The sequence below is a fragment of the Streptomyces sp. NPDC040589 genome, assembly GCF_055594445.1.
This window is the reverse complement of the sequence record NZ_JBVIWP010000003.1, coordinates 267,115-380,578: the sequence shown is the minus strand read 5'-3', so window position 1 is coordinate 380,578 and position 113,464 is coordinate 267,115. Positions and strand designations below refer to the sequence as shown.

Sequence of the window (113,464 nt, the reverse complement as noted above, 5' to 3'; positions counted from 1 at the left end):
CGTCAGGCGCGTGTTCCGGTTGTCGTAGACGCGCCGTCCGGTGGGTGACTCGAAGATGTGCGGGGGCAGTACGGCCTTGCGGGCGTTGCGCCACGCCCGACGGATGACGGAACCGGCGAGGATGCCGCCAGACTCGCCTTGGAACAGCAGGTCACCTGGCTTGAGCTGTTCGTCCTCGATGTGCTGCCGAATGATGCGCGTGAGGGCGGGATGCCCCGGGACAGTGCGGGTCTCACCCTCCGCGCGGCCTTTCAGGTCGCGTTGATTCGTGGATCTCCCCCGTGTCTGTCCACTGCTTCCCGACCTCGGGGGTCGCGGTGTGGATCAGCAGCTCGCACCACTGGTCGTCAGCGTCGGACTCGGGCAGGGCCACGTCCTCCACGCGCATGGCTACGGCTTCCTCAGGCCGTGGGCCGCAGTAGTACAGCGTGGCGAAGAAGGCGTGGAGCCGCTTGCCGCCCCGCGGTCGGCGCCGTAACCAGTCGAGGATCGCCGCCGCCTGCTCCGGGTTCAGCAAGGACCGTTTGTCCACGGCGTTCGTGGTCTTTACGGCGGCTGTCGACTCCTTCCCCTTGGGCAAGGGGTTGGCCCTCAGGATGCGCCGCCGGACGGCGTACTTCAGGCGACGTTGAGAATCCGGCGGTTGCGCTTGCGGGACCAGGCCGCCGCCTGCTTGCCGTCGAGGCGCGTGTCGATGGCGCGCAGGACCTGGTCGACCTTCTCCGGGTCCTCCCAGGCCGAGACGGGCAGGGAGTTCCGCTCGACCCATCGGAGGATGGCCGCCACGTCTCGGGGTGCGTCGCGGCGTCGGTTGGTATTGAACGCCCATTCCCGCAGCGCGGTGCGCACGGCCGCAGGTACGAACTGGGTGGGCTTGGCCCGCAACAGCGCGATGTGGTCCAGGGCAGTACCCAGGTCTGGGTCATCGGCGCCGCGGCGGACACCGCAGCGGCAGACGCCCCGGTCGGGCCGGTTGTGGACCGGGCCGAACGAGGGGGGCGGTGAGGGTGGTTCTGTCGGCGAGGAGGAAGCCGCCGAGCAGCAGGACGGCGATGAGCCAGGCGGGCAGGCGGGCGGATGAGCTTGACGCCGAGGTAGCCGACGACGAGCAGGGCGAGTGCGGCCGTCGATGGTCGGGCCGTCCACTCGGACCTTGGCGGCGGCAGCGCGGATGGCGTCCGTGAGACGAGCGCAAAGCCGAGCACTTCCTCGGTTTCGTCGGCCTCGCCGCAGCACTCATCGGCTACCGCCGACTCAACGGATGACCTGCACTGCGCCCAGCCGTCCTGCCATGCTCGACGTTATGGAATTCGAAGGCTTCCCGGTCAGCGGCTGGCGAACGAGAGCCGTACCCATCCAGAGGCCTGCCGGGTCTCCAGCCATCCTGATCGTGCGGTCACGGGGTCCGTTGACCAGTTTCATCGTCACGCCCGTCGTCGACACACCCAGGGTGAAGAAGGAAGGGGGCTACTTGTTCCGGACGTTCGGCACCGCACCCCATATGTTCGTGCTGCCCGGCGAATACACACACGTCAAGGTGGAGAGAGCCGGAAAAGAAGGAAACGGCTTCGCCCGATGGCACCTGGATCGAGTCGCCGTCGACGATCTGCGTCCCTTGAAGGGCCAGGTCACCGGAACAGGTGGAGAGGTCTTCACCTGGCACGGCGACGAGGGTGACGTCCGCTTCAACTTCCCAGAAGAGAAGTACGGACAGCGTCTGTTGAATTTCTTCTCGTTCGAGGAAGGAAAGCAAGAGCGCGTGGAGCGCGACGGAGACACACGCGGTACGGCCACCATACCCGGCCCTGGTTTCGTGAGAATCCAGGGAATGGGCACGTGGCAGGTCACCACCATCTGAAAATTCTGGAACCCAGCAGCCCTTCGCGGAGCAGCCGCGAAGGGCTGCTCGTTTTCAGGAGGAAAAATTGGAGCCCATGACGATGTCAGGGCCTCCGGAGCCGCTTGCCTGGTTGCTGGCGTTCCGAGAGGGGAACGCAGGGTGACCCCTCCTCTTGGAGGAGGGGTCACCCTGGCTAGTACTCGCCGCCGTCCCGCAGCTCCTGGGTTACCTTGTCCACCTGGTCCGGGCAGTAGGCCTTCACGCCCATCAACAAGAGCTCGTTCGCCTCGGGCTTTCTCGTACCCCAGTCCCCGCCCGATGGGTACAGGCCGCCCTCGCTGAAGAGGAACGCGACACTGTGACCCTCGGCGAGCCCGTCGCACCACATCTGTGGGAACTCGATGAGGTCCCCGTCTGCCGGCTGAGTCTCCTGCTGGTGCCGCTCAGCATCGCGGTGACCGGTTCCGCGGTTCCGGCCCTGGCCGGCGGGCCGTTGGCCGCCCTGGCCTTCGGCGCGGTCGTGGTCGCCGTCGCCACGGTCACGGTCGCCGGCCGCCTGGCCATGCGGAGCGCGGCGGCCACACCGGGGGGCCTGGCCAGGGCCGTCTCCTGACCGCCCCGCTGGAACATGCGCGCCGTCCGCCCGACGTCCGGCTCGGCGAACAGAGACGAACAGAAAGGTGAGGCCTTCCCGCCGCCCGCCCCAGGCCCGATCATGGTCCTGGAACCGGACCGAGGGCCGTGGGCCGAGGAAGGGGCGCGACGTGCGGCTGCGCTGTGCTGTGCTGGACGACTTTCAGAAGGTGGCGACCGAGGTCGTCGACTGGTCGCCGATCGCGGGCGAGGTGGAGGTTGTCTCCTTCGACACCCATGTGGACGGCGAGGACGCCCTGGCCGCCGCGCTGGCCGGGTTCGACATCGTGGTGACCCTGCGCGAGCGCGTGTCGTTCCCCGGGTCGTTGATCGCCCGTCTGCCCCGGCTGAAGCTGATCGTCGCCTCCGGGATGCGGAACTCGGTCATCGACTACGCGGCCGCCGAGGAGCACGGCGTCACCGTGTGCGGTACGGCCAGTTCTTCCACTCCTCCCGTGGAGTTGACCTGGGCGCTGCTGCTCGGTCTCGCCCGCGGTGTCGTCGAGGAGAGCAACGCCCTGCGCTCCGGCGGCCCCTGGCAGTCCACCGTCGGCGCCGACCTGCACGGGCGCCGCCTCGGGCTGCTCGGTCTCGGGAAGATCGGCAGCCGCGTGGCCCGGGTCGGCCTGGCCTTCGGTATGCACGTCAGCGCGTGGAGTCAGAACCTCACCAAGGAGCGCGCCGACGAGGTCGGCGTCGAACTCGCCCCCTCCCGGGAGGACCTCCTCGCGAGCAGCGACTTCGTCTCGGTCCACCTCGCGCTGAGCGACCGCACCCGCGGACTGCTGGGGCCCGCCGAACTCGCGCTCCTCAAGCCGACCGCGTATCTGGTCAACACCTCGCGCGCGGCCATCGTCGACCAGGAGGCCCTCCTCGCCGCCCTGCACGAGGGCCGGATCGCCGGTGCCGGCATCGACGTCTTCGACGTCGAACCCCTGCCCGCCGACCACCCGATGCGCACCGCCCCCCGCCTCCTCGCCACCCCTCACCTGGGCTACGTCTCCGACGCCAACTACACGACGTACTACGGCCAGGCGGTGGAAGACATCCGCGCGTTCCTTACGGGCGCGCCCGTACGGCGGCTGCCCTGACGCCGGTGTGAAATACAGACACAACAATGGCCGGGACCCGGTATCGAGTCCCGGCCATCCTCCGCTGCGCGGGTGGACTCATACGAGGGGCGCCGCCGCGGACCAGGCGCCTCGGACTCGGCGGGAGTCAGGTCCTCTTGCCGGGGACGACGGTGCTGCTGACGCAGGAGACCTGGCTGTGCGCCGTCGGGCAGTCCTGCGACGAGTTGTTGGTGACGGTGACCTTGCCACCCTTGTCGGTGGTGTACGTGTACTGGCTCAGTTCCACGCAGCGCACCTGACCGTTGCCGTCGTCGACGCACTTGCCGGGGTCACCGAGGGCGGAGGCCTGGGCGGCACCGACACCGATCAGAGCGAAGCTCCCCAGAATTCCCGCTGCCGCCGCGATCTTCTTCGAGTTGAACATCTACCTTTTCCTTTGCGGTCGACTCCCCGCCGCTGGGCGAGGAGTCGTTCCGGACGCATATACGGCTGAGAAGCCAAGAGGCAGGCCCCGGGGCTCGGACACCTGGTTCGAGCCCCGGGGCCTGCCTGTATCACCTGGTGGGTGATTACTTGCCCAGGGAGAAGGTCTGCGAGCAGGTCACAGACTCGCGCTCGCTGTTGTCCTGGTTGGCGAGACCCAGGATGGCGAGGTTGACGTTGATGTCGTCGATGTTGATGAGACCCTCACGCGAGTCGTTCTGCTCGCACGACTGGGCCTGCTTGTTGTCGAGCTTGAACTGCTCGTCGCCGTCCGCAGCGTGACCAACGCCAGCGCCGAGGAAGCTGACGCTGCCGAGCATGGCCACGACGACCGCGGCCTTCTGGTACTTGCGCATTACTTCTCCGATTTTTCTCGAGTTGACACAGACCGTGATGGACTGGTCACCGACAGTTGCCAACCTTAGGCGGCGTGTACGCCTCTTGCCGGGGCGAAACGCCCAATCACGTAACTTTCTGGATAAAACCTGTTGTACGACCGCGCCGACCGCCGGAGTCGTCAGCCCCTCGGGGCGGGGGCCGTGACGCTGTCGACGCAGCTGACCTGACTGTGAGCGGTCGGACAAGTCTGCGTCGAGTCGTTGCGGACGGTGACGTTGCCGGCCTTGTCCGTGATGACCTGGTACTCACTCGTCTGCACGCAGCGGACGTTGCCCTTGCTGTCCTGGACACATGTGCCAGGACCCTGCGCGGAGGCCTGGACGGCGCCGACGCCGATCAGGGCGAAGCTCCCCAGGATTCCCGCCGCCGCCGCGATCTTCTTCGAGTTGAACATCTACCTTTTCCCTTTAGCCAGGCGGCAGGCCCCGGGGCTCGAATCGAACCCCGGGGCCTGCCTGGATCACATCTGATCAGTGGCCGCCGCGCAGCGAGAAGGACTGCGAGCAGTTCAGCGACTCGCGCTCGCTGTTGTCCTGGTTGGCCAGGCCGAGCAGGGCGGCGACGTTGACGTTGACGTCGTCGACGTTGACCAGACCCTGGGTGCTGTCGTTCTGCTCACAGGACTGGGCCTGCTCGTTGTCGAGCTTGAACTTGCCGTCCCCGCCCGCAGCGTGGCCCACGCCGGCGCCGAGGAAGCTGACGCTGCCGAGCATGGCCACGACGACCGCGGCCTTCTGGTACTTGCGCATTACTTCTCCGATTTCTCGAATCGACACAGACCGTGGTGGTCCGGTCACTGACAGTCGCTAAGATAAGCGGCGTTTGCGGCTTTTGCCACACGAAACGCCTCGTGGCGTGGGTTTCTTGTGAAAGTGCACGTAGCAGCGCTGCGGCGGTTGCGCCAGGTGGTCCATTCGGGGCCGCCACGCCGACCCAACTCCCGTTCGGGCAGCCGCCGCTCACGACGAGCGGGAACTGCCCGGTCGCCCGCGCGCAGACGACGGAGACGACAGTCCCGGCCAGTAGACAGGTCGAGGGGCGGGGATACGCAGACGGCCGCCCATCAGCACCCATTTGGCGGAGCCCCTGTTCAAGATGGGTGATCCGGAGAAGATTTCTCGTGACCGGTTGGGGGCCGCCGCGTTGAACGGGCAGTGCGGCAGCGCGTACTGCTGCCGCGCTTACCTAGTCAGTAAGGGAGAACGTGATGTCTCGCATCGCGAAGGTTGGCGCTGTTGCTCTCGGCACGAGCGCCGTGGTGCTCAGTGGGGCCGGTCTCGCCGCGGCGGACGCCGGCGCCAAGGGCGCGGCCATCGGCTCGCCCGGCGTCCTGTCCGGCAACGTGGTTCAGGTGCCGGTCCACGTTCCGGTCAACGTGTGCGGCAACACCGTGAACATTGTCGGCCTGCTGAACCCGGCCGTCGGCAACGAGTGCAAGAACGATGACGGCCACAAGAAGCACGGCAAGAAGCACGGTCACCGCCACTGACCTCTGCTTGACCCGAGAGCCCCGGCCCCCCGAATGCCGGGGCTCTCCCCATGTCCCCTCACGCGTAGCGGTAGATCCGGCCGACGTCCTCCAGTTCCTGCGGCGTCACGTCCCACGGCGGCAGGCTCTGGCGCCGGGCCACGATCCGGCCGTGCTGCCGGTCGCCCCGGCCCGGCGGCGTGGCGGGGAGGTAGCGGGCACCACGGTGCCGGCGTTGCCAGCGATACCACTGCAGGTCGATGAAGGCGTGGTGCAGCCAGAACACGGGGTCGTTGACGGAGGCGCCTCCGAGCATGTCCCCTCCGACCCAGCCGTGCACCCGGTTGTGGTTGCGCCAGGACGTGTTGTCCCGGCCGGTGCCCCAGCCCTCCAGCTTGTTGCGGAAGCCTCGCGTGACCGTCGAGTCCCAGGGCGCCACGTCGTAGACGGGGTCCTTCAGTGCCCGGGCCAGCTCGCTCTTGGTGGGCAGGTCCATCGGTCTGCGGGGGCGTCCGAGCTCCCGGGTGAGGAAGTCCCGGTCGGTCACGTTCACCTTGATGGTCCAGTTGCCGTGCCGGTAGGCGAACGGACCGGTCATCACCTGGTGGTCGGAACGGCGCCCGTCGCCCCCGAGGAGACGGTCCGTCCAGGGCGCGGAGGTGGTCGTGCGGTCCCGCGTCCAGTCCCAGTACGGCACCGTCACCGACGAGTCCACCCGGCGCAGCGCGCGCTCCAGGTCGAGCAGGAACCGGCGGTGCCAGGGCAGGAAGGAGGGCGCCATGTGTGCGGCGCGCAGCCCGTGCTCGCCGTCCGCGGAGAAGTACTCGACGTGCGTCCGGACGAACTCGTCGTACTCGCCCCGCCGTTTGACCTCCAGCAGCGCCTTGACGAACCGGCGCTGCTCGGCCCTGGTGAGCGTGGCGGCGTCCCTACGTACGTACGCCACGCCGGTCCTCCGTGTGCGCGTGCCCCGCGCTTCCCGGCCCCGGAGCCGGCGCGCGCAGCCGCTGACCGGGGCCGAGGGCGTCGACGGCGGCGCGGGCGGCCTCGAGCGGGGTCCGGTAGGAGCAGTAGTGGTCGACCATGCTCAGCCAGGTGCCGTCGGCCCGGCGCATCAGGTGCAGCGGGCGGCCGTCCACGGTGACGTGCCACCGGCCCTGCCCGGCCGGGCCGTGCGACGGGGTCCACGCCACGCCGATGCGGCGGCCGCGGTAGGTCTCGGCGAAGGCGGTGTCCTTCCGAACGCCTTCGGGGCCGAGGCGTCGCGGCCAGAAGGCCAAGGCCGAGGCCACCGGGGCCGCCAGGCCCGCGGCGAGGGCGCAGACACGCAGACCGCGTGTCACCTCCCGCCGCGTCACCTCCCGCCGTGTGCTACCCGCCGGCAGGGGGCCCGCCGGGGCCGGCGCCCCGTCCCCCGCCGGTCCTCCGCCGATGCTGACGGCCATGGCCCACTCCTCGTCCGGTTCCGGTGTCGTAGCCGTAACGCCGGACGTCCCGCGCGGTCACCGCCGCGCGGCCAGACAAGTGATCACCGATGTCCGTCCCGGCGGGGAGGGGCCCGCGTCAGTGGCCGGACACAGCGGAGGGCCGGTCCTCGGACTTTCCGAGGACCGGCCCTCCGCAGGGCGTGGTTCCAGCCCTAGAACCACAGGTTGCCGTGCAACGGCTTGGCGTCGTTGACCGTGGACGCGGCGTTCTTCGCCGTGTGGACCAGCGACTCCTTGCCTTCGGCGGTCACGTCCAGGGGGACCTTGGTGCTCACGCCGCCGGTGAGGTCGGTGGACGCAAGGTCGCGAGAGTTCTGAGCGGCCGGAGCGGGCTCGGGGGCGGGGGCGGGGGCGGGCTGAGCGGCCGGAGCGGGCTGCGGAGCAGGCGGAGCGACCGGAGCACTCTGAACAGCCGGGGCAGGCTGGGGAGCCGGAGCAGGCTGAGCGACCGGAGCGGGCTGCGGAGCGGGCTGCGGAGCGGCCTGGGCAACCGGAGCACTCTGCACAGCCGGAGCGCTCTGAGCGACGGGAGCGCTCTGCGCCGGAGCGGACTGGGCAGCCGGGGCGGCCTGGGCGACCGGGGCGGCCTGGGCGACCGGGGCGGCCTGGGCGGCCGGAGCACTCTGGGCCACCGGAGCGCTCTGCACATCCGGAACGCTCTGAGCGGCGGGGGCGCTCGGGGCGACCATGGCGTCCTGGGCGAACGCCGGGGTCGCGGAACCGGCGGCGATCAGGGACCCGGCAAAGACGGCGGCAGCCTTCAGAGACTTCATCGTGTTCCTTTCTTCGGCAACGCACGTCGCCGGAGTGGTTTCTGTCGCCGTGCCTAACGAGCCCTGGCCTGGGCGGAAACCGGAACTGCCGAAGATTGCCAATACCTCATACGAGATCTATTAAAAGACCGGACCTCGGGGTGTAAAAGAACAAACAGTCGTGGCGCCGCTCCCTGAGGCCGGCACCACGACTGGACGGGCTCATGGGGCCGGCGGCAGCAGCGGCGTCAGCACCGAGGTCTGGGGCGAGAAGAAGGAGTCGGGCTCCGCCTCCGAGGTCGACGTCGTGCTGGACGTCACCGTCGGAACGGCATCCTCGTCCTGGAGCGCCGGGTCGCCCGAGGTCAGTTCGGCGAGGAGCTCGTCCACCCCGCCCAACAGGTCGTCGACCAGGGGAAGGAGGCCTCCGGCACCACCGGTGATCCCTTGCAGGAGGCCGTCGACAGCCCCCAGCACGAGGTCCAGCAGGTCGGTCACGGGGTCGGCGGCGCGCCGCTCGGGCACCAGGGCGGGAGCGGGCAGGACCGGAGCCGGCAGCACGACCGGCGCCGGGGTCAGGGGCTCCACGGGGGACGGGGTGTACTCGTCCTCGGCGGCCGCCTCGGCCAGGGCGGCCTTCGCGGCGTCACCCAGCCTCGTCGCCTCGGCCGCGGACAGTCGGCCGTTGTCCCGGAGTACGGCGTTCAGCAGGTCGGCGACGGGGGTGAGCGTGCCCCAGTTGATTTTCCCGATCTGCACGAGGCGCACATCGGCGCCGGGAAGCCGGGCATCGGAGGCCACATGGCCGTGCCCGCGGGCCGAGTCGGCCGCCATGGCGACGGGGCCGGTGATCCCGACCAGAAGGGCGGCGCACAGTGCGCTGGACGCGATGCGCCGTGCGGGCAGAGCACGCATGGGTATTCCTTTCGACGGCGATGGATCTTGAGCCCACCGTGAAAGCACCGAGGACGTCCCGCAACCGCTCATACGCTTTTCGGGAATCCATAATTCCCTCTTTCGCCGCGTCCAGCCTGATCAGACGCTTTGTCAGGTCGTGTCGACTCGACCCCTGACGGAGTAAAGGCCCGGCCACCGCCGGGCGGAGGCGCGGCCCGGCGCCGGAGCGGCGGTCGGAACCAGCAAACACTTGCGATTTCACGATTCCGACACACTTGTCAGACTTCACCGAATTTCATCGACTATGTCCGATTGATGACTAGAGTTGCGAACCGCCCGACGCACTCCTCAGCGCGGACACATCGCACTCGTGGCGCTGCCGCCACGGCCACCTGTTCCGAAAGGGCAACGACCGGTCATGCGCCATTCCCTGGGCCCGCTGTTTCGCCGCGCGACCGTGGGCGCCCTCGCCCTTGCCGCCATGTGGGCAGCCAGCAGTTCCCCGGCCGCCGCGCCGGCCGCGGCGCCCTCGCCGGAGGCCGAGTCCCTCGCCTTCGCCGAGCGGTACCGCGCGCTCCAGCACGGCGGCATCGTACGCGCTGCCAACGCCTCGATCACCTGCCGCGTGGCCCAGCGGCCTTCCTGCCCGGACGCGCAGGCGGGCGGTATCGCGGCGAACGGCGACTTCGACATGTTCTACGTCGACGTCGACCGCGACCCCAACACCTACAACTCCTCCCGCTCCGAGGTCCGCCTGCCCAGCGGCTCCCGGGTGACGTACGCGCGCCTCTACTGGGGCGGCAACCTGCGGGTGGGCGAGCAGAAGCCGCCGGAGGACAACGGGCGTGTGCTGATCGCCGAACCCGGCGGAGAGTACAAGCAGTTGCTCGCCGACACGATCGTCGGCCACCGCGTACTGGACGGCATGGACGCCTTCCAGGCCTCGGCGGACGTGACGGGGCTGGTGCGGGAGGGCGGGTCGGGCCTGTACACCGTGGCGCAGATCAACATCGCCATGGGCAGGTCGGCGGCCGGGGCATGGGGCGGCTGGACCCTCGTGGTGGCCTACGAGAACCCGTCGGAGCCGCTGCGGCACCTCGCGGTCTGGGACGGCTTCACCCCGCTCAGGTCCGGTGCCCAGGAGGTCCGTGTGACCGGTCTGGGCTTCGCGGCGGGCGCGTGGGGCCGTGCGGGCCTGGTGACGTACAACGGCGACCGCGGCACCGGCGGCGACTCGCTCACCGTGGCGACCGGCCAGTCCGGGACCGCTCTCACCAACGACGCCAACCCCCGCGACGACGTCCTCAACTCCACCATCAGCGAGCCCGGGGCGGACGCGTCGCGGGTGCCCGCCCACGCCAACACCCTCGGCTACGACTCCGATGTGTTCGACCTCGGAAACGGTCTGCAGCAGAGCGGCGACCAGGCGACCTTCCGGATCCAGTCCCAGCACGACGCGGCGTGGGCCGGCGTGCTCTTCGTCGCCGTCGACGCACGGCGGTGAGTCCGTCGCCGTACGCCCCGAACGCCTTCGCGAGCGAGGAATCCGCGCACATGCATCTGTCATCCACCGCCCCCAACCCCAGAGTCCTGCACCTCACCCAACCGGTGGACGGGGGCGTGGCGCGCGTCGTGACGGACCTGGTCGCGGCACAGCTGTCGGACGGCCTGGACGTCACCGTGGCCTGCCCCGACAGCGTGCTCACCGCGAGACTGCGCACGCTCGGCGCGCGCGTACGGCACTGGCACGCGACGCGGTCGCCGGGCACGTCGCTCATCCGGGAGGTACGGCATCTGGCACGGGTGATCGACGAGGTGCGTCCCGATCTGGTGCACGCGCACAGCGCGAAGGCCGGACTCGCCGGACGCCTCGCGGTACGCGGGCGGATCCCGACGGTCTTCCAGCCGCACGCCTGGTCGTTCGAGGCGGTCGGCGGAGGCACCGCGGCCCTGGCGCTCATGTGGGAGCGCTGGGGGGCGCGTTGGGCCTCGCGCACGGTGTGTGTGAGCGAGGCGGAGCGGGCGACCGGCATGGGCGCCAGGATCACCGGCCGCTGGACCGTCGTCCCCAACGGCATCGATCCGCAGCGCTTCCACCCGGCCACCGCCGGCCTCGTGCGCTCCGGGCTCGCACCGCTGGCCGGCCTCCACCCGGCGGCACCGCTCGTGGTGTGCGTGGGGCGGCTGTGCCGGCAGAAGGGGCAGGACGTCCTGCTGCGGGCCTGGGACGACATCGTGCGCAGGGTGCCCGACGCCCGCCTCGTCCTGGTCGGCGACGGGCCGGACCACGACCGGCTGCGCGAAGGCGCCCCGGAATCCGTGGTGTTCACGGGAGCCGTCACCGACGCCTCCCCCTGGTACCAGGTCGCCGACCTCGTCGTCCTGCCGTCCCGCTGGGAGGGCATGGCCCTGGCGCCGCTGGAGGCGATGGCCTGCGGGCGGCCCGTGGTGGTCACGGACGTCGACGGTGCCCGCGAGAGCCTGCCGCCCGCCTTCTCCGCCCGGTGCCTGGTCCCGCCGGAGAACCCGGCGGCGCTGGCCCGGGCCGTCACCGAGCTGCTGATCGACCCGCTGCTGCGCGAGTCGCTCGGCGACCAGGGCCGCCGGCACGTGCTGTCGACCCACGACGTGCGGCACACCGCCGAGGCCGTCTCGGACGTCTATCGCGATCTGCTCGGCCCATGGACCGCCGCCATCCCCGGCGCTGAGCACAGTCAGCGGCTCGACACCGGACGTGGCGCCGAACCGAACCGGACGACGCAGCGCGTCGAGCCCACCGAGTACAGGGAGTCCATCCACTCGTGACCGCCGAACGTACCGTGCCCTCCCCCGGCGTACCGCCACGGGAGCACGGATCCTCACCAGTCTCGGTCATGCCGCCCCGCGGCACCGCCACCGGTTTCCGGCTGTCCGCCCCGCGGGGCCCCGCCCGGCCGGCCTCGCCCGTCCCGCTGCTCGCCGCGGACGGCGTCGCCGCCCTGGCGGGCGCGCCGGTGCTCGCCGAGGCCCCGCGCCAGCCACTGCTCGTCACCCTGCTGATCCTCCTCTCACTGCTGCTGCGCCGGCGCGACAGGCGGCCGCCCGTACCGGGGCTGCTGGAGGAACTGCCCGCCGTGTGCGGCCGCGTCGCGGTGGCCTGGCTGGCGCTCGCGGCGCTCCTCGCGGCGTACCGGCCGGAGCACGCGCTGTCCCTCCGTACCGTGCTGACGGGGCTCGCGCTGCAGGCGACGGCCGGCTGTGTGCTGCGCGGAGCCGTGCACGCGCGGCGGCGCGCCGCGCTGCTGCGCCACCCGCACACCGCGCTCGTCCTCGGCCCGGTCGCGACCGCGCAGCGCGTGGCCGCCGCCGTCCTGCGTCAACCTCGCTGCGGCGTACGGCCGGTGGGGATCGTCGCCGAGCAGCCGGACGGCACCGAGACCCTGCCGGTGCTGACGACCGCCGAGGAGGTCGAGCGGGCGGTCATCCAGAACGGGGTGCGGGCGGTGCTGGCCGTGCACCCCTCGGTACGCGCCGAACAGGAGCCACTGCTGCGGGCGCTGGCCGAGTCGGGCTGTGTGGTCTGGGAAGTCGACGCCGACTCCCCGTCGTACGCGACGCGGGAGCGGCTGGCCGGGTTCTCCTGCCGGCGTCTGGACATGTCCCCCGCCCGGCACGGCAGCGCGGGCAAGCGGGCCCTCGACATCCTGGTGTCGGGGGCGCTGTTGCTTCTGGTCAGCCCGCTGCTGCTGACCTTCGCCGCGGCGCTGCGGCTCAGCGACGGGCCGGGCGTGGTGTTCCGGCAGGAGCGCATCGGCAGGAACGGGGAGCCGTTCACGCTGCTGAAGTTCCGTACGCACCGCCCGGTCGACGAGCACGAGTCGGCGACCCGGTGGAGCGTGGCGAACGAGGGCGAGATGCGCTGGTTCTGCCGGATGCTGCGGCGCACCTCGCTCGACGAACTGCTCCAGCTGTGGAACGTGCTCCGGGGCGACATGAGCCTGGTCGGGCCGCGGCCCGAACGCCCCTACTTCGTCGCCCAGTTCGGCCAGACCTACCCCGGCTACTCGGTCCGCCACCGCATGCGGACCGGCATCACCGGCCTCGCCCAGATCCACGGGCTGCGCGGTGACACCTCGATCGAGGACCGCTGCCGGTTCGACAACGCCTACATCGACGACTGGTCCCTGTGGCAGGACGTGTGCATCCTGCTGCGCACCGCGGCCACGGTGGTACGTCCGACGGGGAGCTGAGCGGTGAGCCTCGCACTGACACCGCTCCCGCGCCGCGTCGTCGCGCTGACGCCGGCCCTGCCCGTGGTGGCCGTACCCGCCCTGCTGGCCCTGCCGCGGACACCGGACGGCGCGGGGCCCGCCGACGTGCTCTCCGGGCTCGTGGTCGTCTACTGCGTGATCCGTCTCCTGCGCGAGCGGCGGCGCCCGCTGTCGCCCGCCGCGGCCGTGGTGCTGGGCCTGCCCGTCGTGGGGCTCGCGATCGCCGCCATGGGGGCGTTCTCGCCCCAGGCCGGACTCACCGGCCTCGGACGCTATCTGCAGACCTTCGTCCTCGTCCCGGCGGCCGTGCTGCTCCTGCTCCGCGACCGGGCCGGCTTCCGGATGGTGGCCTGGTCCTTCGTGGGGCTCGGGCTGTGTCAGGGGGCCGTCGGCGTCCACCAGTTCGTCACCCGGACCGGCGCCTCCTACCAGGGCGCGAACATCCGCGCGGTGGGCACCTTCGGGCCGCAGGACGTGATGGGCATGGCGACGGCGGTCTCGCTGGGCCTGGTGTGCGCGGTCGGGATCGCGCTGGGCCGGGTGTCCGTACGGCAGCGGGTCATCGCGGCCGGGTGCGCGCTGGCGCTGATGCTGCCGCTCGCGCTCTCCTTCAGCCGGGGAGCCTGGATCGCGACCGCCCTGACCTGCACCATGCAGCTCGTGCTGGCCGGATGGCGGCGCGCGCTCAAGGTGGTCGCGGCCGCGGTCGCCTCGGGCGTGATCCTGGTGGGCGGGTTCGGCGTGGGCTCGGCGCTGCTGCAGCAGCGGATCGACAGCATCGCCCAGGTCGCCGACACTCCCGACCAGTCCGTCGTCGACCGGTACACCCTGTGGGCGTCCGCCACGGACATCTGGCGCGGGCACCCGCTGACCGGCGTCGGGCTGAAGGGCTTTCCCGAGTACCGGGACGGGCACGCCACGCTGGCGCTGTCGTCGGGCAGCGAGACCGACGGCGCGGGAGTGGCGTACCAGCGGCAGCCGCTGCTGTCGCCGCACAACATGTACCTGCTGGTGCTGAGCGAGCAGGGCCTGATCGGGCTGCTCGCGCTCGCCGGGAGCTGGCTGGCGCTGCTGGTGTGCGGGGTGCGGCGGCTGCTGCGCGTCCGCGACCGCGGCCCGGGCCTCGACTGCGGGCTCGTCGCCTGCGGACTGCTGGTGTGGCTGCTGACCGACTTCGTGTACGGAGACATCGGCGGTCCCTCGACCGTGCTGATCGCCGTGGGCTTGGGGCTCGTGGCGTGGTGGGCGCTGGCCGGCGAAGCGCGGGCGGACCTCGCGGACCTGCCCCGGGCCGGGGTGCGCGAGCGGGCCGAGGAGGCCATGGCGCGATGACGGTGGTGCCTTCGCATACCCCCGGTCCCGAGACGGACGGCGCGACGACCGTGCCCCCGGCGCGTGCCGCCGTCAAGGCCGGGGACGGTGCCGACCCGGCCGCCTCGGCGTCGGCGCAGGCCTCCGGAAGCTTCCTGGCCAGGGCCGCGCTGGTGACGGCGTCGCTGTCCATCGCCGGCTCGCTGCTCGGCCTGGTGCGCGACCAGTCGCTGGCGCGGCTGTTCGGCGCCGGGAGCGACACGGACGCCTTTCTGGTCGCCTGGACCGTGCCGGAGTTCGCCGCCACGCTGCTCATCGAGGACGGGCTGGCGATCGCGCTGATCCCGGCGTTCAGCATGGCGCTGGCCCGCCGCGCCCGGGGCGCCCCGGGCGACCCGGTCCGCGCCCTGGTCGGCGCCACCCTGCCCCGGCTCTGCCTCGCCCTGACCGCGGTGGCCGCGCTGGTCGCCGGCACCGCTCCCTATCTGGTCCAGGCCCTGGCACCCGGCCTGCCCGACCCGCGGCTCGCCGTCGACTGCACCCGGATCACGGCGACCTGCGTGCTGGCCTTCGGGCTCGCCGGGTACTGCAGCGCCGCCCTGCGGGCCCACCGCTGTTTCCTCGCGCCCGCGGCGATCTACGTCGCCTACAACACCGGCATCATCGCCGCGATGTTCCTCCTCGGCGAGGGCTGGGGCGTGCGCTCCGCCGCGGTCGGGGTGGCGGCGGGCGGCTGTCTGATGGTGGCGGTGCAGGTGCCGGCGCTGTGGCGGCGGCTGGCCTCGCGTACGCAGCCCTTCGCCAAGGCCGGGACCGTCGTCGAGGAGCGGCCGATGCAGGTCGCCCTGGTCGCCGCCGTCCTCCTCTTCGCGCTGTGCCGCCAGTCGCAGGTCCTCGCCGAACGCTTCCTCGCCTCCGGCCTGCCCGCCGGCGCCATCTCGCACCTGAACTACGCGCAGAAGGTCGCCCAGATCCCGATGACGCTGTCGCTAATGGTGTGCACGGTCACCTTCCCGGTGGTGGCGCGGGCGCTCGCGGACGGCGACACCGCACGGGCCCGCAGCCGCGTGGAGCGGGATCTGGCGCTCGCCGCCGCTCTGGTGCTGCTGGGCATGTGCGCGGTGATCGCCTGCGCCCCGCAGATGATCGAACTGCTCTTCCAGCGGGGCGCGTTCACCGCGAGCGACACCGCGGCGACGGCGGAGGTCATGCGCGTCTACGCCCTCGGACTGCTGAGCCAGACCCTGGTGGGCGCCCTCGTGCGCTCCTACTTCTCGGCGGGCCGACCCAGTTGGTATCCCCTGGGCGCGATGACGGCGGGCATCGCCGTGACGTCCTTCATCGGCGCCGCGAGCGTGCACTCCTGGGGCGTGGCGGGGATCGCCGCCGCCAACGCCCTCGGCATCACCGTCACGGCCGCCCTGCTGCTCGCCGGGCTGCGCACGGGGCGTCGCGACAGCCCGCACAGCGTCTCGGTCCGTGTCCCGCAGGTCCTGGCCGAGCTGAGCAGGCTGGTGGGCGCGGCCGTCGTCGCCACGCTCGCGGGGGCGTTCGCCGCGAGCCTGCCGGACTCCCCCGCGGCGGGCCTCGCGGCCGGCTTCCTGACCGTGACCTTCGTCTTCGTCCCGCTCACCTGGGCCCTCGGTGCCCAGGGCCCCGCGTCCGCTCTGCGCTCCCTACGCGCCGTCACACGAAGGCTCACACATGGCCGCTTCCGTTGATTCCCTCGACACCGGCAGACCCTCGGCCCCGCACAAGGGCCCCGTCCCCTGGGTGGCCATGTACCACTCGGTGAGCGACTGCTCGGACGACCCGTACCGCATCACGGTCACGCCCGAGCGGCTCGACCGGCAGCTGGCGTGGCTGCGCCGCCGGGGGCTGCGGGGCGTGTCCGTGGCCGAGCTGCTCGCCGCCCGCGCCCGGGGCGAGGCACGGGGCCTGGTCGGGCTCACCTTCGACGACGGGTACGCCGACTTCGTCACCGAGGCCCTGCCGCTGCTGCGCCGCTACGACTGCCGCGCGACCCTCTTCGTGCTGCCCGGGCGGCTCGGCGGCGACAACGCCTGGGACCCGCTCGGCCCGCGCAAGCCGCTGCTGACCGCGGACGGCATCCGGCACGCGGCCGCCGAGGGCGTGGAGATCGGCTCGCACGGGCTGACGCACGTCGACCTCACCCGGGCGGACAACCTCACCCTCAGGGCGGAGGTCGGCGAGAGCCGGGCGCTGCTCACGGAGCTGACGGGCGCCTGGGTCGACGGCTTCTGCTATCCGTACGGGACGGTCGACGCCCGCGCCGTCGAGGCCGTACGGGAAGCGGGATACACCTACGCCTGCGCCATCGATCCGGGTCCGCTGACCGGTCCGCACGCCCTGCCGCGTGTGCACGTGGGCCAGAACGACACGGCCATGCGTCTGCACCTCAAGCACCGTCTGCACCGGCTGCGCCGGCGCCCGGTGGAAGGCCTGTGAGATGAGGGCTCTGCACATCATCACCGGCCTCGGCGTCGGCGGCGCCGAGCAGCAGTTGCGGCTGCTGCTGCGTCATCTGCCCGTCGACTGCGACGTCGTGACGCTCACCAACCCCGGGGCGGTCGCCGACGGCCTCACCGCCGACGGGGTCCGCGTCACGCATCTCGGCATGGGCGGCAACCGCGACCTGGGCGCGCTGCCCCGCCTGGTCCGGCTGATCCGCGCCGGCGGCTACGACCTGGTGCACACGCACCTGTACCGGGCCTGCGTCTACGGGCGGTTCGCCGCACGCTTGGCCGGGGTCCGGGCGGTCGTCGCCACCGAGCACTCCCTGGGCGACTCGCAGATGGAGGGCCGCAGGCTGACGGCGGGGGTGCGCGGGCTGTACCTCGCCAGCGAGCGGCTCGGTTCCGCGACGGTCGCCGTCTCCCCGACGGTGGCCGGCCGCCTGGAGCGCTGGGGCGTGCCCGCGCCGCGCATCGAGGTCGTCCCGAACGGCATCGACCTGGACCGGTTCCGCTTCGACGCGGAGCGGCGCGAGCGCACCCGCCGCCAGCTCGGCCTGCCGGAGGACGCGTGGGTCGTCGGCGGCGTCGGCCGGCTCAGCCGGGGGAAGCGGTTCGACGTCCTCGTCCGCGCGCTCACGCTGCTCCCGAAGGACCACTGGCTGCTGCTGGTGGGCGGCGGCCCCGAGGAGCCCCTCCTGCGCCGCACGGCCCAGGAGGCCGGTGTGGCCGGGCGCGTGGTGTTCACCGGCGAACGTCCCTACGTGCCCGACGGTTCGCCAGGACCCGACCTGCCCTCGCTCACCTCGGCGATGGACCTGCTCGCCTCCCCGTCCACCGAAGAGGCCTTCGGCCTGGCGGCCGTGGAGGCACTGGCGGCAGGACTGCCCGTGCTCTACGCCTCCTGCCCGGCCATCGAGGACGTGCGGCCGCCCGCAGCCACCGGTGTCCGGCGGGTGAGCGGCGGCCCTGAGGCATACGCCCGCGCGATCGCCGAGGTACGGGCGGCCGGTGCCCGGCCGCGCACGGCCTCGGAGGTCGCGCGGCACTACAGCATCACCCACTGCGCGGCCCGTCTCACGGACGTGTACGCGGCAGCGGTCTCCAGTTCGACGTCCCCCTCTTCTCCGGGAGCCAACTCCTCATGACCGACACTCCGATCCGTCAGCGCCGCCTGTCCCTGGCTCGCCTCAGGGAGCTTCCCCTGTGGTCCGTGGTCGCGGCCGGCACCCTCGCCGGGGGCCTGCTCGGCGGTTCGTACGGACTGCTCACCCCCGCGACGTACACCGCCACCAGCTACGTCATCGCCGTGCCCGCGGGGAAAGCCTCGCCGGACGCCGCCCTAGGGTTCGCCCAGGCCTACGGCCGGGTCGCCACGCAGCTCGCGGTGCTCGGGGACGCGCAGGTGTACGCGGGCGTGCCGGTGCGCACCCTGCAGCGCAGTGTGCGCACGGCGACGTCGCCGGACGCGCCGATGGTCGCCGTCTCGGCCACCTCCTCGCGCCCGGGCCTCGCCGTCGACATGGCCAACGCGGTCACCCGCTCGCTGACCCGGCACGCGGACGACACCCGGGGCAACACGCACGTGCGGCTCGTGCAGTTCTCGCGGGCTGTGGAGCCGAGCGAGCCGACCTCCACGTCAACGGCGGTGACCGGTCTGGTCGGTGCGAGCGCGGGCGGTCTGCTGGGCGGCCTGGCCCTGCTGGCGCGACCGCGGAGGAACGGCCAGGAGGACGAACCCGCCCCGGCCCCCTCGGTGCCGAGCCCGGCCGCCGCCGCCGATGTCCGCGGACAACGGTGACGACGGCGGGTCTGAGCGGACCAGCCGGACTACCACCAGTCGAAGCGCAGGCAGAGCTTCCCGCCGAGCCACTCCTCCACCCAGCTGCCGAGGTCCAGCGGCGTGCAGTCCGCCGGGGGCGGCGGTGTGCCGGGCGGGGTCGGCTTCGGCGTGGGCTCGAGGGGCGGGGCCGCCTGGTCGGTACGGCCGAACAGGACGGACCGGTAGAGCTGGGACGACTTCGGGTTGTCCCCGCACTGCCACACACCGTGCGGGCAGTAGTCGGTCAGCGTGTTGTAGAGCGGCTTGTGCTCCTCCATCCAGGCGAGCATGTCCCGCATGTAATCGGCATTGTCACCGTTGCGGAAGAGCCCCCATTCCGGATAGGAAATGGGCTTGCCGTGAGCCTTGGCGAAATCCACATGGTCCTGCAACCCGTAGGGCTCTTTCACCTGTTGTTCGAACGACATCCCGGCCGGTTGGTCGTAGGAATCCATGCCAATGATGTCGACGGTGTCGTCCCCCGGATAGCATTTCGTCCAGGGAACGGCGTCGCGGCCACGGCTCGGCGTGAAATCGAACCGAAAATTCTGGCCCGGCACGGAACGCATGGTGGTGACGATCCTGTTCCAGTACTTCTTCCAGGCCTCCGGGTCCGGCCCACAGCGATGGGTGTACGTGGTGCCGTTCATTTCCCAGCCGAGCACGAGGACCGTGTCCGGCACCTTCAGCTCCACCAGCCGTTCGGCGAGGACACGGAAGTGGTGATCGAACTCCCCGGCGGCGCCCCGTTGCAGCAGCCGCCGGACCTCGTTGTCGGAGACACCCTCCTCGTTGCGTTCCTGCATGGGGACGTTGAGGACGAGCATCCGGTCGGCCTTCTTGTTGCGCCAGTGCGCCCATACGTCGAGGAACCCGGGAGCACCCTCGATGTCGCGCCAGCGGTGGCCCGGCAGATAGGTGTGGCCGGCGCGCAGCTCCGTACCGCCCAGCCAGTGGCTGAACAGCGGCATCCGGGCCACGCCACGGGCGTCGGACTTGAGGAAGACACCGACGGCCGGGGCCTCCTCGCCCGCCGCCGGGGTGCTGGCGGCCGGGGTCGGCGTCGACGGCTCGGGGACGGCCGGCGGCGTGAGGGCCGAGGGCGTGGCCACGGGCGGCGGCGGGGTCGGCGCCGGAGCCCGGGGTTCGGCGGCTCGCGCCACCCCCACCCCGGCCACAGAGCCGGACGCCAGGGCGGCCGACGCGGCGACCGCCACCGCCCCCAGGGCCAGCCGGCGGACACCGGCCCGCTTCTGCTGTGGGGCCATGCCTGCTCCTTTTTTCGCTCTCGTCCGGACCGCTGCCTCGGCTTTTGTTATTGACGGGCAGTCATACGAAGTCAGTCACAGAAAAGCCAGTGACGCCACCGCCGTTGCGGCTTTCGAGTGCCGGGCTCGCCCGAGCGGGTGAGCCGAACGAAAAGAAAGAGAGAATTCGTGTCGCTGCTCGACACCCGCGTCCCCGCTGTAGTAATGCGGATCGACCGGAACCCTTTTCACCACGGAACGCTGGGGGCCGCGCGTTCACTCGGCAGGGCGGGCGTGGACGTACACGTCGTCGCGGATTCCGCGGGAAGTCCCGTCGGCGCGTCACGATACGTACGCCATATGCATTCCCCGCCACCGCCGGGAGCCTCCCCGGACGACATCATCGCCGTGCTGCGCCGCGTGGCCGACCACATCGGGCGGCCCGCCGTCCTGGTCCCGATGGACGACGCGACCGCGATCGCCGTGAGCCGGATGCGGGACGAACTCGCGCCCGCCTACCTGCTGCCGGCGATGCCGAACGCCCTGGCGGAGCGCGTCGCCGACAAGGCGGAGCTGGCCGCCGTCTGCGCGGCCACCGACGTCCCGTACCCGGAGACGCTGGTCCCGGACAGCCCCGCGGAGGTCTCCGACGCCATGCGGCGGCTCGGGCTGCCGGTGGTGGCGAAGTGGAGCCGGCCCTGGCTGCTGCCCGCCGGCAGCGGGCTGCGCAGCACGGTGCTGGTGCGGTCCGTGCAGCAGGCCCGGGAGCTGTTCGTGCGCACCGGCGAGGCGGGCAGCCGGCTGCTGCTCCAGGCGTATCTGGCGCCGGGGCCGGACCGGGACTGGTTCTTCCACGGCTACGCCGACCACGCGGGGACCGTGCGCGCGGGCGGTCCCGGCCGCAAGCAACTGGCCTGGCCGCGCGGGGCGGGGCTGACCGCGGTGGGCTGCTGGACGCCCAACGCCCAGGTGCAGGCGCTGGCCGAGCGGCTCGTCGACGCGCTGGGCTACCGGGGCATCTTCGACCTCGACTTCCGCCGCTGCGGCACGACGGGCCGCTACCACCTGCTCGACTTCAACCCGCGCACCGGCGCCCAGTTCCGGCTCTTCGCGGACAGCGCGGGTCTCGACGTCGTCCGGGCCCTGCACCTGGACATGACGGGCTGTCCGCTGCCGGACGGGTCCCCGCTGCCCGGGCGGACCTTCGTGGTGGAGAACTACGCGCCGCTGGCCGCCCTGAGCGCGGCGCCGGGCGGACGCGAACGCGAACTGGCCTGGTACGCCGGGGACGACCGCTCCCCCGGACGGGTCATGTGGGCCCTGTGGTGCCGGCATGTGTCCCGCCGGCTGCGTGAACGGCTGGGCACGACGACGCCGGCGGTGGCGGAGCCGGCGCCGCGGCTGATCCCCCGGGCAGCCTCGCCCTCCCTGACCGACAACGAGAAAGCGAGCAGTTGATGGTGTACGACCTTCTGGTGGTGGGCGCAGGCCCGTACGGCCTGTCGATCGCGTCCCACGCCGCGGCCGCCGGGCTGAACCTGCGCGTGTTCGGCCGGCCCATGGCGTCCTGGCGGGACAACATGCCCCGCGGCATGTTCCTGAAGTCGGAGCCGTGGGCGTCCAACCTCTCCGACCCGGCCGGGCGGTGGCGTCTGGACGTCTACTGCGCCGAGCAGGGGCTGACGGCACGGCACGCGAAGCCGATCCCGGTCGAGGCGTTCGCGCAGTACGGCCTGTGGTTCGCGCGCAACGCCGTACCGGGGGTGGACGAGCGCACGGTGACCCGTGTGTCGGCCGGGCCCGGCGGCTTCACGGCGATCGCCGAGGACGGGGAGGAGGTGCACGCGCGGGCGGTGGCCCTGGCGGTCGGTGTGATGCCGTTCGTCGAGGTACCGCAGGCCCTGCGCGGACTGCACCCCGCGCTGGTGACGCACAGCAGCCACCACAGCGACCTCGACCGCTTCCGCGGCAAGGACGTCACGGTGATCGGCGGCGGTCAGGCGGCCCTGGAGACGGCGGCGCTGCTCGCCGAACAGGGCACGCGCGTGCGAGTGCTGGCCCGGGCGGAACAGCTGGTGTGGAACGACGTGCCGCCGGCCTGGGAGCGCCCCTGGTGGCAGTCGGCGCGCTCCCCTCACAGCGGGCTCGGCCCGGGCTGGCGGAACTGGTTCTACGCGGAGCGTCCGGGCCTGTTCCGGCGGCTGCCGGAACCGACCCGGGCCCGCATCGCGACCACGGCGCTGGGACCGGCGGGCGCGTGGTGGGTGCGGGACCGGGTGGAGGGTGTGGTGGAGCTGCTGCCGGGCCATGAGGTGGCCGCGGCGTCCGCGGTGCCGGGCGGGGTCCGGCTGGACACGGTGAGCCGTACGGGCGCCCCGCGCAGCCTGGAGACCGAACACGTCATCGCCGCCACGGGGTTCCGGGCGCGCTGCGACCGGCTCGGACTGCTCGCCCCCGAGCTGCGCGGAACGCTGGCGGCACTGCCCGACGGCTCCCCGTTGGTCGGGCACAGCTTCGAGTCCTCCCACCCGGGCCTGTTCCTCGCGGGCCTGGTGACGGCCTCGGGCTTCGGCCCGGCCATGCGCTTCGTCCAGGGCGCGGCCTTCACGGCGTCGACGCTCGTCGGAGGCGTACGCCGCCGGCTCGGTGCGATGCCTGCGGCCGGCACCGTCCCCGCGCCCGTGGACGGCAACCGGACCGAGACGCCCTCGCCGGTGCGCCGCTGACGGCGCATCGCACGGTGGCCCAGGGCCGCTGACGGCTACGGAGCCGTCAGCGGCCCGTTTTCCTGTGCGGGGACCCGCGGCCGGTGCATGAGGGTGCCGGGACGGCCGACACCCCCCGGATCGCGATCGACGGGGGGTGCGGGTGGGGCGGGGTGGGTGCCGGACGGATCGCGTCCGGCACCCGGGAGCGGCTACCGGGACGCGGTGGTGCGCCCGCGGCGGTACATCATCACTCCGCCGACGATCAGGGCGGCGCTGGCGGCCGACGCGGCGGCCAGGGCCTCACTGCCGGTCTCGGCCAGCTGGGGCAGCGTGCCCTCCTCCACTTCCTCTCCCTCGGTGATGGAAGAGTCCTCGGTGTCCGGCGTGGAGCTCGACGGCTCGTCCTCGTCCGGGGCGGGGACCTCCTTGACCGGAGGCGTCTTCTCCTCGTCCGTCGACGGGGTGTCGTGGTCGTGGCCGTAGCCGCCGCCGGACGACTCGTTCTCGCAGTCGTTGCCGTACGTCGAGTTGAGCGCCGCGGCTCCGTCGACGGAGTTGCCGCACGCGTTCAAGGGCAGGTCGACCGGCGCCTGCACGTTGTTCCCGGAGAGCACGCCCGGGGACCCCTTCACGACCGCCGACGCGTCCGCGCCCGCGCCCCCGTCGTGGTGCTTCGGCTTGTGCGAGGTGTTCTTGCAGGAGTTGCCGATCGCCTTGTTGAGCGCCGCGAGTCCGTTGACCGTGTTGCCGCACAGGTTCACCGGCACGTGGACCGGAACCTGCACGCTGTTCCCGGAGAGCACACCAGGGGAGTCCTTCGCCACTCCTGACGCATCGGCGTCAGCCAGGGCGGGGCTGCCGTACAGGGACAGAATCCCGGTGGCGGCGGCCGCCGCGAACGCTCCCTTGCTCAGGGTCTGTCGCAATGTAGTTGTCCTCCTGCTTGAAGAATGGGGCAGCGGTGAAAGATCGCAGCGCCGCATGCTCTACTGCCTCATCAACCCGGCGCGGGAGGATTGGTTCCGCAGGTTCACCCGGTTGGCCCGCCGTGCGGGCCCAAGGGCGAGAGACTTCTCAGCCCCGCCTGCGGGCCGCCTGTCCGATGGCCTCGGCGAGTTCGTCCACCGCCCCGTCCCCGGTGCGGTCGGCCAACGCCCGTGCACGGTCGGCGAGTTCCCCGAAGCCGCCCGGTGCTCCCGGGACGCGGTCGCCCCCCGAGCGCAGGGCGTCGGCGAAGTAGGCCGCCACCGCGGTGACCTGGAAGCGGCTCGGGGCTTCACGGAGAGAATCGTGGAGGGCGTCGGTCTCGAGATCGCCGGACTCCTCGTGGGGGTCGCGGGTGCCCGGGTCGAGCCAGCGGACGGTGGCGGTGGCGAGATGGCCTTCGGCACCGGGCTCGGTACGGACGGCGTACAGGGCGGTGACGGTGTGGCCGGGGCCGACCTCGCCGCCGTCGACCCGGTCGTCGCGGAAGTCCTCGTCGGCGACGCGGCGGTTGTCGTAGCCGATCAGGCGGAACTCCTCGACGGTCTCGGGGTCGAAGGCGACCTGGGCCTTGGCGTCGCGGGCGGTGAGGTCGATGTGGCGCGGTAGTTGCTCGCAGAAGACCTTGCGGGCCTCGCCGGGGTCGGACACGTAGACGGTGTGGCCGTCGCCCTTGTCGGCGAGGTTCTCCATGAGGGCGTCGCCGTAGTCGCTGCCCACGCCGACGCCGAAGAGGGTGATGCCGTGCTCGCGGCGTTCGCCGGAGATCCGCTCCAGGATGGCGTCCGCGTCGGTGTCGCCGGTGTTGGCGAGGGCGTCGGAGACGAGGACGACCCGGTTGGTGGCGCCCTCGCGCAGGCCCTCGACGGCCTGTTCGTAGCCGGTCTCGACGCCCGCGCCGAGGTTGGTGGAGTTCCGGATCTCCAGCTCGGCGATGGCGTCGTGGATCTCGTCGCGGTTGCCGTCGAGGCGGGTCATGGGCAGGACGGTCTCGGCCTCGTCGCTGAAGGCGACGAGCGCGACCGAGTCGTCGTCGCGCAGCCGGTCCGTCATCACGGCGAGGGACTCCTGGGCGAGGTCCAGGCGGCCCGGTTCGGCCATGGAGCCGGAGACGTCGATGACGAAGGTGAGGGCGGCGGGCGGGCGTTCTCCGGTGCGTTCCGCGGAGCGGGTGGCGAGGCCGACGCGGACCAGGGACCAGTCCTCGTCGTCGGTGCGGGCGCCGTCGACGGTGACCGAGAAGCCGTCGCCGTCCGGGCGTTCGTAGTCCTGGCGGAAGCTGTTGACGAACTCCTCGGGGCGGACCGTCGAGGGGTCGGGGAACCGGCCGTCGGCGAGAGCGCGGCGGGCGTAGTCGTAGGAGGCGGTGTCGACGTCGAGGGCGAAGGTGGAGAGGTGGCGGGGGTTCTCCCGGCGGTCGTCCTCCTGTTCGCTGAGTTCGTCGCCCCGACTGGGCGCGCTGTAGCCGTCGCGGTCGGCCGCCTTGCTGTCCCCGCTGCTGTCGGCGCCTCCGCTGCACGCGGTGAGTAGCAGTCCGCTCGCCGCCGTGAGCGCGAGCAACAGGTTTCGTGTCCGGTGCCGCTTCATCGTCCGTGCCCCCTGGGTCCGTTGGTGTCGGCTTCTTGCGACTGTGACGGCGCAGGGGGTGAGAACGTGCGGTACGGGGCGTTGCGGAAGCGTCTCGAAGCGGCCACGGAGACCGCCCGTCGAGACCGGTGGGAGACCCTCCGTTGACCTAGGAGACGACGTCCTTGCGGGCGAAACCGCGGAAGGCCAGGGCGAACAGCACGAGCGCGTACGTTACGGAAATCGACGTGCCCTGGATCATGTCCGACCACTCCAGCTGCGGCCGGACGGCGTCGAGCCAGGCGTACTGCCAGTGCGCGGGCAGGAAGTGGCGCCAGTCGCCGAGGGCCGTCACCTCGTCGAGGACGCTGCCGATGATGGTCAGGAACACCGCGCCGCCGACCGCGCCGAGCGGTGCGTCCGTCCGGGTCGACAGATAGAACGCGAGGGCCGCGGTGACCAGTTGGGACACCATGATGTAGGCGACGACGATCAGGATGCGCTGGGCCGACGTGCCCGTGGACAGACTGCCGCCGGTGGGGAGTTCGAGCGGGCCCCAGCCGTAGGCCGCCGTGCCGACGGCGAGGGCGACGACCGGAAGCAGGACCATCGCCGCGAGGCTCAGGCTGAGTCCGACGGCGAGCTTGGACCACAGCAGCCGGGCCCGGGGCACGGGCGCCGCGAGCAGATAGCGCAGGGAGGACCAGCTCGCCTCCGAGGCGACCGTGTCGCCGCAGAACAGGGCGACGGGGATGACGAGCAGGAAGCCGGCGGCGGAGAAGAGGTTGACCGCGGCGAAGTTCGCCCCGGACGCGGTCGCCGTGTCCATGAGGTTCACCCGGTTGTTGTTGCCGCCCGGGTTGCCGCCGACCTGGAAGGCGATCAGCAGGATGATCGGCAGGGCGAACAGGACGCCGCCCATGACCATCGTGCGGCGCCGCTTCAGCTGCCGGACGAGCTCGACCCGCAGGGGCAGGGTGCGGCCCGCGCGGTAGCCGTCGGCGACCTCGACGGGCGGCTCGGCGAGCTTGCTCATGCTTCGGCTCCGATCAGGGTGAGGAAGGCGTCCTCCAGGCGGCGGTGCGGGCCGACCGACCGCACGGGCACGTCAAGACGTACGAGTTCGGCGACCAGCCGCTGCGGGGAACCGTCGGCGTCGAGCTGGACCAGGAGGCCCTCGTCGGTACGCACGGCCGAGGCGACGCCCGGCAGGGCGGTGACCTTCTCCACGACGGGCTCGTCCACCGGCGTGGCCGTGCCGACCAGGAGGGTGTCGCCCGAGCCGACGATGTCCTCGACGGGGCCCGCCTGGACGAGCTGTCCGTGGTCCATCACGACCAGGTGGGTGCAGGTCTGCTCCACCTCCGCGAGGAGGTGGCTGGAGACGATGACCGTACGGCCGGCTGCGGCGTAGCGGATCATCACCTCGCGCATCTCGCGGATCTGGGGCGGGTCCAGGCCGTTGGTCGGTTCGTCGAGGATGAGCAGGTCCGGCAGGCCGAGCATGGCCTGGGCGATGGCGAGGCGCTGGCGCATGCCCTGGGAGTAGGTGCGCACCGCGCGGGCGAGCGCGTCGCCCAGGCCCGCGATCTCCAGGGCCTCCTCCATGTGCGCGTCCTCGGCGGGGCGGCCGGTGGCGCGCCAGTACAGCTCCAGGTTCTCGCGGCCGGACAGGTGCGGCAGGAAGCCCGCGCCCTCGACGAAGGCGCCGACCCGGGAGAGGACCGGGGCGCCCGCGCTGATGGCGTGGCCGAAGACGCGGATCTCGCCGCCGTCGGGCTTGATCAGGCCCATCAGCATGCGCAGGGTGGTCGTCTTGCCCGCTCCGTTGGGGCCGAGGAGGCCCAGCACCTGGCCCTTCTCCACGCGGAAGGACAGGTCCTTGACGGCGTACCGGTCGGAGGACTTGGCGTACCGCTTGGTCAGGTCCGTGATCTGGAGCGGGACTTCGGCCATCTCGGGGTCGGGCGGGGCGGGGGCCGCGGTGCGGCGGCGGCCGGTGATGATCAGGCCCAGGGCGATCACGGCGCCGGCGATCGGCATCCACCACACCCAGGCGGGCAGCCCGCCCTCGGTGTCGCGCTGGCCGAGGGCCGAGGGGACCTTCAGATCGCCCTTGAGGGAGACGGTGTACGTCGCCGGGGAGACCGGGGAGGCATAGCCGAGGTCCGTCGAGGCGAGGACCAGGCGCAGCCGGTGGCCGTCGTCGATCTCGTGGTCGATCGCCGGGAGGGTGATCGTGACGTCCTTGCCGGCCTTGGCGCCCTCGACCCTGAGGGGCGTGACGAGCTGGGAGGGCAGGACCTGCTGGGAGCCGCCGCCCGGGCCGACGTCGTAGACCTTCGCGAAGAGCACGGCGTCGTCGCTGGTGGACTTCACGTGGACGGTGGCCGTGGGCGAGCCGGTGATCTGGACGTCTTCGCTGAAGGGCTTCGACTCGAACGCGGCGAACTGGCCGGGGAAGTCCAGCGAGATGCCGATGCCGAGCGTGGAGAGCTGGCTGAGGCCGCCGGCGCCGCCGAGGCCGGGCAGGGCGGAGACGCCGGGCGGGCTGGCGCCGGGCGGGTTGTCGAAGGTCTGCTCACGGCCCGCCAGGGCGATGGAGCGCTGCTTGGCCTCCAGGCCGGGGTAGCCGTCCGAGGTCACGCCGGTCAGGCGGGGTTCGCCGTCGCCGGAGCCCGTGCCGAGGGTGCGGGTGACGCGGAAGGCGGGGCCGGTGTCGGCGGCCTTGTCGTCCTTCAGGTAGCGGTCGAACCAGGTCGTGACACGGTCCTGGACGCGGCCGGTCTCCATGTCGCCGCCGTCGTGGCCGCCCGCGATCCAGTCGACGTCGACAGGGGCGCCGTTGGCGCGGATGGCCTTCGCGGCCTGGTCGGCCTGGCCGAGCGGGAAGAGGGAGTCCGACTGGCCCTGCATCAGCAGGGTCGGCACGTCGATGTCCTTCCCCACGGCGGACGGCGAGCGCTCCTCCAGCAGCTTGCGCGCCTCGGCGTCGGGCTTGCCCGACTCGGCGACCCGCTCGTACATCCGGCACAGCGCGGGCTCGAACTTCTCGCAGCCGCCGCCGGAGTTGACGAAGATGCCGGCCCACAGCTTCTTGAACACGCCGTTCGGGAACAGCGCGTCGGCGAGATTCCAGTACGTGATCGCCGGGGCGATGGCGTCGACCCGGTCGTCGTGGCCCGCCGTCAGCAGCGCGATGGCTCCGCCGTAGGAGCCGCCCGCCATGCCCACGCGCGGATCTCCGGCCTTGTCGAGCTCGACCTGGGGCTGCTTCGCCAGCCAGTCGATGAGCTTCGAGACATCGGCGACCTCGCCCTTCGGGTCGTTCAGACCGATCTTCCCGTTCGACTTGCCGAAGCCGCGCGCCGACCAGGTCAGCACCGCGTAGCCGTCTCTGGCGAGGCCCTCGGCCTGCTGCCGGACGTCGTTCTTGCTGCCGCCGAAGCCGTGGCCGAGCAGCACGGCGGGGCGGCGGCCGTCGCCGCCGGAGGTGAAGTACGACGTGTCGATGCGCACGCCGTCGCCGGTGGCCAGGGTCCGGTCTTCGCGGTGGACCGGGGGCGTCTCGTCGTTCGCGACGGCCGTCCACGTTCCCGCGCCCGCGAGCACGACGACGGCGGCCCCGGCGGCGAGGAGCCTCCGGGGCCTCCGAAGCAGCCCGTTCAGTCCGGGCAGTCGAAGATCCATGCGTCAACGGTACGGGGTGAACCTGTCGAACAGTTGTCGACTTGAGGCTGAAGTGGGTGTACTGCGGGTGCGGTACGGCGGGCAGCTCGGGTGGTCCTGTGGTCTGCCGGGTGCGGGTGCGTTGGGGTTGTTCGCGCAGTTCCCGCGCCCCTTAGGGCGCCCCTCAGGGCGCCCCCCGGAGAAAAGACCTCAGTGGTTGCGCGGGAAGCCCAGGTCCACGCCCGCCGGGGCGTCGGCCGGGTCCGGCCAGCGGGTGGTGACGACCTTGCCGCGGGTGTAGAAGTGCGTGCCGTCGTTGCCGTAGATGTGGTGGTCGCCGAAGAGCGAGTCCTTCCAGCCGCCGAAGGAGTGGTAGCCCACGGGGACCGGGATCGGGACGTTCACGCCGACCATGCCGGCCTCGACCTCCAGCTGGAAGCGGCGGGCCGCGCCGCCGTCCCGGGTGAAGATCGCGGTGCCGTTGCCGAACGGCGAGGCGTTGACGAGGTCCAGGGCCTCCTCGTAGGTCTCGGTGCGCAGCACGCACAGGACCGGGCCGAAGATCTCGTCCTGGTAGGCCTTCGCCGACGTGGGCACCTTGTCGAGCAGCGAGATGCCGATCCAGTGGCCGTCCTCGAAGCCGTCGACCGTGTAGCCGGTGCCGTCCAGGACCACCTCGGCGCCCTCGGCCGCCGCGCCCTCGACGTACGACGCCACCTTGTCGCGGTGGACCTTGGTGATGAGCGGGCCCATCTCGGAGGTCGGGTCGTCGCCGGGGCCGATCTTGATCTTCTCGGCGCGCTCGCGGATCTTCTCCACCAGTTCGTCGCCGATCGCGCCGACCGCGACGACGGCGGAGATGGCCATGCAGCGCTCGCCCGCCGAGCCGTAGGCGGCCGACACGGCGGCGTCGGCCGCCGCGTCCAGGTCGGCGTCCGGGAGCACCAGCATGTGGTTCTTGGCGCCGCCCAGGGCCTGGACGCGCTTGCCGTTCGCCGAGGCCGTGGTGTGGATGTAGCGGGCGATCGGGGTCGAGCCCACGAAGGAGACGGCCTTGACGTCCGGGTGCTCCAGGAGGCGGTCGACGGCCACCTTGTCGCCGTGCACGACGTTGAAGACGCCGTCCGGCAGCCCGGCTTCCGCCAGCAGTTCGGCGATCTTGAGGGACGCCGACGGGTCCTTCTCGGACGGCTTCAGCACGAACGTGTTGCCGCACGCGATGGCGATGGGGAACATCCACATCGGCACCATCGCCGGGAAGTTGAACGGCGTGATGCCCGCGACGACCCCGAGCGGCTGGCGGATGGACGAGACGTCCACGCGGCTCGCGACCTGCGTGGACAGCTCGCCCTTCAGCTGGACGCTGATGCCGCAGGCCAGGTCGACGATCTCCAGGCCGCGGGCCACCTCGCCGAGCGCATCACTGTGCACCTTGCCGTGCTCGGCGGTGATCAGCTCGGCGATGGCGTCCCGGTTGGCGTCCAGCAGCGCCCGGAACTTGAAGAGGATCGAGGTCCGCTGGGCCAGCGAGGACTGGCCCCAGGTGGCGTAGGCCTCCTTGGCGGCGGCGACCGCCGCGTCCACCTCGTCCACCGAGGCGAACGCGACCTTCGTCGTCACCGCGCCGGTCGCCGGGTTGGTCACCGGCCCGTGCGTGCCCGAGGCGCCTTCGACGGTCTTGCCGCCGATCCAGTGGTTGACGATCTTCGTCATGGCCGGGAACTCCTTCACAGATGGCGGCGTCGGGTGGAGACGTGCCGTTCGTACAGCTCACGGGCCTTGACCGCGGACGGTCGTGTCGCGGTCTCGGCCACAGGTACATCCCACCAGGCCTGGGCGGGAGGCGCGCCCGACACTGTGTCTGCCGTTTGGGTCTCGACGTAGACACATGTGGGAGTGTCGGCGGCCCGGGCCTCGGCGAGTGCCTCGCGCAGGTCCCGTACGGTCTTCGCGCGCAGTACGCGCATGCCGAGGCTGGCCGCGTTGGCGGCGAGGTCCACCGGCAGGGGCGACCCGGTGCAGGTGCCGTCCTCGGACGGGAAGCGGTAGGCGGTGCCGAACCGCTCGCCGCCGACCGACTCGGACAGGCCGCCGATGGACGCGTAGCCGTGGTTCTGGATGATCAGGACCTTGATCGCGATGCCCTCCTGCACGGCCGTGACGATCTCGGTCGGCATCATCAGATACGTGCCGTCGCCGACCAGCGCCCACACGGGCCGGTCGGGGGCGGCCAGCCTCACTCCGATCGCGGCCGGGATCTCGTAGCCCATGCAGGAGTAGCCGTACTCCAGGTGGTACTGGTCGTACGAGCGCGTCCGCCACAGTTTGTGCAGGTCGCCGGGGAGGGAACCGGCGGCGTTGATGAGGATGTCCGACTCGTCGGCGAGCTCGTCGAGGGCGCCGAGGACCTGGGGCTGGGTGGGGCGGGTGTCCGGTTCGTCCACCTCGTAGCAGGCGTCCACGCGCTGCTCCCAGCGCTCCTTGTCCTCGGTGTACTCGGTGGCGTAGGAGTCGGCGACCCGGTACGCGTGCGGGCGGAGCGCGTCGGTGAGTTCCGTCAGGCCGCTGCGGGCGTCGGCGACGAGGGGGTGCCCGGCGAGCTTGTGGCCGTCGAAGGGGGCGATGTTGAGGTTGAGGAACCGGACGTTCTCGCCGGTGAAGAGGGTGCCGGAGGCGGTGGTGAAGTCGGTGTACCTGGTCCCGACGCCGATCACCAGGTCGGCGGTGCGGGCGAGTTCGTCGGCCGTCGCCGTGCCGGTGTGGCCGACGCCGCCGACGTCCTGGGGGTGGTCGTGGCGCAGGGAGCCCTTGCCTGCCTGGGTGGAGGCGACCGGGATGCCGGTGGTCCCGGCGAACTCGGCGAGTGCCGCCTCGGCGCGGCTGTGGTGGACGCCGCCGCCCGCGACGACCAGGGGCCTTTTCGCCGCGCGGATGATCCGTACCGCCTCGGCGAGTTCCGTCGGGTCGGCGCCGGGACGCCGTACGGTCCAGACGCGCTCGGCGAAGAACTCCTCGGGCCAGTCGTAGGCTTCGGCCTGGACGTCCTGGGGCAGCGCGAGGGTGACGGCGCCGGTCTCGACGGGGTCGGTGAGGACGCGTATCGCGTTCAGGGCGGAGGGGATCAGGGCCTCCGGCCGGGTGATCCGGTCGAAGTACTTCGACACCGGGCGCAGGCAGTCGTTGACCGACACGTCGCCCGCGTACGGCACTTCGAGCTGCTGCAGGACCGGGTCGGCGGGGCGGGTCGCGAACACGTCGCCGGGCAGGAGCAGCACCGGCAGGTGGTTGATCGTCGCGAGGGCGGCGCCGGTGACGAGGTTGGTGGCGCCCGGGCCGATGGAGGTCGTGACCGCGTGCGTGGACAGCCGGTTGGACTGCCGGGCGTAGCCGACCGCGGCGTGCACCATGGCCTGCTCGTTGCGGCCCTGGTGGTACGGCATCGCGTCGGGGTACTCCAGCAGCGCCTGGCCGACACCGGCGACGTTGCCGTGGCCGAAGATGCCCCAGGTGGCGCCGATGAGCCGCTGCCGTACGCCGTCACGCTCGGTGTACTGGGCGGCCAGGAAGCGCACGAGCGCCTGTGCGACCGTCAGCCTCGTCGTCATCGGCGTCCCTCCCGCCTGGTGTGGGGGACCTCCGGCGCGGGGCCGTAGCGGGCGGGGAGTTGTCGCTCGCACTTCGCTCCTGCCAAAGCAAAGCGGCCTCCCGCGCCGGAGGCGATCTGGGCCCGGGCGTCACGGGGCGCGTACGCGAAGCCGGCGGCGGCCCACGCGTACACACTCTCCCCGCCCGGGAGGGGGGAGTTCTCCTTGAGGACGTACGGCTCACTGGTCATGAAGCGGCCCTCACAGCAGTCCTACGGCGGTGTCCACGGCGGCGGCCACATCGCCGTCCGCCGGGTACAGCAGGGAACGGCCGACCACCAGCCCGCGCACGGTGGGCAGTTGGAGGGCGCCGCGCCACTTCTCGTACGCCCCGTCCTGATCGTCGCCCACCTCCCCGCCGAGCAGTACGGCGGGCAGCGTGGAGGCCGCCATGACCTCGGCCATGTCGTCGGGGTTCGCGGTGACCGGCACCTTCAGCCAGGTGTAGGCCGAACTGCCGCCCAGGCCCGAGGCGATGGCGATGGACCTGGTGACGGCCTCGGCGGAGAGGTCGTTGCGCAGCCGGCCCGTCTCGTCGCGGCGGGAGATGAAGGGCTCGACGAAGACGGGCAGCCGGCGGGCGGCCATGGCGTCGACGGCCCGGGCGGTGGACTCCAGGGTGGTGAGGGAGCCCGGGTCGTCGTAGTCGATGCGCAGGAGCAGCTTGCCCGCGTCGAAGCCGAGGCGCTCGATGTCCTCCGGGCGATGGCCGGTGAAGCGGTCGTCGAGTTCGAAGCTCGCCCCCTGGAGGCCGCCGCGGTTCATCGAGCCCAGGACGACCTTGCCGTCGAGGGCGCCGAGCAGCAGCAGATCGTCCAGGATGTCGGCGGTGGCGAGGACGCCGTCCACGCCGGGGCGGGACAGGGCCAGGCAGAGGCGTTCGAGGAGGTCGGCGCGGTTGGCCATGGCCATGCTGCGGCCGCCGACCCCGAGGGCGCCGCGGGCCGGGTGGTCGGCGGCGACGATCATCAGCTGGCCGTTGTCGTTCAGCAGGGGCCGGCGGGAGCGGCGGGCGGCGGCCTCGGCGATCGCCTCCGGGCGGTGGCTGCGCAGGCGGACGAGTTCGGAGACGTCTACGGTCACTTGACGGCCCCCGCGGTGACGGCCGCCTCGATCTCGGCCGGGGTGGGCATCGCGGAGGAGCACTCCAGGCGGGAGGCGACGATGGCCCCGGCGGCGTTGGCGTGCCGCATGGTCTTCTCCAGGTCCCAGCCGGCCAGCAGGCCGTGGACCAGGGAGCCGCCGAAGGCGTCGCCGGCGCCCAGGCCGTTGAGGACGTTCACGGGCAGCGGCGGGACCTCGGCGCTCTCGCCCGCGCGGTTGACGGCCAGGACGCCCTTGGGGCCCTGCTTGACGACGGCCAGTTCCACGCCCGCGTCGAGGAGGGCGCGGGCGGCGGCGTGGGGTTCGCGCACGCCGGTGGCGACCTCCACCTCGTCGAGGTTGCCGACCGCGACGGTGGTGTGGCGCAGGGCCTCCGCGTAGAAGGGGCGGGCCGCGTCGGGGTCGGTCCAGAACATGGGGCGCCAGTCGAGGTCGAAGACCGTCGTGCCGGACTTGGCCCGGTGGGCGAGGGCCGCGAGGGTCGCCGTACGGCTCGGTTCCTCGCTCAGGCCCGTGCCCGTGACCCAGAAGACGCGGGCGTCGCGGATGGCGTCGAGGTCGAGGTCGTGGGCGTCGATCTCCAGGTCGGGGGCCTTGGGCCGCCGGTAGAAGTACAGCGGGAAGTCGTCCGGCGGGAAGACCTCGCAGAAGGTGACCGGGGTGGGCAGGCCGGGTACCGGGGTGACCCAGCGGTCGTCCACGCCGAAGTCCCTCAGGGCCTCGTGGAGGTAGGTGCCGAAGGGGTCGTCGCCGGTGCGCGTGATCACCGCGGTCCGCCGTCCCAGGCGGGCCGCGGCGACCGCGACGTTCGTCGCCGAGCCGCCGAGGAACTTGCCGAAGGACGTGACCTGCGGCAGCGGGACGCCCGTCTGGAGCGGATACAGATCCACTCCGATCCGCCCCATGGTGATCAGGTCGTACGCCATCGGATACCCCTCGGTGTCGGCTCTCCCCGGTTTTGTAGCCCCCTTCGCGAAGCCCTGTCAATGTTTTGTCCGGACATTCGGACCAGATCATGACAGCGCTTTCCGCGCGCCCTGGTCCGGGTCCCACGGTTCCGTGGGTTCAGGCCTCGGTGCCGGTCCGCCTCTCCAGACGACTGCCGCGCGGCAGGGTGACGGACATGATGTCGCTGGGGGCGTCCAGGGCGATCCGGTGCCAGCGGCCTCGCGGCACGATGACCGCGGTCCCTGCCGCCAGCCGGATCTCCTCCTCGTCGTCCTCCGGCCGCTCGGGGCGGAGGCAGAGGCGTATCCCGCCGGTGAGGCACGAGACGACCTCGTCCGCGGCGGTGTGGATCTCCCAGTGGTCGCCGTGGACATCGGCGTCGGTCTCCACGTGGAAGGTCATCACCTGCCAGCCCTCCCGCCCGGGGTCGAACACAGGCTGCTCGGCGCGCACCCGGCCGCCTTCGTCGAGGTGGAGGAAGGAGGCGTAGAGATCGATCGGGGTGACGGTCATGTCAGGGATGTCCTTTCACTCGGTCCACTCGGTTCACTCGGTTCACTCGGCCAGGGCGCGGCGCAGGGCCGCGGTGAGTTCGGCGATCTGCCGCTGGGAGATCTCGGCGGAGAGGATCGCCTGGGAGCCGTGGAAGGTGCCGGGCCACTGGTGCAACTCGACCGGGACGCCCGCCTGGAGCAGGCGCACCGCGTACTCGATGCCCTCGTCGCGGTTCGGGTCGAACTCCGAGGTGGCGACATAGGCCGGGGGCAGGCCGGACAGGTCGGTGGCCCGGGCCGGTGCGGCGTAGGGCGTGGCGGGCGTGGAGCCCAGGTAGTGCCCGAGCGCCGCGGTGGCCACGGCGCGGGTGTTCCAGGGCGTCTCGGTGAAGTTCCGCGCCGACCACGACTGCTGCCGGTCGTCGAGGATGGCCTCGTTGAGCAGCTGGAAGCGGATCGGCGGCCCCTGCTCGTCACGCGCACGCAGCGCCGTCGCCGCCGCGAGGTTCGCGCCGGCGCTGTGTCCCCCTACGGCGATCCGGTCCGGGTCGATGCCGAGTTCGGCCGCGTGCTCGGCCGTCCAGTTGAGCACGGCCCAGACGTCGTCCAGGGCGGCCGGGAACCGGTGCTCGGGGGCCAGACGGTAGCCCACCGAGATCACCACCACGCCGGAGGCGGCCGCGATCCGGACGGCCCAGTGGCGGTCGGCGTCCAGATCGCCCATGACCCACGCGCCGCCGCGCAGCCAGACGAGGGCGGCCCGCGCCCCCTCCGGGCGGTAGATCCGCACCGGCACGTCCGGATCGGCGGGCACCGTACGGGCCTCGATCTCCAGGCCCGTGGTGTCCGGCCCCGGCGCCGCTGCGGCACGCTCGGCGTAGTTCTTGCGCGCGGTGGCCAGGTCGGTCAGGTCGGGGCCGGCGAGCATCGGGATGAAGGGTTCGAGTTCGGGATCCATGCCGGACATCCTCACGGCCGACCGCCCCGGGATCATCCGCCAACTGTCGGGCATTCCCACCCGGTTGCGCGCCGCTCGGCGCCTGCCGTCTCCACGCGAGGGCACCTATCCTCCTGTCATGGAGGCACTGGCCCAACGGCTGTCCCAACTGGACCCGCACGTCCAGGGCGCGATCCGCGTCATCGCGTTCTACGACACCCTGATGCGCCGGCGCGTGGACCTCCCGGCGCTGGCCCGGGCCTCGGCGGGCCTGGCCGAGTGCGCGGCCGGGATCCGGTTGCACGGCACGGGGCGGGCCATCCGCGTCTCGCCCGAGGGGCGGGAGGTGTCCGCCCCGCCCGTAGCGGCTTCCACCACGGTGCCGATCACCCTCGACGAGGAGGAGATCGGCACGGTGTGGCTGGAGCGGCCCGGCACTCCCCTGCCGCTCGACGAGGTACTGCTGGAGCGGCTCGCCCTCGCCGCCGCGGCGGTCGTCGAGCGATACGGACCGGCCCGCACCACCATGGCCGACCCCGCTCTCGTCGAACTGGTCGTCAGCTCCGACTGCGACGAGGCGGGCAGAGCCCGGGCGTTACGGCTTCTGGGTTTCGCCGCCGACCTGCCGGTCCGCGTCGTCGCCGTACGGTCGCCGCTTCCACTCGACCGCATCGGCGCTCTGCTCTGCCCGTCCCGCCCGGTGAAGGCGGCGCCGGTCGCCGACGTGGGTGTCATCCTGGCCACGACGGTGGACCGGGCCCGGTTCCCGGCCGGTGTCCGCGCGGGCATCGGCACCGCCGAGAGCCCCGACCGGTCCTGGCAGCAGGCCCGCACCGCCCTCCGCTTCACCACTCCGCGCCGGCCGGTCGTCGACCACGACAGCCTGGGGGCGCTGGCCCTGCTCGCCCAAGTACCCCCGGACGCCCTGCGGGACAACGCCGACGTGGCCGCGATCGCCCGCCTCGCCGACGCCCCGGACGACCTGCAGACCCTGGACGCCTACTGCGCCACCGGCTCCCTGCGCCGGGCCGCCGACCTGCTCCACCTGCACCACAGCAGCGTCGCCCGCCGGCTCGAACAGATCGGGAAGACCCTGGGCATCGAACTCACCGAGCCGGCGGGCCTGTTGCGGGCCGGTGTCGCTCTCACGACATGGCGGCTGCTCGACGACTGAGGCACCGTGGACGAGCCGACGCCCCGGCGCCGCGTCAAGGCACCCCGCCGACGATCCGGCGCGCGCCTTTGCTCCGGCTGTGTCACAAACGCCCCCTTCCTGTCACACATGTCACGCGTCCACAGGTCTTCCGTCACACCCGGCACACAGGCCCTGCCCCGTGTCACCGAGCGTCGTTGACCGGCCACAGGCTTGTTGATCGCCAGCGCAGCGCCCGGCTCCCCCGGACGGCCGTCCCCGGCCCCCGCCGTGGTGCGCGCGGGGAGGTGCATGTCATGACCGAACGAAAGCTCTGGTCCTACAAGGAGATCGCGGCACACATCCGGGTGCAGCCCGACACCGTGCGGTCCTACCGCAAGCACGGTCTGCTGCCGCCGCCCGACCATGTCGAGAGCGGCAAGCCCTACTGGTACGCCGACACGGTCCGGGCCTGGGTCGCCTCCAGGCCCGGCAACCGGGGGCGAAGAGACGACTGACCGGCCTCGCGCACCGATCCCCCTGCCCCACCCTCGCGTGGGGCACAGTCTTCTGTTCTTCGGCGGGGGCGTCAGCTCCACGGCTCGATGACCGTGGCCCCCGCTCCCGGCGCCGTTCCCATCGCCGCCAGCGCGGCCGGGACCTCGTCCAGCGTGATCCTGGACGTCACCAGCAGATCGGGGCGCAGCACACCGCCGCGGACCAGCTCCAGCATCGGCGGGTAGCTGTGCGCCGCCATGCCGTGGCTGCCGAGGAGTTCGAGCTCCAGGGCGATCGCGCGGGCCATCGGGACGGGTGTCGTGCCCGTCGGTGAGGGCAGCAGGCCGACCTGGACGTGGCGGCCGCGGCGGCGCAGGCCGTTCACCGAGGCGGCGCAGGTGGCGGGTGAGCCGAGGGCGTCGAGCGAGAGGTGGGCGCCGCCGCCGGTCAGGTCGCGGACCGCCGCCGCGGTGTCCGGCACCGCTGTCGCGTCCAGGCACCGCGCGGCCCCGAACCTCCGCGCCAGGTCCAGTGCCCGGGCCGATACGTCGACGGCCACGACCCGCGCTCCCGACGCCGCCGCGATCATCACCGCCGAGAGCCCGACCCCGCCGCAGCCGTGCACCGCGACCCACTCCCCCGCCGCGAGGCGGCCCTGCCGCACCACCGCCCGGTACGCCGTGGCGAACCGGCAGCCGAGGGAGGCCGCCGTCGCGAAGGACATGTCCCCGGGGAGCGCCACGAGGTTCACGTCGGCGTGGTCCAGCGCCACGTACTGGGCGAAGGAACCCCAGTGCGTGAAGCCGGGCTGGGTCTGGCGCTCGCACACCTGATGGTCGCCCGCCGCACAGGACGGGCAGGTGCCGCAGGCGCAGATGAACGGCACGGTGACCCGGTCGCCGGGCCGCCATCCGGTCACCCGGGCGCCCACCGCCTCGACGACACCGGCGAGTTCATGCCCGGGCACATGCGGCAGGGCGATGTCCGGGTCGTGGCCCTGCCAGCCGTGCCAGTCGCTGCGGCACAGGCCGGTGGCCTCGACCCGCACGACGACGCCGTGCTCCGCGGGCTCCGGATCGGCGACCTCCCGCACCTCGGCCGTCTCCCCGTACCGCTCGAACACCACGGCCCGCATGATCCACCCGCCTTTTCGTTCACGCCCGGTTCGCGCATGTCCGGTTCGCGCATGTCCGGGATCCCGAGGTGCTCCTACCTTCCCGGGCGATCATGCATGCGACGCTCCGACCTTGTCTCTGGCCTGTTCGGTCTCCTTCGCCCGTTCCGGTTCGCCCTCGCTCAGACCGAAGCGCTCGTGGAAGCGTCGCAGCGGGCGAGGGGCCCACCAGGTCGCGCGGCCCGTGAGGCGCATGACCGCCGGGACCAGGAGGCTGCGGACGATCATCGCGTCCATCAGGACCGCCAGCGCGATGCCCAGGCCGAGCATCTTGGTGTTGGTCACCCGGGAGGTGCCGATGGCGACCATGACCACGGCCAGGATGACCGCCGCCGCGGTGATCAGCCCGCCCGTGCGCGCCAGGCCGTGCCGGACGGCCTGGTCGTGGTCGCCGGTGTGGTCGTACTCCTCCTTGATGCGGGAGAGCAGGAACACTCCGTAGTCCATGGACAGGCCGAAGGCCACACAGAACATCAGGACCGGCAGGGTCGTCTCTATGGAGCCGGGACTGGTGAAGCCGAGCAGGCCGGACAGGTGGCCGTCCTGGAAGACCCAGACGACCGCACCGAACATGGCCGTCAGACTGAGCGCGTTGAGCACGACCGCCTGGATCGGTATCAGCACGCTGCCCGTGAGGAGGAAGACCAGGAGCAGGGTGACGATGGTGATGAAGACGGCCGCGAGCGGCAGGCGCTCCCCTATGGCGTCCTTGGAGTCGACCAGGACGGCCGCCATGCCGGTCACCTCGGTGTCGAAGGGGGCCCGGAGCTCACGCAGTTCACCGACCAGGCGCTGGGCCGGATCGTCGACCGCCTCGCCCTTCGGCAGCACCGTGAAGTACGCCGAGTCGCCCTTGACCAGCGGCCCGTCGACCCGCTGTACATCGGGCAGTTCGGCGATCCGCTCCTTGTAGGCGCCGTACTGCGCCTCGGTCGCGCGGCCCTGGGCGAGCACTTCGAGGCCGCCGTCGGGGCTACCGGGGAACCCCTCCCGGATGTGCTGCTGCACGACATGGGACTCGGAGGTCGAGGGCAGCTGGCGGTCGTCCGCGGTGCCGAACCTCACGCCCAGGAAGGGCAGGCCCAGCAGGACGAGGACGGCTGTGGTGCCCAGGGCGAAGAACGGGGCGCGGCGCATGACGAGCGTCGCCGTACGCGCCCACCTTCTGCCCTCTTCCCCGGCGGACTTCGGCCGGTGTCCGCGCCGGAACACACGGCGCAGGTCCAGGGCGTTGACCCGGTGCCCGAGCAGGATCAGCGCCGCCGGGAGCAGGATCAGCGCGGCCGCCGCGGCCAGCAGCACCACGGCGATCCCGGCGTAGGCGAAGGACCGCAGGAAGTACTGCGGGAAGACCAGCATCGCGGCCAGGGACACCGCGACCGTGAGGGCGGAGAACAGCACTGTGCGGCCGGCGGTGCGCAGGGTCGTGCCGATCGCCGTCAAGGGCTCGGCGCCCGTGGACAGTTCCTCGCGGAAGCGGCGGACGATGAACAGCGCGTAGTCGACGGCGAGGCCGAGGCCGAGGGCCGTGGTGAGGTTGATCGCGAACACGGACACGTCGGTGAGCTCGGTGAGGCCGCGCAGGGTCGCGTTGGTCCCGAGGATGGCGACGATGCCGATGCCGAGCGGCAGCAGGGCCGCGACCGCGCTGCCGAAGACCATCACCAGCAGCACGAGCGTCACCGGCAGGGCGATGAGCTCGGCCCGGGTCAGGTCCTCCTGGATGATCGTCTGCATCTCGTGCCGCACGGCGACCGGGCCGCCGACGGTGACCTCCACCGGGCCGTGCACGCCGCGGTAGTGGGGTGCGATGCGCTCCAGGGTCTCGGCGGCGGTCTTCTCGTCACCGGTGATGCGGGCGGCTATGAGCGCCTCGTGGCCGTCCTCGGCGCGCAGGGCCGGGGTGCCGGACTGCCAGGAGGAGCCGATGCCGGTGACGCCCCGCTCGCTCGCCAGCCGCTCGGCGAGACCCTTGGCCCGGGCGGCCACGGCCGGGTCGTCGACCGAGGCGTCGCCCGCGTCGACCAGGAGCAGCAGGTTGGGCTGGGAGCCGGGGAACTCGCGCTCCAGGATCTTGGTCGCACGCGTGGACTCGGCGGCCGGATCCTCCCAGCCGCCGGCGCCGAGCCGGTCGGCGACGCCGCTGCCGGCCAGCACCGCGAGCGCGGTGATCACCAGTGCCACCAGCAGCGACAGTCTGGGCCTGGCGGTCACGAAGCGGGTCCAGCGTCCGACGCGTGGTGGTGTGTTGACTTCGGTCATCGTGCGGTGTCCCCTTCACCGTGACCCGTGTCCAGGCGCAGCCTGACAGCACGGAGCTGCCATAGACTGGCAAACACGAGAGTTCGCTCGCATTTCTGCCGACTCCAGAATGCGAGCGACCACTCGTGTTTGTCAATCGCGTGATGAGACCTGGGGATAACGCGTGCCCGAGAAGACCGAGAAACCCGCGACGGAGACCACGACAGCGGCGGCCGAGGACCGGCCGCGCCGTCGCCAAGCCCGCGGCGAGCGCCGGATCACCCAGCTGCTCGAAGCCGCTGCCACGGTCTTCGCCACGACCGGCTACACAGCCGCCAGCACCAACGCCATCGCCCGCGAGGCGGGCGTCTCACCGGGCACGCTGTACCAGTTCTTCCCGAACAAGGAAGCGATCGCGATCGAGCTGGGCGGGCGGCTCATGCACGAGATGCGGCAGTCCTACGACGAGGTCCTCAGCCCGATCGACCCCGCGGTGACCCCGATCGAGGAGGCGATCACCGGAACCGTCGACCGCTTCATCGAGTTCAACTGCCTCCACCCGGCCTTCTTCGTGCTGATGCACGGCCCCGACATCCCGGGGCGCATCGCCGAGGAGCACGACGCGCTGCACACGACGCTGGTCACCCGGGTCGAGACACTCCTCGCCCCGTTCGTGCCCGACGCGCCCGCCCCGGCCGTCACCCGCACCGCCCAGATGTGCGTGGGCATCTACAAGGCCGGTCTGGAGCTGATCCTGGCCCACGAGGGCGACGAACGGGAGGCGTACGTCCAGGAGCTGAAGGACGTCCTGCTGCGCTACCTGCGCCCCCTGGCCGAGGGCGTCGTGTACTGATACCCCCTAGGGGTACAGTGGGGAGGTGTGCGGGCCCCTCGTGGGCCCCCACAGCCCCACATGCCTCGACGAGGAGTAACGACATGACCGCCCAGACCGACACCACGGGCTCCGTCACCACCGTCTACAAGGTGAGCGGCATGAGCTGCGGACACTGCGAGGGCGCCGTCTCCGGCGAGATCTCCGAGATCTCCGGCGTCAGTTCCGTGACGGCCGTCGCCAAGACCGGCGAGGTCACCGTCGTCTCCGCGGCCCCGCTCGAGGACGAGGCCGTACGCGCCGCCGTCGACGAGGCCGGCTTCGAGCTGGCCGGCCGGGCCTGAGCCCGTACGAAACCCGACCCGCCGGGCCTGAGACGCTCCAGACCTGGCACTCGTACCGACGTACGGGCCGTACAGCCGCCGCCCCGGCCCGTACGGCCCGTTCCGCTTTCCGGGCGCCCCCGCCACCTCCTGGAGTGAAGGACATGACCAGCACCACCGCCCAGGCGCCGCCGGACCCCGAACCGGCGCTCGCCGAGGTCGAGCTGCTCATCGGCGGGATGACCTGCGCCTCCTGCGCGGCCCGCGTCGAGAAGAAGCTCAACCGCATGGACGGCGTCACGGCCACGGTGAACTACGCGACGGAGAAGGCCAGGGTCAGCTACCCCGCGGGTACCGAGGTCGCCGATCTGATCGCCACCGTGGTGAAGACCGGGTACACCGCCGAGGAGCCCGCACCCGCGCCCGAGGAGGAGGCCGCCGCCGAAGAGGACCCCGAGCTGTCGGCCCTGCGCCGCCGCCTCACCGTCTCGGCCGCCCTCGCCGCGCCCGTCGTCCTGCTGGCCATGATCCCGGCCCTCCAGTTCGACAACTGGCAGTGGCTGTCGCTCACCCTCGCCGCGCCGGTCGTCGTCTGGGGCGGACTGCCCTTCCACCGGGCCGCCTGGACGAACGCCCGGCACGGCGCCGCCACCATGGACACACTGGTCTGTCTCGGCACCCTGGCCGCGTTCGGCTGGTCCCTGTGGGCGCTGTTCCTCGGCGAGGCGGGCATGCCGGGCATGCGGCACCCCTTCGAGCTCACGGTCTCGCGCGGCGACGGCGCCTCCCAGATCTACCTGGAGGTCGCCTCCGGCGTCACCGCCTTCATCCTGCTGGGCCGCTATCTGGAGGCCCGCTCCAAGCGCCGCGCCGGGGCCGCGCTCAGGGCGCTGCTGGAGCTGGGCGCCAAGGACGTGGCCGTCCTGCGGGACGGGCGCGAGGTGCGGATCCCGGCGCGGCGGCTGGCGGTCGGCGACCGGTTCGTCGTACGGCCCGGCGAGAAGATCGCCACCGACGGCACGGTGGTCGAGGGAGCGTCCGCGGTGGACGCCTCGATGCTGACCGGCGAGTCGGTCCCGGTGGACGTGACGCCCGGGGACACGGTCACCGGCGCCACGGTCAACGCGGGCGGCCGGCTGGTCGTCGAGGCCACCCGGGTCGGCGCCGACACCCAGCTCGCGCGGATGGCGAAACTGGTGGAGGAGGCACAGAACGGCAAGGCCGAGGTGCAGCGGCTCGCCGACCGGATCTCCGGGATCTTCGTGCCGGTGGTCCTGCTGATCGCCGTCGCCACGGCCGGGGCGTGGCTCGGGCTGACCGGCGACGGTGTCGCCGCCTTCACGGCCGCCGTCGCCGTGCTGATCATCGCGTGCCCGTGCGCGCTTGGCCTGGCCACCCCGACGGCGCTGATGGTCGGCACGGGCCGCGGCGCGCAGCTCGGCATCCTCATCAAGGGCCCGGAGGTCCTGGAGTCCACGCGCCGGATCGACACGGTCGTCCTGGACAAGACCGGCACGGTCACCACGGGCCGGATGACCCTCCAGGAGGTGTACGTCGCCGAGGGCGCCGACGAGAAGGAGGTGCTGCGGCTCGCGGGCGCCGTCGAGCACGCCTCCGAGCACCCCGTCGCGCGGGCGATCGCGCTGGGCGCCGAGGAGAGGGCCGGACGGCTCCCGGAGGTCGAGGGGTTCCGGAGCGTCCCCGGGCGGGGCGTACACGGGCGTGTGGAGGGCCGTGAGGTCGCCGTGGGGCGGCTCTTCGACGACGTACCGCCGGAGCTGGCCCGCGCGCGGGACGAGGCCGAGCGGGCCGGGCGTACGGCCGTCCTGGCGGGCTGGGACGGGACGGCGCGGGCCGTGCTGGCCGTGGCGGACGCGGTCAAGGAGACCAGCGCCGAGGCGGTGCGCGAGCTGCGCGCGCTGGGGCTCACGCCGGTGCTGCTGACCGGGGACAACCGGGCCGTGGCCGAGACGGTGGCGAAGGCCGTGGGGATCGACCAGGTGGTCGCGGAGGTCCTGCCCGAGGACAAGGTCGACGCCGTACGGCGACTGCGGGCCGAGGGGCGGGTCGTCGCCATGGTGGGCGACGGCGTCAACGACGCGGCCGCGCTCGCCACCGCCGATCTGGGCCTGGCCATGGGCACGGGTACGGACGCGGCGATCGAGGCGGGCGATCTGACGCTGGTGCGCGGCGACCTGCGGGTGGCCGCGGACGCGATCCGGCTGTCGCGCCGGACGCTGGCCACGATCAAGGGCAATCTCGTGTGGGCCTTCGGCTACAACGTGGCCGCGCTGCCACTGGCCGCCGCGGGACTGCTGAACCCGATGATCGCGGGGGCCGCGATGGCCTTCTCGTCGGTCTTCGTCGTCACGAACAGTCTGCGACTCCGGACATTCCGGTGAAGTCCCCTGAATTCGCCCTAAGTTCGCGGCGAACCTGATATGAGCCCCTCTGGAGTCCCGGGCCCGGCTCACATAAGCTCTTCACAAGGCTCGCGCATCATCCTTACGCTTGAGTCCCGGACGGCATTTCCGGGCTCTTGCGTAGCTAACGGACATATGCAAGAGACGCAGATCACAGTGATGTGAACGTAACCATCGAAGGGGTTCGAAGGTCTAAGTTGACGATGTCAGGGAGCGTCTTGGGGGGCGTGACCTGACATCTGGAGATGTCTTGGGGGACTTCTCCAGAGATGCGTTGCCGGGGCACGCACACCGGGAAGCTTTGAGCGGCCCTCCCGGACGTGCGCTGTCCCGGCAGATCGCACACGACAGAGGTACGACGAGTTTTGCTCGTTGTGCTCACAGCGATTCAGGCGCTGTCCTCACAGACGCCCGGCCGGATCCCGTGGGGGGAATCCGCACCGGGACTGGGAAGGCGCCCTGGCCGTCGGCCCGTGGGGGGACCGACGTTCCGGGGCGCCTTCTTCATTGCGTAAGAAATCACGTAAGAGATCACGTAAGAGATCGCCCCCCGCAGGGGATGCGCGAGAGCCCCCGCATCCGACTGCCGGATGCGGGGGCTCCTGCGGTACGCGCTGCGCCTCAGCGGCCCTCGACGGGAACGAAGTCGCGCTCGACCACGCCCGTGTAGATCTGGCGCGGGCGGCCGATGCGGGAACCCGGCTCCTTGATCATCTCGTGCCACTGGGCGATCCAGCCCGGCAGCCGGCCGAGGGCGAACAGGACCGTGAACATCTCGGTCGGGAAGCCCATGGCCCGGTAGATCAGGCCGGTGTAGAAGTCGACGTTCGGGTAGAGGCTGCGCGAGACGAAGTAGTCGTCGGAGAGCGCGTGCTCTTCCAGCTTCAGCGCGATGTCCAGCAGCTCGTCGGACTTGCCGAGCGCGGACAGCACGTCGTGCGCGGCGGCCTTGATGATCTTGGCGCGCGGGTCGAAGTTCTTGTAGACCCGGTGGCCGAAGCCCATCAGGCGGACGCCGTCCTCCTTGTTCTTCACCTTGCGGATGAAGGTGTCGACATCGCCGCCGGAGTCGCGGATGCCCTCCAGCATCTCCAGCACCGACTGGTTGGCGCCGCCGTGCAGCGGGCCCCACAGCGCGTTGATGCCGGCGGAGATCGAGGCGAACATGTTCGCCTGCGAGGAGCCGACCAGGCGGACCGTGGAGGTCGAACAGTTCTGCTCGTGGTCCGCGTGCAGAATCAGCAGCTTGTCGAGCGCCGAGACCACGACCGGGTCCAGGTCGTACTCCTGCGCCGGGACCGAGAAGGTCATGCGGAGGAAGTTCTCGACGTAGCCGAGGTCGTTGCGCGGGTAGACGAACGGGTGACCGATCGACTTCTTGTACGCGTACGCCGCGATCGTCGGGAGCTTGGCGAGCAGCCGGATCGTGGAGAGGTTGCGCTGGCGCTCGTCGAACGGGTTGTGGCTGTCCTGGTAGAACGTGGACAGCGCCGAGACGACCGAGGACAGCATGGCCATCGGGTGGGCGTCACGCGGGAAGCCCTTGTAGAAGTTCTTGACGTCCTCGTGCAGCAGGGTGTGCTGCGTGATGTCGTTCTTGAACGTCGAGAGCTCGTCGACGGTCGGCAGCTCGCCGTTGATCAGCAGGTAGGCGACCTCCAGGAAGGTGGAGCGCTCGGCCAGCTGCTCGATCGGGTAGCCGCGGTACCGCAGAATGCCCGATTCGCCGTCCAGGTAGGTAATGGCGGATTTGTACGCGGCGGTGTTGCCGTAACCGCTGTCCAGTGTCACCAGACCGGTCTGGGCGCGGAGCTTCCCGATGTCGAAGCCCTTGTCCCCGACGGTGCTGTCGATCACCGGGTAGGTGTACTCGCCGTCGCCGTACCGCAGTACTACAGAGTTGTCGCTCACGTCTTCCCTCACCGACGTTGTGCCTCATCTTCGAGGTTGCCCTGACTGCTTCTACCATCCCCCACTTGGCTCAGGAGAGTGCACTCGGGGTCGACCATCGGGCCTATTGACGGCACTGAGTGCCGCCAACTTGCTCATCCTGCCCCCTGTGTTCCCCATCCGGAAGCCTCTGTGACCTTCACGACTCATTTGATCGATCATTTTTTTGCGATCCGTGCGATCCGAGCCGGAAATCGAGTGCCGTGCACCGCCGGCCGGCCGACACCGTGCGCACCGCCTGGCCGATCGCCTTGCGCGAACCGATGAGGACGACCAGCTGTTTGGCCCGGGTGACCGCCGTGTAGAGCAGGTTCCGCTGGAGCATCATCCAGGCGCCCGTGGTCACCGGGATGACGACCGCCGGGTACTCGCTGCCCTGGGAGCGGTGGATCGTCACGGCGTAGGCGTGAGCCAGCTCGTCGAGCTCGTCGAAGTCGTACGGAACCTCCTCGTCCTCGTCCGTCAGCACGGTCAGCCGCTGCTCGACCGGGTCGAGCGAGGTCACCACGCCGACGGTGCCGTTGAAGACGCCGTTCTCGCCCTTCTCGTAATTGTTGCGAATCTGCGTGACCTTGTCCCCGATCCGGAAGACCCGGCCGCCGAACCGCTTCTCGGCCGTGTCGGGGCGGCCGGGGGTGACGGCCTGCTGGAGCAGTCCGTTCAGGGTGCCCGCGCCCGCCGGGCCCCGGTGCATGGGGGCGAGCACTTGGACGTCCCGGCGCGGGTCCAGCCCGAACTTGGCGGGGATACGACGCGCCGCCACGTCCACGGTGAGCCGCCCGGCGGCCTCCGTGTCGTCCTCGACGAAGAGGAAGAAGTCCTTCATGCCGTCGGTGACCGGGGGTTGGCCGGCGTTGATCCGGTGGGCGTTCGTCACCACGCCCGACTGCTGGGCCTGCCGGAAGACCCGGGTCAGGCGGACGGCGGGGATCGGCCCTCCGTCGGCGAGCAGATCCCGCAGCACCTCCCCCGCGCCCACACTCGGCAACTGGTCCACGTCGCCGACGAACAGCAGATGCGCTCCCGGGGGCACGGCCTTCACGAGCTTGTTGGCGAGCAGCAGGTCCAGCATGGACGCCTCGTCGACCACCACCAGGTCGGCGTCGAGCGGACGGTCCCGGTCGTAGGCCGCGTCACCGCCGGGCTTCAGCTCCAGCAGGCGGTGGACCGTGGAGGCCTCGGCGCCGGTGAGCTCGGACAGGCGCTTCGCGGCCCGGCCGGTCGGGGCGGCGAGCACGACCTTCGCCTTCCTGGCGCGGGCCAGCTCCACGATCGAGCGGACCGTGAAGGACTTGCCGCAGCCGGGGCCGCCGGTGAGGACGGCGACCTTCTCGGTCAGCGCCAGCTTGACGGCGGCCTCCTGCTCCGGGGCGAGGTCGGTACCCGTGCGCCCCTTGAGCCAGGTGAGGGCCTTGTCCCAGGCCACCGTACGGAAGCCCGGCATCCGGTCCTCCTCGGTGCGCAGGAGGCGCAGCAGCTGGGCGGCGAGGGAGAGTTCGGCGCGGTGGAAGGGCACGAGGTAGATGGCGGTGACGGGTTCACCGCCGTCGGGTCCCGGGACCTTCTCCCGTACGACGCCGGGGTCTTCGCCGTCCTCCGGGGGTTCGGCGAGTTCCGCGAGGCACTCGATGACCAGGCCCGTGTCGACCTGGAGGAGTTTGACCGCGTCCTTGATCAGCTGCTCCTCCGGGAGGAAGCAGTGGCCCTGGTCGGTGGACTGCGACAGCGCGTACTGCAGGCCCGCCTTGACGCGCTCCGGGCTGTCGTGCGGGATGCCGACGGACTGGGCGATCTTGTCGGCGGTGAGGAAGCCGATGCCCCAGACGTCGGAGGCGAGGCGGTACGGCTGGTTCTTCACGACCCCGATCGAGGCGTCACCGTACTTCTTGTAGATGCGCACGGCGATGGAGGTGGACACCTCGACGGTCTGGAGGAAGAGCATGACCTCCTTGATGGCCTTCTGCTCCTCCCAGGCGTCGGCGATCTTCTTGGTCCGCTTGGGGCCGAGGCCCGGGACCTCGATCAGCCGCTTGGGCTCCTCCTCGATGATCTGGAGGGTGTCCAGCCCGAAGTGCTGGGTGATCCGGTCGGCGAAGACCGGGCCGATGCCCTTGACCAGACCCGAGCCGAGGTAGCGGCGGATGCCCTGGACGGTGGCCGGCAGGACGGTCGTGTAGTTCTCCACGTGGAACTGCTTGCCGTACTGCTGGTGCGACCCCCAACGCCCTTCCATACGCAGGGACTCGCCGACCTGCGCGCCGAGCAGCGCGCCGACGACCGTGAGCAGGTCGGCGCCGCCTCTGCCGGTGTCGACCCGGGCGACCGTGTAGCCGTTCTCCTCGTTGGCGTACGTGATGCGCTCGAGTACGCCTTCCAGCGTGGCCAGTCGGCGCTCGCCCTGATCGGTCATGCTGGGACCGTACCGCCTGGGTAGGACAACGCCCTCGGATAAAGCGACCGATCAGTATGCGGCCGGGCTCTCACATTTCACGCTGGATTCACATGAAAGCCCGAAGCTTTACAGTTCAAGCATCAGTGTCGCCCCTTTTGATCTCCTTACCCGTGGGAGGATCCAGGAGTTCATCAAAGGGGGGCGGATTCGATTCCGGAGCGACCGTGATGCCGATGCGTCCCCCAGGCCCGAACGCCCTTCGGCGCGCGCACTCCGCAGGAGCCCTTCTCGTCGGCCTGTGCGCCGTCAGCACGTTGACGCTGCTCATGATGGCTCCGGCGATTTCCGGGGAGCACGCGATCGTGGCTCCCGGACCTTCCGCGCCGGGGGAGAACACCCCCGGCTCTCCCCCGCCGGACCGGACACCCGCGCCTGAATTCCGCCCCCTTCCGAGCCCGGGGCCGGGTTGATTCCGACCCGCCCAGTGAATTCCCCCCGGACCGAATGACGACGAGGAACGATGTCACCCCAGGCCCAGAGCGTCGCCCTGTGGATCATGTCTCTGGCCATTAACATCACGGCGGCGTGCGCGGGGATCGTGTGGGGCTGGGAGGCCTTCGCACAGTTTCTGCTGCCGGCGTTCGGGTCGGTGGTGGGGGCGTCGTTGGTCAGCTACAGCTTGCGTCGGTGAGGTGGCCGTCCTTGAGGGCGGTGACGAAGGCGGTCCAGCCGGTTGCCGAGAAGCTCAGGGTGGGGCCGTGGGTGGTTTTGCTGTCTCGGACGGGGATGTCGGGGTGGCCGTGAGCGACTTCCAGGCATTCGCCTTGGTCGCCGCCGCTGTAGCTGGACTTGTACCACCCGGTGAGGGTTCGCTCACTGGTGACCATTCGCGTGTTCCTCCGCTGCCGCCCTGACTAGGGACAGTGACTGCTGCTGCGACAACGAGTCGCTCAGGGCCAGAGCGTAAGCGGTCTGACAGGCGGTCACCAGGGCAGGATCGTCCATCAAGTTCCCGGTCTGGAAGCCCTCGACGTAGGCCACCGGGGCCGAGTCCTCGAATGTCATGAGCGTGAGCAGACTCTGCATGAGCGCGTGCGCTCCCACGCCGTAGGGAAGGACGTGCACACGCAGCCGTCCCGACTCGGCCATGTCCGCGATCCTGTGCAGCTGTTCCGCCATGACCTGCGGACCGCCCACGCAACGTCGAAGAACCGCCTCGTCAAGCAGTGTCCAGACCACGGGCTGTGCCGGCCCGTCGAGGATTCGGCGCCGCTTTGTTCGGATGACAACGAGCTCGTCAAGTTCCTCGGGCGTGTGATTCGGCCGGTACGCACGGAACAGAGCGCGGGCGTAGTCGTCGGTCTGCAGCACCCCGGGGACCAGCGAGAGCGCGAACTGTTGGATCAGCAGAGCCAGTTGCTCAAGCTCGGCTACGGCGGCGAAGTGATCGGTGTACTTCGACTCCAGATCCTCCAGCCACCGCGCGAAGAACCCGTCCGTCCCCAGCGCCCGGTCGATCCGCAACGCGTCATCCGGCTTCGGCAGGCGCCTGCCGGCCTCGAAGTGGCTGATCAGCGTGGGAGAGCACACGACCTGGTCGCCCAGTTCCTCCTGCGTGAGGCCGACTGCTGTCCGCCGCAGCCGCAGTTCCTCTCCGTACTTCTGACGCGGCGTTCGAAGTGCGCGGCGTTCGTCCATGCGGCCAACTCCTACTCTTGACAAGCGCGATGTCAAGCTCCGACCCCTGGCAGCGTAGCGAGGGCCGGCCCCACTCTGTGAGTGATTCACCACAGACCGCAGTCACCGCAGGTGAGAAGGCAGGCCGACAGACATGACAGACCGAATCGCCCGGCTCCTTGAGCCGATCCTCCGCTTCCTGCTCCCGCCTCGCGGGCGGCGACGGCGATCACCGGCACCAGCCCCGTGCCCGTACTGCCAGGTCCGCCCCTACCTGATGGCGGAGGCCGGCGTATGACCAGCGCAGCGCAAGGGCGACTGCTGCCATGGACGAGTCCTGAGGGCAGGCCGTGCTACCTCGTCGGCGACGGGACCGGCTACGTCTCCCGTCTCGCCGACGACATCGAAGACGTACAGCTCGGTATGGCGGGCGATCTCCTCGGCCATGCCGACGAACTCCTCGCGGAACGCCGGGTGACGAGTGCGGAACTGCACTACCTGGCCCGGCGGCTCACCGAGTCCCTGCGGGACGTCAAGCGGGTCGCGGAGAGCAGAGGGGCACGCCTCTGCCCGCGCGAAAGACCATGACTTGGGAGGTGATCAGCCGGGTTCAGCCGGCGGGGCCGGTCAGGAAGTCGGTGATGCGGCGGCTCGCTTCGGCCGGGGCGGCGTGCGGCAGGGCGTGGTGGGAGACGTTCGGCAGTGTGGCCGTCGTGGCGCGTGGCAGCAGTTTCCCGGCGCGGGCGGCCACCTTGGACGGGTTGTGGGTCCGGGTGTTCTCGGCGAGGAGCACGAGGACCGGCAGGTCCAGGGCGCGCAGCGCGCCCGACTTCGGGCGTGGTCCGAGGACCGGCCGCACGGAGGGGAAGCCCACGGCCGCCTCCTGGAGGGCGAGCCAGTCGGGGTCGAGGGGGGCGCCCCCGGTCTCCCATTCCAGGAAGGTCCGGACCCGGCGGGGCGTGGGCCGCAGCGCCATCCGCACCGCGTGCCATCCGTAGGCCGACTTCAGCTTGGCGAAGCACAGGATCGGGTCCAGGAGGACCAGATGGCGCACCCGGTGGGGCGCGCGCAGGGCGTACTGCAGCGCGATCCAGGCGCCGTACGAGTGCCCGCCCAGGTCGGTCTCCGCGAGGCCGAGGCCCTTGAGGAGTGCGTCCAGCCAGGACACCAGGTCGGCGGTCGTACGGGGGTGGCGACCGGGGGCCGGTGTACTGCGGCCCGGGGCGCCGATCAGGTCGACGGCGTACAGCCGGTGGACGCGGGAGAGTTCGGCGGCCTGGCGGTACCAGGAGGCGGAGGTCGGGCTTCCGCCTCCCGGCAGCAGGAGGAGGGGAGGGCCGTCCGCCGGACCGCAGATGTTCACGTGCGTCTCACCGAAGAGCGTGGGCACGGTCACGGCCTCACGCGATGTCGGCCACTTGGCCATGACCTTGTCGTAGGCGGCGAGGAAGCCGTCGATGTCGTACGTATCGCGAGCGCTCATGAGCCGGGACCCCCTTATTATCTCGCTCAGTGAGATACTTGTTGAGCGAGATGATAGTCGGAGGCTGCGGGTGCCCGACCAGAGGTACGAGGAGATGGAGATCGTCCATCTGTTGCGCGCTGTGGCCGTCGACCTGGGGCGGCACAGCGCCCGGTTCGCCCAGCGCAACGGCATGCATCCCACCGATGTGCGGGCGCTGATCGTCCTGATGGACGCCTACCGCGCGGGCGAGGAGACCACGGCGGGGCGACTCGGTGCCGCGCTCGGTCTGAACTCGGCGGGGACCACGGCACTGGTCGACCGCCTTGAGCGAGCCGGGCATGTGAGGCGGGCGCGCGGCGAGCGGGACCGTCGCAAGGTCACCATCGAGGTGGACGAGCACGCGATCGCCCTCGGCCGACAGCACTTCGGCCCCCTGATCGACCGGGCGGTGGGCCTGTTGAGCGGGTACGACGAGCGGGAACTGGCCGCGATCAGGGGCTTTCTGACCGGGGTGCGGGAGGCCGCGGCCGAGGAGAGCGACTAGCAGCGCGCGGCGACCATGGGCAGGTGGAGCGATCGGGCCGTCCCTGACCGCGAAAGCCCAGGCAGGCAGACTCCCCGTTGTCCCGAACGCTCCACTCGCCTCACCGCCTCCAGAACAAGTGGTGTGTCACCCCGCTCGGGCTCGGCACCACATCGCAGTGGAAGCGGTCCAACAGCTCGTCGGGCGACTCCCAGAGCCGTGAGCCGGATCCGAGCTTCACGGCCGGCGAGACCGCCACATGCAGCGTGTCGACCAGGTCCGCGTCGAGGAACTCCCGGATGGTGGCGGCCCCGCCGCCGAGGCGGACGTCCTTGCCCCGCGCCGCCTCCCGCGCCCGCGCGAGGACCTCGGCCGGGTCTCCGCCGACGAAGTGGAACGTGGTGTCGGAGAGGGTGAACGAGGGGCGCTCGTGGTGGGTCATCACGAACACCGGCGTGTGGAACGGCGGTTCCTCGCCCCACCAGCCCTTCCAGTCGTGGTCCTGCCAGGGGCCGCGCTGGGGACCGAACTTGTTGCGGCCCATGATCTCGGCGCCGATGTTGTGGGTGAAGTCGCGCGTGAGGTAGTCGTCGAGGCCGCGGCTGCCGCCGGGGGCGGTGCGGTTCGGCCAGCTCGCCGTCGCCCCGGCCCACGCGAACATCGTGCCGGGATCGGCGTGGCCGAACGGCCGTTCCAGGCTCTGGTTCTCACCGGCGCCGAATCCGTCGCTGGAGACGTTGAAGTTCTGCACGCGCAGTAGCTGAGGCACGGGGCTCCTCCTGTGGTCGATGAGGGGTGGACCACTCCGGCCGGCGGAACTCATCGGTCCTCGGCGACTCCCCTTCTCGTCTCACCCGGACTGTGCCACCACGTGCTCGATCACCTGCTTGAAGTCGTCGGCCGGGGAGAACTCCACCAACTCGCTGTCCTCCAGTGCGAGCGGCACATGGCCCGGAGCCCAGTAGTACGCCTGCCCCGCCTCGTACTCCTCCTCGCCGGAGGGTGTGCGCATCCTGATCCGGCCCTTCAGCAGATAGCCCCAGTGAGGGCACTGGCACGCGTCGTCGGGCAGGCCCTTGAGGGCCGGGCCCATGTCGGTACCCCGGGGCAGGCTGATGTAGCTGACCGACATATCGCCCCCGATCGGCATGTTGCGCACCTCTACACCGTCGCCGCCGAAGGTGACGGGTACGTCGTTCCGGGTCGCCGCCGTCATGGCTCCTCCGCTCGCCCTGGAAACGGACCTCCTCCTTCCACCCTGAACCGCCGGGGAGCCTCCCGCGACATCACGATCCGGTTGCGACGTGCCCCGGGGGTCTTGATTTACCGGCGTGTAATCGATTCCATCCACCCGTCGATGTAATCGATTCCATGTGTGACCCGAGTGCCCGCACGGGCGCTCCCACGACTGATCCACAAGGAGGTGGAGCGGCGGTGGCCAGCATCAAGGACGTCGCTGCCGAGGCCGGCGTCTCCGTCGCCACGGTCTCGCGCGTCCTGAACGACCACCCGTCGGTCAGCGCCGACGCACGCGCACGCGTGCTGGCCGCCGTCGGGGCCCTGGGCTACCGCCCGAACGCCGTCGCCCGCTCCCTGCGCACCGAGAAGACCCACACCCTCGGCCTGGTCATCAGCGACGTCCTGAACCCCTACTTCACCGAACTGGCCCGCTCCGTCGAGGAAGAGGCCCGCGCGCTCGGCTACAGCGTCATCATCGGCAACGCCGACGAGCGGCCCGACCTCCAGGACCACCACGTACGGAACCTGCTGGACCGGCGCATCGACGGGCTGCTCGTCTCCCCCACGGACGGCGGCTCGCCGCTGATGCTGGACGCCGTGCGGGCCGGGACGCCCATGGTCTTCGTGGACCGGTGGATCCCGGGCGTGGACGTGCCGGTGGTGCGGGCGGACGGCCGGACCGCCGTACGGGATCTCGTGGCGCATCTGCACGGGCTCGGGCACCGGCGGCTCGCGATCATCGCGGGACCGGCGGCGACCACGACCGGCCGGGAGCGCGTGGAGGCCTTCCGGGAGGCACTCGGCGCCTACGGTCTCGAACTCCCCGACGCCTACATAGGGCAGGGCGACTTCCAGGCCGAGAGCGGGCGCCGGGTCACCGAGGGGTTCCTCGACCTGGCCGAGCCGCCCGAGGTCGTGTTCGCGGCCGACAACCTGATGGCGCTCGGCGCGCTGGACGCCGTACGCGCGCGAGGCGTGCGCGTGCCGGACGACATCGCGCTGGCCGCCTTCGACGACATCCCGTGGTTCGTGCACACCGATCCGCCGGTCACGGCGATCGCCCAGCCGACCGGTGAGCTGGGGCGTGCCGCCGTGCGCGCCCTGGTCGCCCGGATCGAGGGCCGGCCCGGGGAGTCCGTCACCCTCCCCGCCCGGCTCGTCGTACGCCGCTCGTGCGGCGAGCCGTACCCGGCCTCCCCGGAGCCGGACCCTGCACAGGCCCCCGCTGTGCAGCACCCCGCCAAGAACAGGAGCCACACGTGAGCAACGCGGACGAGTTGCTGCGCATCGAGGGCATACGGAAGACCTTCCCGGGTGTGGTCGCGCTGGACGGCGTGGACTTCGACCTGCGCCGGGGCGAGGTGCACGTGCTGCTCGGTGAGAACGGCGCGGGCAAGAGCACCCTCATCAAGATGCTCTCCGGCGCCTACACCCCCGACGCCGGACGGATCCTGGTCGGCGGCGAGGAGACGCGCATCCAGGGTGCGCAGGACTCCGAGCGGCTCGGGATCGCCACCATCTACCAGGAGTTCAACCTCGTTCCCGATCTGACGGTCGCCGAGAACATCTTCCTGGGGCGCCAGCCGCGCCGGTTCGGGATGATCGACCGCAAGCGGATGGAGGCCGACGCCGAGATCCTCCTCGCGCGCGTGGGTGTGAAGGTGTCGCCCCGCGCGCGGGTACGCGAACTCGGTATCGCGCGCCTGCAGATGGTCGAGATCGCCAAGGCGCTGAGCCTCGACGCGCGCGTGCTGATCATGGACGAGCCGACCGCCGTGCTCACCTCCGAGGAGGTCGAGAAGCTCTTCGCGATCGTGCGCAAACTGCGCGAGGACGGCGTCGGGATCGTCTTCATCACGCACCACCTGGAGGAGATCGCCGCCCTGGGCGACCGGGTCACGGTCATCCGGGACGGGAAGAGCGTCGGGCAGGTGCCCGCCGCCACGCCCGAGGACGAGCTCGTACGGCTCATGGTGGGGCGGTCGATCGAGCAGCAGTACCCGCGCGAGCGGCCCGAGAAGGGCGACGCGCTGCTCACCGTCGAGGGGCTGACCCGGGACGGGGTCTTCCACGACGTCGGCTTCGAGGTGCGTGCCGGTGAGGTCGTCGGCATCGCGGGGCTCGTGGGCGCCGGCCGTACCGAGGTCGTGCGGGCGGTCTTCGGGGCCGATCCGTACGACAAGGGAGCCGTGAAGGTCTCCGGGGCCGCCCTGAAGGGTCACGACGTCAACGCCGCCATGACCGCCGGCATCGGCCTCATCCCCGAGGACCGCAAGGGCCAGGGCCTGGTGCTGGACGCATCGGTCGAGGAGAACCTCGGCCTGGTGACGCTGCGGTCGGCCACCCGCGCGGGGCTCGTCGACCTGAAGGGCCAGCGCGAGGCCGCCGCGCGGATCGCCGAGCAGCTCGGCGTGCGGATGGCGGGCCTCGGCCAGCACGTGCGCACGCTGTCCGGCGGCAACCAGCAGAAGGTCGTCATCGGCAAGTGGCTGCTCGCCGACACCAAGGTGCTGATCCTCGACGAGCCGACGCGCGGTATCGACGTCGGCGCCAAGGTCGAGATCTACCAGCTCATCAACGAACTGACGGCGGCCGGTGCCGCCGTGCTCATGATCTCCAGCGATCTGCCCGAGGTGCTCGGCATGAGCGACCGGGTGCTGGTGATGGCCCAGGGCCGGATCGCGGGCGAACTCTCCGCCGACGAGGCCACCCAGGACGCCGTGATGGCGCTCGCCGTAAGCAACCCCAGCACTCAGAAGGAGGCCTCCCGTGGCCACTGACACGCTCAAGAGCACGACGGGCGCGGGAGCCGCCTCGGGAGGCCTGCGCCGCCTCCTGCTCGACAACGGCGCGCTCACCGCGCTCATCGTCCTCGTCATCGCGATGTCGGCGCTGTCCGGCGACTTCCTGACGACGGACAACCTCCTCAACGTCGGCGTCCAGGCGGCCGTCACCGCCATCCTCGCCTTCGGCGTGACCTTCGTGATCGTCTCGGCGGGCATCGACCTGTCGGTCGGCTCGGTCGCCGCGCTGTCGGCCACGGTGCTCGCGTGGACCGCCACCTCGGCGGGCGTCCCCGTCTTCGTCGCCGTCCTGCTGGCCATAGCCACCGGTATCGCGTGCGGCCTGGTCAACGGCATCCTGATCTCCTACGGCAAGCTGCCGCCGTTCATCGCCACGCTGGCCATGCTGTCCGTGGCCCGCGGCCTGTCCCTCGTCATCTCCGAGGGCTCCCCGATCGCCCTGCCCGACTCGGTCTCCCACCTCGGCGACACGCTCGGCGGCTGGCTGCCCGTGCCGGTCCTGGTCATGATCGTGATGGGTCTCGTCGCGGCGTTCGTGCTCGGCCGTACCTACATCGGCCGCTCGATGTACGCGATCGGCGGCAACGAGGAGGCCGCGCGGCTGTCCGGCCTGCGCGTGAAGAAGCAGAAGCTCGCCATCTACGCCCTGTCCGGCGTCTTCGCCGCCGTCGCCGGTGTCGTCCTCGCGGCCCGGTTGTCCTCCGCGCAGCCCCAGGCCGCCGACGGCTACGAGCTGGACGCGATCGCGGCGGTCGTCATCGGTGGTGCGTCCCTGGCCGGCGGTACGGGCAAGGCGTCCGGCACACTGATCGGCGCGCTGATCCTGGCCGTGCTGCGCAACGGGCTGAACCTGCTGAACGTGTCGGCGTTCTGGCAGCAGGTCGTCATCGGCGTCGTCATCGCGCTGGCCGTGCTGCTCGACACCGCCCGCCGCAAGGCCGGGGCGATCCCGACGGCGGCCGGCACGGGCGGCGGCGGCAACAAGGGCAGGCAGGCGGCGACGTACGGGCTCGCGGCCGTCGTCACCGTCGCGATCGTCGGCGCCACGTCGTTCCTGCACAACGGCTCCTCCGCCACGAGCAGCCCGAAGATGGGCCTGTCGCTGTCCACCCTCAACAACCCCTTCTTCGTGCAGATCCGGGCGGGCGCCCAGGCCGAGGCGAAGAAGCTGGGCGTGGACCTGACCGTCACGGACGCGCAGAACGACGCCTCCCAGCAGGCCAACCAGCTGCAGAACTTCACCAGCTCCGGGCTCGGCGCGATCATCGTCAACCCGGTGGACTCGGACGCGGCCAGCAACTCGGTGAAGGCAGCCGACAAGGCTGATATCCCGGTCATAGCCGTGGACCGCGTCGTCAACAACGCCAAGCTGGACACGCTGGTCGCCTCCGACAACGTCGCCGGCGGTGAGCTCGCCGCCAAGTCGATCGGCGAGAAGCTCGGCGGCAAGGGCAAGATCGTGATCCTCCAGGGCCAGGCGGGCACCTCCGCCGCCCGCGAGCGCGCGCAGGGCTTCGCGAACGGCCTCAAGGCCTACCCGGGCATCCAGGTCGTCGCCCAGCAGCCCGCCGACTTCGACCGCACCAAGGGCCTCGACGTCATGTCGAACCTGCTCCAGGCCCACCCGGACGTCCAGGGCGTCATCGCGGCGAACGACGAGATGGCCCTCGGCGCGATCAAGGCCCTGGGCTCCAAGGCCGGCAAGTCGGTCTCCGTGGTCGGCTTCGACGGGACGCCCGACGGGCTGAAGGCGGTCGAGGGCGGCAGCCTGTACGCGTCGGTGGCGCAGCAGCCGTCGCAGCTCGGGAAGATCGCCGTGGACAACGCACTGCGGGCCCTGAAGGGCAAGAAGGTCGAGGAGACGGTGAAGGTGCCGGTGAAGGTGGTCACGAAGGAGAACGTCGCCGGCTTCAGCGGCTGACATCGCGACATCGGGGAACGGCCGGGCGGCACCCAGCGCATGGGCCCGCCCGGCCATGTCACTCACGTGGGGAGACAACTCATGTACGACTACGACCTCCTGGTCGTGGGGTCGGCCAACGCCGACCTGGTGATCGGTGTCGAGCGCCGGCCCGGTGCCGGCGAGACCGTGCTCGGCTCCGATCTGGCCGTCCACCCGGGCGGCAAGGGCGCGAACCAGGCGGTCGCTGCCGCCCGGCTCGGGGCCCGTACGGCGCTGCTGGCCCGGGTCGGCGACGACGCGCACGGCCGCCTGCTGCTGGAGTCGCAGCGGGAGGCCGGTGTCGACACGGTGGGTGTCCTGGTGGGCGGCGCGCCGACCGGGGTCGCGCTGATCACGGTCGACCCGTCCGGGGACAACAGCATCGTCGTCTCGCCGGGCGCCAACGGCCGGCTGGCCCCGGAGGACGTGAGCGCCGCCGGGTGCCTCTTCCAGAGCTCCCGGGTGGTGTCGGCACAGCTGGAGATCCCGCTGGAGACGGTGGCGGCGGTCGTACGGAACCTGGCTCCGGACAGCCGTTTCGTACTGAATCCGTCGCCGCCGCGCCCCCTCCCGTCGGAAGTGCTGGCGGCCTGCGACCCGCTGATCGTCAACGAGCACGAGGCGAAGGTGATCCTGGGTTCGGCCGCCGTGGGGGACAGCCCGGAGGACTGGGCCCGGATCCTGCTCGCGAAGGGGCCGCGGTCCGTGGTGGTGACGCTGGGCGCGGAGGGTGCGCTGGTGGCGTCGTCGGAGGGGGTCTCCCGGGTCGCGTCCGTGAAGGTGAGTGCCGTGGACACGACCGGCGCGGGCGACGCGTTCACCGCGGCGCTGGCCACCCGGCTGGGGGCGGGCGCGTCCCTGGCGGAGGCGGCGGAGTACGCGGCCCGGGTCGGGGCGGCGACCGTGACGAAGGAGGGCGCGCAGGCGTCCTTCCCGACGGCGGCGGAGGTCGCTGCGCTGTGAAGAAGGCCGGAATACTGAACCGTCACCTCGCCGGTGCGCTGGCCGAGCTGGGCCACGGGGACGGGGTGCTGGTGTGCGACGCGGGTATGCCCATCCCGGATGGCCCCCGGGTGGTGGACCTGGCCTTCCGGGCCGGGGTGCCGGCGTTCGCCGAGGTACTGGAAGGGCTGCTGGCCGAGCTGGTGGTCGAGGGGGCCACGGCGGCGACGGAGGTGCGGGAAGCGAACCCGGAGGCGTCGGAGCTGCTGGCGGGCCACTTCCCCGGGCTGGACCTCGTATCGCACGAGCGGCTCAAGGAGCTGTCGGCGGGTGCGCGGCTGATCGTCCGCACGGGCGAGGCACGGCCGTACGCGAATGTGCTGCTGAGGTGCGGCGTCTTCTTCTGAGACCGTGAAGGGCTCGCTCGGTGGCCCTGGAAGGTTTCGAGGGGGCCCGGTCCGTCGACCGGGCCCCCTCGGCTTTTCCCCTCCCGTCAGGAACCCCCGCGATCCCCCCAGATCGCCCCCCAGAAGTCCTGACACCATGTACGACCGCCGTGGGGGGCAAAGGGTTGCACGACGGAGTAAGAAATTCTTGCCGGAAAAACTGAGATGTGACTGGAGTGCTGCTGTGCCAGGCTGGCGGACCATGCCCAGGCCAGTTCGACGCAGGAGTGTCTGATGGCGACCCCGTCCCGCCTGTCTCCACTGCTGGAGCAGTTCGACTTCACACGTGAACGTCTCGCCAGCCGGATGACAGGGCCGGTCATGGACAGCGGCGACGGGTCGGACACCAAGGTCGAGCCCATGACCGACGAGGAATATCTCTGGGAACCGGTGCCTGACTGCTGGTCGGTACGCCGACGGGTGGACGGACCAGGACCGCGCGCGACGTCACTGGCCGGCACCGGCGCCTGGGGACGCGACGCCGCCTCCTATCCGCACCCCTGGCCGCCGCCCTTCACCACCATCGCGTGGCGACTGAGCCACCTCAGCGAAATGCTGGCACTGCGCGCCGAACACACCGCCGGCGGACACGCGCTGACCCGGGACGACCACACCGTCAGCGGGGACGCCGGAGGGGCCATCGCGGCCTTTGACGCCAGTGCCGCGGCCTGGCGGAAGGCACTGCTGAGCGTCGACGACGCCGCGCTCGACACCGTGGGGTACTGCACCTACCCGCACGGCAGCGACTCGGAGGAGCCGTTCATCGACATCGTGTGGTGGGTCAACCAGGAATTGCTGCACCACGGGGCCGAGATCGCCCTGTTGCGTGACCTGTACCGCGTCCGACCGCGCTGACCCTCGTCACCAGCGGCCGCACAGCGCGGCAGGCGGCCGGGGCTTGCCGCGTGGTCAAGTTCGTGCGGTAGTGCACCGCGGCCATCAGGACCCGCTCGGCCGTAGGTTGACTCCATGGGCCTCTTCGACAAGCTGACCGGAACCATGCGCCCCGCGGCGGGGATCGTTCCGCGCCCGGCCGCGGACGTACGAGGCGGCCTGCTCGGCCTCAACCGGCCGGACGCCCTGTACGTCATCCGCGCCGGCGCCGCAGGGGAGGCCGACCTCGTCGCCGAGTGGCGGCTGACGGAGCCCGCCTGGCATGCGCTCTTCGTCGAGTCGCAGCTGACGCGCGCCGTCCGGATCCGGATGCGGTTCGTGCACGAGGATCATGAAGTGCGGGTCCTGGAGGAGGGGCGCGAGGTCACCCGGGTCGGGAACCCGCCCAGGCTCAAGATCTCCCAGCAGTACACACGGGGGCCTGACAGGACCGTCTCCCGCCACTGCGCGGTCGGGCGCGGGGAGAGCGGCCGACTCGAGGCGACGGAGACCTTCCGCTTCGACAGCGCGGAGCTGCGCGATCCCCTGCGGGACGTCGTCCTCAGGTCGGGCTGGACCTGGCGTGGCGTGGTGTTCGGCAAGCTGTGAGCACTCGGGTACGGCCGCCGTCGTCCTCCTCGACGTCCCTGACGTGCTCGAACCCGATCCGGGTGAGCAGACGCAGCGAGGCCTCGTTCTCGGCGGCGACGGTGGCGTGGACCTCGGTCAGGCCCAGGGTCTCGAAGCCGTACGCCACGAGCGCCTCGGCCAGCTCCGTCCCCAGGCCACCGCCCCAGGCCTCGGGAGCCAGCGCGTAGACGATCTCGTGGCCGTCGACCGCGTCGGTCCGCTTGATCTCCGCGTGCCCGATCAGCCGCCCGTCGCGCCGGACCGCCCACACGTCGAACAGGTCCTGGGCGTAGACCTTGGTGAAGATCCGCCCGAACAGCGCCCGGTCCTCCGGCTCCGCCGCCGGCCCGTCGCCCATCCAGCGGGACACCCGGGTGTCCTGGAACAGGGCGACGAAGCGCTCTTCGTCCTCCGGGGTGTAGGGGTCGAGGAGGAGGCGGGGGGTGCGGAGTGTCGGGGGCATGAGGGGACGCTAGTGACGTGGAGGCGGGGCGGCAACGCGGTTTCCGCCGGACCGCCCGTCACGCCGAGTCGTTCAGCAGCCTGCCCAGATGCTCACGCCCGGGCCCGAGCAGGTCGGGCAGCGGGGCCGCCTGCTCGTACCAGCGCTTCTCGTACTCCCAGCACAGCCAGCCGTCCCAGTTGTGGCGGGAGAGGACCTCGACGCACTCGGCCAGGGGGAGGACGCCCGCGCCGAGGGGCAGGGGGGTGGTGTCCTCGGCGGAGGCGATGTCCTTGACCTGGACGTAACCGAGGTGGGGGGAGAGCGCCGCGTAGGTCTCCGAGGGCTGTTCGCCGCCCAGCCAGGTGTGCATGACGTCCCAGAGCGCGCCGACCTGGCGGTGGCCGACGAGGCCGAGGACGCGCATGGCGTCGGCGGCGGTGCGGTGGGAGTCGTGGGTTTCCAGGAGGATGCGTACGCCCAGGTCGTTGGCGTACTCGGCGGCCGTGCCCAGACGCCGGGCGGCCGTCGCGTCGGCCTCCTCGGGGGTCTGGACGTCCAGGTCGCCGCCGGGGAAGACGCGGATGTACGGGGCGCCGAGGTCGCGGGCCAGGTCGAGGAGTGCACGGATCTCGGCCAGGACGGGTTCGTCGTCGCCCGGCGCGGCGACGCGCGCGTATCCCGCCAGGCCCAGGATCTCTACGCCCGACCCCTTGAACTCGGCCGCCACCTCGGCCCGCTGAGACGGGTCGAGGTCGGTGTGGACCGGTTCCTCCGGGTGGGTGCGCAGCTCCACGCCGTGGTAGCCGTGCGCGGTCGCGAGCCGCAGGACGTCGGGCAGGGGCATGCCGGGGACACCGAGGGTGGAGAACGCGAGCTTCATGTTTTCGGACCCTACCCGGCACCACCGCCCGCGACTCCCCTTCATCACTCGGGCGTTGCGGAAAGATCCAGTCGCCAGTCCTGGCCGTTCAGGTCCTGCCCGAAGGAGTGGTGTGGCTTCTCCGCGACCAGCTCGAAGCCGTGGCGCTGGTAGATGCGGCGGGCCGCGCCGAGGATGTCGTTGGTCCACAGGACCACCTCGCGGTAGCCGACCTCGCGGGCGAAGTCGACCAGGGCCCCCACCAGCCGGTCGCCGATGCCCAGGCCCCGCGCGTCGGGCTCGACGAGCAGCAGCCGGAGCCGGGCGGCCCCGGGCGCGTCGTCCCGTACGCACATCACGCACCCCACCCGCCGGCCGTCCAGCTCGGCGATCCAGGTGCGGTCCAGACGCGGGTCATGGTCCTCGCCGTAGTCGGCGACGATACGGGCGACGAGGCCCTCGTACTCGAGGTTGAAGCCGTACTCGGCGGCGTACAGCGCGGCGTTGCGCTCCACGATCCAGCCGAGGTCGCCGGGGGTGGGCTCACGCAGGACGACGTCCTCGGGACGCGGGGCGCGGCCGTCGCCGAGCAGGGTCCGAACGGTCCGCAGGGCCTCCGCCAGCCGGGGCCGGTCCTCGGCCCGTACGGTGTCCAGCAGCGACCCGACCGTCTCCCGCGCCCGCTCGTCGAGCAGCGCGGCGGCCTCGCGGCCGGGCGAGGTGAGGGTGATGCGGCGGCGGCGCGGATCCTTCTCGGACGGGCCGCGCTCGATCAGCCCGTCCTCCTCGAACTTGTTCAGGATGCGGCTCAGGTATCCGGCGTCCAGGTGCAGCTGCGCCCGCAGGTCGGCGGCGTCCGTGCGCGGTGCGTGGGCCAGCTCGTAGAGCACGCGGGACTCGGTGAGCGTGTAGGGCGCGTACATGTGGCGGCCGTAGTCGAGCGCGCCGATGACGTTCGTGTAGAAGCGGTTGAAGGAGCGGATGTCCTGGACGGTCATGGGCCACGACCCCCGTATCGATAGTTGACTCAGTCAGAGATTCAATGGGCCGAGCCTAGACCGTCCAGGACTTCCAGGGCTAGCCCTCCTTCCGGGCCGCCGGCCGGTACACGCACACCTGGGCGCCGGTCTTGGCGGTGGTCGTGGAGACCAGCTCCATCGGGCGCTTCGCGCCGTCCCCGGGGAAGATCGTCTTGCCGCCGCCGAGGATCACCGGCATGACGATGAGCTGGAGTTCGTCGACCAGGCCCTCGGACAGCAGCGTCCGCACGAGCGTCGGGCTGCCCATCATCGCGAGGTCGCCGCCATCGGCCTCGTGCAGCTCCCGGATCCGGGCTACGGCCTGGTCGCCGGGGATGAGCGCGGTGTTGTTCCAGGTGAGGTCGGCCTCGGTGAGCGTGCTGGAGACGACGTACTTCTTGAGGGAGTTCATCCGGTCGGCGAACGGATCCCCGGCCCGCTCGGGCCAGGCCCCCGCCATCGTCTGCCACGTACGCCGCCCGAACAGCAGCGCCTCGGCTCCGTTGAGACCGGCGTCGAAGGCGCCGCCCAGCACCTCCTCGTCGAAGTACGGGTGCGACCAGCCGCCGTGCGCGAAGCCCCCGTCGGTGTCCTCCTGCGGCCCGCCCGGCGCCTGTACGACGCCGTCCATGCTGATGAACTCGGTGATCACGATGCGCATGGGACTCACTCCGCTTTTCTCGCTCGGGCGATGACGGCACTGCAGACCGGCCTACGACGCGAAAGTCATCGGTGCCGGGCACCCGGGTGCGTCACGCTCGCGGCGAACGCCTCCGCGGGGCTCGCCCGGGGGCATTAGCGTCGGGCCATGGTGACCTCGAGGACGACGGCGGTGTACGACGAACACGCCGATTGGTACAACGAGTTGATGTCCCCGGCGGGCAGCGACTACATCCGTCGCGTCCATGCCACCCTCGGCGACCTGCTGGGCCGCGGCGACGGAAGCACCTGCCTCGACGTGTGCTGCGGCACCGGCGCCCACGCGCCGACCGTGGCCGCCCTGGGCTGGAGCCCTGTCGGGTTCGACCTCTCCCGCAACCAGCTGCGCCACGCCTCCCACCGCCTGCCCGTGGCCGTCGCCGACGCGACCGCACTGCCCCTCGCCGACGGCTCGGTGCCCGCCGCGGTATGCGTCCTGGCCAGCACGGACGTGCCCGACTACGCCGCCGTCCTCCGCGAGATCGCCCGCGTTCTCGCCCCCGGCGGCCGCTTCGTCCATCTCGGGGTGCACCCGTGCTTCGTCGGCGCCTTCGCCGACCGCAGGGACGCGTCCAGGACGGTGATCGACGCCGGTTACACGGACCGGTCCCACACCTTCGCCTCCTGGAACACCACCGGCGTCCGCGCCCGCCTCGGCGCCTGGCACATCCCGCTGGCCGACCTGCTCAACGGGGCGGTGACAGCGGGCCTGCGCATCGAACGGACGGTGGAGGCGGGGCCGGACGGGGTGCCGGATCTGTTCGGATTCATCGGGGTGAAGGCGTAGGCCTGCCCGCCCGGTCGGCGGGCGCGAACAACGCCGACCAGCCGCACCCCCAGGGCCCGTCCGGCCCACACCCAACAACGCCGACCAGCCACACCCCCAGGCCGCCCGGCCCACACCCGACCAACGCCGACCAGCCACACCCCCAGGCCGCCCGGCCCACACCCGACCAACGCCGATCAGCCACATCCCAGCCCGTCCGGCGATTGAGGACGAGGCCGTTCAGGCCGAAGCGGGGGCCTGGGGGCGGCAGCCCCCAGCAGGCCCGGGCAGCAACACCCAGGACTAGGAAACCCGCGGCACCCCGGAGGACCCCCGCACCATCAACTCCCCCCGCACCGAAGCGATCCCCCCGGGCGGAGCCTCCTCCCGCCCCATCGCGATCCGCCCGGCCCGCGCCCCGGCCTCCGCCAACGGCAACCGCACCGTCGTGAGCGAGGGCACCGCGTCGATGCTGAAGGGGAGATCGTCGAACCCGGCCACCGACACGTCCTCCGGGATCCGCCGCCCGGAGTCGCGCAGCGCCGCGCACGCCCCCAGCGCGACGGAGTCGTTCGCGGCAACGACCGCCGTCAGCGACGGGTCACGCCGCAGCAGCTCCAGCGTCGCCTCGTAGCCGGACCTGCGGTCGTAGCGCCCGTGCACCGTCCACCGGGGGTCCTCGTCGATGCCGTGCGCGGCCAGCGCGGCCCGGTGCCCCTCCAGCCGGTGCCGGGTGGTGGTCCGCTCCTCGGGGCCCGCGATGTAGCCGAGCCGCCGGTGGCCGAGGCCGATGAGGTGCTCGGTCAGTTCCTGCCCGCCCCCGCGGTTGTCGAAGGTCAGCGCGATCGCCCCGGTCTCCGGCGCCGGCGGCCGCCCGCACAGCACCACCCGCGTCCCCGCGTCCGTGAGCTTGCGCACCTTGGTGTCCATCGCCGTCTTGTGCGCCGTGTCCTCGATCGCCCCACCGGTCAGCACCACGGCCGCCGCACGCTGCCGCTGCAGCAGCGTGAGATACGTCAGCTCCCGCTCCGGGGAGCCGCCCGTGTTGCAGACCACCGCGAGTCTCTCGCCGCCCGCGCGGCCGCCCGGGCCGCCGATCTCGGCCTGGATCGCGCTCGCCATGATCCCGAAGAACGGGTCGGCGATGTCGTTCACCAGGATCCCGACCAGGTCGGAGGTGGCGGCGGCCAGGGCGCTCGCGGGCCCGTTGAGCACATAGTCCAGCTCGTCCACGGCCTTCAGCACCCGCTCGCGGGTGGAGGCGGCGACGGGATAGTTCCCGTTCAGCACGCGCGACACCGTCGCGGGCGAGACCTGCGCGCGGGCCGCCACGTCCGCCAGGGTCACCGTCATCTCGTCGTCCTCCGGTCGCGCATCTCGTCGTCGCCCTCGTACACACCCGGAGCCATGACTACGGTTCCGAGCAGGTCGAAAGCCCTGGCCTCACCGAATCCATGGCCAAGGTTCCGACCAGACCTTAAGCCCCCAACCCCCGGTTGTTCGCCCCCTCGAACAACTCGTCCTGGTCACGGTCTTGTCCGGACCAGGGTTCAGAGGCTAGCTTCTCCGTATGTAGAAAGCGCTTGCTGCAACGCTCACCAGTGGGCGTACGCGGCGCGACGACCGCGTACGAAGGGAACGACGTGACACGCAAGACGGTGCGTATCGCCATGAACGGCGTGACCGGGCGCATGGGCTACCGCCAGCACCTGGTCCGCTCCATCCTGGCCCTGCGCGAGCAGGGCGGCCTCGACCTCGGCGACGGCACCGTGCTGTGGCCCGAGCCGATCCTGGTCGGCCGCCGCGAGCACGCGCTGAGGGCGCTGGCGGAGCGGCACGGGCTGGAGCACGTCTCGACCGACCTGGACGCGGTCCTCGCCGACGAGACCGTGGACATCTACTTCGACTCCCAGGTCACCTCCGCCCGCGAGGAGGCTCTGAAGAAGGCGATCGCGGCCGGCAAGCACATCTACACCGAGAAGCCGACCGCCACCGGCCTCGCCGGCGCCCTGGACCTGGCCCGGCTGGCGGACGAGGCCGGCATCAAGCACGGCGTCGTCCAGGACAAGCTCTTCCTCCCCGGCCTGCTGAAGCTGAAGCGCCTCATCGACGGCGGCTTCTTCGGCCGGATCCTGTCCGTGCGCGGCGAGTTCGGCTACTGGGTCTTCGAGGGCGACTGGCAGGACGCCCAGCGCCCGTCCTGGAACTACCGTGCCGAGGACGGCGGCGGCATCGTCGTCGACATGTTCCCGCACTGGGAGTACGTGCTCCACGAGCTGTTCGGCCGCGTGAAGTCCGTCCAGGCCCTCACCGCCACCCACATCCCGCAGCGCTGGGACGAGAACGGCAAGCCGTACGACGCCACCGCCGACGACGCCGCCTACGGCGTCTTCGAGCTGGAGGGCGGCGCGATCGCCCAGATCAACTCCTCCTGGGCCGTCCGCGTCAACCGCGACGAGCTGGTGGAGTTCCAGGTGGACGGTACGGAGGGCTCGGCGGTGGCGGGCTTGCGCAACTGCCGCGTCCAGCACCGCTCGGCCACCCCCAAGCCGGTCTGGAACCCGGACATCCCCGCCACGGAGGTCTTCCGCGACCAGTGGCAGGAGGTCCCGGACAACGCCGAGTTCGACAACGGCTTCAAGGCCCAGTGGGAGCTGTTCCTGCGGCACGTCTACGCGGACGCGCCCTACCACTGGGACCTGCTGGCCGGTGCCCGCGGTGTCCAGCTCGCCGAGCTGGGTCTCGCGTCCTCGGCCGAGGGCCGTCGTATCGACGTACCGGAGATCTCGCTGTGACCATCCGGCTCCCGGACGCGAGCGGGGCCTTGAGGGCGTACGAGCCCCGCCAGGAACCGCTCGCCCTCAGCACCGGTTCCCCGTTCACCTCCCGCACGGTCTTCTCGGCGGCGCACGTCGTCGCCGACCCGTTCGCGGACGTGTCCCCCGACTCGCCCGCAGCCGTCGACTGGGACGCCACCCTCGCCTTCCGCCGGCATCTGTGGTCGCACGGGCTGGGGGTCGCCGAGGCCATGGACACCGCGCAGCGCGGCATGGGCCTGGACTGGGCGGGCGCGGCGGAACTGATCCGCCGGTCGGCGGCCGAGGCCAAGTCGGTGGGGGGTCGTATCGCCTGTGGCGTGGGCACCGACCAGCTCACCGGCCCGGCGTCCCTGGCCGAGGTCCGCGCGGCCTACGAGGAGCAGCTCGCGCTCGTGGAGGAGTCCGGCGCCCAGGCCATCCTGATGGCGTCCCGGGCGCTCGCGGCGACCGCCTCCGGCCCCGGGGACTACCTGGAGGTCTACGGCCAGCTGCTCCGCCAGTCCGCCGAGCCGGTCGTGCTGCACTGGCTCGGCCCGATGTTCGACCCGGCGCTGGAGGGCTACTGGGGCTCGTCCGACCTGGACGCGGCGACGGACACCTTCCTGGAGGTGATCTCGGCCCACCCCGACAAGGTCGACGGCATCAAGGTCTCCCTGCTGGACGCCCAGCGCGAGGTCGACCTGCGCCGCCGGCTCCCCGACGGGGTCCGCTGCTACACCGGCGACGACTTCAACTACCCGGAGCTGATCGCGGGGGACGAGCAGGGCTTCAGCCACGCCCTGCTCGGCATCTTCGACCCGCTGGGTCCGCTGGCGGCGGAGGCGGTCCGGGTGCTCGACACGGGGGACGTCGCGGGCTTCCGCGCGCTCCTCGACCCGACGGTCGAGCTCTCCCGCCACCTCTTCCAGACCCCGACCCGCTTCTACAAGACGGGCGTGGTGTTCCTGGCCTGGCTGGCGGGCCACCAGTCGCACTTCACGATGGTCGGCGGCCTGCAGTCGGCCCGCTCGCTCCCGCACTTCGCGAAGGCGTACGAACTCGCCGACGGTCTCGGTCTGTTCCCCGACCCGAAGCTGGCCGAGGAGCGGATGAAGACCCTGCTGAGCGTGTACGGGGTGAACCAGTGAGCGCCGCGGAGCTGGAGCGCTTCTCCATCAACCAGATGACGGTGAAGCAGCTGTCGATGCCGGAACTGGTCGACACATGCGGCCAGTTGGGCATCCGTAACGTCGGCCTGTGGCGTGAGCCGGTCGAGTCGTACGGTCTGGAGGCCACGGCCAAGCTGGTCCGGGACGCGGGCCTGACGGTGACAACGTTGTGCCGGGGCGGCTTCTTCACGGCGATCGACCCGCGGGAGCGGGCCGAGGCCCTGGCCGACAACCGCCGCGCGATCGACGAGGCGGCGACGCTCGGCACGGACACCCTGGTCCTGGTCTCGGGCGGCCTCCCGGCCGGCTCGAAGGATCTGCACGGCGCCCGTGAACGCATCGCGGACGCGTTGGCGGAACTGGGGCCGTACGCCGAGGAACATGGCGTCCGCCTGGCCATCGAACCGCTCCACCCGATGTACGCCTCCGACCGCTGCGTGGTGTCGACGCTGGCCCAGGCCCTGGACCTGGCCGAACGGTTCCCGGCGCAGCAGGTCGGGGTCACCGTCGACACGTACCACATCTGGTGGGACGACACGGCTCCCGCGCAGATCGCCCGCGCGGGCGCGTCCGGCCGTATCCACACCTTCCAGCTCGCCGACTGGACGACTCCCCTGCCGGAGGGCGTGCTGACCGGCCGGGGCCAGATCGGCGACGGCGCGATCGACATGCGGGAGTGGCAGCGGTACGTGGAGGACGCCGGGTACACCGGCGCCATCGAAGTGGAGCTGTTCAACGACGGCTTGTGGGCACGCGACGGCCGCGAGGTGCTGGCCGAGACGGCGGCGAGGTTCGTCGAGCACACCTTGTGATCCAGCCCTGAACCGCGCTCACGCTGCCCCGCCCGGCTGTTCCGGGCGGGGCAGTGGCCGTGTGCGGGCGCCGGGGGAAACCGGACGTCAGCGCCACCCCGCCCACCAGCAGCGCGGCGGCGCACCACCGCAGCGGGCTCACCGGCTCCCCCAGGAACAGCGCCGCCGACGACATCCCGAAGACCGGGACCAGGAGGGAGAAGGGGGCCACCGTGGAGGCGGGGTGGTGGCGCAGGAGCAGGCCCCACACGCCGAAGCCGAAGACGGTCGTGATCCAGGCGACGTAGACGACCGTGCCCGCGCCCTGCCAGTCCATCGCGCGCAGTGCCGCCAGGTCACGAGGCGGGCCCTCCACGAGGAGGGAGAGGGCCAGCAGGGGCAGGACCGGGACGGTGCTCACCCAGACCATGAAGTTCAGGGAGTCGCGGGGTGCCGCCTTGCGGGTGAGGACGTTCGAGGCGCCCCAGCAGGCCGCCGCCGCGACGACCAGCGCGAAGGCGCCGAGCGGGCCCGAGGCGCCCTCGTCCACGGCCGCCACGGCGATCCCCGCCAGGGCGATCAGCATGCCCAGCAGCCGGGTGCGGGAGGGCCGTTCACCGAGGGTGAGGGCCGCGATGACCGCCGTGAAGACGGCCTGTATCTGCAGGACCAGGGACGACAGACCGGCCGGCATCCCGGCGTCCATGCCGACGAACAGCAGGCCGAACTTCGCCACGCCCAGGACCAGGCCGACCGCCACGATCCACTTCCACGCCACCTTCGGGCGGCCCACGAAGAACACCGCGGGCAGGGCCGCCGCGAGGAAGCGCAGGGCCGAGAAGAGCAGGGGCGGGAAGTGGTCCAGGCCGACCTCGATGACCGTGAAGTTGACGCCCCAGACGGCGGCGACCAGCACGGCGAGGGCGAGGTGTGTGGGGCGCATGCCGTGAGCATCGCGCCCGGCGACCGTGAAGCACCAGCGATGATTGCTGCAGAGTTGGATGAAGCATCGCTGAATCATGGAAGTGGGGAGTCCCATGCTCGACCTCCAGCGGCTGCGCGCCCTGCACGCCGTCTCCGTGCACGGCACCGTCGGGGCCGCCGCCGTCGCGCTCGGGTACACGCCCTCCGCGGTGTCCCAGCAGATCGCCAAGCTGGAGCGGGAGACGCGGACCGTGCTGCTGGAGCGGGAGGGCCGGGGTGTGCGGCTCACCGACGAGGCCCGTCAACTGGCGGCGACCGCGAAGGAGTTGCTGGCCATCGTGGAGCGGGCGGAGACCGACCTGGAGGAGCGGCGGGGGCTGCCTGCCGGGCGGCTGACCGTCGCCGCGTTCGCGTCGGCGGCGCGCGGGCTGCTGCCGGGCGTGCTGGCCGAACTGGGCCGCAGGCATCCGGCCCTGGACGCCCGGCTCACGGAGGTCGACCCGCATCTGTCGGTCGACCTCGTGGCGAAGGGAGCCGTCGACCTCGCCGTGGCGCACGACTGGGACATCGCGCCGCTGCCCGCCCCGCCGGGCGTGGAACAGGCGGTCATCGGGGACGACCTGTGCGATCTGCTCGTGCCGGAGGGGCATCCCTTCGCCGGGCGCACGGCCGTACGGCGGGAGGAGCTGGGCGGTGAGCGGTGGATCTGCCAGCCGCCGGGGCGGGTCTGCCACGACTGGCTGCTGCGGACGCTGCGCACGGCCGGGCACGAGCCGGACATCGTCCACCAGGCCGAGGAGAATCCGACGCTCGTCGCCCTCGTCGCGGCCGGGCTCGGTGTCGCGCTGATCCCGCGGCTGGGGCGCGGGGTGCTGCCCGCCGGGGTGGTGGAGGTGCCGCTCGACCCCATGCCGGTGCGGCGGCTGTACGCGCTGTGGCGGACGGGGGCGGCGCGGCGTCCGGCCATCGCGGAGACCGTGCGGGCACTGGGCGAGCAGTGGCCGAAAGTGTCGGCTCACACGCCCCGTTGAACCACTGGTTCACCCTGCGCACCGACTTCCGGAAATCCGGCCCGCGCCGGGAACCCGGTCCGGATCCGGGCCGTCCAATGCGCAGGCCTCCGGAGAGTCACCACGGTGCGGTGTCGGCCCTCGCTCCTGGCTGCGATCGCTGACCACCCTCTCCGCCGTACCGCGACCGGCGGCCCCGTCGCCACCGGCGCGCCCCCCCCTCCAACCGCGCCGGTGGCGGCCCCTGCGCGTTCCCTTGACTGGCAGAAACTTCCCGGTTATTGCTGACCTCTGGAAGTTTCCTTCAGCGGATCCCAGCGGATCATCTCCGGAAGGAGCGCACGTGCACGACACCGGCACGGGAAGCACGGGAAGCACCGCACAGCCCTCCAGACGCACCGTTCTCGCCGCCACGGCCGGGGTCACCGCCGGTCTCGCGGCCGCCGGGCCCTCGTACGCCTCCGGCTCCTCCGGCTCTCCGGACGACACGCGACTGCGCGCTCACGTCTCGCGGATGACGCTGGAGGAGAAGGTCGGCCAGCTCTTCGTGATGCGGGTCTACGGCCACTCCGCCACCGCCCCCGACCAGGCCGACATCGACGCCAACCTCAAGGAGATCGGGGTCCGTACGGCCGCCGAACTGGTCGCGAGGTACCGGGTCGGCGGCATCATCTACTTCGCCTGGGCGCACAACACCCGTGAGCCGCACCAGATCGCCGACCTGTCCAACGGCATCCAGCGGGCCTCCCTGGGACTGCCCCGCGGGCTGCCGGTGCTCATCTCCACCGACCAGGAGCACGGGATCGTCGCCCGGGTGGGGAAGCCCGCGACGCTCTTCCCGGGGGCCATGGCCGTCGGCGCGGGCCGGTCGCGGTCCGACGCGCGGGCGCTCGGCCGGATCGCGGGCGCCGAGTTGCGGGCGATGGGGATCCGGCAGGACTACTCCCCCGTGGCCGACGTGAACGTCAACCCGGCCAACCCGGTCATCGGCGTACGGTCCTTCGGCGCCGACCCGCGGGCCGTTGCGGCGCTGGTGGCCGCCGAGGTCGCCGGGTACCAGGGCTCCGGGGTCGCCGCGACCGCCAAGCACTTCCCCGGGCACGGGGACACCAACGTCGACAGCCACACCGGCTTCCCCACCATCACGCACAGCCGGGAGCTGTGGGAGAAGCTGGACGCACCACCCTTCCGGGCGGCCATCGCCGCCGGCATCGACTCGATCATGACCGCCCATCTGATGGTCCCGGCCCTCGACGACTCCGGCGACCCGGCCACCCTCTCCCGCCCCATCCTCACCGGCATCCTGCGCGAGCGGCTCGGCTACGACGGGGTCGTGGTCACCGACTCCCTCGGCATGGAGGGCGTACGGACCAAGTACGGCGACGCCCGGGTGCCGGTGCTCGCGCTGAAGGCGGGCGTGGACCAGCTGCTCAACCCGCCGGATCTGGACCTGGCCTGGAACGCCGTCCTGACAGCCGTGCGTGAGGGCGAGCTGACGGAGGCTCGGCTCGACGAATCGATCCTGCGGGTGCTGCGGCTGAAGGCGAAGCTCGGGCTGTTTCGTTCTCCGTACGTCAGTCAGGGCGGCGTCGACCGGACCGTCGGCATCCGCACGCACCTGAAGACGGCCGACCGGATCGCCGAGCGGACGACCACGCTGCTCGTCAACGAGGGCCGGCTGCTGCCGCTGTCCCGGCGCCGCCACCCCAAGGTGCTCGTCGTCGGAGCCGATCCGGCCTCGCCGTCGGGGACGACCGGCCCGCCCACGGGAGTGCTCGCCGGCGCGCTGTCGGAACTCGGCTTCACCGCCACCGCCCTGTCGACCGGCACCGCCCCCTCAGCGGCGACCATCGCCAAGGCGGTAGCGGCCGCCCGGGACGCGGACGCCGTGGTGGCGGCGACCTACAACGTCACGGCGGGCAGCAGCCAGAAGGCGCTGGTCGAGCAGCTCGTGGCGACCGGGAGGCCGGTCGTGGCGGTCGCGATCCGCAATCCCTACGACGTGGCCCAGCTGCCGTCCGCCCCGGCCTGCCTCGCCGCCTACTCCTGGACGGACGTCGAACTGCGGGCCGCCGCACGGGTGATCGCGGGCCGGGTGAAACCACGCGGGAAACTGCCGGTCGCCGTACAGCGGGCGGATGATCCGGAGCAGGTGCTGTACCCGGTCGGGCACGGTCTGTCGTACTAGACATACGCTACGGACCGGGCGCACCACCCCCAACGTGCGCAAACCGCCCCATGTGCCTGGCGTGCGCCCTTGATCGCGGTCACGCTGGGTCAGGGCCCCCAGGGCCCTGAGCACTCAGGGGGACGGCAATGCGCAAGACGGGTTCGGCGGGGGTGATGGGCGGGCTGCTCCTGCTGGTCGCGCTGCTGGCCGGGTGTCAGAGTCCGTCGGCGGGTGTGGCGGAGGACGGCCGGCTGGGCGAACCGGCGACGAGGACGGAGACGGGTACGAGTGTCGCGGTCTCGCCGTCGGCGACCCGGCCTTCCGGGTACGGGGCGGTGTTCCTCGCGGTCGACGAGTGCAGTTCGTTCGGCACGACGAGCTTCACCGAGGTGCCGTGCGCCGGTGAGCGGGCGGCGGCACGGGTCGTGGCGCGGCACGACGGCGCGGTGCGTGACGGGCCACGCTGCCCGGCGACCACGGACTTCGTGCTGCACATCAGCGAGCAGCGGCCCGCGTCCGACGAGGACGGCGACGGGGCGGTGCCGCGCGGCTACGCCTGTATGCGCAACCTCCAGCCGCCGCACCCGGGCGACCCGGGCGGCGGGGGCGGGCCGCGCACCGTCGTCGGCGACTGCGTCTACAGCTCCGGCGACGGGCAGGTCCGCGAGACCGCGTGCGACGGGACGGGCGAGCGGGAGCCGGAGTACCGGGTGACCCGGGCGGTCTCCGGACGGGCCGACTGTCCCGGCTCGACCGCGCTGTACGTCCGGCTCGGCGGCGATCGGCCCGTGGGGTGTGCCCGGCCGCTGTGAGCGACGGCCGGGCGCACCTCACCGCGTTACGGCCGCAGCGTCATCTCCCGCCGCGTGTCCCGCTTGTCGAGCTTGGCGTCGAACTTCGCCAGCGGCTTCGCCGCCTGCGGGTCGGCCTGCACCGCGCCGGAGGCGACGCCGGCCCAGTCGAGGATGCGGGCGGTGGCGAGGGCCTTCTGCTCGGGCACGAGGCCCGCGACGTTGGCCCCGTGGTTCATGCCCGGAGCGGTCATGACGTAGGAGTCCTTCGCGCCCTTGCCGACGTGGAACGGCTCGGCGCCCCACGGGTCGTTCTCGCCGTAGACGAAGAGCATCTGCCGGGCGTTGTGCCGGACCCAGGTGTCGACGTCCCGCATCGCCCCCGGCTGGAACTTCATGGGGATGTCACGCGGGACGAAGTCGCGGGGCGGCTGGTAGCCGTAGCGGATGTACTTCTTCTCGATGTGCGGGAAGCGGATCGTCGGCGCGCCGAGCTGCGTGCCGGCCTGGTAGTAGTACGGCGTGTAGGTCGCCAGGCCCTGGTCGGCGTAGGCGGAGAAGCCGGAGATCGTGTCGACGGAGTCCCAGATCTCGTCGTCGGTGGCGTTCTTGGCGTCGGCCGGGATCTGGTCGCAGTCCTTCAGCAGGCTGTACTGCCAGTAGCCCCACACGTAGTCGAGGACGGTGGCCTCGTAGGCCTTGTCCAGGCTGCCGATGGTCTCGAAGGTGAGGTCGTTGTCCTGCGCGTAGGCCGCGTACTTCTTCTCCAGCGGCTCGCGGCGGACCAGTGCCTCGCGCTGCACGGCGTTCAGCCGGTCGCGGCACTCCTTGGTGCCGACGCGCGCGAAGAAGCGGTCGTAGGCCGCGTCCTGGTTGTTCACGACGTCGTTGGGGGCGACGTACGCGACGACGCCGTCCATGTCGCGCGGGTAGAAGCGCTCGTAGTAGGTGGCGGTCATGCCACCCTTCGAACCGCCTGTGGAGAGCCACTTCTTGCCGTAGACGCTCTTCAGGGCCTTGAAGACCCGGTGCTGGTCGCTGGCCGCCTGCCAGATGTCCAGCTTGGACCAGTTCGCCGGGTCGGGGCGGGACGGGGTGAAGAAGCGGTACTCCAGGGAGACCTGGTTGCCGTCCACGATCTGGGTGGGCTCGCTGCGGCGGGGCGTGGTGGAGACGTTGTAGCCGCTGGTGAAGAAGACCGTCGGGCGGGAGACGTCCTTGTGCAGCACGGTGATGCGCTGCTGGAACGTGCCCTTGGACGGCTTCCGGTGGTCGACCGGCTGGGTGTAGTTCAGGACGAAGAAGCGGTAGCCGGTGTACGGCTTCTCCTCGACCAGGCTCATGCCCGGTACGGAGAGCAGCCTCTCCTTGATGTCAGTGGTGCTGCCGGTGCCGGTGGCCTCCGGCTCGGCGGCGGTGGCCGCTGACGCCGTGCCCAGTGTGCCTATGAGCACCGTGAGCGCCAGCAGCCATCTGAGCGCCTTGCGCATGCGCACTCCCCTGTGAGACAGATGTGCGCCGGAAGCTAGCGGACCAACTCACCGGAGCACCAGGGGACATAGGGAAAACCCTGTGCGCGGGCGGGGAATCAGCACAGGATCCAGCCGGTGCTGACGGACTTGGGGCCGACCCTTCCCTTGAGCCAGACGCAGCGGCGCCCGGCGTGCACGGTGACCGGGCCGGCGAGGTAGGAGTACCGTCCCTCGTCGACGACCGGCCGGTTGCCGCGCGCCTGCACGCTCACCGACATCTTCTTCTTCACGCCGGGCTTCTTGGTCACGGTCACGGCGCAGACGTAGCCGCCGCGCTTGTAGACGTACACGGTTCCGGTGGAGAACGGCAGGGTGCGGACCTTGCGGCCGGGACAGGACGCGGTGGTGGCGGCCTGCGCCTCGCCCGGCGCCGCCACGGCGAGCAAGCCGGAGGCGGTCAGCACGGCCAGGCCGAGCGCGAGCCGCCGGCGTATCGCTCCACTGTCCACTGTTGTCCTCCCGTACCGCATCGTGCGCGACCATCGGCGTATGGCTGTACGGACGCATGACGTATGTCGGACGGTTGCACGACCGTCACCGACACACCGCTCCGGCCCCGTCAGCGGGACGCGCCGACCGGCTCCTCCGGCTCGGCGGTGCCGATGAACGTCCGCCACAGGTCGGCGTACCGGCCGCCGCGCGCGAGCAGCTCCTCGTGCGTGCCGTCCTCGGCGACCCCGCCGTGGTCCATGACGACGACCCGGTCGGCGCGGGCGGCGGTGGTGAGGCGGTGGGCGACGACGAGGGTGGTGCGGCGGCCTGCCAGGCGGTCGGTGGCCTGGTTGACCTGGGCCTCCGTGGCCAGGTCCAGCGCGGCCGTCGCCTCGTCGAGCAGCAGGACGTCCGGGTCGACCAGCTCGGCACGGGCCAGGGCGATCAGCTGCCGCTGACCGGCGGACAGGTTGCGGCCTCGCTCGGCGACCTCGTGGAGATAGCCGCCGTCCAGCGTGGCGATCATGTCGTGCGCGCCGACCGCGCGGGCCGCCGCCTCGACCTCGGCGTCGGTGGCGTCCGGTCGGCCGTAGGCGATGGCGTCACGGACGGTGCCCTGGAAGAGGTAAGCCTCCTGCGGGACGACCCCCAGACGGTGCCGGTACGAGGTGAGGTCCAGGGAGCGCAGATCGGTGCCGTCGACGGTGACCCGGCCGCCGGTGGGGTCGTAGAAGCGGGCCACGAGCTTGACCAGGGTCGACTTCCCGGCGCCGGTCTCGCCGACGAAGGCGACGGTCTGCCCGGCGGGGATGCGCAGGTCGACTCCGCCAAGGGCTTCTTCGTCGTCGCCATAGGCGAAGTGCACGTCCTCGAAGGCGATCTCGCCCCGCAGGGACAGCACTTCCAGGGGTTCGTCCGCGGACTTCGTCGACGTCGGCTCCTGGAGCAGCTCCTGGATGCGGCCCAGCGAGACGGTCGCCTGCTGGTAGCCGTCGAAGACCTGGGACAGCTGCTGCACGGGCGCGAAGAACAGGTCGATGTAGAGCAGGTACGCCACCAGCGAGCCGATCGCCAGCGTGCCGTTGTCTACCCGGGCGCCGCCCACGATCAGCACGGCCGCCGCCGCCACCGACGACAGGAACTGCACGAAGGGGAAGTAGATCGAGATCAGCCACTGGCCCCGGATACGGGCCTGGCGGTAGTCGGCGCTGCGCTCGGCGAACCGCCGCCCGCCGTCCCGCTCGCGCCGGAACGCCTGCACGATCCGCAGCCCCGACACCGACTCCTGGAGGTCGGCGTTGACCACCGACACCCGCTCACGGGCCAGCTCGTACGCCTTCACACTCGCCCGGCGGAAGAAGAACGTGGCGATGATCAGCGGCGGCAGCGTCGCGAAGACGACCAGCGCGAGCTCCACGTCGATCACCAGCAGGGCGACCATGATGCCGAAGAAGGTGACGACCGAGACGAAGGCCGTGACCAGGCCCGTCTGGAGGAACGTCGACAGCGCGTCGACGTCGGTCGTCATCCGGGTCATGATCCGGCCGGTCAGCTCCCGCTCGTAGTAGTCGAGCCCGAGGCGCTGGAGCTGGGCGAAGATCTTCAGGCGGAGCGAGTACAGGACCCGCTCCCCCGTCCGTCCGGTCATCCGGGTCTCGCCGATCTGCGCCGCCCACTGCACGACCACCGTGAGCAGCCCGAGCAGGGCGGCCGCCCAGACGGCGCCGAGCGCGGCCTGGGTGACGCCGGAGTCGATGCCGTGCCGGATCAGCACGGGCAGCAGCAGGCCCATGCCCGCGTCGGTGGCGACCAGGGCGAGGCTGACCAGCAGCGGCAGCCCGAAGCCGCGCAGCAGCCGGCGCAGGCCGTAGGACTCCTCCGGCTGGACGGCCCGCGACTCGTCGATGTCGGGGACGTCGGTGGCCGGGGGCAGCGCCTCGACCTGGGCGAGCAGCTCCGGGGTGGCGGGGCTCTCGGCGAGGGCGAGGTCCTTGCGCTCGCGGTCGCCGGTCCACAGCCGTGGCGTGACCCCGCGCTCGGCGTCGAACTCCGCGTCCAGCTCGTCCCGGACGGAGGTGTCCTCCTGGGGACAGGCCGGCGGGGTGTGGCCCGGGGAGACCGCGCCCAGCTCGTCGGGGTCGGTGAGCAGCCGCCGGTAGAGGGCGGAGCGGCGCTGGAGCTCGTCGTGGGTGCCGATGTCCGCGAGGCGGCCGCCGTCCAGGACGGCGATGCGGTCGGCGAGGTTCAGGGTGGAGCGGCGGTGGGCGATCAGCAGGGTCGTACGGCCCCGCATGACGCCCTTCAGCGCCTCGTGGATCTCGTGCTCGACCCGGGCGTCCACGGCGGAGGTGGCGTCGTCCAGGACCAGCAGGCGCGGGTCGGTGAGGATCGCGCGGGCCAGGGCGACGCGCTGGCGCTGGCCGCCGGAGAGGGTGAGGCCGTGCTCGCCGACGGTGGTGTCGTAGCCGTCGGGGAGTTCCCTGATGAAACGGTCCGCCTGGGCGGCTCGGGCGGCCTTCTCGATCTCCTCCTGGGTGGCGTCCGGGCGGCCGTAGGCGATGTTGTCGCGGACCGTGTCGGAGAAGAGGAACGAGTCCTCCGGGACCAGCCCTATCGCGGACCGCAGCGACTGAAGGCTCAGCTCGCGCACATCGTGGCCGCCGACCAGGACGGCACCGCGGGTGGCGTCGTAGAAGCGCGGCAGGAGGAGGGAGACGGTGGACTTGCCGGAGCCGGAGGAGCCGACGACGGCGAGGGTCTCGCCGGGGCGGATCTCGAAGGAGAGCCCGTCCAGGACGGGGCGGTCGGCTTCATAACCGAAGGAGACGTCGTCGAACTCGACTGTCGCGGGGGCGTCGGCGGGGAGGTCCTTGGAGCCGTCCTGGAGCGAGGGCTCGGTGTCGATCAGCTCCAGGACCCGCTCGGTACCGGCCCGGGCCTGCTGGCCGACGGTGAGGACCACGGCGAGCATGCGGACCGGGCCGACCAGCTGGGCGAGGTAGGTCGAGAAGGCGACGAACGTGCCGAGCGTGATGTGCCCGCGTACCGCCAGCCAGCCGCCGAGCGCCAGCATCGCGACCTGGCCGAGGGCGGGGACGGCCTGGAGGGCCGGGGTGTAGACCGAGTTCAGGCGGACCGTGCGCAGCCGGCCGGCGAAGAGCCTGCGGCCGACCTCCCTGAGCTTGCCCGTCTCCTGCTCCTCCTGCCCGAAGCCCTTCACCACGCGCACGCCGCTGACGGCCCCGTCGACCACGCCCGCGACGGCGGCGGCCTGGGCCTGGGCGTACCAGGTGGAGGGGTGCAGCCGGGTACGGCTGCGCTTCGCGATGTAGGCGAGGGCGGGGGCGACGGCCAGGGCGACGAGGGTGAGCGGCCAGGACAGCCAGGCCATGATCACCAGGGAGATCAGGAAGAGCAGGAAGTTCCCGATGGTCATCGGGAGCATGAAGAGCAGGCCCTGGATCAGCTGGAGGTCGCTGGTGGCCCGGCCGACGACCTGGCCGGTGGACAGCTCGTCCTGGCGGCGGCCGTCGAGCCGGGTGATCGTGCCGTACATCTCCGTGCGCAGGTCGTGCTGGACGTCGAGGGCGAGGCGGCCGCCGTAGTAGCGGCGGATGTAGGTGAGGACGTAGACGACCAGGGCGGCGGCGATGAGGAGGCCGGCCCAGGTGGTCATGTCCCTGGTGTGGTCGCTGATGACGTCGTCGATGATCACCTTGGTGATCAGGGGGACGAGGGCCATGACGGCCATGCCCGCCAGGGAGGAGCCGAGGGCGAGTACGACGTCCTTCGGGTGGCGCCATGCGTAGGCCCACAGTCGTCGTGCCCATCCCCGTTTCGGTGTCACACCGGTGCCTTCCAGTCGTCCTGAGCTGCCGGAAGACACCAACGCGGTTGGGTGCGGATTTCATCCCGCCGTGGAGGGATCGGCTGTTCTTCGGGTGCGGCGGTGTGGGGGTTGATCGCGCAGTTCCCCGCGCCTCTAAAGGAAGGGCGTTAGCCCTACCCGCAAGTAATAGAAGCGGGTCGTCTGGGTCGGGTTCTGGTTGTCGTCGCTGGCCAGGAGGACCTTCAGGGTGTTCTTCGTGCGGGTCGTGATCACCATGGCCTCGATGTTGTCGAGGAGGGGGTTCGGCTGGGGTTGCTTGGCCGTCGCACCCAGAGTGGGGCAGGTGGCGAGGTGGGTGAGCAGGGTCTTCTTCATGGCGTGGCGAGGGTCGGCCAGGTAGAGGCGGACCGTGTTGCCGACGCCGGAGGTGAAGCCGCGTTCCAGGACCAGGAGGCGGGCGTCCGGGGTGGCCTGGATCTCGGAGACGCCGAGGCCGGGGTCCGTGCGGTAGGCGTACTGGCGCCCGAGCCGGAAGTGGCCCCGGTGGCGGTCCCAGGTCTGGAAGCGGACCGTGTCGGCGCTGTCGCCGGAGAGCGGGTACTCCATGGAGGCGACCAGGGTGCGACCGCCGGGCAGCAGGGTCAGGCCCTCGAACGTGCCGTTGGGCCGGGCGCGGCCCGCCGGGGTCACGCGCAGGTCGTCCGGGACCGGGAGACGGTCGAGGATCGTGCCGGTGCGGGAGTAGCGGCGGATGGAGGGCTCGGTCTCCGAGGTGACCAGGCGGGTGCCGTCCCGGTCGACGACCAGGCCCTCGGAGTCCAGCGCGGTCCCGGTCTCGTCGGCGAGCGGGAGGACGGAGCGCGGCTTCAGCGTCCTCGCGTCCAGGCGGAACAGCGACGAGCGGTCGGACAGGGCGGCCAGTGAGCCGTCGCTGTCGACGGCGAGCGCGGAGAAATTGCCGACGAAGGTGTCCTCGTACGTCGTCTTGTCGAGCGCGTCGGAGAAGCGGTCGATGGAGACGGACGGCGAGCAGGCGTGCGAGGTCTGCGAGGTGTGCGAGGTGTATGCCTGGGCGGGGCCGGCGGCAGTCAGGCAGGTGGCCGCCGTCAGGCCTGCGGTGAGGAGGGCGAGACGGGTTCTCAGGGGCATGGGCGTCACCGTAGGGCGGGCCGGTGACGCCGGGTAGGCCGTGTGGTGAAGGTCAGCTCGCGGCCAGGTCCTTATGGATGACCTTGGCCACGGCCTGGATGGTGGTGATGCCGTAGTTCATGGTGCTGTTGCCGTGGGTGAGCACGGTCATCACGTAGTCGTGGCCGCCGCCCTTGAACGCGCCGACGCTGTGCACCCGCCAGCCGTTCGTGGAGCGCTGCAGCCAGCCGTTCTTGACGGCCACGGTGACGCCCGAGGGCACCCCGTACGGCGTTCCCCAGCGCTGGGACGAGACGACCTGGCCCATCAACTTCAGGATGTAGGAGCGGGAGTTGTCGCTCAGGACCGCGTTCTTGGCGGTGAGGAGCTTCAGCAGCTTCTGCTCGTCGGTGACGGTGATCTGGGTCAGGCCCCAGTAGCCGTTCGCGCCGGGCTTGGTCTGGGTCATGCCGGCGGCGCTGAGGAAGCCCTTGATCTTCGTCATGCCGAGCTGCTTCCACAGGGCGGAGGTCGCCGCGTTGTCCGACTTGGTGATCATGGCCTTGGCGAGGGTGTTCTCGCGGTCGGTGAGATACCGGTTCGTCTTCTTCGCGTCCCAGAGCAGGGTGGCGAGAACTGTCACCTTGACGACGCTGGCCGAGTCGTAGGCGGAACTCGCGCGCAGCGTGCAGGTGGTGTTGGTGCTGCGGTCGTAGAGGCCGACGGCGACGGTGCCCTTGCGGCCGGCGAGCGCGGCGGTGATGTCCTTCTGCAGCTTGGCGGCGAGGCCGGCCTTGGCCGAGGTGCAGGTCACGGTCGGTGTGGCAGCGGCGGCGGGCGTGGCGGTGGCGACGAGCGGCACGAGCACACCCGTACCCACGGCCGCCGCCAGCACTCTCGCGCGGCGGGATATCCCAGAAGTCATGCACCCTTGACTCGCGGACCAGTGGCAAAGGTTGTAGGCCTTGGTGAAGGCTTGTACGAGTCGTTACCGGGGGCTGTGCGTTTCACAGGCGACGGCCAGCTTCGGCACAGCGGCCACCAACCGGGGCTGTCCACCATGCTCGGGTGACATCTGCCACCGAACCCCAGCTCCGCACCGCAGCCGTGCCTCCCTCACCCGCGCCGGGGGAACGGGCCGCCCCGCGCTGGTCGCTGCCCGTGCTGCTCGCGATCCTCGCCCTGGCCGCGGTGCTCTACTCCTGGAATCTGTCCGCCTCCAGCCTCAACAGCTTCTACAGCGCGGCCGTGCTGAGCGGCACGCAGAGCTGGAAGGCGTGGTTCTTCGGCTCGCTGGACGCCGGGAACTTCCTCACCGTCGACAAGCCGCCGCTCGCGCTGATGGTCATGGGCCTGTCGTGCCGTGTCTTCGGGTACGGCACCTGGCAGATGATGCTGCCGATGGTCCTGGTCGCGCTGGCGACGATCTGGATCGTGCACGCCTCGGTGAAGCGGGTGTGGGGCCACGGCGCGGCGACGGTGGCCGCGCTGGTCCTGGCCCTGACCCCGATCACGGTCGCCATCAACCGCGACAACAACCCCGACACGCTGCTGGTGTTCCTGATGGCCGGCGGCGCGGCGCTCGCCCTGCGGTCCGTCCACAACGGCAGGCTGTCGCCGCTGGTCGGCTCCGCGGTCTGCTTCGGCCTCGCCTTCAACACGAAGATGCTCCAGGGGTACATCGCGCTGCCCGCCGTCTTCGCGGTCTACCTGTACGCGGCGAGGCCGAAGCTCGTGAAGCGCGTCGTCAACCTCCTCGTCGCGGGCGTCGCTCTGGCCGTCTCCAGCCTCTGGTGGGCGGCGGCGGTCTCGCTCGTCCCGGCCGACGACCGCCCCTACATCGGCGGTTCGACGGACGGCACGGCCTGGGACCTGATCATGGGCTACAACGGCCTGGGCCGGATCCTCGGCGGCGAGGGCAACGGCGGAGGCGGCGGTGGCGGAGGCTTCTCCGGGACCGCGGGGCTCGGCCGCCTCTTCAACGACATCCTCGGCGGCCAGATCTCCTGGCTGATCCCCTTCGCGGCCATCGCCTGCGTCGGCGGACTGGTGCTGTGCGGCCGCGCCCCGCGCACCGACCTCACCCGCGCCGCGCTGCTGTTGTGGGGCGGCTGGACGACCCTGCACTACCTGACCTTCGCCATGGCCGAGGGCACGATGCACCCGTACTACACGACCGCGCTCGCTCCCGGCATCGCGGCGCTGTGCGGAGGCGGCGGTGTGATGCTGCTGCGCGCGTTCCGCGCCGACAAGCGGTGGGCGTGGGTGCTGCCGGCGGGCCTGGGCATCACGGCCGTCTGGGCTGTCGTGCTCCTGCGGCGGGCCTCCGGCTGGAACACCTGGCTGTGGCCGGCGATCGCCGTCGTCATGGGGCTGGCGGTCGTGGGACTGCTCGTCTTCCGGTCCGCGTCCGGGACACGGGTACGGCTGCTGGCGGCATCCGTGGTGGCGGCGGTCGTCGCCGCCGTGGCGGGTCCGGCGGCGTACGCCTGGTCGGTGCCGTCCGGTTCGGGCGGCGGCATGGGCGGTACGAACCCGACTGCCGGCCCGTCGACGGGCAGTGGCTTCGGCGGGCCCGGGGGCGGCCGGGGGTTCCCGGGCGGTGGCGGGTCCGGCGTGCCCGGCGGTGCGGGGATGCCTGACGGTGGGACGCAGCAGGGCGGGAACGCCCAGGCGGGCGGTGGCTTCCCGGGTGGCGGGATGCCGTCCGGCGGGCAGAGCGAACAGGACGGGCGGAGCGGGCAGGCCCCCGGCGGCAGCGGTGGGACCGGCGGCACGCCCCCGAACGGCACGAGCGGTGGCCAGTCGGGCGAAGCGGGCGCCCAGCCCGGGCGTACGGGCGGCGGCATGGGTGGCGGACCCGGCGGTGGCGGCATGGGCGGCGGCGCGAGCGGTGAGCTCATCTCGTACCTGAAAAAGCACCAGGACGGGGCCAAGTGGCTGCTGGCCGTGTCCAGTTCGCAGGGCGCCGCCCAGCTGATCGTGAGCAGCGGCGAGCCCGTCATCTCCATGTGGGGCTGGTCCGGCTCCGACAAGGCGATGACCCTGGCCAAGCTCAAGGAGCTGGTGAAGAAGGGCGAGTTGCACTACATCCAGCTCGGCGGCGGCATGGGCGGCGGCCCCGGCGGCGGCAGCAGTGCCGGCTCCGAGGTGACGGCGTGGGTGCAGAAGCACGGCACGGCGGTGAAGGAGAGCGAGTACAGCAAGACCGCGACCTCCACCTCCGAGTCCTCGTCGCAGTCGGACCAGTCGAACCAGAACCAGTCGAACCAGGCCGCGATCTACCGCCTGGACCCGTCCGACGTCAGCTGATCGCACACAACTCCGAATGAACGGCCCCCGACCCTTCGGTCAGGGGCCGTTCACCCGTCCCCGATCATGGACACCGGTGTCCGGCGAACGGGTGAAGGGAAACGCAGGCGTGGGCTACTGCCTGGAGATGAGCACCGGCGACATGCGGACGGTGGTGCGGCTGCTCACCGCGGTGGAGCGGACCGAGCGGCAGGAGCGCACGCTCGCCCGGGTGCGCACGGAGTGCGAGCGGACCGACGTCCGGTTCCAGGAGCAGGGCATCGACCTCGACGTCTCCATCGCCCAGGCCCTGGACGAACTGATCGAGGGCACCCCGAGCGCCGGCCTCTGCCCCTCGTACAGCTACGCCTTCTACCAGGCCGTCGCGGCGCACTTCTCTGACCCGACCGACCTCGGCGCCTGGCGACGGCCTTCGTGGTTCCACGCCATGGACGACGAACTGGCCCGGCACGGCGTACCGTCCGACCTGCTCCCCGGCACGTTCCTGTTCCGCGGCCCGCCGCTGCGTCTCCCCCACCCCGGGGACGCGGTGCCCGCCATCGGGACCCTGCCGGCCCAGCGGGCCGGGGCCCTCGCCGACGCCTACGCCTCCGTGCTCGACCGTCTCGACCCCGAGTACCGCGACGCGGCCCGCCGGTTCGCCGAGGTCATGCGGTTCGAGGCGGAGGAGTGGGAGAGTTCGCGGAAGCTCGGGACGAACCCGGACACGATCCTCTTCTGGTTCCACTGACCACTGCGGGAACCCTTGACGCCGTCTTTCCCATCGGGATACTTGCGGTCGACAGCGCGCCAACTGCCGTGTCAGCGAGCTGAGTTCGTCTCTTCCGATCTGATACCGCCGACGGCACCGCATGTCCGAGATCCCGAACGCCGTACGAGGTTTCGCCCCCACGCGTCACGGCCACCCCCACAGGAGGATCCACCATGAGCCCACGCAAGGCAGTCGTCGCCGCCTTGGCCGCCGCACTGCTGGCCGGCCCCGGCGTCGCCCAGGCCGCCACCCCGCAGACCACCGCGGCACCCGCCCCGGCCCGCGACCGCGCCGCGGCGGCGACCATCACCTGGTCCCTGGTCCGCGCGAGCAACCCCACCGAGGACCAGCGCTCGGCCTACGACCTGATCACCAAGGCCATGAACGCGGCCGTGGCCCGCTACAACAACCTCAGCGACCTGGGCAAGACCCTCACGGTCCGCTACGAGCCGGGCGTCCCCACGGCCGACGGCAACATCAACGGGACGATCCGCTTCGGCAGCAACCGCAGCTACATGAACGAGCGGACGGCCCTGCACGAGATCTCCCACACCATCGGCGTGGGCACCAGCTCGGGCTGGTCCCGCCTCGGCGGCAGCGGCACCTGGACCGGCGGACAGGCCACCGCCCTCGTCAGGCAGTACGACGGCTCCGGCGCCAAGATCTCCACCGGTGGCGGGCACTTCTGGCCCTACGGCCTGAACTACGACAACGAGTGGTCGGCCACGGCGGCCGACCGGCACGTCCACATCGTCGCCGCGATGGTCCGCGACGGCCTCTAGGCCGTGCTCGAGACCCGGCGTCCGCAGGCCTGTTGCCGCGGGTGCCGGGTACCCGGTTCAGGCACGGGCTGCTGTGCGGTCGAAGGACGGGAGGTCGGGGCGGTGGCAGTGAAGGCGATGGGGTGGGCGCACTCGTTCCCCATGTCCGAGGGAGTGCGCGCCGGGCGGCAGTGGACACGGGGGCGTCTCGCGTCCCTGCCCTGGGCCGCTGCCGAGCCGGACACGGTGGACGCCATCGTGCTGGCCGTGTCCGAGCTGATCACCAATGCGCACATCCACGCGCACAGCGACGCGCATCTGGTCCTCACATGGGACGGTGACTGCCTCCATGTGAGCGTCCACGACGAGGATCCGACGCTGCCGCGCCGGCGCGAGGCGGAGCCGGGGGATCTCGGCGGCCGCGGAGTGGCCATCGTGCGGATGCTCGCCGACGAGTGGGGGATGAGGTGCCAGCGGCACGGCAAGACGGTGACGGCATGCTTCCGCCCCGCCGGCACCGGCACAGATGAATGAGTGTCAGTCGGTCTCGGGGTGCTTGCCGGGGCCGTCGGCGCCGGGGGACAGCGGAGTGGGTGACAGTGTGGTGTCCTCCTCGCCGGGCTCCAGAAGGGTGTCGGCGGCGCCGACGATGAGCGGGTCGGGCATGCCGACCGCCTCGCGGTCCTTGCTGGCGTAGTCGATGCGCGACAGCAGACTCCGCATGGTCTCCAGCCGGGCGCGTCTCTTGTCGTTGCTCTTGACGACGGTCCAGGGGGCGTGCGCGGTGTCCGTGGCGCGGAACATGTCGACCTTCGCCTCGGTGTAGTCGTCCCAGAGGTCCAGCGAGGCCAGGTCGGTGGAGGAGAGCTTCCACTGGCGCACCGGGTCGACCTGCCGGATCGCGAAGCGGGTGCGCTGCTCGGAGCGGGACACGGAGAACCAGAACTTCACCAGCACGATGCCGTCGTCGACCAGCATCCGCTCGAAGGCCGGGCACTGGTCGAGGAACAGCTCGTACTCGTCCTTGGAGCAGAATCCCATCACGCGCTCCACGCCGGCCCGGTTGTACCAGGAGCGGTCGAACAGGACGATCTCCCCGGCCGTCGGCAGCTGCGCGATGTACCGCTGGAAGTACCACTGGCCCGTCTCGCGTTCGGTGGGCTTGTCCAGGGCGACCACGCGTGCGCCGCGCGGGTTGAGCCGCTCGGTCAGCCGCTGGATCGTGCCGCCCTTGCCCGCCGCGTCACGCCCCTCGCACACGACGACCACGCGGGCGCCGGTGTCCTTGACCCACCGCTGGAGCTTGAGCAGTTCGATCTGCAGGACGCGCTTGGTCCGCTCGTACTCCTTGCGGCCCACCCTGCGGTCGTACGGATGGTTCTCCTGCCAGGTCCGGAGGGGACGCCCGTCCGCGTCCAGCAGGATCGGCCGCTCTCGGCGGCTGGCATCCACGGTCAGCCCGTCCAGCAGCTTGTCCGCGTCGCGGGTGTCGCCGGTGGCTTCGGTGTCTTCGGTGTCTTCGGTGTCTTCGGTGTCTTCGGTGTCTTCGGTGTTCATCACCGCGCTCCCCGCTCGGCCCTCACCGTCGGTCAGAAGGGCATGCGGCCCCGGGTGCGGCGACCTGCGGAACCGCTGCGGCTCACCGCCCGCGAGCTGGTGTGGAAAGGCTTGCTGAAGAGCCGTCCCAGAACGCCGGGCGCCTTGCCACCGGCCCGCGCCCCGGCCCCGAGCGTACGTTGCGTGCCGCGTTCGGGATGGTGGGAGAGACGGGGGACGAGGAACGCCAGGACGGCCAGGACCACACACACGCCGATGACGACGGCGACTACCATGATCGACTCCCTTCGCTGGTGGACTGCTCCACGAGTGCCCCGCCTTCTCCCACCCATGTGAGGAACGAGAGAACACGACCCGGCCGGTCCGGCCGCAGCTCAGTCCAGATGCGTCGGCGCGAACATCCGCAGCACGGCCGGGAGCAGGACCACCGAGGGACCGGGCGCCCCGAGTGCCTTCGCGAGATCCTGCTCCAGGGTCTCCGGGGTCGTACGGACCCCGGGGACGCCGAAGGACTCCGCCAGTGCCACATAGTCGGGCCGGGTCAGTTCCGTCGCGGTCGCCTCGCCGAACGCGTCGCTCATGTACTCGCGCAGGATGCCGTAGCCGCCGTCGTCGACGATCAGCCAGGTGACGTTCAGGTCGTACTGGCGGGCCGTCGCCAGCTCGGCGATCGAGTACAGGGCGCCGCCGTCGCCGGAGACCGCGAGGACCGGCCGGGTCGGGTCGGCCGCCGCGGCGCCGAGTGCCGCCGGGAAGCCGTAGCCGAGGCCGCCCGCGCCCTGCGCGGAGTGCATGTGGTTGGGGCCCTTGGCGTCGAACGCCGACCAGGCCCAGTACGCGAGGATCGTCATGTCCCAGAAGGACGGGGAGTCGGCGGGCAGCGCCCTGCGGACGGACGCCAGCACGTCCTGCTCCAGGGTGAGTTCCTGGGAGGCGATGCGCTCGGCGACCTTCCCGAGCACCTCGCGTACGCGCTCCGGAGCGTCCGGGTCCCGGCGTTCGGACACCGTCTCCAGCAGCGCCTGCAGCGCGAGGCGGGCGTCCGCGTGAACGCCCAGGGCCGGGTGGTTGGACTCCAGCTTGCCGAGGTCGGCCTCGATCTGGATCACTCGGCCGCGCGGCTTGAACGTGTGGTAGTTCGAGGAGAGTTCCCCGAGTCCCGAGCCGACCACCAGGAGGACGTCCGCGTCCTCCAGGAAGTCCGTGGTGTGCCGGTCCTCGATCCAGGACTGGAGCGACAGCGGGTGCTTCCAGGGGAAGGCGCCCTTGCCGCCGGGGGTCGTGACGACCGGCGCCTGGACCAGCTCCGCCAGTTGCCTCAGCTTGCCGGAGGCGTCCGCCCGTACGACTCCCCCGCCCGCGATGATCGCCGGGCGTTCGGCACGAGACAGCAAGTGGGCCGCCACGGCGGTCAGTTCGGGGCGCGGCGGCAGGTCCTCGGGGAAGGCGTCGCCGCCCGTCACCACCGGGATCACCGTCGGCGCGAGCAGTACGTCCTGCGGGATCTCCACCCACACCGGGCCGTGCGGGGCGGTCAGTGCCGACTTCCAGGCCGCCTCGATGGCGGACGGGATCTGCGACTGGGTGCGGACGGTGTGGACCGACTTGACCACGCCCCGGAACGAGGCGGACTGGTCGGGCAGTTCGTGCAGATAGCCGTGCCGGCCGCCGCCCAGGCCGGCGCTGGGGATCTGGCTGCCGATCGCCAGCACGGGCGCGGAGGCCGCTGCCGCCTCCTGGAGCGCGGCCAGGGAGGTCAGGGCACCCGGTCCCGTCGACAGCAGCAGGGGCGCGGCCTCGCCCGTGATCCGGCCGTAGGCGTCCGCGGCGAACCCGGCGTTGTTCTCCACCCGCAGGCCGATGTACCTGAGGTCCGAGCGGCGCAGGGCGTCGAACATGCCGAGCGCGTGCTGGCCGGGCAGACCGAAGACGGTCGTCGCGCCCAGCCCGGCCAGCGTCTCCACGACCAGGTCTCCGCCGTTGCGGCCGGGTGGCGGGTTGAGGGCGGCCTCCGTCTGGGCGGGCGTCGGGCGGAGTACCAGGTCGTGGTCGTGAGTCACTTCGCTTCCGAGTCCTTCCGGGCCGCGGCGATCTGGCGGGACATGATCGTGGTCAGTTCGTAGGCCGTGTGGGACGCGGCCACCGACGTGATCTCGGCGTGATCGTACGCGGGGGCCACCTCGACGACGTCGGCGGAGACCAGGTTGCAGGACGACAGCCCGCGCAGGATCTCCAGCAGTTCGCGCGAGGTCATGCCGCCGGCCTCGGGCGTGCCCGTGCCGGGCGCGTGGGCCGGGTCGAGGCAGTCGATGTCGATGGAGATGTACAGCGGCCGGTCGCCGATGCGCTGGCGGAGCTGGTCGGCGACCTCGTCGGCGCCGCGCCGGTAGACGTCCGCCGAGGTGACGATGCCGAAGCCCATCTTCTCGTCGTCGGTCAGGTCCTGCTTGCCGTAGAGCGGGCCGCGGGTGCCGACGTGGGAGAGGGCGGAGGTGTCGAGGATGCCCTCCTCCACCGCGCGCCGGAAGGGGGTTCCGTGCGTGTACTCGGCGCCGAAGTAGGTGTCCCAGGTGTCGAGGTGGGCGTCGAAGTGGAGCAGGGCCACCGGGCCGTGCTTCTTCGCCACCGACCGCAGCAGGGGCAGCGCGATGGTGTGGTCGCCACCGAGGGTCATCAGACGGGCGCCGGTGTCCAGCAGGTCGTCCGCCGCCGCCTCGACCGTCTCCACCGCCTCGTTGATGTTGAACGGGTTGGCGGCGATGTCACCGGCGTCCGCGACCTGCGCGAGGGCGAAGGGCGATGCGTCCTGCGCCGGGTTGTACGGGCGCAGCAGCCGGGACGCCTCCCGGATCGCGTTGCCGCCGAAGCGGGCGCCCGGCCGGTACGAGACACCAGAGTCGAACGGCACGCCCACCACGGCGACATCGGCCCGTCCGCCGACCTCGTCCAGCCGGGGCAGCCGGGCGAAGGTCGCGGGGCCCGCGTACCGCGGAACGCGGGAGGAGTCGACGGGCCCGCGGGGAGTCTCGTTGCTGCTCATGAAGAAATGCCTTCTTTCCTACGCTTCATCGCGTATGTACCGCTTGCCTTATGACCTTACCGGGGAGTCGCGGCCGGTTCGGACGCGAGTTCGGACTCGGGTTCGGATGCCCGTCCCGCGAGCCGCTCGCGCCAGGCGGCGAGGACGGCGGCGTCGGTGGCCGGGGTGGCGAAGGAGACGACCAGATAGGCGGCGAGCGAGGCGAGCAGACCGTAGTAGACGGGCTCGTTGGCGAGGATGCCGTACGTCGCCATCAGGCCGACGACCGCGAGTCCGCCGACCACGACCGAGGCGAGAGCGCCGTGGACCGTGCCCCGCTTCCACACCAGGCCGCCGAGGATCGGCACGAGCAGACCGCCGACGAGGAGGTTGTAGGCGACGGTCAGCGCCTCCACGACGTTGTCGATGGCGATGGCCGTGCAGATGACCGCGAGCCCCATGATCAGGATGAAGACGCGGTTACCCCTCACCTCGTCGTGGTCGTCCGCGTTCTCGGCATGTTCGGCCGGTGCCTTGACCATGCCCCGCAGCCGGGACCAGATGTCGTTGTTGGCGACGGTGGCGCAGGCGATCAGCGCGCCGGAGGACGTCGACATCACGGCGGCCAGGGCGGCGGCCAGCACCAGCCCGCGCACTCCGACGGGCAGTTCCTCCTTCACGATCGTCGCGAAGGCGTCGTCCGGGCTGCCGAGCTTCGGGTACAGCACCTTGGCCGCCGTACCGATGACCGCGCCGGCGAGGGCGTACGCGAGGCAGTAGGTGCCGGCGACGGTTCCGCCCCACTTGGCGGTCGTGTCGCTGCGGGCGGTGAAGACGCGCTGCCAGATGTCCTGCCCGATGAGCATGCCGAAGGTGTAGATCAGCACGTAGGTGAAGATCGTCTCGCCGCCGATGCCGAGGGGGTCGAAGTACTCGGTGGGCAGCTGGGCCTTCATCTCGCTGAACCCGCCGGCCTTCACCACGGCGATCGGCAGCAGCAGGAGCAGCACGCCGATGGTCTTCACGACGAACTGCACCATGTCCGTCAGGGTGATCGACCACATCCCGCCGAGGGTGGAGTACGCGACGACGATCGAGCCGCCGAGGACGATCGCGAGCGCGCGGTTCATGTCGAACAGGACGTCGAAGATCGTGGCGTACGCGATGGTCGAGGTCACCGCGAGCATCAGGGTGTACGCCCACATGACGACGCCGGAGATCACCCCGGCCCGGCCGCCGTAGCGCAGGTCGAGCATCTCGGAGACGGTGTAGACCTTCAGCCGGGCGATGCGGGCGGAGAAGAAGACGGACAGGGCGAGCAGGCCGAGGCCGATGGTGAAGACCATCCAGGCGCCGGAGAGGCCGTACTGGTAGCCGAGCCCCACACCGCCGATGGTGGAGGCGCCGCCGAGGACGATCGCCGCCATGGTGCCGGAGTACATGGCCGGGCCGAGCCGGCGGCCCGCCACCAGGAACTCGCTCTTGGAGCGGGCGCGGCGCATGCCCCACCAGCCCATGGCCAGCATTCCGGCCAGGTAGACGACGATCACGAGGTAGTCGACGGCCATGGGGCCTCCTTCGCGCACGCACAGGGCGCAGGGCTCGGTCGCGGGGGACGAGGTTGACGAGGACTGACACTAGGTGGCCGGAAAGCGACTGCGAAGTGTACGTTTCATCTATTCGAGCGGCCTTGGCTGGAGGGAACGCACACCATGCCGGACCCGGCGGTCCCCCCGACACCCCCCGTACTCCTCACGTCCCTCCTGGCCAGAGAGGACCTCTCCCTGAGCCGGATCGCCGGTCCGGAGGACCCCGGGACGGTCGTCCACTGGGTGCACACCTCGGAGATGGCGGACCCGTACCCGTATCTGCTGGGCGGGGAGCTGCTGCTCACGGCGGGTGTGCACATCCCGGAGGCGGCGGGCTCCGGGACGTACTTCGACGACTACGTGTCCCGGATCGTGGCGGCGGGCGGCGCGGCCCTCGGCTTCGGGGTGGCGCCGGTGCACGACACGGTGCCGAGGGCGCTGGTCGCGGCCTGCGAGACACACGGCCTGCCGTTGCTGGAGGTGCCGCCGCAGACCACCTTCTCGGGCGTGGCCCGCGCGGTCTGGCAGCTGATGGCCCAGTCCCGCCTGGCCGAACTCCGCCGCGTCACAGAGGCCCAGCAGAGCCTCGCCTCCGCCGCCTCCCGCCCCGACCCGGTCCCCTCGGTCCTCCGCCAGCTCGCCCAGCGACTGGGCGGCTGGGCGGTGCTGTACGGCCCGGAGGGCGCGGAGATCGCGGGGGCGGGGCGGAGGCCCGGGGAGGAGGCGGCATCGGCACTGGCGGCCTTGGCGGGGGTGGTGCGGCCGGCGCCTCCGGCGGGTGCGGCGTCGCGGACCGGCTCCGCATCGCGCGGGCATTCAACCGGGCCCCGGCCAGGTGAACCCGAGGCGGCAGCCTCCCGCTCACCCCACGGACCTGCCACACCGGCCGGCCATCAGCCACCCAGCGACACCGGCCGCTCCGCCCCCACCTCCGCCACCGACACCACCGCCGGCACCCACCTCGCCGCCTACGCCCTCGGCGCCGGGCACGGGTTCGTGCTCGGGATCGCGACCCCGCAGCGGGCGCCGGGGGATCACACGGTCGTGTCCGTCGCGGCCGTGCTTCTCTCCCTCCTCACCGGCGAGCAGCAGAGCGGCACCGGTGCCGCTCGTTCCTCGGCGCTGGTGCGGCTGCTGCTGGGCGCGCCGCCCGAGGAGGTCGCGCCGCTGCTCGGTGCTCAGCGGTGGGTCGTCGTGCATGCCCGGCCGGACGGGGAGGGCGCTCCGGACGCCGTCGCGGCCTCCGCGCTGGGTGCCGCGCTCGGTTCCGCCCTGGTCGATCAGGCGGGTGACGTCGTGAGGGTCCTGGTCCCGGCCGACCGGGCACCGGCCCCGCTGCCCGGCTGGACCCTGGGCGTCAGCGCCGCCGTCGCCCCGCACGACTGGCCCGCCGCCGACACCCAGGCCGCCCGCGCCCTGGCCCGGGCCCGCGCCACCCGGACCCCGCTGCTGCGGCAGGCCCCGCGCCCCGCCCTCGCCGACCTGGTCCCGCCCGACGAGGCGACGGCCCACGCCCGCGCCCTCCTCGCCCCCGTCACGGCACACCCCGCGCTCACCGAGACCCTGCGCACCTGGCTGTCCCTGCACGGCAGTTGGGATCGCACGGCCGTCGCCCTGTCCGTGCACCGCAACACCGTGCGGCAGCGCGTCACCCGGTGCGCGACACTGCTGGAGACGGACCTCGAGGACCCGGACGTACGGATGGAACTCTGGTTCGCGCTACGGCACATCTGAGTATGTGAGCGGGGCCCTTCTGAGTACGTGACGCACGTCCCAGCGTTCGATACGCCAGGGACGCCCACAGGCGGCTGCTCCACAATGGTTGGCATGCCGATACCCGGGACACCCAGCCGCGCCGAACTCGTCGACCATCTCGTCAGGACGCGCATCGCGGGCGACGTCGCCACCCCCCGCGAGAACAACCTCTCCCACTACCGCAAGCTGGCGAACAACGACCGCCACTACTGGCTCGGCCTGGAACTCGGCGCCCGCTGGACCGACGAGCAGGACGTCCTCGCGGTGATGGCGGAACGGGTGGGCGTGAACGACGATCCCGAGCACCGGTACGGCCAGGACACCATCGACCCGGAGCTGACCGTCGCCGGGCTCGAACGCATGGCCGGGCGGCTGCGCAAGGCGGCGGACGGGCGGCAGCGGGTGCTGTTCGCCACCGGCCACCCCGGCGGCCTGCTGGACGTGCACAGCTCGACCGCGGCGGCGCTGCGCGCGGCGGGCTGCGAGATCGTCGTCATCCCGGAGGGCCTGACGACGGAGGAGGGCTACGTCATGCAGTTCGCGAGCGTGGCGGTGCTGGAGCACGGCGCCACCCTCTGGCACACCCACTCGGGCGAGCCGATGAAGGCGATCCTGACCGCCATGGAACGCGAGGGCCGCCCCCTTCCCGACCTGGTCGTCGCCGACCACGGCTGGGCGGGCTACGCGGGCCAGCACGGCGTCGACTCCGTCGGCTACGCCGACTGCAACGACCCGGCCCTGTTCATCGCCGAGGCCGAGGGCACCGTGCAGGTGACGGTGCCCCTCGACGACCACGTGGTCAGCCCGCGCCACTACGACCCGATGACGGCGTACCTGCTGGCGGAGGCCGGCCTCAGCTAGACGACGGGGCCTGAGCGCCCTGGTCGCGCGGGACGCGGACCACGCCCTCCTGGATCACGGAGATGGCCAGCCGCCCGTCCTGCGTGTAGATACGAGCCTGTCCCAGTCCCCGGCCGCCGTACGCGGACGGGGACTCCTGGTCGTAGAGCAGCCACTCGTCCGCCCGGAACGGCCGGTGGAACCACATCGCGTGGTCCAGCGAGGCCCCGACCACGTCACCGACGGCCCAGCCGCCCCGCCCGTGCGCGAGCAGCACGGAGTCGAGCAGCGTCATGTCGGAGACGTAGGTGGCGAGGACGACGTGCAGCAGCGGCTCGTCGACCGCGCCGCCCAGCTTGCCGTTGGTCCGGAACCACACCTGCGAGTGCGGTTCGCGCGGCTCGCCGAACTTCCCGTACGGCGGCTCCTCGACGTACCGCAGATCGACGGCCGCCCGCGCCTCCGCGAACTTCTCCACCACGGCCGGGTCGATATGGCCGTACCCGCGCAGCCGTTCCTCACCGGTGGGGAGCGTGGCGGGATCGGGCGCGGCCGGCATCGGCTCCTGATGGTCCAGGCCGTCCTCGTACACCTGGAACGACGCCGAGAGATGGAAGATCGGCTTGCCGTGCTGGACGGCGACCACCCGGCGGGTGGTGAAGGAGCGGCCGTCGCGGATCCGGTCGACGGTGTAGACGATGGGCGCGCCGGGATCCCCGGGGCGCAGGAAGTACGCGTGCAGGGAGTGCGCGGGCCGGTCCTCGGGGACCGTACGCCCGGCGGCGACGAGCGCCTGCGCCGCGACCTGCCCGCCGAAGACCCGGGGAACGACGGCGGACCGGGACCGGCCGCGGAAGATGTTCTCCTCGATCTGCTCGAGGTCGAGCAGATCGAGGAGATCTTGAAGTGCCTGGCTCATGAGAACTGTTGTACCGGCCGATGACGACAGTCGGTTTACAGGCCCATGTCCTTCGCGATGATCGACTTCATGATCTCGCTGGTGCCGCCGTAGATGCGGTTGACGCGGTTGTCCGCGTACAGGCGGGCGATCGGGTACTCGTTCATGAAGCCGTAGCCGCCGTGCAGCTGGAGGCAGCGGTCGATGACGCGGTGGGCGACCTCGGTGCAGAACAGCTTGGCGGAGGCGGCCTCGGCGGGGGTGAGTTCACCGGCGTCCAGGGCTTCGGTGGCGCGGTCGACGACGGCCTCGGCGGCGTCCACCTCGGCCTGGCAGGCGGCCAGCTCGAACTTGGTGTTCTGGAAGGACGCGACCGTCTTGCCGAAGACGGTGCGGTCCTGCACGTACTGCTTGGCGAACCGCACGGCGGCCTTGGCCTGGGCGTAGGCGCCGAAGGCGATGCCCCAGCGCTCGGAGGCCAGGTTGTGGCCCAGGTAGTAGAAGCCCTTGTTCTCCTCGCCGAGGAGGTCCTCGACGGGGACCTTGACGTCGACGAACGCCAGCTCGGCGGTGTCGGAGGTCTTCAGGCCGAGCTTGTCGAGCTTGCGGCCGACCGAGTAGCCCTCGGCCTTGGTGTCCACGACGAAGAGGGAGATGCCGTGGCGGCGGTCCTCGGCGGTGGGCGCGGAGGTGCGGGCGCAGACGATCATGCGGTCGGCGTGCACGCCGCCGGTGATGAAGGTCTTGGCGCCGTTGAGGACGTAGTGCGTGCCGTCCTCGGAGAGCTTGGCGGTGGTCTTCATGCCCGCGAGGTCGGAGCCGGTGCCCGGCTCGGTCATCGCGATGGCCCACATCTCCTCGCCGGAGACGAACTTCGGCAGGTACCGCTTCTTCTGCTCGTCGGTGGCGAGCAGCTTGATGTACGGCAGGCCCAGCAGGACGTGGACGCCGGAGCCGCCGAACTGGACACCGGCGCGAGCGGTCTCCTCGTACATCACGGCCTCGAACTTGTAGCTCTCCAGGCCCGCGCCGCCGAACTCCTCCGGCACGTTGATGCCGAAGATGCCCAGGTCGCCGAGCTTGTAGTAGAAGTCGCGCGGCGCCTGGCCGGCAGCGAACCACTCGTCGTACACCGGCACGACCTCGGCCTCGATGAAGGCGCGGATGGTCTCCCGGAACGCCTCGTGATCCTCGTTGAACACCGTACGGCGCACGCCGCCACCTCCACGGACCTCGTATGTCTAAGCGCTTGCTCATATCAAGATACCGGCGAGTATCAACGACCGTCCAGGGTGGAGGCGGGGTAACGCTCGTCACGGTGGCGGGGGGCGTGGCACGCGGGTGAGCGAAGCCGAGGCCCCCGACCCCCTACCCCTCCGCCGCCGCAAACGCCCCCCGCGCCATCCGATGCAGCAACTCGGCCACAGCCCCCCGCCCGGCCAGCGCCCCGGCCCTCCCCAGATGCGGCGTCGAGTTCAGCAACCCGAACACCGAATGCACGGCCGACCGCGCAGCGGGCTCCCCCAACCCGGGATACACCTGCCGCACCACCCCCACCCACAGCTCCACGTACTGCCGCTGCAACTGCCGCACCATCTTCCGGTCACTGTCCCGGAGGCGGTCCAGCTCCCGGTCGTGCAGGGTGATCAGTGGACGGTCGTCGAGCGCGAAGTCGATATGCCCCTCGATCAGCGAGTCGAGGACCACCCCCGCCCCCACACCCCCGTCCGCCTCCGCCTCCGACAACCGCCGCTTCGCCCCGGTCAGCAACTGCCCGCTGATCCCCACCAGCAGCTCCGCGAGCATCGCGTCCTTGCCCGCGAAGTGCCGGTACAGCCCGGGCCCGCTGATCCCCACCGCGGCGCCTATCTCGTCGACTCCGACCCCATGGAAGCCCCGCTCGGCGAACAGCCGGGCGGCCTCCTTGAGGATCTGCTCGCGGCGGGTGGGTGCGTCGGTCCTGGTTGCCATGAAAACAATTCTAGACAGGGAGGTTAGCGGTCGTTAACCTGAAGGAAATGCGTTAACGCTCATTAACAAGGTGAGGGGACCCGCAGGATGCACGAGGCACCGGAGCTCACGACCGCGGCAGACCCCGCGTCGGAGCCCTTTCGGGCCAACGAGGAGGCCCACCGCATCCTCGTCGACGAGTTGCGCGCCAAGCTGGCCACAGCCGCCCAGGGCGGCGGCGAGAAGTCCCGCGCCCGCCACACCGCGCGCGGCAAACTGCTCCCCCGCGACCGCGTCGACACCCTCCTCGACCCGGGCTCACCGTTCCTGGAGCTGGCCCCGCTCGCGGCCGACGGGATGTACGAGGACCAGGCCCCGGCCGCCGGTGTCATCGCCGGCATCGGCCGGGTCAGCGGCCGCGAAACGGTGATCATCGCCAACGACGCCACGGTCAAGGGCGGCACGTACTACCCGATGACGGTCAAGAAGCACCTCCGCGCCCAGGAGGTCGCCCTCGACAACCGCCTCCCCTGTGTCTACCTCGTGGACTCCGGCGGCGCGTTCCTCCCCATGCAGGACGAGGTCTTCCCCGACCGCGACCACTTCGGCCGGATCTTCTACAACCAGGCCCGTATGTCCGGCGCCGGCATCCCCCAGATCGCCGCTGTCCTCGGCTCCTGCACGGCCGGCGGGGCGTACGTCCCGGCGATGAGCGACGAGGCGGTGATCGTCCGCGACCAGGGCACGATCTTCCTGGGCGGGCCGCCCCTGGTGAAGGCGGCCACCGGCGAGGTCGTCACGGCGGAGGAGCTGGGCGGCGGCGAGGTCCACTCCCGTGTCTCGGGCGTCACCGACCACCTCGCGGAGAACGACGCGCACGCCCTGCGCATCGTCCGCACCATCGTCTCCACCCTCCCCGCGCGCGGGACGCTCCCCTGGGAGGTCACGGAGGCGACGGAACCCAAGGTCGACCCGCACAGCCTCTACGGCGCGGTCCCGGTCGACTCCCGCACGCCGTACGACGTACGGGAGATCATCGCCCGGGTCGTCGACGGCTCCCGGTTCGCCGAGTTCAAGTCCGAGTTCGGCCAGACGCTGGTCACCGGCTTCGCCCGGATCCACGGCCACCCGGTGGGCATCGTCGCCAACAACGGCATCCTGTTCTCCGAGTCCGCCCAGAAGGGCGCCCACTTCATCGAGCTGTGCGACCAGCGCGGCATCCCCCTCGTCTTCCTCCAGAACATCTCCGGCTTCATGGTCGGCAAGGACTACGAGGCGGGCGGCATCGCCAAGCACGGCGCCAAGATGGTCACGGCGGTGGCCTGCACCCGCGTACCGAAACTGACGGTCGTCGTGGGCGGCTCCTACGGAGCGGGGAACTACTCCATGTGCGGCCGGGCGTACTCCCCCCGCTTCCTGTGGATGTGGCCCAACGCCAAGATCTCCGTCATGGGCGGCGAGCAGGCCGCCTCGGTCCTCGCGACCGTCAAGCGCGACCAGCTTGAGGCGCGCGGCGAGTCCTGGCCTGCGGCGGACGAGGACGCCTTCAAGGCCCCGATCCGCGCCCAGTACGAGCGGCAGGGCAGCGCCTACTACGCGACGGCCCGCCTCTGGGACGACGGCGTGATCGACCCGCTGGACACCCGTCAGGTCCTGGGCCTGGCCCTGACCGCGTGCGCCAACGCGCCCCTGGGTGACCCCCAGTTCGGCGTCTTCCGGATGTGAGGGGACGGACGACGATGTTCGAGACAGTGCTTGTGGCCAACCGGGGCGAGATCGCCGTACGCGTCATCCGTACGCTGCGGTCGATGGGCGTGCGCTCGGTGGCCGTCTTCTCCGACGCGGACGCCGACGCCCGGCACGTCCGCGAGGCGGACACGGCGGTCCGGATCGGACCGGCCCCGGCGTCCGAGAGCTATCTGTCGGCGGAGCGCCTCCTGGAGGCCGCCGCCCGCACCGGCGCCCAGGCGGTCCACCCCGGCTACGGCTTCCTCGCCGAGAACGCCGCCTTCGCGCGGGCGTGCACCGAGGCCGGCCTGGTCTTCATCGGCCCTCCGGCGGACGCGATCTCCCTCATGGGCGACAAGATCCGCGCCAAGGAGACGGTCATGGCCGCCGGAGTCCCCGTGGTGCCCGGCGGACGCGACCCGGACCTGGCCGAGGCGGCCCGCGAGCTGGGCGCGCCCGTGCTGCTGAAGCCGAGCGCGGGCGGCGGCGGCAAGGGCATGCGCCTGGTGCGGGACCTGACGCGACTGGAGGAGGAGATCGCCTCGGCCCGCCGCGAGGCCCGCGCCTCCTTCGGCGACGACACCCTCCTCGTAGAGCGCTGGATCGACCGCCCCCGGCACATCGAGATCCAGGTCCTGGCCGACGCCGACGGCCATGTCGTGCACCTCGGGGAGCGCGAGTGCTCCCTCCAGCGCCGCCACCAGAAGATCATCGAAGAGGCCCCGAGCGTCCTCCTCGACGAGGAGACGCGTGCCGCGATGGGCGAGGCGGCGGTCCAGGCGGCCCGCTCCTGCGGCTACCGGGGCGCGGGCACGGTGGAGTTCATCGTCAACGGCGGCGACCCGTCCTCGTACTACTTCATGGAGATGAACACCCGCCTCCAGGTGGAACACCCGGTCACCGAGCTGATCACCGGCCTGGACCTGGTCGAATGGCAGCTGCGGGTGGCGGCAGGCGAGCCTCTCGGTTTCGCCCAGGAGGACGTCCGCCTCACCGGCCACGCTGTGGAGGCCCGTATCTGCGCCGAGGACCCGGCCCGCGGCTTCCTCCCCTCCGGCGGCACGGTCCTGCGACTGCGCGAACCACAAGGCGACGGCGTCCGCACCGACTCGGGCCTCACCGAGGGCACGGAGGTCGGCAGCCTCTACGACCCGATGCTCTCCAAGGTCATCGCGTACGGCCCCGACCGCGCGACCGCCCTGCGCAAACTCCGCTCGGCCCTGGCGGAGACGGTCACGCTCGGCGTGCAGACGAACGCCGGCTTCCTGCGGCGCCTGCTCGCCCACCCGGCGGTCATCGCGGGCGACCTGGACACCGGCCTGGTCGAGCGCGAGGTCGAGGGGCTGGTCCCCACGGACGTACCGGAGGAGGTCTACGAGGCGGCGGCGGCCGTACGCCTGGACGCCCTGACACCCGAACCCGGCGGCTGGACGGACCCCTTCTCGGTCCCGTCCGGCTGGCGCCTGGGCGGTCGGCCGAAGCCACCGGCCTTCCACCTGAGGGCGCAAGAGGCGCTGGAGTACACCCCACGCGGCACCGCCGCGGTCACCGGCGACCATGTCTCGGTCACCCTGGACGGCGTCCGCCACACCTTCCACCGCGCCGCCGACTGGCTCGGCCGCGACGGCGACGCCTGGCACGTACGCGACCACGACCCGGTGGCGGCGTCGCTCAGCCGCGCGGCCCACGCGGGCGCCGACTCCCTCACCGCGCCCATGCCCGGCACGGTGACGGTGGTGAAGGTCGCCGTCGGCGACGAGGTGACGGCGGGCCAGAGCCTGCTGGTGGTGGAGGCGATGAAGATGGAGCACGTCATCTCCGCCCCGCACGCCGGCAAGGTCACGGAGCTGGACGTGGCGCCGGGCTCGACGGTCGCCATGGACCAGGTCCTGGCGGTCATCGCACCCCACGAGGAGGCGGAGTGATGACAGCCCACGGTCTCCCGATGACGGTCCCGGCCGAGGACCTCCCCACCCGCGTCCGCATCCACGAGGTAGGCGCCCGCGACGGCCTGCAGAACGAGAAGGCGACGGTCCCCACGGAGGTCAAGGCGGAGTTCATCCACCGCCTGGCCGCCGCGGGCCTGACGACGATCGAGGCGACGAGCTTCGTCCACCCCAAGTGGGTCCCCCAACTGGCGGACGCGGAACAGCTGTTCCCGATGGTGAGCGACCTCGACGCCGCCCTCCCGGTCCTGGTCCCGAACGAACGCGGCCTGGACCGCGCCCTGGCGCTCGGCGCCCGCCGGGTCGCGGTCTTCGCCAGCGCCACGGAGTCCTTCGCCAAGGCCAACCTCAACCGCACGGTGGACGAGGCACTGGCGATGTTCGACCCGGTCGTCACCCGCGCCAAGGCGGAGGGGGCCCACGTCCGCGGCTACCTCTCCATGTGCTTCGGCGATCCCTGGGAGGGCGCGGTCCCGATCTCCCAGGTGGTGAAGGTCTGCAAGGCCCTGATGGACATGGGGTGCGACGAGCTGAGCCTGGGCGACACGATCGGAGTGGCGACCCCCGGCCACGTGGTCGCCCTCCTCGCGGCACTGGACGAGGCGGGCATCCCGCCCACCACCCTCGCCGTCCACTTCCACGACACCTACGGCCAGGCCCTCGCCAACACGCTCGCGGCGCTCCAGCAGGGCGTGACGACGGTCGACGCCTCCGCGGGCGGCCTGGGCGGCTGCCCGTACGCGAAGTCGGCGACCGGCAACCTCGCCACCGAAGACCTCGTGTGGATGCTGCGGGGCCTCGGCATCGACACCGGAATCGACCTCGGCCGCCTCGTCGCCACGAGCGCGTGGATGGCCACCCACCTGGGCCGACCCAGCCCGTCCCGCACCGTCCGAGCCCTGTCCCACGAGGACCTCGTGGACATCGAGGAGCACTGATCACGATGGATTACCGTCTCTCCCCCGAGCTGGAGGAACTCCGCCGCACCATCGAGGAGTTCGCGCACGAGGTGGTGGCGCCGAAGATCGGCGACTTCTACGAGCGGCACGAGTTCCCGTACGAGATCGTCCGCGAGATGGGCCGCATGGGCCTGTTCGGCCTGCCGTTCCCCGAGGAGTACGGCGGCATGGGCGGCGACTACCTCGCGCTGGGCGTGGCCCTGGAGGAATTGGCGAGGGTCGACTCCTCGGTCGCGATCACCCTGGAAGCCGGTGTCTCGCTCGGCGCGATGCCGGTCTACCGCTACGGCACGGAAGCCCAGAAGCGCGAGTGGCTCCCCCGCCTCTGCTCGGGCGAACTCCTGGGCGCGTTCGGCCTGACGGAACCGGACGGCGGCAGCGACGCGGGCGCGACCCGTACGACGGCCCGCCTGGACTCCTCCACGAACGAATGGGTGATCAACGGCACGAAGTGCTTCATCACCAATTCGGGCACCGACATCACGGGCCTGGTGACGGTCACGGCGGTCACCGGCCGGTCGGCGGACGGCAAACCGCACATCTCCTCGATCATCGTCCCGTCGGGCACGCCCGGCTTCACGGTCGCGGCCCCGTACTCGAAGGTCGGCTGGAACGCCTCGGACACCCGCGAGTTGTCCTTCTCGGACGTCCGCGTCCCGGCCGCCAACCTCCTGGGCGAGGAGGGCCGCGGCTACGCCCAGTTCCTCCGCATCCTCGACGAGGGCCGCATCGCCATCGCGGCCCTGGCTACGGGCCTGGCACAGGGCTGCGTGGACGAATCGGTCAAGTACGCCAAGGAACGCCGGGCCTTCGGCAAGCCCATCGCCGCCAACCAGGCGATCCAGTTCAAGATCGCCGACATGGAGATGAAGGCCCACACGTCCCGCCTCGCCTGGCGCGACGCGGCAGCCCGCCTGATCGCGGGCGAGCCCTTCAAGAAGGAGGCGGCCCTCGCGAAGCTCCACTCGTCGACCGTGGCGGTGGACAACGCCCGCGAGGCCACCCAGATCCACGGTGGCTACGGCTTCATGAACGAGTACCCGGTCGCCCGCATGTGGCGCGACTCCAAGATCCTCGAAATCGGCGAGGGCACGAGCGAGGTCCAGCGGATGCTGATCGCGCGCGAACTGGGGCTGGCGGGCTGAGAACCCGGTCCGGGGCCTGCGCCGACCATGACGCAGGCCCTTCGGATACGGGAGAACGGGCAACACCCACCCAGGGTCACCAGGCGACCGCATGGGGAAGCCCTCAGTACCCTGGACCATGGACTACGCGAGGATGCGCGCACTCGCCGAGGAACTCGGAGCCTACGCCGAGCATCTGGAAGGGCCCTGGAGCGTCGAGATCGGCCCGTCGGGTCCGATACTGAGCATGATGTGCCCCTCGAAGCGCCGCGAGGGAACGGTCCGCCGCATCTGCAGACGGCTGGACGAGCAGCTCGCCAGCACCCACCCGGGCTACATCTGCGCCAACGGCCCCGAGATCGAACACCCGGCGATCGGCCGCATGCGCCGCCCGGACATCCCCGAGTCCGTACTCGACGAGGAGGGTCTGGCGGTCGACGCGACCCAGGTCCTGGCCGTCATCGAGATCGTCTCACCATCGAACCCGAACAACGACTACGGCGAGAAGCTCAGCGAATACCCCGCCATGGGCATCCCGCACTACCTGATCGTCGACCCCCGCACCGGCACCATCGAGGTCCACTCCGACCCGTACAGGAACCGCTACAGCCGCAAGGACCCTTACATCTTCGGAGACTCGGTACCGCTCGGCCCCTGGACAGTCGAAACCACGGCCTTCCGCCGCTACGGCCGGTCTGAAGCCCCATAGACAGACAAGCCCGGCGCGTTCGCGCCGGCCCCGGCACCGCGATGTTCGTCGAACCGCGCACCGGCCACCGCGATGACCAGTACGGCGATGCCGACAAGCACCTGCAGGCAGGCACTGACGATGGCGCGGAGCCGGAACAGCAGTGCCGCGGCCAGCAGTATGACGCCGCCGGCGATGCCCACGTACAGCCAGTTGGGGGTGAGGGTGATGTCGGAGTTGTCCGCTCCGGGATCGAACGGCTGCCAGCCGCTGTAGTCGATGCCGAGCAGGAAAGCCGCGACGGCCCCGATGCCGTCGAGGACGAGCAGCCCCGCGGCCAGGGCGATGTCCCCGGCCAGGGGCAGCCACCGGCGCCCGGTTCGCGGGGGCGGCACGTTGTCCCCGCGGAACCGCGGCAGGCCGGGGGCCCCGGAGAGGGGGTCGGTCATGGGTACCAGTTTCCCTCGAGAGCCGTGACCGGGCCCGGAGTACGGGTACTCAGGGCCCGGCGGTGTGCGGATGTCAGCCGTGGATGAGAGGCGAACCGAGGAGGTCCTCGGTCACCGCGCCCCGGCCGTCACCCTCGATGTCGTAGACGATCGTCGCGTCCGTCGACCAGTACAGCTCGCCGTCGTACACCGCGGACGGCGCGACGCAGGTGTTCGCGGGATCCTCCGCGAACCACGAGTAGTTGTCGTTGACGAGCTTGGTCAGGTCGCACGTCTTCGACGTGACGACATGGTCCCCGCTGGTCTTGGTCAGACGCTCCTCGATCCGCGTCGTTATCTTGAAGCTGGTGAACCGCTTGGAGTTGTCGACGACCTGGTCGTCGATGATCCCCCAGCTCACGACCGACTTGCCGGTCACGCTGCCGGACACGTTCCCGGCGTTCTCGACGTAATACGTGGTCTGCGGCTTCTGGCCGGGGAAGACCACGTCGAACTCCGAATCGGCGGTACCGGCCGCGGCCGGCGCCGCGGCCAGGGCGACAAGTGCGAGGGCGGCGGCGCCGCCCGCGACACTGGTGGACAGAAACTTCTTCATGATGGCGTCCCTTTCCGCGGCTGGGCCGGACTACAGGCCCATGCCGGTGAAGGTGCGCTCCAGGGAGTCGCATAGAGACGGGCGCCAAGGCATGGCGCAGCATTCCCCCGTGAAAGCGCGCATGGAGAACCGATGTTCGGTTCGGTGGTCGCCTGGAACGTACCAGTCGGTAACCGTGCGTGCCACACATAATCTTCACGCCAGACTCGCAAGGAGTACAGGGTGCGGCCTTCGGGTCGACCAAGGGCCCATCGCCGGGCACGGCTTCAGCGACCGCTCAACCGCAGCCGCACAACTGCACGCGTTCCGGCGGGATTTCAGATACCGCGAAAAGCAAGGACACCAGGGCGGGCATACGCCTTCGTGATCCGGATCACCGGCCCTGCGGGCATCCCGCCCCCTCCCCCCGGGCACTGACACCAGTGGCCCCCTGGACACCGTGTGAGGTTAGGCTAGCCTAAGCTTGATTCCAGCCAAGCGGCTGCCAGCCGTGCCCGCAGTGGCTCCGTACGCACGAAAGCAGACTCAGCCATGTCGAACGCCAGAACCGCCCGCCTCTCCCGTCGCGGCATCCTCGCCGCCGGGGGTGCCCTCGGACTCGGCGCCCTCGTGACCGCCTGCGGCAGTGGAGACTCCAAGGACGGCGACTCGGACGCGGCGGCGGGCGCCAAGTCCGGCCCGTGGTCCTTCAAGGACGACCGCGGCAAGTCCGTGCAGCTGAAGCAGACCCCCGCGAACATCGTCGCCTTCACCGGCGTCGCCGCCGCCCTCCACGACTACGGCGTCTCCGTCAAGGGCGTCTTCGGCCCGACCAAGACGCAGGACGGCAAGCCCGACGTCCAGGCCGGCGACATGGACATCAGCAAGGTGACCATCCTCGGCAACACCTGGGACCAGTTCAGCATCGAGAAGTACGCCGCCCTCGCCCCCGACGTGCTGATCAGCACGATGTTCGACGACGCCGGCACCCTCTGGTACGTCCCGGAGGCCTCGAAGGACAAGATCGCCAAGCTCGCCCCGAGCGTCGGCGTCTCCGTCTACGACCGTCAGCTCACCCAGCCGCTGCAGCGCATGTGGGAGCTGGCCGAGTCCCTCGGCGGCGATGTGAAGTCCGCGAAGGCCACCGACGCCAAGAAGCGGTTCGAGGAGGCCTCCGAGCGGCTGCGCAAGGCCGCCAAGGCGCACCCCGAGATCAAGGTGCTGGTCGGTTCCGCGAGCCAGGAGCTCTTCTACGTCTCCGGCACCAACCTCTCCGTCGACCTGGAGTACTTCAAGGCCCTCGGCGTGAACTTCGTCGAGCCGCCGGAGAAGGCCAAGGCGCAGGGTGGCGGCTGGTTCGAGAGCCTGAGCTGGGAGAACGTCGACAAGTACGGGGCGGACGTCATCATGATGGACGACCGCTCCTCGGCGATTCAGCCGGCGGACATCACCGAGGCGACGTGGAAGAAGCTGCCGGCGGTGAAGGCCGGGCAGGTCATCTCACGGTCGGCCGAGCCGATTCTGTCGTACGACAAGTGTGTGCCGTTGGTGGAGAACCTGGCGAAGGCCATCGAGAGCGCGAAGAAGGTCAGCTAGGAGCTCAGCGCCCTGGGGGCTGCTCAACGGCCGCGACTGCGGGCCGCATGTGGCTTGTCGCGCAGTTCCCCGCGCCCCTAGAGGTACGCCGCCAAACCCCCTGACCACAACTCAGGAGCCCCCATGACCACCGCCGTGGCCGCCCCGTTCCGTTTCTTTTCCCTCCAGGTCGTGCGGACGAGGCGGCTCGGTCCGTCTCTGGTCCGTGTCACCTTCGGTGGGCCCGATCTGCACGCCTTCCATTCCGACGGGCGTGACCAGTCGCTGTCGCTGTTCCTGCCGCACCCCGGGCAGCCCGAGCCGGTCGTGCCGCTCGAACTCGGGGACGGCTGGTGGCAGGGCTGGCGCGAACTCCCGGACGACGTACGCGCCGTGATGCGCTCCTACACTCTGCGCGCACTGCGCCGCGACCCGGACGAGATCGACATCGACTTCGCCCTGCACGGCATCGAGCCGGGCGCCTCGGTCCAGGCCGGTCCCGCCTCCCGCTGGGCCGACCGGGCCGCCGCCGGGGACCGGGTCCTGCTGCTCGGCCCGGCCATGTCCGACAACCGGGCGATCCGCTTCCGGCCGCCCGAGGACACCGACCTCGTGGTCGTCTGGGGCGACGAGACCGCCGTACCGGCCGCCTCCGCCATCGTCGAGGCACTGCCGGCCGGCACCCGTGCCCGGGTCTGGCTTGAGGTCCCGCACGCCGGGGACATCCAGGACCTGGTGACCGAGGCCGACGTCGAGATCACCTGGCTCGTCAAGAACCAGACCCCCGAGACCCCCCAGACCGTCGAGGGCTCCCCCATGGTCCTCGACACCCTCCGCAACGCCCAGCTCCCGCCCGCCGAGCGGCCGTACGTCTGGATCGCCGGCGAGTCCGGCTGCGTCAAGCAGCTGCGCCGGCACTTCGTACGGGAGCGCGGGATCGACCGCCGCCGGGTGACGTTCGTCGGTTACTGGCGCAGCGGCGTGAGCGAGGAGCAGCTACGCGCGGAAGGATGACCGGCGTTCATCGATGACCCACGCGTGACCACAGTCACGGCAGAGCCAGCCCTCCCCTCATGCAACTTAGGTTAGGCTTACCTAAGTTCACCTCGCGGCTCAGCCCACCCCTGTCCCGACCGGACTGTCCCCACCGGAGGACCCCCACATGCGCTCGCACCTGCTCAACGACACCACCGCGGAGCAGTACCGCCGCTCCGTGACCGACGGAGTCGAGCGGGTGGCCGCCAAACTCGCCGCCACCGACCGGCCCTTCACCGGCGTCAGCGTCGACGCCCTCTCCCCCCGCATCGAGGAGATCGACCTCGACCAGCCGCTGCACGACACCGCCGCGGTGCTCGACGAACTGGAGGACGTCTACCTCCGGGACGCGATCTACTTCCACCACCCCCGCTACCTCGCCCACCTCAACTGCCCGGTCGTCATCCCGGCCGTGCTCGGCGAGGCGGTCCTCTCCGCCGTCAACTCCTCCCTCGACACCTGGGACCAGTCGGCCGGCGGAACGCTCATCGAGCGGAAACTGATCGACTGGACGAACGAGCGCATCGGCCTCGGCCCCGCCGCCGACGGCGTGTTCACCTCCGGCGGCTCCCAGTCCAACCTCCAGGCCCTGCTGCTCGCGAGGGAAGAGGCAAAGACCGACTCCCTCGCCAAACTGCGCATCTTCGCCTCCGAGGTCAGCCACTTCAGCGTGAAGAAGTCCGCGAAGCTGCTCGGACTCGGCCAGGACGCCGTGGTCTCCATACCCGTCGACCACGACAAGCGCATGCAGACCGTCGCCCTCGCCCGCGAGCTGGAGCGTTGCAAGGAGGCCGGCCTCGTCCCCATGGCCGTCGTCGCCACCGCCGGCACCACCGACTTCGGCTCCATCGACCCGCTGCCCGAGGTCGCCGAGCTGTGCGAGCAGTTCGGCACCTGGATGCACGTCGACGCCGCCTACGGCTGCGGCCTGCTCGCCTCCGTGAAGCACCGGGACCGCATCGACGGGATCGAGCGCGCCGACTCGGTCACCGTGGACTACCACAAGTCCTTCTTCCAGCCGGTGAGTTCCTCCGCCGTGCTCGTCCGGGACGCGGCCACCCTCCGGCACGCCACCTACCACGCGGAGTACCTCAACCCGCGCCGCATGGTGCAGGAACGTATCCCCAACCAGGTGGACAAGTCCCTGCAGACCACCCGCCGCTTCGACGCCCTCAAGCTGTGGATGACCCTGCGGACCATGGGCGCCGACGGCATCGGGCAGCTCTTCGACGAGGTGTGCGAGCTGGCCCGGGAGGGCTGGACGCTGCTCGCCGCCGACCCGCGCTACGACGTGGTCGTGGAGCCGAGCCTGTCCACCCTGGTCTTCCGCTACATCCCGGCGGCCGTGACAGACCCCTCCGAGATCGACCGCGCCAACCTCTACGCCCGCAAGGCCCTGTTCGCCTCCGGTGACGCCATCGTCGCGGGCACCAAGGTCGGTGGCCGCCACTACCTGAAGTTCACCCTGCTCAACCCCGAGACGCAGGCGTCCGACATCGCCGCCGTCCTCGATCTGATCGCCGGCCATGCCGAGCAGTACCTGGGAGAGTCCCTTGACCGCGCGTCCTGAAAACCCCACCAAAACCCATGACTTCGTGGGGATCGGGCTCGGCCCCTTCAACCTCGGACTGGCCTGCCTCACCGAACCCATCGACGCACTCGACGGCGTCTTCCTGGAGTCGAAGCCCGACTTCGAGTGGCACGCGGGGATGTTCCTCGACGGCGCCCACCTCCAGACCCCGTTCATGTCGGACCTGGTCACCCTCGCCGACCCGACGTCCCCGTACTCCTTCCTGAACTACCTGAAGGAGAAGGGCCGGCTGTACTCGTTCTACATCCGCGAGAACTTCTACCCGCTGCGCGTCGAGTACGACGACTACTGCCGCTGGGCCGCGAACAAGCTGAGCAACATCCGCTTCAACACGACGGTGACGGAGGTCCGCTACGAGGACGACCTCTACGTCGTGCAGACCGAGGCCGGAGACGTCTACCGCGCCCGCCGGCTCGTCCTCGGCACGGGCACCCCGCCCTACGTCCCCGAGGCCTGCCAGGACCTCGGCGGCGACTTCCTGCACAACTCCCGCTATCTGAGCCACAAGGCGGAGCTGCAGAAGAAGGACTCGATCACGCTGGTCGGCTCGGGCCAGTCGGCCGCCGAGATCTACTACGACCTGCTCAGCGAGATCGACGTCCACGGCTACCGGCTGAACTGGGTCACCCGCTCCCCGCGCTTCTTCCCGCTGGAGTACACCAAGCTCACGCTGGAGATGACGTCCCCGGAGTACGTCGACTACTTCCGCGAGCTGCCGGAGGCGACCCGCTACCGCCTCACGGCCGAGCAGAAGGGCCTGTTCAAGGGCATCGACGGCGACCTCATCAACGAGATCTTCGACCTGCTCTACCAGAAGAACCTCGGCGGCCCGGTGCCCACGCGGCTGCTCACCAACGCCTCGCTGAACAGCGCGACGTACGAGAACGGCACGTACACGCTGGGCTTCCGCCAGGAGGAACAGGGCAAGGACTTCGAACTGGACTCCGAGGGCCTGGTGCTGGCCACCGGCTACAAGTACGCCGAGCCGGAGTTCCTCGCGCCCGTCAAGGACCGCCTGGTCTACGACTCCCAGGGCAACTTCGACGTCGCCCGCAACTACGCCGTCGACGTCACCGGCCGGGGCGTCTTCCTGCAGAACGCCGGTGTCCACACCCACAGCATCACCAGCCCCGACCTGGGCATGGGCCCGTACCGGAACGCGTACATCATCCGGGAGCTGCTCGGCAGCGAGTACTACCCGGTCGAGAAGACCATCGCCTTCCAGGAGTTCGCGGTATGAGCGCCACGACCGGCATCGGCACCCTGACCGTCCGCCCGCTCGACCCCCTGAAGGACGCCGAGCTGCTGCACTCCTGGGTCACGCACCCCAAGGCGTCCTACTGGATGATGCAGGACGCGAAACTGCAGGACGTCGAGCGCGAGTACATGCGCATAGCGGCGCACGAGTACCACCACGCGTACCTCGGCCTGCACGAGGGCCGCCCGGCGTTCCTGATGGAGTCGTACGACCCCCGGTACGTCGAGCTGGAAGGCCTGTACGACCCGGAGCCCGGCGACGTCGGCATGCACTTCCTGGTCGCGCCGACCGACCGGCCGATCCACGGCTTCACCAAGGCCGTCATCACCGCCGTGATGGACAAGCTGTTCGCCGACCCGCGCACCCGCCGGGTCGTGGTGGAGCCCGACGTCAGCAACAAGGCAGTACACGCGCTCAACGAGGCCGTCGGCTTCGTGGCCGAGCGCGAGATCGACAAGCCGGAGAAGCGCGCGTTGCTCAGCTTCTGCACGCGTGACCAGTACCTGGCTGCCCGAGGAGTGGCGATATGACCCTGTCCGACGCCGTGGCACACCTGTCCCCCGAGCGCTGGGGCCAGGCCAACCGCCTGCTGATCCGCAAAGCACTCGCCGAGTTCGCGCACGAGCGGCTCATCACCCCCGAGAAGGACGGGGAGCGCTTCGTCGTCCGCAGCGACGACGGCCTCACCCAGTACGCCTTCTCCGCAACCCGCCGGGCCCTGGACCACTGGCAGGTGGACGCCGGCTCGATCACCCGGCACCGGGACGGCGCCGAGCTTCCGCTCGCGGCCCTGGACTTCTTCATCGAACTGAAGGACACCCTCGGCCTCAGCGAGCAGATCCTGCCGGTCTACCTGGAGGAGATCTCCTCCACCCTCTCCGGTACCTGCTACAAGCTCACCAAGCCGAACATCACGGCCGCCGAGCTGGCACGCGGCGACTTCCAGGCCATCGAGACCGGCATGACCGAGGGCCACCCCTGCTTCGTCGCCAACAACGGGCGGCTCGGCTTCGGCATCCACGAGTACCTGTCGTACGCGCCGGAGACGGCGAGCCCGGTCCGGCTCGTCTGGCTCGCGGCCCACCGCTCGCGGGCGGCGTTCACGGCCGGTGTCGGCATCGAGTACGAGTCGTTCCTCCGCGAGGAGCTGGGCGAGGCGACCGTCGAGCGCTTCCGCGGCGTCCTGCGCGACCAGGGCAAGGACCCCGAGGACTACCTCCTCATCCCGGTCCACCCCTGGCAGTGGTGGAACAAGCTCACCGTCACCTTCGCCGCCGAGGTCGCCCGCGGGCACCTGGTGTGCCTGGGCGAGGGCGGCGACGAGTACCTGGCCCAGCAGTCCATCCGGACCTTCTTCAACAAGACGAGCCCGGAGAAGCACTACGTCAAGACCGCGCTGTCGGTCATCAACATGGGCTTCATGCGCGGTCTATCGGCCGCCTACATGGAGGCCACCCCGGCGATCAACGACTGGCTGGCCCAGCTCATCGAGGGCGACCCGGTGCTGAAGTCCACGGGCCTGTCGATCATCAAGGAGCGCGCGGCGGTCGGCTACCGGCACCTGGAGTACGAGAAGGCGACCGACCGCTACTCGCCGTACCGCAAGATGCTCGCCGCGCTGTGGCGGGAGAGCCCGGTGCCCTCGCTCCAGGAGGGCGAGTCCCTGGCCACGATGGCGTCCCTGGTCCACGTCGACCACGAGGGTGCCTCGGTCGCCGGCGCGCTGATCGAACAGTCGGGCCTCACCCCCGTGGAGTGGCTGCGCCACTACCTCAAGGCCTACTTCACGCCCCTCCTCCACAGCTTCTACGCCTACGACCTGGTCTTCATGCCGCACGGCGAGAACGTCATCCTCGTACTGGAGGACGGGGTCGTGCAGCGCGCGATCTACAAGGACATCGCCGAGGAGATCGCCGTCATGGACCCGGACGCGGTACTGCCGCCGACGGTCGAGCGGCTGCGCGTCGAGGTCCCGGAGGACAAGAAGCTCCTGTCGATCTTCACGGACGTCTTCGACTGCTTCTTCCGCTTCCTCGCGGCGAACCTC

The 113,464-nt window shown here is 71.2% G+C and carries 101 protein-coding genes and 2 pseudogenes (2 of these 103 running past the window's edge); 52 read left to right on the top strand and 51 right to left on the bottom strand.

Annotated features, from left to right (window positions below):
- Nucleotides 1-996 (bottom strand): annotated as a pseudogene (locus tag ACZ58V_RS14280) (tyrosine-type recombinase/integrase); its annotated part reaches 171 nt to the left of the window's first position; the annotation flags it as partial.
- Nucleotides 997-1,303: 307 nt separating this feature from the next.
- On the opposite strand from ACZ58V_RS14280, the gene ACZ58V_RS14275 reads away from it, so the two are divergent.
- The 3 genes from ACZ58V_RS14275 (at nt 1,304) to ACZ58V_RS14265 (ending at nt 3,564) form a co-directional block, all read left to right on the top strand.
- Nucleotides 1,304-1,858, top strand: coding sequence for a hypothetical protein (locus ACZ58V_RS14275; protein WP_471290195.1), 555 nt, complete (start codon nt 1,304-1,306; stop codon nt 1,856-1,858).
- Between the two features lie 340 nt (nt 1,859-2,198).
- A complete protein-coding gene (locus ACZ58V_RS14270) occupies nt 2,199-2,453 on the top strand; it encodes a hypothetical protein (RefSeq protein WP_471290194.1) in 255 nt (84 codons plus the stop codon).
- 151 nt (nt 2,454-2,604) lie between these two features.
- Complete coding sequence (locus ACZ58V_RS14265) at nt 2,605-3,564, top strand: D-2-hydroxyacid dehydrogenase family protein (RefSeq protein WP_468189933.1); 960 nt, start codon at nt 2,605-2,607, stop codon at nt 3,562-3,564.
- 127 nt (nt 3,565-3,691) lie between these two features.
- On the opposite strand, the gene ACZ58V_RS14260 is transcribed toward ACZ58V_RS14265, so the two are convergent.
- The 4 genes from ACZ58V_RS14260 to ACZ58V_RS14245 all read right to left on the bottom strand — a co-directional run bounded on the left by ACZ58V_RS14260 (nt 3,692) and on the right by ACZ58V_RS14245 (nt 5,177).
- Nucleotides 3,692-3,970: a hypothetical protein gene (locus ACZ58V_RS14260; RefSeq protein ID WP_468189935.1), complete on the bottom strand. Its 279-nt coding sequence runs from the start codon at nt 3,968-3,970 to the stop codon at nt 3,692-3,694.
- A gap of 145 nt (nt 3,971-4,115) precedes the next feature.
- A complete protein-coding gene (locus tag ACZ58V_RS14255; RefSeq protein ID WP_184592825.1) occupies nt 4,116-4,385 on the bottom strand; it encodes a hypothetical protein in 270 nt (89 codons plus the stop codon).
- Nucleotides 4,386-4,546: 161 nt separating this feature from the next.
- Nucleotides 4,547-4,822 carry a hypothetical protein gene (locus ACZ58V_RS14250; RefSeq protein ID WP_471290192.1) on the bottom strand — a complete coding sequence of 92 codons (276 nt, stop codon included), beginning with the start codon at nt 4,820-4,822 and terminating at the stop codon, nt 4,547-4,549.
- 76 nt (nt 4,823-4,898) lie between these two features.
- Nucleotides 4,899-5,177, bottom strand: a complete 279-nt coding sequence (locus ACZ58V_RS14245; RefSeq protein WP_382826664.1) for a hypothetical protein — start codon at nt 5,175-5,177, stop codon at nt 4,899-4,901.
- A 458-nt stretch (nt 5,178-5,635) separates the two neighbouring features.
- On the opposite strand from ACZ58V_RS14245, the gene ACZ58V_RS14240 reads away from it, so the two are divergent.
- The gene (locus ACZ58V_RS14240; RefSeq protein ID WP_471290190.1) at nt 5,636-5,917 is read left to right on the top strand and encodes a chaplin family protein; all 282 of its coding nucleotides are present in this window, start codon (nt 5,636-5,638) and stop codon (nt 5,915-5,917) included.
- 58 nt (nt 5,918-5,975) lie between these two features.
- Here the strand turns inward: ACZ58V_RS14240 and ACZ58V_RS14235 are convergent, their stop codons facing one another.
- The 4 genes from ACZ58V_RS14235 to ACZ58V_RS14220 form a co-directional block, all read right to left on the bottom strand.
- Nucleotides 5,976-6,842, bottom strand: a complete 867-nt coding sequence (locus ACZ58V_RS14235; RefSeq protein ID WP_468189941.1) for a tyrosinase family protein — start codon at nt 6,840-6,842, stop codon at nt 5,976-5,978.
- A complete protein-coding gene (locus ACZ58V_RS14230; protein WP_471290188.1) occupies nt 6,826-7,341 on the bottom strand; it encodes a tyrosinase family oxidase copper chaperone in 516 nt (171 codons plus the stop codon). Before ACZ58V_RS14230 ends, ACZ58V_RS14235 begins: the two co-directional genes overlap by 17 nt.
- Before the next feature lie 194 nt (nt 7,342-7,535).
- Nucleotides 7,536-8,156, bottom strand: coding sequence for a hypothetical protein (locus ACZ58V_RS14225; RefSeq protein ID WP_471290718.1), 621 nt, complete (start codon nt 8,154-8,156; stop codon nt 7,536-7,538).
- 201 nt (nt 8,157-8,357) lie between these two features.
- Entirely contained in the window at nt 8,358-9,050 is a 693-nt protein-coding gene (locus tag ACZ58V_RS14220; RefSeq protein WP_471290187.1) for a hypothetical protein, read from the bottom strand.
- A 400-nt stretch (nt 9,051-9,450) separates the two neighbouring features.
- Between ACZ58V_RS14220 and ACZ58V_RS14215 the strand changes: the two genes are divergently transcribed.
- From ACZ58V_RS14215 to ACZ58V_RS14180, 8 genes are read left to right on the top strand one after another with little or no spacing between them, the layout of a single operon-like run.
- Entirely contained in the window at nt 9,451-10,536 is a 1,086-nt protein-coding gene (locus ACZ58V_RS14215) for a DUF3344 domain-containing protein (protein ID WP_468189947.1), read from the top strand.
- 50 nt (nt 10,537-10,586) lie between these two features.
- On the top strand, nt 10,587-11,837 hold the full coding sequence (locus ACZ58V_RS14210) for a glycosyltransferase family 4 protein (RefSeq protein ID WP_468189949.1): 1,251 nt from the start codon (nt 10,587-10,589) through the stop codon (nt 11,835-11,837).
- Nucleotides 11,834-13,261 (top strand): exopolysaccharide biosynthesis polyprenyl glycosylphosphotransferase, encoded by a 1,428-nt coding sequence (locus ACZ58V_RS14205; RefSeq protein WP_471290185.1) that lies wholly within the window; start codon nt 11,834-11,836, stop codon nt 13,259-13,261. Before ACZ58V_RS14210 ends, ACZ58V_RS14205 begins: the two co-directional genes overlap by 4 nt.
- Before the next feature lie 3 nt (nt 13,262-13,264).
- Nucleotides 13,265-14,614 carry an O-antigen ligase family protein gene (locus tag ACZ58V_RS14200; protein WP_471290183.1) on the top strand — a complete coding sequence of 450 codons (1,350 nt, stop codon included), beginning with the start codon at nt 13,265-13,267 and terminating at the stop codon, nt 14,612-14,614.
- On the top strand, nt 14,611-16,314 hold the full coding sequence (murJ, locus tag ACZ58V_RS14195) for a murein biosynthesis integral membrane protein MurJ (RefSeq protein WP_471290182.1): 1,704 nt from the start codon (nt 14,611-14,613) through the stop codon (nt 16,312-16,314). The genes ACZ58V_RS14200 and murJ overlap by 4 nt, the downstream gene beginning before the upstream one ends.
- Nucleotides 16,298-17,062: a polysaccharide deacetylase family protein gene (locus ACZ58V_RS14190; protein ID WP_468189958.1), complete on the top strand. Its 765-nt coding sequence runs from the start codon at nt 16,298-16,300 to the stop codon at nt 17,060-17,062. Before murJ ends, ACZ58V_RS14190 begins: the two co-directional genes overlap by 17 nt.
- A 1-nt stretch (nt 17,063) precedes the next feature.
- Entirely contained in the window at nt 17,064-18,215 is a 1,152-nt protein-coding gene (locus ACZ58V_RS14185) for a glycosyltransferase (protein ID WP_468189960.1), read from the top strand.
- On the top strand, nt 18,212-18,868 hold the full coding sequence (locus ACZ58V_RS14180) for a YveK family protein (protein WP_468189962.1): 657 nt from the start codon (nt 18,212-18,214) through the stop codon (nt 18,866-18,868). Before ACZ58V_RS14185 ends, ACZ58V_RS14180 begins: the two co-directional genes overlap by 4 nt.
- Before the next feature lie 29 nt (nt 18,869-18,897).
- Here the strand turns inward: ACZ58V_RS14180 and ACZ58V_RS14175 are convergent, their stop codons facing one another.
- Nucleotides 18,898-20,157, bottom strand: coding sequence for a glycoside hydrolase family 26 protein (locus ACZ58V_RS14175; RefSeq protein ID WP_468189964.1), 1,260 nt, complete (start codon nt 20,155-20,157; stop codon nt 18,898-18,900).
- 168 nt (nt 20,158-20,325) lie between these two features.
- Between ACZ58V_RS14175 and ACZ58V_RS14170 the strand changes: the two genes are divergently transcribed.
- The gene (locus ACZ58V_RS14170; protein ID WP_471290181.1) at nt 20,326-21,594 is read left to right on the top strand and encodes a carboxylate--amine ligase; all 1,269 of its coding nucleotides are present in this window, start codon (nt 20,326-20,328) and stop codon (nt 21,592-21,594) included.
- Complete coding sequence (locus ACZ58V_RS14165; protein WP_468189969.1) at nt 21,594-22,862, top strand: NAD(P)-binding domain-containing protein; 1,269 nt, start codon at nt 21,594-21,596, stop codon at nt 22,860-22,862. Before ACZ58V_RS14170 ends, ACZ58V_RS14165 begins: the two co-directional genes overlap by 1 nt.
- 191 nt (nt 22,863-23,053) lie before the next feature.
- Here ACZ58V_RS14165 and ACZ58V_RS14160 read toward each other — a convergent pair whose 3' ends face one another.
- The 11 genes and pseudogenes from ACZ58V_RS14160 to ACZ58V_RS14110 form a co-directional block, all read right to left on the bottom strand.
- On the bottom strand, nt 23,054-23,770 hold the full coding sequence (locus tag ACZ58V_RS14160; RefSeq protein WP_471290180.1) for a chaplin: 717 nt from the start codon (nt 23,768-23,770) through the stop codon (nt 23,054-23,056).
- Between the two features lie 148 nt (nt 23,771-23,918).
- Nucleotides 23,919-25,415, bottom strand: a complete 1,497-nt coding sequence (locus tag ACZ58V_RS14155) for a vWA domain-containing protein (RefSeq protein ID WP_471290178.1) — start codon at nt 25,413-25,415, stop codon at nt 23,919-23,921.
- A 148-nt stretch (nt 25,416-25,563) separates the two neighbouring features.
- Nucleotides 25,564-26,430 carry an ABC transporter permease gene (locus ACZ58V_RS14150; protein ID WP_189723764.1) on the bottom strand — a complete coding sequence of 289 codons (867 nt, stop codon included), beginning with the start codon at nt 26,428-26,430 and terminating at the stop codon, nt 25,564-25,566.
- The gene (locus tag ACZ58V_RS14145) at nt 26,427-29,084 is read right to left on the bottom strand and encodes a CocE/NonD family hydrolase (RefSeq protein ID WP_471290177.1); all 2,658 of its coding nucleotides are present in this window, start codon (nt 29,082-29,084) and stop codon (nt 26,427-26,429) included. Before ACZ58V_RS14145 ends, ACZ58V_RS14150 begins: the two co-directional genes overlap by 4 nt.
- Nucleotides 29,085-29,273: 189 nt before the next feature.
- The gene (mmsA, locus tag ACZ58V_RS14140) at nt 29,274-30,776 is read right to left on the bottom strand and encodes a CoA-acylating methylmalonate-semialdehyde dehydrogenase (protein ID WP_471290176.1); all 1,503 of its coding nucleotides are present in this window, start codon (nt 30,774-30,776) and stop codon (nt 29,274-29,276) included.
- 14 nt (nt 30,777-30,790) lie between these two features.
- Complete coding sequence (gene iolD / locus ACZ58V_RS14135; protein WP_468189984.1) at nt 30,791-32,668, bottom strand: 3D-(3,5/4)-trihydroxycyclohexane-1,2-dione acylhydrolase (decyclizing); 1,878 nt, start codon at nt 32,666-32,668, stop codon at nt 30,791-30,793.
- Between the two features lie 23 nt (nt 32,669-32,691).
- Nucleotides 32,692-32,898, bottom strand: a pseudogene (locus tag ACZ58V_RS14130) (hypothetical protein); the annotation flags it as partial.
- A 10-nt stretch (nt 32,899-32,908) separates the two neighbouring features.
- Entirely contained in the window at nt 32,909-33,790 is an 882-nt protein-coding gene (locus ACZ58V_RS14125; RefSeq protein ID WP_471290175.1) for a Cgl0159 family (beta/alpha)8-fold protein, read from the bottom strand.
- A complete protein-coding gene (gene iolC, locus ACZ58V_RS14120) occupies nt 33,787-34,737 on the bottom strand; it encodes a 5-dehydro-2-deoxygluconokinase (RefSeq protein WP_471290174.1) in 951 nt (316 codons plus the stop codon). The genes ACZ58V_RS14125 and iolC overlap by 4 nt, the downstream gene beginning before the upstream one ends.
- A gap of 139 nt (nt 34,738-34,876) precedes the next feature.
- Nucleotides 34,877-35,272 carry a cupin gene (locus ACZ58V_RS14115; protein WP_468189990.1) on the bottom strand — a complete coding sequence of 132 codons (396 nt, stop codon included), beginning with the start codon at nt 35,270-35,272 and terminating at the stop codon, nt 34,877-34,879.
- 42 nt (nt 35,273-35,314) lie between these two features.
- Nucleotides 35,315-36,211 (bottom strand): alpha/beta hydrolase, encoded by an 897-nt coding sequence (locus ACZ58V_RS14110; RefSeq protein ID WP_468189992.1) that lies wholly within the window; start codon nt 36,209-36,211, stop codon nt 35,315-35,317.
- 118 nt (nt 36,212-36,329) lie between these two features.
- Between ACZ58V_RS14110 and ACZ58V_RS14105 the strand changes: the two genes are divergently transcribed.
- Complete coding sequence (locus ACZ58V_RS14105) at nt 36,330-37,364, top strand: PucR family transcriptional regulator (RefSeq protein WP_471290172.1); 1,035 nt, start codon at nt 36,330-36,332, stop codon at nt 37,362-37,364.
- 275 nt (nt 37,365-37,639) lie between these two features.
- Nucleotides 37,640-37,840, top strand: a complete 201-nt coding sequence (locus ACZ58V_RS14100; protein ID WP_468189996.1) for a helix-turn-helix transcriptional regulator — start codon at nt 37,640-37,642, stop codon at nt 37,838-37,840.
- Between the two features lie 71 nt (nt 37,841-37,911).
- On the opposite strand, the gene ACZ58V_RS14095 is transcribed toward ACZ58V_RS14100, so the two are convergent.
- A complete protein-coding gene (locus tag ACZ58V_RS14095) occupies nt 37,912-38,955 on the bottom strand; it encodes a zinc-dependent alcohol dehydrogenase family protein (protein ID WP_471290171.1) in 1,044 nt (347 codons plus the stop codon).
- 90 nt (nt 38,956-39,045) lie between these two features.
- Nucleotides 39,046-41,256 carry an MMPL family transporter gene (locus ACZ58V_RS14090; RefSeq protein ID WP_471290170.1) on the bottom strand — a complete coding sequence of 737 codons (2,211 nt, stop codon included), beginning with the start codon at nt 41,254-41,256 and terminating at the stop codon, nt 39,046-39,048.
- 163 nt (nt 41,257-41,419) lie between these two features.
- Between ACZ58V_RS14090 and ACZ58V_RS14085 the strand changes: the two genes are divergently transcribed.
- From ACZ58V_RS14085 to ACZ58V_RS14075, 3 genes are all read left to right on the top strand, one after another.
- The gene (locus tag ACZ58V_RS14085; protein ID WP_468190002.1) at nt 41,420-42,088 is read left to right on the top strand and encodes a TetR/AcrR family transcriptional regulator; all 669 of its coding nucleotides are present in this window, start codon (nt 41,420-41,422) and stop codon (nt 42,086-42,088) included.
- Between the two features lie 83 nt (nt 42,089-42,171).
- Nucleotides 42,172-42,411, top strand: coding sequence for a heavy-metal-associated domain-containing protein (locus ACZ58V_RS14080; protein ID WP_189723778.1), 240 nt, complete (start codon nt 42,172-42,174; stop codon nt 42,409-42,411).
- A gap of 143 nt (nt 42,412-42,554) precedes the next feature.
- Nucleotides 42,555-44,792, top strand: coding sequence for a heavy metal translocating P-type ATPase (locus ACZ58V_RS14075; protein WP_471290169.1), 2,238 nt, complete (start codon nt 42,555-42,557; stop codon nt 44,790-44,792).
- Between the two features lie 642 nt (nt 44,793-45,434).
- Here ACZ58V_RS14075 and ACZ58V_RS14070 read toward each other — a convergent pair.
- The 4 genes from ACZ58V_RS14070 to ACZ58V_RS14055 form a co-directional block, all read right to left on the bottom strand.
- Nucleotides 45,435-46,724 carry a citrate synthase gene (locus ACZ58V_RS14070; protein WP_468190007.1) on the bottom strand — a complete coding sequence of 430 codons (1,290 nt, stop codon included), beginning with the start codon at nt 46,722-46,724 and terminating at the stop codon, nt 45,435-45,437.
- Between the two features lie 178 nt (nt 46,725-46,902).
- Nucleotides 46,903-49,173: an SF1B family DNA helicase RecD2 gene (gene recD2, locus ACZ58V_RS14065; RefSeq protein ID WP_471290167.1), complete on the bottom strand. Its 2,271-nt coding sequence runs from the start codon at nt 49,171-49,173 to the stop codon at nt 46,903-46,905.
- 650 nt (nt 49,174-49,823) lie between these two features.
- Nucleotides 49,824-50,042: a DUF397 domain-containing protein gene (locus tag ACZ58V_RS14060; protein ID WP_471290165.1), complete on the bottom strand. Its 219-nt coding sequence runs from the start codon at nt 50,040-50,042 to the stop codon at nt 49,824-49,826.
- Nucleotides 50,029-50,853, bottom strand: a complete 825-nt coding sequence (locus ACZ58V_RS14055) for a helix-turn-helix domain-containing protein (RefSeq protein ID WP_471290164.1) — start codon at nt 50,851-50,853, stop codon at nt 50,029-50,031. Before ACZ58V_RS14055 ends, ACZ58V_RS14060 begins: the two co-directional genes overlap by 14 nt.
- A 273-nt stretch (nt 50,854-51,126) precedes the next feature.
- On the opposite strand from ACZ58V_RS14055, the gene ACZ58V_RS14050 reads away from it, so the two are divergent.
- Nucleotides 51,127-51,420: a hypothetical protein gene (locus ACZ58V_RS14050; protein WP_468190015.1), complete on the top strand. Its 294-nt coding sequence runs from the start codon at nt 51,127-51,129 to the stop codon at nt 51,418-51,420.
- A 22-nt stretch (nt 51,421-51,442) separates the two neighbouring features.
- Here the strand turns inward: ACZ58V_RS14050 and ACZ58V_RS14045 are convergent, their stop codons facing one another.
- Nucleotides 51,443-52,315, bottom strand: coding sequence for an alpha/beta fold hydrolase (locus ACZ58V_RS14045; protein ID WP_471290163.1), 873 nt, complete (start codon nt 52,313-52,315; stop codon nt 51,443-51,445).
- 94 nt (nt 52,316-52,409) lie between these two features.
- Between ACZ58V_RS14045 and ACZ58V_RS14040 the strand changes: the two genes are divergently transcribed.
- Nucleotides 52,410-52,841, top strand: coding sequence for a MarR family winged helix-turn-helix transcriptional regulator (locus tag ACZ58V_RS14040; RefSeq protein WP_468190516.1), 432 nt, complete (start codon nt 52,410-52,412; stop codon nt 52,839-52,841).
- A gap of 100 nt (nt 52,842-52,941) precedes the next feature.
- Here the strand turns inward: ACZ58V_RS14040 and ACZ58V_RS14035 are convergent, their stop codons facing one another.
- Together ACZ58V_RS14035 and ACZ58V_RS14030 are read right to left on the bottom strand one after the other, a co-directional pair.
- Complete coding sequence (locus ACZ58V_RS14035; RefSeq protein ID WP_471290162.1) at nt 52,942-53,589, bottom strand: dihydrofolate reductase family protein; 648 nt, start codon at nt 53,587-53,589, stop codon at nt 52,942-52,944.
- Nucleotides 53,590-53,670: 81 nt separating this feature from the next.
- On the bottom strand, nt 53,671-54,036 hold the full coding sequence (locus ACZ58V_RS14030; RefSeq protein ID WP_468190021.1) for a cupin domain-containing protein: 366 nt from the start codon (nt 54,034-54,036) through the stop codon (nt 53,671-53,673).
- Between the two features lie 218 nt (nt 54,037-54,254).
- Between ACZ58V_RS14030 and ACZ58V_RS14025 the strand changes: the two genes are divergently transcribed.
- From ACZ58V_RS14025 to ACZ58V_RS13995, 7 genes are all read left to right on the top strand, one after another.
- Nucleotides 54,255-55,322, top strand: a complete 1,068-nt coding sequence (locus ACZ58V_RS14025; protein WP_468190023.1) for a LacI family DNA-binding transcriptional regulator — start codon at nt 54,255-54,257, stop codon at nt 55,320-55,322.
- Entirely contained in the window at nt 55,319-56,839 is a 1,521-nt protein-coding gene (locus ACZ58V_RS14020; protein ID WP_468190025.1) for a sugar ABC transporter ATP-binding protein, read from the top strand. The genes ACZ58V_RS14025 and ACZ58V_RS14020 overlap by 4 nt, the downstream gene beginning before the upstream one ends.
- Nucleotides 56,829-58,784 carry an ABC transporter permease/substrate-binding protein gene (locus ACZ58V_RS14015; RefSeq protein WP_471290160.1) on the top strand — a complete coding sequence of 652 codons (1,956 nt, stop codon included), beginning with the start codon at nt 56,829-56,831 and terminating at the stop codon, nt 58,782-58,784. The genes ACZ58V_RS14020 and ACZ58V_RS14015 overlap by 11 nt, the downstream gene beginning before the upstream one ends.
- Nucleotides 58,785-58,865: 81 nt before the next feature.
- A complete protein-coding gene (locus ACZ58V_RS14010) occupies nt 58,866-59,768 on the top strand; it encodes a ribokinase (RefSeq protein WP_468190029.1) in 903 nt (300 codons plus the stop codon).
- Nucleotides 59,765-60,154 carry a D-ribose pyranase gene (rbsD, locus tag ACZ58V_RS14005; RefSeq protein WP_468190031.1) on the top strand — a complete coding sequence of 130 codons (390 nt, stop codon included), beginning with the start codon at nt 59,765-59,767 and terminating at the stop codon, nt 60,152-60,154. The genes ACZ58V_RS14010 and rbsD overlap by 4 nt, the downstream gene beginning before the upstream one ends.
- 273 nt (nt 60,155-60,427) lie before the next feature.
- On the top strand, nt 60,428-61,048 hold the full coding sequence (locus ACZ58V_RS14000) for a DinB family protein (protein ID WP_468190033.1): 621 nt from the start codon (nt 60,428-60,430) through the stop codon (nt 61,046-61,048).
- Between the two features lie 114 nt (nt 61,049-61,162).
- Nucleotides 61,163-61,675: a hypothetical protein gene (locus tag ACZ58V_RS13995; protein WP_468190035.1), complete on the top strand. Its 513-nt coding sequence runs from the start codon at nt 61,163-61,165 to the stop codon at nt 61,673-61,675.
- Here ACZ58V_RS13995 and ACZ58V_RS13990 read toward each other — a convergent pair.
- The 4 genes from ACZ58V_RS13990 to ACZ58V_RS13975 all read right to left on the bottom strand — a co-directional run bounded on the left by ACZ58V_RS13990 (nt 61,629) and on the right by ACZ58V_RS13975 (nt 64,680).
- Nucleotides 61,629-62,159, bottom strand: a complete 531-nt coding sequence (locus ACZ58V_RS13990) for a GNAT family N-acetyltransferase (protein WP_468190037.1) — start codon at nt 62,157-62,159, stop codon at nt 61,629-61,631. The two genes, ACZ58V_RS13995 and ACZ58V_RS13990, sit on opposite strands and share 47 nt — an antisense overlap.
- 58 nt (nt 62,160-62,217) lie before the next feature.
- Nucleotides 62,218-63,021 (bottom strand): sugar phosphate isomerase/epimerase family protein, encoded by an 804-nt coding sequence (locus ACZ58V_RS13985; RefSeq protein WP_468190039.1) that lies wholly within the window; start codon nt 63,019-63,021, stop codon nt 62,218-62,220.
- A gap of 44 nt (nt 63,022-63,065) precedes the next feature.
- The gene (locus ACZ58V_RS13980; RefSeq protein WP_468190041.1) at nt 63,066-63,998 is read right to left on the bottom strand and encodes a bifunctional helix-turn-helix transcriptional regulator/GNAT family N-acetyltransferase; all 933 of its coding nucleotides are present in this window, start codon (nt 63,996-63,998) and stop codon (nt 63,066-63,068) included.
- Nucleotides 63,999-64,077: 79 nt separating this feature from the next.
- On the bottom strand, nt 64,078-64,680 hold the full coding sequence (locus ACZ58V_RS13975) for a dihydrofolate reductase family protein (protein ID WP_471290158.1): 603 nt from the start codon (nt 64,678-64,680) through the stop codon (nt 64,078-64,080).
- 147 nt (nt 64,681-64,827) lie between these two features.
- Between ACZ58V_RS13975 and ACZ58V_RS13970 the strand changes: the two genes are divergently transcribed.
- Nucleotides 64,828-65,505, top strand: coding sequence for a class I SAM-dependent methyltransferase (locus ACZ58V_RS13970; RefSeq protein WP_471290156.1), 678 nt, complete (start codon nt 64,828-64,830; stop codon nt 65,503-65,505).
- Between the two features lie 282 nt (nt 65,506-65,787).
- On the opposite strand, the gene ACZ58V_RS13965 is transcribed toward ACZ58V_RS13970, so the two are convergent.
- Nucleotides 65,788-66,837 (bottom strand): LacI family DNA-binding transcriptional regulator, encoded by a 1,050-nt coding sequence (locus ACZ58V_RS13965; RefSeq protein WP_471290154.1) that lies wholly within the window; start codon nt 66,835-66,837, stop codon nt 65,788-65,790.
- A 290-nt stretch (nt 66,838-67,127) separates the two neighbouring features.
- Here ACZ58V_RS13965 and ACZ58V_RS13960 point away from each other — a divergent pair, with 290 nt between their 5' ends.
- The 3 genes from ACZ58V_RS13960 to ACZ58V_RS13950 are packed head-to-tail and all read left to right on the top strand — an operon-like array spanning nt 67,128 to nt 70,263.
- Nucleotides 67,128-68,279 (top strand): Gfo/Idh/MocA family protein, encoded by a 1,152-nt coding sequence (locus ACZ58V_RS13960; protein ID WP_215121241.1) that lies wholly within the window; start codon nt 67,128-67,130, stop codon nt 68,277-68,279.
- On the top strand, nt 68,276-69,430 hold the full coding sequence (locus ACZ58V_RS13955) for a dihydrodipicolinate synthase family protein (protein WP_471290152.1): 1,155 nt from the start codon (nt 68,276-68,278) through the stop codon (nt 69,428-69,430). The genes ACZ58V_RS13960 and ACZ58V_RS13955 overlap by 4 nt, the downstream gene beginning before the upstream one ends.
- Nucleotides 69,427-70,263, top strand: a complete 837-nt coding sequence (locus tag ACZ58V_RS13950) for a sugar phosphate isomerase/epimerase family protein (protein ID WP_471290150.1) — start codon at nt 69,427-69,429, stop codon at nt 70,261-70,263. Before ACZ58V_RS13955 ends, ACZ58V_RS13950 begins: the two co-directional genes overlap by 4 nt.
- Here ACZ58V_RS13950 and ACZ58V_RS13945 read toward each other — a convergent pair.
- Complete coding sequence (locus tag ACZ58V_RS13945; protein WP_471290148.1) at nt 70,184-71,185, bottom strand: EamA family transporter; 1,002 nt, start codon at nt 71,183-71,185, stop codon at nt 70,184-70,186. The genes ACZ58V_RS13950 and ACZ58V_RS13945 overlap by 80 nt on opposite strands.
- 94 nt (nt 71,186-71,279) lie before the next feature.
- Between ACZ58V_RS13945 and ACZ58V_RS13940 the strand changes: the two genes are divergently transcribed.
- From ACZ58V_RS13940 to ACZ58V_RS13930, 3 genes are all read left to right on the top strand, one after another.
- The gene (locus ACZ58V_RS13940) at nt 71,280-72,197 is read left to right on the top strand and encodes a LysR family transcriptional regulator (protein WP_468190055.1); all 918 of its coding nucleotides are present in this window, start codon (nt 71,280-71,282) and stop codon (nt 72,195-72,197) included.
- A 322-nt stretch (nt 72,198-72,519) separates the two neighbouring features.
- Nucleotides 72,520-74,364 (top strand): glycoside hydrolase family 3 protein, encoded by a 1,845-nt coding sequence (locus tag ACZ58V_RS13935; protein WP_468190057.1) that lies wholly within the window; start codon nt 72,520-72,522, stop codon nt 74,362-74,364.
- A 128-nt stretch (nt 74,365-74,492) separates the two neighbouring features.
- Nucleotides 74,493-75,158, top strand: a complete 666-nt coding sequence (locus ACZ58V_RS13930) for a hypothetical protein (protein ID WP_468190059.1) — start codon at nt 74,493-74,495, stop codon at nt 75,156-75,158.
- A 26-nt stretch (nt 75,159-75,184) separates the two neighbouring features.
- Here the strand turns inward: ACZ58V_RS13930 and ACZ58V_RS13925 are convergent, their stop codons facing one another.
- The 5 genes from ACZ58V_RS13925 to ACZ58V_RS13905 all read right to left on the bottom strand — a co-directional run bounded on the left by ACZ58V_RS13925 (nt 75,185) and on the right by ACZ58V_RS13905 (nt 82,983).
- Nucleotides 75,185-76,627 carry a S28 family serine protease gene (locus tag ACZ58V_RS13925; RefSeq protein ID WP_471290145.1) on the bottom strand — a complete coding sequence of 481 codons (1,443 nt, stop codon included), beginning with the start codon at nt 76,625-76,627 and terminating at the stop codon, nt 75,185-75,187.
- A 98-nt stretch (nt 76,628-76,725) separates the two neighbouring features.
- Nucleotides 76,726-77,118 carry a hypothetical protein gene (locus ACZ58V_RS13920; protein WP_468190063.1) on the bottom strand — a complete coding sequence of 131 codons (393 nt, stop codon included), beginning with the start codon at nt 77,116-77,118 and terminating at the stop codon, nt 76,726-76,728.
- Between the two features lie 110 nt (nt 77,119-77,228).
- Nucleotides 77,229-80,948 carry an ABC transporter ATP-binding protein gene (locus ACZ58V_RS13915; protein ID WP_471290144.1) on the bottom strand — a complete coding sequence of 1,240 codons (3,720 nt, stop codon included), beginning with the start codon at nt 80,946-80,948 and terminating at the stop codon, nt 77,229-77,231.
- A 135-nt stretch (nt 80,949-81,083) separates the two neighbouring features.
- Complete coding sequence (locus ACZ58V_RS13910) at nt 81,084-82,079, bottom strand: esterase-like activity of phytase family protein (protein WP_471290142.1); 996 nt, start codon at nt 82,077-82,079, stop codon at nt 81,084-81,086.
- Between the two features lie 52 nt (nt 82,080-82,131).
- Nucleotides 82,132-82,983 carry a serine hydrolase gene (locus ACZ58V_RS13905; RefSeq protein ID WP_471290140.1) on the bottom strand — a complete coding sequence of 284 codons (852 nt, stop codon included), beginning with the start codon at nt 82,981-82,983 and terminating at the stop codon, nt 82,132-82,134.
- Nucleotides 82,984-83,126: 143 nt separating this feature from the next.
- Between ACZ58V_RS13905 and ACZ58V_RS13900 the strand changes: the two genes are divergently transcribed.
- The 4 genes from ACZ58V_RS13900 (at nt 83,127) to ACZ58V_RS13885 (ending at nt 87,416) form a co-directional block, all read left to right on the top strand.
- Nucleotides 83,127-85,370 carry an ArnT family glycosyltransferase gene (locus ACZ58V_RS13900; RefSeq protein WP_471290138.1) on the top strand — a complete coding sequence of 748 codons (2,244 nt, stop codon included), beginning with the start codon at nt 83,127-83,129 and terminating at the stop codon, nt 85,368-85,370.
- Nucleotides 85,371-85,446: 76 nt separating this feature from the next.
- Nucleotides 85,447-86,100, top strand: coding sequence for a DUF7691 family protein (locus tag ACZ58V_RS13895; protein ID WP_471290137.1), 654 nt, complete (start codon nt 85,447-85,449; stop codon nt 86,098-86,100).
- A 194-nt stretch (nt 86,101-86,294) separates the two neighbouring features.
- Complete coding sequence (locus ACZ58V_RS13890) at nt 86,295-86,903, top strand: hypothetical protein (protein WP_471290135.1); 609 nt, start codon at nt 86,295-86,297, stop codon at nt 86,901-86,903.
- Between the two features lie 102 nt (nt 86,904-87,005).
- Nucleotides 87,006-87,416, top strand: coding sequence for an ATP-binding protein (locus ACZ58V_RS13885; RefSeq protein ID WP_468190075.1), 411 nt, complete (start codon nt 87,006-87,008; stop codon nt 87,414-87,416).
- 3 nt (nt 87,417-87,419) lie between these two features.
- On the opposite strand, the gene ppk2 is transcribed toward ACZ58V_RS13885, so the two are convergent.
- The 5 genes from ppk2 to ACZ58V_RS13860 form a co-directional block, all read right to left on the bottom strand.
- Complete coding sequence (gene ppk2, locus ACZ58V_RS13880; protein WP_471290133.1) at nt 87,420-88,439, bottom strand: polyphosphate kinase 2; 1,020 nt, start codon at nt 88,437-88,439, stop codon at nt 87,420-87,422.
- 32 nt (nt 88,440-88,471) lie between these two features.
- Nucleotides 88,472-88,714: a DUF6411 family protein gene (locus ACZ58V_RS13875; protein WP_468190079.1), complete on the bottom strand. Its 243-nt coding sequence runs from the start codon at nt 88,712-88,714 to the stop codon at nt 88,472-88,474.
- Between the two features lie 99 nt (nt 88,715-88,813).
- Entirely contained in the window at nt 88,814-90,499 is a 1,686-nt protein-coding gene (locus ACZ58V_RS13870) for a thiamine pyrophosphate-binding protein (protein WP_471290131.1), read from the bottom strand.
- A complete protein-coding gene (gene speB / locus ACZ58V_RS13865) occupies nt 90,496-91,479 on the bottom strand; it encodes an agmatinase (RefSeq protein WP_468190083.1) in 984 nt (327 codons plus the stop codon). The genes ACZ58V_RS13870 and speB overlap by 4 nt, the downstream gene beginning before the upstream one ends.
- A gap of 56 nt (nt 91,480-91,535) precedes the next feature.
- Nucleotides 91,536-93,026, bottom strand: a complete 1,491-nt coding sequence (locus ACZ58V_RS13860; protein WP_471290130.1) for a sodium:solute symporter family protein — start codon at nt 93,024-93,026, stop codon at nt 91,536-91,538.
- A gap of 144 nt (nt 93,027-93,170) precedes the next feature.
- On the opposite strand from ACZ58V_RS13860, the gene ACZ58V_RS13855 reads away from it, so the two are divergent.
- Both ACZ58V_RS13855 and ACZ58V_RS13850 read left to right on the top strand, forming a co-directional pair.
- Nucleotides 93,171-94,781, top strand: coding sequence for a helix-turn-helix domain-containing protein (locus ACZ58V_RS13855; RefSeq protein ID WP_471290129.1), 1,611 nt, complete (start codon nt 93,171-93,173; stop codon nt 94,779-94,781).
- Between the two features lie 93 nt (nt 94,782-94,874).
- Nucleotides 94,875-95,663, top strand: coding sequence for a phosphatase (locus ACZ58V_RS13850; protein ID WP_471290127.1), 789 nt, complete (start codon nt 94,875-94,877; stop codon nt 95,661-95,663).
- On the opposite strand, the gene ACZ58V_RS13845 is transcribed toward ACZ58V_RS13850, so the two are convergent.
- The 3 genes from ACZ58V_RS13845 to ACZ58V_RS13835 all read right to left on the bottom strand — a co-directional run bounded on the left by ACZ58V_RS13845 (nt 95,656) and on the right by ACZ58V_RS13835 (nt 98,511).
- Nucleotides 95,656-96,561, bottom strand: coding sequence for an acyl-CoA thioesterase (locus tag ACZ58V_RS13845; protein ID WP_468190091.1), 906 nt, complete (start codon nt 96,559-96,561; stop codon nt 95,656-95,658). The genes ACZ58V_RS13850 and ACZ58V_RS13845 overlap by 8 nt on opposite strands.
- A 35-nt stretch (nt 96,562-96,596) precedes the next feature.
- Entirely contained in the window at nt 96,597-97,754 is a 1,158-nt protein-coding gene (locus ACZ58V_RS13840; protein ID WP_468190093.1) for an acyl-CoA dehydrogenase family protein, read from the bottom strand.
- 154 nt (nt 97,755-97,908) lie between these two features.
- Nucleotides 97,909-98,511 (bottom strand): SACE_7040 family transcriptional regulator, encoded by a 603-nt coding sequence (locus tag ACZ58V_RS13835; RefSeq protein ID WP_189723825.1) that lies wholly within the window; start codon nt 98,509-98,511, stop codon nt 97,909-97,911.
- Between the two features lie 87 nt (nt 98,512-98,598).
- On the opposite strand from ACZ58V_RS13835, the gene ACZ58V_RS13830 reads away from it, so the two are divergent.
- From ACZ58V_RS13830 to ACZ58V_RS13810, 5 genes are all read left to right on the top strand, one after another.
- Nucleotides 98,599-100,215, top strand: coding sequence for a carboxyl transferase domain-containing protein (locus tag ACZ58V_RS13830; protein ID WP_468190096.1), 1,617 nt, complete (start codon nt 98,599-98,601; stop codon nt 100,213-100,215).
- A 14-nt stretch (nt 100,216-100,229) separates the two neighbouring features.
- Nucleotides 100,230-102,143, top strand: coding sequence for an acetyl/propionyl/methylcrotonyl-CoA carboxylase subunit alpha (locus ACZ58V_RS13825; RefSeq protein WP_471290126.1), 1,914 nt, complete (start codon nt 100,230-100,232; stop codon nt 102,141-102,143).
- On the top strand, nt 102,143-103,102 hold the full coding sequence (locus ACZ58V_RS13820; RefSeq protein ID WP_471290125.1) for a hydroxymethylglutaryl-CoA lyase: 960 nt from the start codon (nt 102,143-102,145) through the stop codon (nt 103,100-103,102). The genes ACZ58V_RS13825 and ACZ58V_RS13820 overlap by 1 nt, the downstream gene beginning before the upstream one ends.
- Before the next feature lie 5 nt (nt 103,103-103,107).
- Nucleotides 103,108-104,268 carry an acyl-CoA dehydrogenase family protein gene (locus ACZ58V_RS13815; RefSeq protein ID WP_471290124.1) on the top strand — a complete coding sequence of 387 codons (1,161 nt, stop codon included), beginning with the start codon at nt 103,108-103,110 and terminating at the stop codon, nt 104,266-104,268.
- A gap of 118 nt (nt 104,269-104,386) precedes the next feature.
- Nucleotides 104,387-104,956: a Uma2 family endonuclease gene (locus ACZ58V_RS13810; RefSeq protein WP_471290123.1), complete on the top strand. Its 570-nt coding sequence runs from the start codon at nt 104,387-104,389 to the stop codon at nt 104,954-104,956.
- Here ACZ58V_RS13810 and ACZ58V_RS13805 read toward each other — a convergent pair.
- Nucleotides 104,932-105,384, bottom strand: a complete 453-nt coding sequence (locus ACZ58V_RS13805) for a DUF6234 family protein (RefSeq protein ID WP_471290121.1) — start codon at nt 105,382-105,384, stop codon at nt 104,932-104,934. The two genes, ACZ58V_RS13810 and ACZ58V_RS13805, sit on opposite strands and share 25 nt — an antisense overlap.
- A 73-nt stretch (nt 105,385-105,457) precedes the next feature.
- Nucleotides 105,458-105,979, bottom strand: a complete 522-nt coding sequence (locus tag ACZ58V_RS13800) for a hypothetical protein (RefSeq protein ID WP_468190108.1) — start codon at nt 105,977-105,979, stop codon at nt 105,458-105,460.
- A gap of 531 nt (nt 105,980-106,510) precedes the next feature.
- Between ACZ58V_RS13800 and ACZ58V_RS13795 the strand changes: the two genes are divergently transcribed.
- The 6 genes from ACZ58V_RS13795 to ACZ58V_RS13770 all read left to right on the top strand — a co-directional run.
- On the top strand, nt 106,511-107,554 hold the full coding sequence (locus ACZ58V_RS13795) for an ABC transporter substrate-binding protein (RefSeq protein ID WP_471290120.1): 1,044 nt from the start codon (nt 106,511-106,513) through the stop codon (nt 107,552-107,554).
- Between the two features lie 123 nt (nt 107,555-107,677).
- On the top strand, nt 107,678-108,547 hold the full coding sequence (locus tag ACZ58V_RS13790) for a siderophore-interacting protein (RefSeq protein WP_471290118.1): 870 nt from the start codon (nt 107,678-107,680) through the stop codon (nt 108,545-108,547).
- Nucleotides 108,548-108,695: 148 nt separating this feature from the next.
- Nucleotides 108,696-110,138, top strand: coding sequence for a lysine decarboxylase DesA (desA, locus tag ACZ58V_RS13785; RefSeq protein ID WP_471290116.1), 1,443 nt, complete (start codon nt 108,696-108,698; stop codon nt 110,136-110,138).
- Nucleotides 110,122-111,399, top strand: a complete 1,278-nt coding sequence (locus ACZ58V_RS13780) for a lysine N(6)-hydroxylase/L-ornithine N(5)-oxygenase family protein (protein WP_471290114.1) — start codon at nt 110,122-110,124, stop codon at nt 111,397-111,399. Before desA ends, ACZ58V_RS13780 begins: the two co-directional genes overlap by 17 nt.
- Nucleotides 111,396-111,947: a GNAT family N-acetyltransferase gene (locus ACZ58V_RS13775; RefSeq protein ID WP_471290112.1), complete on the top strand. Its 552-nt coding sequence runs from the start codon at nt 111,396-111,398 to the stop codon at nt 111,945-111,947. The genes ACZ58V_RS13780 and ACZ58V_RS13775 overlap by 4 nt, the downstream gene beginning before the upstream one ends.
- Nucleotides 111,944-113,464: the 5' portion of an IucA/IucC family protein gene (locus tag ACZ58V_RS13770; RefSeq protein ID WP_471290110.1), read on the top strand. The gene runs 249 nt beyond the window's last position; 1,521 of the gene's 1,770 nt are visible here — the first part of the coding sequence; the start codon lies at nt 111,944-111,946; its stop codon lies beyond the right edge, outside the window. The genes ACZ58V_RS13775 and ACZ58V_RS13770 overlap by 4 nt, the downstream gene beginning before the upstream one ends.

Bases quoted from the DNA above. Each gene is read 5' to 3' on its own strand.
- ACZ58V_RS14275 (WP_471290195.1), top strand. From the start codon at position 1,304: ATGGAATTCGAAGGCTTCCCGGTCAGCGGCTGGCGAACGAGAGCCGTA.
- ACZ58V_RS14260 (WP_468189935.1), bottom strand. From the start codon at position 3,970: ATGTTCAACTCGAAGAAGATCGCGGCGGCAGCGGGAATTCTGGGGAGC.
- ACZ58V_RS14255 (WP_184592825.1), bottom strand. From the start codon at position 4,385: ATGCGCAAGTACCAGAAGGCCGCGGTCGTCGTGGCCATGCTCGGCAGC.
- ACZ58V_RS14250 (WP_471290192.1), bottom strand. From the start codon at position 4,822: ATGTTCAACTCGAAGAAGATCGCGGCGGCGGCGGGAATCCTGGGGAGC.
- ACZ58V_RS14245 (WP_382826664.1), bottom strand. From the start codon at position 5,177: ATGCGCAAGTACCAGAAGGCCGCGGTCGTCGTGGCCATGCTCGGCAGC.
- ACZ58V_RS14240 (WP_471290190.1), top strand. From the start codon at position 5,636: ATGTCTCGCATCGCGAAGGTTGGCGCTGTTGCTCTCGGCACGAGCGCC.
- ACZ58V_RS14230 (WP_471290188.1), bottom strand. From the start codon at position 7,341: ATGGCCGTCAGCATCGGCGGAGGACCGGCGGGGGACGGGGCGCCGGCC.
- ACZ58V_RS14225 (WP_471290718.1), bottom strand. From the start codon at position 8,156: ATGAAGTCTCTGAAGGCTGCCGCCGTCTTTGCCGGGTCCCTGATCGCC.
- ACZ58V_RS14220 (WP_471290187.1), bottom strand. From the start codon at position 9,050: ATGCGTGCTCTGCCCGCACGGCGCATCGCGTCCAGCGCACTGTGCGCC.
- ACZ58V_RS14215 (WP_468189947.1), top strand. From the start codon at position 9,451: ATGCGCCATTCCCTGGGCCCGCTGTTTCGCCGCGCGACCGTGGGCGCC.
- ACZ58V_RS14210 (WP_468189949.1), top strand. From the start codon at position 10,587: ATGCATCTGTCATCCACCGCCCCCAACCCCAGAGTCCTGCACCTCACC.
- murJ (WP_471290182.1), top strand. From the start codon at position 14,611: ATGACGGTGGTGCCTTCGCATACCCCCGGTCCCGAGACGGACGGCGCG.
- ACZ58V_RS14190 (WP_468189958.1), top strand. From the start codon at position 16,298: ATGGCCGCTTCCGTTGATTCCCTCGACACCGGCAGACCCTCGGCCCCG.
- ACZ58V_RS14185 (WP_468189960.1), top strand. From the start codon at position 17,064: ATGAGGGCTCTGCACATCATCACCGGCCTCGGCGTCGGCGGCGCCGAG.
- ACZ58V_RS14180 (WP_468189962.1), top strand. From the start codon at position 18,212: ATGACCGACACTCCGATCCGTCAGCGCCGCCTGTCCCTGGCTCGCCTC.
- ACZ58V_RS14175 (WP_468189964.1), bottom strand. From the start codon at position 20,157: ATGGCCCCACAGCAGAAGCGGGCCGGTGTCCGCCGGCTGGCCCTGGGG.
- ACZ58V_RS14165 (WP_468189969.1), top strand. From the start codon at position 21,594: ATGGTGTACGACCTTCTGGTGGTGGGCGCAGGCCCGTACGGCCTGTCG.
- ACZ58V_RS14155 (WP_471290178.1), bottom strand. From the start codon at position 25,415: ATGAAGCGGCACCGGACACGAAACCTGTTGCTCGCGCTCACGGCGGCG.
- ACZ58V_RS14150 (WP_189723764.1), bottom strand. From the start codon at position 26,430: ATGAGCAAGCTCGCCGAGCCGCCCGTCGAGGTCGCCGACGGCTACCGC.
- ACZ58V_RS14145 (WP_471290177.1), bottom strand. From the start codon at position 29,084: ATGGATCTTCGACTGCCCGGACTGAACGGGCTGCTTCGGAGGCCCCGG.
- mmsA (WP_471290176.1), bottom strand. From the start codon at position 30,776: ATGACGAAGATCGTCAACCACTGGATCGGCGGCAAGACCGTCGAAGGC.
- iolD (WP_468189984.1), bottom strand. From the start codon at position 32,668: ATGACGACGAGGCTGACGGTCGCACAGGCGCTCGTGCGCTTCCTGGCC.
- iolC (WP_471290174.1), bottom strand. From the start codon at position 34,737: ATGGCGTACGACCTGATCACCATGGGGCGGATCGGAGTGGATCTGTAT.
- ACZ58V_RS14115 (WP_468189990.1), bottom strand. From the start codon at position 35,272: ATGACCGTCACCCCGATCGATCTCTACGCCTCCTTCCTCCACCTCGAC.
- ACZ58V_RS14110 (WP_468189992.1), bottom strand. From the start codon at position 36,211: ATGGATCCCGAACTCGAACCCTTCATCCCGATGCTCGCCGGCCCCGAC.
- ACZ58V_RS14105 (WP_471290172.1), top strand. From the start codon at position 36,330: ATGGAGGCACTGGCCCAACGGCTGTCCCAACTGGACCCGCACGTCCAG.
- ACZ58V_RS14100 (WP_468189996.1), top strand. From the start codon at position 37,640: ATGACCGAACGAAAGCTCTGGTCCTACAAGGAGATCGCGGCACACATC.
- ACZ58V_RS14095 (WP_471290171.1), bottom strand. From the start codon at position 38,955: ATGCGGGCCGTGGTGTTCGAGCGGTACGGGGAGACGGCCGAGGTGCGG.
- ACZ58V_RS14090 (WP_471290170.1), bottom strand. From the start codon at position 41,256: ATGACCGAAGTCAACACACCACCACGCGTCGGACGCTGGACCCGCTTC.
- ACZ58V_RS14080 (WP_189723778.1), top strand. From the start codon at position 42,172: ATGACCGCCCAGACCGACACCACGGGCTCCGTCACCACCGTCTACAAG.
- ACZ58V_RS14075 (WP_471290169.1), top strand. From the start codon at position 42,555: ATGACCAGCACCACCGCCCAGGCGCCGCCGGACCCCGAACCGGCGCTC.
- recD2 (WP_471290167.1), bottom strand. From the start codon at position 49,173: ATGACCGATCAGGGCGAGCGCCGACTGGCCACGCTGGAAGGCGTACTC.
- ACZ58V_RS14060 (WP_471290165.1), bottom strand. From the start codon at position 50,042: ATGGTCACCAGTGAGCGAACCCTCACCGGGTGGTACAAGTCCAGCTAC.
- ACZ58V_RS14055 (WP_471290164.1), bottom strand. From the start codon at position 50,853: ATGGACGAACGCCGCGCACTTCGAACGCCGCGTCAGAAGTACGGAGAG.
- ACZ58V_RS14050 (WP_468190015.1), top strand. From the start codon at position 51,127: ATGACCAGCGCAGCGCAAGGGCGACTGCTGCCATGGACGAGTCCTGAG.
- ACZ58V_RS14045 (WP_471290163.1), bottom strand. From the start codon at position 52,315: ATGAGCGCTCGCGATACGTACGACATCGACGGCTTCCTCGCCGCCTAC.
- ACZ58V_RS14040 (WP_468190516.1), top strand. From the start codon at position 52,410: ATGGAGATCGTCCATCTGTTGCGCGCTGTGGCCGTCGACCTGGGGCGG.
- ACZ58V_RS14030 (WP_468190021.1), bottom strand. From the start codon at position 54,036: ATGACGGCGGCGACCCGGAACGACGTACCCGTCACCTTCGGCGGCGAC.
- ACZ58V_RS14010 (WP_468190029.1), top strand. From the start codon at position 58,866: ATGTACGACTACGACCTCCTGGTCGTGGGGTCGGCCAACGCCGACCTG.
- ACZ58V_RS14000 (WP_468190033.1), top strand. From the start codon at position 60,428: ATGGCGACCCCGTCCCGCCTGTCTCCACTGCTGGAGCAGTTCGACTTC.
- ACZ58V_RS13995 (WP_468190035.1), top strand. From the start codon at position 61,163: ATGGGCCTCTTCGACAAGCTGACCGGAACCATGCGCCCCGCGGCGGGG.
- ACZ58V_RS13990 (WP_468190037.1), bottom strand. From the start codon at position 62,159: ATGCCCCCGACACTCCGCACCCCCCGCCTCCTCCTCGACCCCTACACC.
- ACZ58V_RS13985 (WP_468190039.1), bottom strand. From the start codon at position 63,021: ATGAAGCTCGCGTTCTCCACCCTCGGTGTCCCCGGCATGCCCCTGCCC.
- ACZ58V_RS13980 (WP_468190041.1), bottom strand. From the start codon at position 63,998: ATGACCGTCCAGGACATCCGCTCCTTCAACCGCTTCTACACGAACGTC.
- ACZ58V_RS13975 (WP_471290158.1), bottom strand. From the start codon at position 64,680: ATGCGCATCGTGATCACCGAGTTCATCAGCATGGACGGCGTCGTACAG.
- ACZ58V_RS13970 (WP_471290156.1), top strand. From the start codon at position 64,828: ATGGTGACCTCGAGGACGACGGCGGTGTACGACGAACACGCCGATTGG.
- ACZ58V_RS13965 (WP_471290154.1), bottom strand. From the start codon at position 66,837: ATGACGGTGACCCTGGCGGACGTGGCGGCCCGCGCGCAGGTCTCGCCC.
- ACZ58V_RS13945 (WP_471290148.1), bottom strand. From the start codon at position 71,185: ATGCGCCCCACACACCTCGCCCTCGCCGTGCTGGTCGCCGCCGTCTGG.
- ACZ58V_RS13940 (WP_468190055.1), top strand. From the start codon at position 71,280: ATGCTCGACCTCCAGCGGCTGCGCGCCCTGCACGCCGTCTCCGTGCAC.
- ACZ58V_RS13930 (WP_468190059.1), top strand. From the start codon at position 74,493: ATGCGCAAGACGGGTTCGGCGGGGGTGATGGGCGGGCTGCTCCTGCTG.
- ACZ58V_RS13925 (WP_471290145.1), bottom strand. From the start codon at position 76,627: ATGCGCAAGGCGCTCAGATGGCTGCTGGCGCTCACGGTGCTCATAGGC.
- ACZ58V_RS13910 (WP_471290142.1), bottom strand. From the start codon at position 82,079: ATGCCCCTGAGAACCCGTCTCGCCCTCCTCACCGCAGGCCTGACGGCG.
- ACZ58V_RS13905 (WP_471290140.1), bottom strand. From the start codon at position 82,983: ATGACTTCTGGGATATCCCGCCGCGCGAGAGTGCTGGCGGCGGCCGTG.
- ACZ58V_RS13890 (WP_471290135.1), top strand. From the start codon at position 86,295: ATGAGCCCACGCAAGGCAGTCGTCGCCGCCTTGGCCGCCGCACTGCTG.
- ppk2 (WP_471290133.1), bottom strand. From the start codon at position 88,439: ATGAACACCGAAGACACCGAAGACACCGAAGACACCGAAGACACCGAA.
- ACZ58V_RS13875 (WP_468190079.1), bottom strand. From the start codon at position 88,714: ATGGTAGTCGCCGTCGTCATCGGCGTGTGTGTGGTCCTGGCCGTCCTG.
- speB (WP_468190083.1), bottom strand. From the start codon at position 91,479: ATGAGCAGCAACGAGACTCCCCGCGGGCCCGTCGACTCCTCCCGCGTT.
- ACZ58V_RS13860 (WP_471290130.1), bottom strand. From the start codon at position 93,026: ATGGCCGTCGACTACCTCGTGATCGTCGTCTACCTGGCCGGAATGCTG.
- ACZ58V_RS13855 (WP_471290129.1), top strand. From the start codon at position 93,171: ATGCCGGACCCGGCGGTCCCCCCGACACCCCCCGTACTCCTCACGTCC.
- ACZ58V_RS13850 (WP_471290127.1), top strand. From the start codon at position 94,875: ATGCCGATACCCGGGACACCCAGCCGCGCCGAACTCGTCGACCATCTC.
- ACZ58V_RS13845 (WP_468190091.1), bottom strand. From the start codon at position 96,561: ATGAGCCAGGCACTTCAAGATCTCCTCGATCTGCTCGACCTCGAGCAG.
- ACZ58V_RS13835 (WP_189723825.1), bottom strand. From the start codon at position 98,511: ATGGCAACCAGGACCGACGCACCCACCCGCCGCGAGCAGATCCTCAAG.
- ACZ58V_RS13830 (WP_468190096.1), top strand. From the start codon at position 98,599: ATGCACGAGGCACCGGAGCTCACGACCGCGGCAGACCCCGCGTCGGAG.
- ACZ58V_RS13825 (WP_471290126.1), top strand. From the start codon at position 100,230: ATGTTCGAGACAGTGCTTGTGGCCAACCGGGGCGAGATCGCCGTACGC.
- ACZ58V_RS13820 (WP_471290125.1), top strand. From the start codon at position 102,143: ATGACAGCCCACGGTCTCCCGATGACGGTCCCGGCCGAGGACCTCCCC.
- ACZ58V_RS13815 (WP_471290124.1), top strand. From the start codon at position 103,108: ATGGATTACCGTCTCTCCCCCGAGCTGGAGGAACTCCGCCGCACCATC.
- ACZ58V_RS13810 (WP_471290123.1), top strand. From the start codon at position 104,387: ATGGACTACGCGAGGATGCGCGCACTCGCCGAGGAACTCGGAGCCTAC.
- ACZ58V_RS13805 (WP_471290121.1), bottom strand. From the start codon at position 105,384: ATGACCGACCCCCTCTCCGGGGCCCCCGGCCTGCCGCGGTTCCGCGGG.
- ACZ58V_RS13800 (WP_468190108.1), bottom strand. From the start codon at position 105,979: ATGAAGAAGTTTCTGTCCACCAGTGTCGCGGGCGGCGCCGCCGCCCTC.
- ACZ58V_RS13795 (WP_471290120.1), top strand. From the start codon at position 106,511: ATGTCGAACGCCAGAACCGCCCGCCTCTCCCGTCGCGGCATCCTCGCC.
- ACZ58V_RS13790 (WP_471290118.1), top strand. From the start codon at position 107,678: ATGACCACCGCCGTGGCCGCCCCGTTCCGTTTCTTTTCCCTCCAGGTC.
- desA (WP_471290116.1), top strand. From the start codon at position 108,696: ATGCGCTCGCACCTGCTCAACGACACCACCGCGGAGCAGTACCGCCGC.
- ACZ58V_RS13775 (WP_471290112.1), top strand. From the start codon at position 111,396: ATGAGCGCCACGACCGGCATCGGCACCCTGACCGTCCGCCCGCTCGAC.